This is a genomic window from Burkholderia sp. ZZQ-2 (assembly GCF_050768715.1).
GTDB classification, from domain to species: Bacteria; Pseudomonadota; Gammaproteobacteria; order Burkholderiales; family Burkholderiaceae; genus Burkholderia; species Burkholderia cepacia.
Map to the genome: position 1 here is coordinate 1 of NZ_LDVA01000363.1, position 90,851 is coordinate 90,851.

At 64.8% G+C, this 90,851-nt stretch carries 82 protein-coding genes and 3 pseudogenes; 35 read left to right on the top strand and 50 right to left on the bottom strand.

Annotated elements, in window-relative coordinates; translation table 11 throughout:
- The 4 genes from ABY44_RS36490 to ABY44_RS36505 form a co-directional block, all read right to left on the bottom strand.
- Positions 1-906 (bottom strand): acetyltransferase (locus ABY44_RS36490; RefSeq protein ID WP_431643540.1); only part of this gene is annotated, 906 nt, incomplete at its 3' end.
- Positions 907-1,027: 121 nt separating this feature from the next.
- Positions 1,028-2,404: a nicotinate phosphoribosyltransferase gene (locus ABY44_RS36495; protein ID WP_060172880.1), complete on the bottom strand. Its 1,377-nt coding sequence runs from the start codon at positions 2,402-2,404 to the stop codon at positions 1,028-1,030.
- Positions 2,405-2,838: 434 nt separating this feature from the next.
- A complete protein-coding gene (locus ABY44_RS36500; protein WP_060172787.1) occupies positions 2,839-3,288 on the bottom strand; it encodes a CBS domain-containing protein in 450 nt (149 codons plus the stop codon).
- A 131-nt stretch (positions 3,289-3,419) separates the two neighbouring features.
- Positions 3,420-3,860 (bottom strand): hypothetical protein, encoded by a 441-nt coding sequence (locus ABY44_RS36505; protein WP_230948840.1) that lies wholly within the window; start codon positions 3,858-3,860, stop codon positions 3,420-3,422.
- Between the two features lie 395 nt (positions 3,861-4,255).
- On the opposite strand from ABY44_RS36505, the gene ABY44_RS36510 reads away from it, so the two are divergent.
- The gene (locus ABY44_RS36510; protein WP_059696828.1) at positions 4,256-4,471 is read left to right on the top strand and encodes a hypothetical protein; all 216 of its coding nucleotides are present in this window, start codon (positions 4,256-4,258) and stop codon (positions 4,469-4,471) included.
- A gap of 370 nt (positions 4,472-4,841) precedes the next feature.
- Here the strand turns inward: ABY44_RS36510 and ABY44_RS36515 are convergent, their stop codons facing one another.
- Positions 4,842-5,390: a flavodoxin family protein gene (locus tag ABY44_RS36515; protein ID WP_060172786.1), complete on the bottom strand. Its 549-nt coding sequence runs from the start codon at positions 5,388-5,390 to the stop codon at positions 4,842-4,844.
- A 145-nt stretch (positions 5,391-5,535) separates the two neighbouring features.
- Here ABY44_RS36515 and phaZ point away from each other — a divergent pair, with 145 nt between their 5' ends.
- Entirely contained in the window at positions 5,536-6,765 is a 1,230-nt protein-coding gene (phaZ, locus tag ABY44_RS36520; RefSeq protein ID WP_060172785.1) for a polyhydroxyalkanoate depolymerase, read from the top strand.
- Between the two features lie 53 nt (positions 6,766-6,818).
- Here phaZ and ppsA read toward each other — a convergent pair whose 3' ends face one another.
- The gene (ppsA, locus tag ABY44_RS36525; RefSeq protein ID WP_060172784.1) at positions 6,819-9,230 is read right to left on the bottom strand and encodes a phosphoenolpyruvate synthase; all 2,412 of its coding nucleotides are present in this window, start codon (positions 9,228-9,230) and stop codon (positions 6,819-6,821) included.
- A 279-nt stretch (positions 9,231-9,509) separates the two neighbouring features.
- Between ppsA and ABY44_RS36530 the strand changes: the two genes are divergently transcribed.
- The gene (locus ABY44_RS36530) at positions 9,510-9,791 is read left to right on the top strand and encodes a DUF4148 domain-containing protein (protein ID WP_230948838.1); all 282 of its coding nucleotides are present in this window, start codon (positions 9,510-9,512) and stop codon (positions 9,789-9,791) included.
- Between the two features lie 311 nt (positions 9,792-10,102).
- Here the strand turns inward: ABY44_RS36530 and ABY44_RS36535 are convergent, their stop codons facing one another.
- The 9 genes from ABY44_RS36535 to ABY44_RS36575 are packed head-to-tail and all read right to left on the bottom strand — an operon-like array spanning position 10,103 to position 18,982.
- Positions 10,103-11,359 carry a hypothetical protein gene (locus ABY44_RS36535; protein ID WP_060172782.1) on the bottom strand — a complete coding sequence of 419 codons (1,257 nt, stop codon included), beginning with the start codon at positions 11,357-11,359 and terminating at the stop codon, positions 10,103-10,105.
- Positions 11,360-11,363: 4 nt separating this feature from the next.
- Positions 11,364-12,143: a hypothetical protein gene (locus ABY44_RS36540; protein ID WP_155637914.1), complete on the bottom strand. Its 780-nt coding sequence runs from the start codon at positions 12,141-12,143 to the stop codon at positions 11,364-11,366.
- The gene (locus ABY44_RS36545) at positions 12,118-13,146 is read right to left on the bottom strand and encodes a type VI immunity family protein (RefSeq protein WP_060172780.1); all 1,029 of its coding nucleotides are present in this window, start codon (positions 13,144-13,146) and stop codon (positions 12,118-12,120) included. Before ABY44_RS36545 ends, ABY44_RS36540 begins: the two co-directional genes overlap by 26 nt.
- 8 nt (positions 13,147-13,154) lie before the next feature.
- Positions 13,155-13,730: a hypothetical protein gene (locus ABY44_RS36550; protein ID WP_060172779.1), complete on the bottom strand. Its 576-nt coding sequence runs from the start codon at positions 13,728-13,730 to the stop codon at positions 13,155-13,157.
- 16 nt (positions 13,731-13,746) lie between these two features.
- Positions 13,747-14,247, bottom strand: coding sequence for a DUF4150 domain-containing protein (locus tag ABY44_RS36555; protein WP_162923157.1), 501 nt, complete (start codon positions 14,245-14,247; stop codon positions 13,747-13,749).
- The gene (locus ABY44_RS36560) at positions 14,244-15,338 is read right to left on the bottom strand and encodes a hypothetical protein (protein ID WP_155637913.1); all 1,095 of its coding nucleotides are present in this window, start codon (positions 15,336-15,338) and stop codon (positions 14,244-14,246) included. Before ABY44_RS36560 ends, ABY44_RS36555 begins: the two co-directional genes overlap by 4 nt.
- Positions 15,328-16,353, bottom strand: a complete 1,026-nt coding sequence (locus ABY44_RS36565) for a DUF2169 family type VI secretion system accessory protein (RefSeq protein WP_059696850.1) — start codon at positions 16,351-16,353, stop codon at positions 15,328-15,330. Before ABY44_RS36565 ends, ABY44_RS36560 begins: the two co-directional genes overlap by 11 nt.
- A gap of 7 nt (positions 16,354-16,360) precedes the next feature.
- Complete coding sequence (locus ABY44_RS36570) at positions 16,361-16,858, bottom strand: DUF6484 domain-containing protein (RefSeq protein ID WP_060180839.1); 498 nt, start codon at positions 16,856-16,858, stop codon at positions 16,361-16,363.
- A 9-nt stretch (positions 16,859-16,867) separates the two neighbouring features.
- On the bottom strand, positions 16,868-18,982 hold the full coding sequence (locus ABY44_RS36575) for a type VI secretion system Vgr family protein (protein ID WP_060172878.1): 2,115 nt from the start codon (positions 18,980-18,982) through the stop codon (positions 16,868-16,870).
- Positions 18,983-19,115: 133 nt separating this feature from the next.
- Between ABY44_RS36575 and tssF the strand changes: the two genes are divergently transcribed.
- Positions 19,116-20,993 (top strand): type VI secretion system baseplate subunit TssF, encoded by a 1,878-nt coding sequence (gene tssF / locus ABY44_RS36580; RefSeq protein WP_060172777.1) that lies wholly within the window; start codon positions 19,116-19,118, stop codon positions 20,991-20,993.
- Here the strand turns inward: tssF and ABY44_RS36585 are convergent, their stop codons facing one another.
- Complete coding sequence (locus tag ABY44_RS36585) at positions 20,994-21,566, bottom strand: hypothetical protein (RefSeq protein ID WP_059696857.1); 573 nt, start codon at positions 21,564-21,566, stop codon at positions 20,994-20,996.
- An 18-nt stretch (positions 21,567-21,584) separates the two neighbouring features.
- Positions 21,585-21,962, bottom strand: coding sequence for a DUF3592 domain-containing protein (locus ABY44_RS36590; protein ID WP_059696859.1), 378 nt, complete (start codon positions 21,960-21,962; stop codon positions 21,585-21,587).
- Between the two features lie 552 nt (positions 21,963-22,514).
- On the opposite strand from ABY44_RS36590, the gene ABY44_RS36595 reads away from it, so the two are divergent.
- The 11 genes from ABY44_RS36595 to ABY44_RS36645 all read left to right on the top strand — a co-directional run bounded on the left by ABY44_RS36595 (position 22,515) and on the right by ABY44_RS36645 (position 34,246).
- Entirely contained in the window at positions 22,515-23,666 is a 1,152-nt protein-coding gene (locus ABY44_RS36595; protein WP_060172776.1) for an acyl-CoA dehydrogenase family protein, read from the top strand.
- Positions 23,667-23,705: 39 nt separating this feature from the next.
- Positions 23,706-24,110, top strand: a complete 405-nt coding sequence (locus ABY44_RS36600; protein WP_042974961.1) for a thioesterase family protein — start codon at positions 23,706-23,708, stop codon at positions 24,108-24,110.
- Between the two features lie 23 nt (positions 24,111-24,133).
- The gene (locus ABY44_RS36605; RefSeq protein WP_060172775.1) at positions 24,134-25,123 is read left to right on the top strand and encodes an NAD(P)H-dependent flavin oxidoreductase; all 990 of its coding nucleotides are present in this window, start codon (positions 24,134-24,136) and stop codon (positions 25,121-25,123) included.
- Between the two features lie 40 nt (positions 25,124-25,163).
- Positions 25,164-26,300 (top strand): prephenate dehydratase, encoded by a 1,137-nt coding sequence (pheA, locus tag ABY44_RS36610; RefSeq protein WP_060172774.1) that lies wholly within the window; start codon positions 25,164-25,166, stop codon positions 26,298-26,300.
- Positions 26,297-26,977, top strand: coding sequence for a hypothetical protein (locus ABY44_RS36615; RefSeq protein ID WP_060172773.1), 681 nt, complete (start codon positions 26,297-26,299; stop codon positions 26,975-26,977). The genes pheA and ABY44_RS36615 overlap by 4 nt, the downstream gene beginning before the upstream one ends.
- Positions 26,974-27,489: a shikimate kinase gene (locus ABY44_RS36620; protein WP_371142912.1), complete on the top strand. Its 516-nt coding sequence runs from the start codon at positions 26,974-26,976 to the stop codon at positions 27,487-27,489. The genes ABY44_RS36615 and ABY44_RS36620 overlap by 4 nt, the downstream gene beginning before the upstream one ends.
- A 162-nt stretch (positions 27,490-27,651) precedes the next feature.
- Positions 27,652-29,100, top strand: a complete 1,449-nt coding sequence (locus ABY44_RS36625; RefSeq protein ID WP_431643541.1) for an efflux transporter outer membrane subunit — start codon at positions 27,652-27,654, stop codon at positions 29,098-29,100.
- Positions 29,097-30,344 (top strand): efflux RND transporter periplasmic adaptor subunit, encoded by a 1,248-nt coding sequence (locus ABY44_RS36630; RefSeq protein WP_060172771.1) that lies wholly within the window; start codon positions 29,097-29,099, stop codon positions 30,342-30,344. Before ABY44_RS36625 ends, ABY44_RS36630 begins: the two co-directional genes overlap by 4 nt.
- Positions 30,345-30,346: 2 nt before the next feature.
- Entirely contained in the window at positions 30,347-31,885 is a 1,539-nt protein-coding gene (locus tag ABY44_RS36635) for a DHA2 family efflux MFS transporter permease subunit (RefSeq protein WP_059696871.1), read from the top strand.
- Between the two features lie 23 nt (positions 31,886-31,908).
- The gene (locus tag ABY44_RS36640) at positions 31,909-33,108 is read left to right on the top strand and encodes an arabinose transporter (RefSeq protein WP_060172770.1); all 1,200 of its coding nucleotides are present in this window, start codon (positions 31,909-31,911) and stop codon (positions 33,106-33,108) included.
- 115 nt (positions 33,109-33,223) lie between these two features.
- The gene (locus ABY44_RS36645; protein WP_060172769.1) at positions 33,224-34,246 is read left to right on the top strand and encodes an aldo/keto reductase; all 1,023 of its coding nucleotides are present in this window, start codon (positions 33,224-33,226) and stop codon (positions 34,244-34,246) included.
- Here the strand turns inward: ABY44_RS36645 and ABY44_RS36650 are convergent.
- The 7 genes from ABY44_RS36650 to ABY44_RS36680 all read right to left on the bottom strand — a co-directional run bounded on the left by ABY44_RS36650 (position 34,243) and on the right by ABY44_RS36680 (position 39,443).
- Positions 34,243-35,517 carry an FAD-dependent monooxygenase gene (locus ABY44_RS36650; protein ID WP_081072765.1) on the bottom strand — a complete coding sequence of 425 codons (1,275 nt, stop codon included), beginning with the start codon at positions 35,515-35,517 and terminating at the stop codon, positions 34,243-34,245. The two genes, ABY44_RS36645 and ABY44_RS36650, sit on opposite strands and share 4 nt — an antisense overlap.
- On the bottom strand, positions 35,514-35,816 hold the full coding sequence (locus ABY44_RS36655; protein ID WP_230942762.1) for a DUF1330 domain-containing protein: 303 nt from the start codon (positions 35,814-35,816) through the stop codon (positions 35,514-35,516). Before ABY44_RS36655 ends, ABY44_RS36650 begins: the two co-directional genes overlap by 4 nt.
- A 65-nt stretch (positions 35,817-35,881) precedes the next feature.
- Entirely contained in the window at positions 35,882-36,169 is a 288-nt protein-coding gene (locus tag ABY44_RS36660) for a DUF1330 domain-containing protein (protein ID WP_027792275.1), read from the bottom strand.
- A complete protein-coding gene (locus ABY44_RS36665) occupies positions 36,166-36,528 on the bottom strand; it encodes a non-heme iron oxygenase ferredoxin subunit (RefSeq protein WP_059696880.1) in 363 nt (120 codons plus the stop codon). The genes ABY44_RS36660 and ABY44_RS36665 overlap by 4 nt, the downstream gene beginning before the upstream one ends.
- A gap of 9 nt (positions 36,529-36,537) precedes the next feature.
- The gene (locus ABY44_RS36670; RefSeq protein ID WP_027792273.1) at positions 36,538-37,071 is read right to left on the bottom strand and encodes an aromatic-ring-hydroxylating dioxygenase subunit beta; all 534 of its coding nucleotides are present in this window, start codon (positions 37,069-37,071) and stop codon (positions 36,538-36,540) included.
- Entirely contained in the window at positions 37,072-38,331 is a 1,260-nt protein-coding gene (locus ABY44_RS36675) for a Rieske 2Fe-2S domain-containing protein (protein ID WP_060172768.1), read from the bottom strand.
- An 11-nt stretch (positions 38,332-38,342) separates the two neighbouring features.
- Entirely contained in the window at positions 38,343-39,443 is a 1,101-nt protein-coding gene (locus ABY44_RS36680) for a 3-deoxy-7-phosphoheptulonate synthase (RefSeq protein ID WP_063623169.1), read from the bottom strand.
- Positions 39,444-39,652: 209 nt separating this feature from the next.
- Here ABY44_RS36680 and ABY44_RS36685 point away from each other — a divergent pair, with 209 nt between their 5' ends.
- A complete protein-coding gene (locus ABY44_RS36685) occupies positions 39,653-40,078 on the top strand; it encodes an acyl-CoA thioesterase (RefSeq protein ID WP_021157713.1) in 426 nt (141 codons plus the stop codon).
- 36 nt (positions 40,079-40,114) lie between these two features.
- On the opposite strand, the gene ABY44_RS36690 is transcribed toward ABY44_RS36685, so the two are convergent.
- The 3 genes from ABY44_RS36690 to ABY44_RS36700 all read right to left on the bottom strand — a co-directional run bounded on the left by ABY44_RS36690 (position 40,115) and on the right by ABY44_RS36700 (position 44,812).
- Positions 40,115-40,354 carry a LuxR C-terminal-related transcriptional regulator gene (locus ABY44_RS36690; RefSeq protein ID WP_225723211.1) on the bottom strand — a complete coding sequence of 80 codons (240 nt, stop codon included), beginning with the start codon at positions 40,352-40,354 and terminating at the stop codon, positions 40,115-40,117.
- 380 nt (positions 40,355-40,734) lie between these two features.
- Positions 40,735-41,661 carry a LysR family transcriptional regulator gene (locus ABY44_RS36695; RefSeq protein WP_034196250.1) on the bottom strand — a complete coding sequence of 309 codons (927 nt, stop codon included), beginning with the start codon at positions 41,659-41,661 and terminating at the stop codon, positions 40,735-40,737.
- A 664-nt stretch (positions 41,662-42,325) separates the two neighbouring features.
- Positions 42,326-44,812 (bottom strand): AsmA family protein, encoded by a 2,487-nt coding sequence (locus ABY44_RS36700; RefSeq protein ID WP_060172767.1) that lies wholly within the window; start codon positions 44,810-44,812, stop codon positions 42,326-42,328.
- A 252-nt stretch (positions 44,813-45,064) separates the two neighbouring features.
- Between ABY44_RS36700 and ABY44_RS36705 the strand changes: the two genes are divergently transcribed.
- On the top strand, positions 45,065-46,873 hold the full coding sequence (locus ABY44_RS36705) for an alkaline phosphatase D family protein (protein WP_060172766.1): 1,809 nt from the start codon (positions 45,065-45,067) through the stop codon (positions 46,871-46,873).
- A gap of 99 nt (positions 46,874-46,972) precedes the next feature.
- On the opposite strand, the gene ABY44_RS36710 is transcribed toward ABY44_RS36705, so the two are convergent.
- Together ABY44_RS36710 and ABY44_RS36715 are read right to left on the bottom strand one after the other, a co-directional pair.
- On the bottom strand, positions 46,973-47,119 hold the full coding sequence (locus tag ABY44_RS36710; RefSeq protein WP_021157720.1) for a DUF3096 domain-containing protein: 147 nt from the start codon (positions 47,117-47,119) through the stop codon (positions 46,973-46,975).
- A 151-nt stretch (positions 47,120-47,270) separates the two neighbouring features.
- Positions 47,271-48,236: an enoyl-CoA hydratase/isomerase family protein gene (locus ABY44_RS36715; protein WP_060082737.1), complete on the bottom strand. Its 966-nt coding sequence runs from the start codon at positions 48,234-48,236 to the stop codon at positions 47,271-47,273.
- Positions 48,237-48,744: 508 nt separating this feature from the next.
- Between ABY44_RS36715 and ABY44_RS36720 the strand changes: the two genes are divergently transcribed.
- The 4 genes from ABY44_RS36720 to ABY44_RS36735 all read left to right on the top strand — a co-directional run bounded on the left by ABY44_RS36720 (position 48,745) and on the right by ABY44_RS36735 (position 53,635).
- Positions 48,745-49,497: a gluconate 2-dehydrogenase subunit 3 family protein gene (locus tag ABY44_RS36720; protein WP_060172765.1), complete on the top strand. Its 753-nt coding sequence runs from the start codon at positions 48,745-48,747 to the stop codon at positions 49,495-49,497.
- A 7-nt stretch (positions 49,498-49,504) separates the two neighbouring features.
- Complete coding sequence (locus ABY44_RS36725; RefSeq protein ID WP_060172764.1) at positions 49,505-51,283, top strand: GMC family oxidoreductase; 1,779 nt, start codon at positions 49,505-49,507, stop codon at positions 51,281-51,283.
- An 8-nt stretch (positions 51,284-51,291) separates the two neighbouring features.
- Entirely contained in the window at positions 51,292-52,668 is a 1,377-nt protein-coding gene (locus ABY44_RS36730; protein WP_060172763.1) for a c-type cytochrome, read from the top strand.
- Positions 52,669-52,774: 106 nt separating this feature from the next.
- The gene (locus ABY44_RS36735; RefSeq protein ID WP_060172762.1) at positions 52,775-53,635 is read left to right on the top strand and encodes a fumarylacetoacetate hydrolase family protein; all 861 of its coding nucleotides are present in this window, start codon (positions 52,775-52,777) and stop codon (positions 53,633-53,635) included.
- Between the two features lie 36 nt (positions 53,636-53,671).
- Here ABY44_RS36735 and ABY44_RS36740 read toward each other — a convergent pair whose 3' ends face one another.
- From ABY44_RS36740 to ABY44_RS36755, 4 genes are all read right to left on the bottom strand, one after another.
- Positions 53,672-53,983, bottom strand: a complete 312-nt coding sequence (locus tag ABY44_RS36740; protein WP_081072764.1) for a DUF3331 domain-containing protein — start codon at positions 53,981-53,983, stop codon at positions 53,672-53,674.
- A gap of 62 nt (positions 53,984-54,045) precedes the next feature.
- Complete coding sequence (locus ABY44_RS36745) at positions 54,046-55,062, bottom strand: NADP-dependent oxidoreductase (protein ID WP_060172761.1); 1,017 nt, start codon at positions 55,060-55,062, stop codon at positions 54,046-54,048.
- 72 nt (positions 55,063-55,134) lie between these two features.
- On the bottom strand, positions 55,135-55,533 hold the full coding sequence (locus tag ABY44_RS36750) for an antibiotic biosynthesis monooxygenase family protein (RefSeq protein WP_414143095.1): 399 nt from the start codon (positions 55,531-55,533) through the stop codon (positions 55,135-55,137).
- Positions 55,534-55,923: 390 nt separating this feature from the next.
- Positions 55,924-56,709, bottom strand: a complete 786-nt coding sequence (locus ABY44_RS36755) for an SDR family oxidoreductase (RefSeq protein WP_060172760.1) — start codon at positions 56,707-56,709, stop codon at positions 55,924-55,926.
- 567 nt (positions 56,710-57,276) lie between these two features.
- Here ABY44_RS36755 and ABY44_RS36760 point away from each other — a divergent pair.
- The 3 genes from ABY44_RS36760 (at position 57,277) to ABY44_RS36770 (ending at position 61,435) form a co-directional block, all read left to right on the top strand.
- On the top strand, positions 57,277-58,317 hold the full coding sequence (locus ABY44_RS36760) for an NADP-dependent oxidoreductase (protein WP_060172759.1): 1,041 nt from the start codon (positions 57,277-57,279) through the stop codon (positions 58,315-58,317).
- 43 nt (positions 58,318-58,360) lie between these two features.
- Positions 58,361-59,044, top strand: a complete 684-nt coding sequence (locus ABY44_RS36765) for a type 1 glutamine amidotransferase domain-containing protein (protein WP_059696898.1) — start codon at positions 58,361-58,363, stop codon at positions 59,042-59,044.
- Positions 59,045-59,257: 213 nt separating this feature from the next.
- Positions 59,258-61,435 (top strand): FUSC family protein, encoded by a 2,178-nt coding sequence (locus tag ABY44_RS36770; RefSeq protein ID WP_060172758.1) that lies wholly within the window; start codon positions 59,258-59,260, stop codon positions 61,433-61,435.
- A gap of 72 nt (positions 61,436-61,507) precedes the next feature.
- Here the strand turns inward: ABY44_RS36770 and actP are convergent, their stop codons facing one another.
- Both actP and ABY44_RS36780 read right to left on the bottom strand, forming a co-directional pair.
- Positions 61,508-63,184, bottom strand: coding sequence for a cation/acetate symporter ActP (gene actP / locus ABY44_RS36775; RefSeq protein ID WP_081072763.1), 1,677 nt, complete (start codon positions 63,182-63,184; stop codon positions 61,508-61,510).
- Positions 63,181-63,498 carry a DUF485 domain-containing protein gene (locus tag ABY44_RS36780; RefSeq protein WP_060172757.1) on the bottom strand — a complete coding sequence of 106 codons (318 nt, stop codon included), beginning with the start codon at positions 63,496-63,498 and terminating at the stop codon, positions 63,181-63,183. The genes actP and ABY44_RS36780 overlap by 4 nt, the downstream gene beginning before the upstream one ends.
- A 320-nt stretch (positions 63,499-63,818) precedes the next feature.
- Here ABY44_RS36780 and ABY44_RS36785 point away from each other — a divergent pair, with 320 nt between their 5' ends.
- Complete coding sequence (locus tag ABY44_RS36785) at positions 63,819-64,865, top strand: LysR family transcriptional regulator (protein WP_230948837.1); 1,047 nt, start codon at positions 63,819-63,821, stop codon at positions 64,863-64,865.
- Here ABY44_RS36785 and ABY44_RS36790 read toward each other — a convergent pair.
- The 4 genes and pseudogenes from ABY44_RS36790 to ABY44_RS36805 form a co-directional block, all read right to left on the bottom strand.
- Positions 64,804-64,938: pseudogene (locus ABY44_RS36790) on the bottom strand (AMP-binding enzyme); the annotation flags it as partial. The gene ABY44_RS36785 and the pseudogene ABY44_RS36790 sit on opposite strands and share 62 nt — an antisense overlap.
- Positions 64,939-65,046: 108 nt before the next feature.
- Complete coding sequence (locus ABY44_RS36795) at positions 65,047-65,547, bottom strand: BON domain-containing protein (protein WP_230948836.1); 501 nt, start codon at positions 65,545-65,547, stop codon at positions 65,047-65,049.
- Positions 65,531-66,469: a LysR family transcriptional regulator gene (locus ABY44_RS36800; protein WP_048027848.1), complete on the bottom strand. Its 939-nt coding sequence runs from the start codon at positions 66,467-66,469 to the stop codon at positions 65,531-65,533. Before ABY44_RS36800 ends, ABY44_RS36795 begins: the two co-directional genes overlap by 17 nt.
- Positions 66,470-66,810: 341 nt before the next feature.
- On the bottom strand, positions 66,811-69,576 hold the full coding sequence (locus ABY44_RS36805) for a LuxR C-terminal-related transcriptional regulator (RefSeq protein ID WP_060172872.1): 2,766 nt from the start codon (positions 69,574-69,576) through the stop codon (positions 66,811-66,813).
- 339 nt (positions 69,577-69,915) lie between these two features.
- On the opposite strand from ABY44_RS36805, the gene ABY44_RS36810 reads away from it, so the two are divergent.
- On the top strand, positions 69,916-70,335 hold the full coding sequence (locus ABY44_RS36810; RefSeq protein ID WP_059685771.1) for a nuclear transport factor 2 family protein: 420 nt from the start codon (positions 69,916-69,918) through the stop codon (positions 70,333-70,335).
- A 77-nt stretch (positions 70,336-70,412) separates the two neighbouring features.
- Here ABY44_RS36810 and ABY44_RS36815 read toward each other — a convergent pair whose 3' ends face one another.
- Positions 70,413-72,044 (bottom strand): fatty acid--CoA ligase, encoded by a 1,632-nt coding sequence (locus ABY44_RS36815; RefSeq protein WP_431643542.1) that lies wholly within the window; start codon positions 72,042-72,044, stop codon positions 70,413-70,415.
- 433 nt (positions 72,045-72,477) lie between these two features.
- Here ABY44_RS36815 and hchA point away from each other — a divergent pair, with 433 nt between their 5' ends.
- Positions 72,478-73,359, top strand: coding sequence for a glyoxalase III HchA (gene hchA / locus ABY44_RS36820; protein WP_059696909.1), 882 nt, complete (start codon positions 72,478-72,480; stop codon positions 73,357-73,359).
- Between the two features lie 277 nt (positions 73,360-73,636).
- Here the strand turns inward: hchA and ABY44_RS36825 are convergent, their stop codons facing one another.
- On the bottom strand, positions 73,637-74,203 hold the full coding sequence (locus ABY44_RS36825) for a TetR/AcrR family transcriptional regulator (RefSeq protein ID WP_059696911.1): 567 nt from the start codon (positions 74,201-74,203) through the stop codon (positions 73,637-73,639).
- Between the two features lie 157 nt (positions 74,204-74,360).
- Here ABY44_RS36825 and ABY44_RS36830 point away from each other — a divergent pair, with 157 nt between their 5' ends.
- From ABY44_RS36830 to ABY44_RS36845, 4 genes and pseudogenes are all read left to right on the top strand, one after another.
- Positions 74,361-75,290, top strand: a complete 930-nt coding sequence (locus ABY44_RS36830; protein ID WP_136471419.1) for an alpha/beta fold hydrolase — start codon at positions 74,361-74,363, stop codon at positions 75,288-75,290.
- A gap of 11 nt (positions 75,291-75,301) precedes the next feature.
- Positions 75,302-76,681, top strand: a complete 1,380-nt coding sequence (locus ABY44_RS36835) for an MATE family efflux transporter (RefSeq protein WP_431643543.1) — start codon at positions 75,302-75,304, stop codon at positions 76,679-76,681.
- Between the two features lie 54 nt (positions 76,682-76,735).
- Positions 76,736-77,896 (top strand): thiolase family protein, encoded by a 1,161-nt coding sequence (locus ABY44_RS36840; RefSeq protein WP_060172753.1) that lies wholly within the window; start codon positions 76,736-76,738, stop codon positions 77,894-77,896.
- A 53-nt stretch (positions 77,897-77,949) separates the two neighbouring features.
- Positions 77,950-78,228, top strand: a pseudogene (locus tag ABY44_RS36845) (DNA cytosine methyltransferase); the annotation flags it as partial.
- A gap of 36 nt (positions 78,229-78,264) precedes the next feature.
- Here the strand turns inward: ABY44_RS36845 and ABY44_RS36850 are convergent.
- A complete protein-coding gene (locus tag ABY44_RS36850; protein WP_060172752.1) occupies positions 78,265-79,383 on the bottom strand; it encodes a helix-turn-helix transcriptional regulator in 1,119 nt (372 codons plus the stop codon).
- A 236-nt stretch (positions 79,384-79,619) separates the two neighbouring features.
- Between ABY44_RS36850 and ABY44_RS36855 the strand changes: the two genes are divergently transcribed.
- A complete protein-coding gene (locus ABY44_RS36855) occupies positions 79,620-81,701 on the top strand; it encodes a hypothetical protein (protein WP_060172751.1) in 2,082 nt (693 codons plus the stop codon).
- Positions 81,702-82,065: 364 nt separating this feature from the next.
- Here the strand turns inward: ABY44_RS36855 and ABY44_RS36860 are convergent, their stop codons facing one another.
- From ABY44_RS36860 to ABY44_RS36880, 5 genes are all read right to left on the bottom strand, one after another.
- Complete coding sequence (locus ABY44_RS36860) at positions 82,066-82,989, bottom strand: LysR family transcriptional regulator (protein ID WP_060172750.1); 924 nt, start codon at positions 82,987-82,989, stop codon at positions 82,066-82,068.
- A 123-nt stretch (positions 82,990-83,112) separates the two neighbouring features.
- The gene (locus ABY44_RS36865; protein WP_059696924.1) at positions 83,113-83,670 is read right to left on the bottom strand and encodes an ester cyclase; all 558 of its coding nucleotides are present in this window, start codon (positions 83,668-83,670) and stop codon (positions 83,113-83,115) included.
- 123 nt (positions 83,671-83,793) lie between these two features.
- Positions 83,794-84,840: a polysaccharide deacetylase family protein gene (locus ABY44_RS36870; RefSeq protein WP_048027866.1), complete on the bottom strand. Its 1,047-nt coding sequence runs from the start codon at positions 84,838-84,840 to the stop codon at positions 83,794-83,796.
- 229 nt (positions 84,841-85,069) lie between these two features.
- Complete coding sequence (locus tag ABY44_RS36875; protein WP_060172871.1) at positions 85,070-86,395, bottom strand: MFS transporter; 1,326 nt, start codon at positions 86,393-86,395, stop codon at positions 85,070-85,072.
- Between the two features lie 45 nt (positions 86,396-86,440).
- On the bottom strand, positions 86,441-86,833 hold the full coding sequence (locus tag ABY44_RS36880) for a 5-carboxymethyl-2-hydroxymuconate Delta-isomerase (RefSeq protein ID WP_060172749.1): 393 nt from the start codon (positions 86,831-86,833) through the stop codon (positions 86,441-86,443).
- Between the two features lie 98 nt (positions 86,834-86,931).
- Here ABY44_RS36880 and ABY44_RS36885 point away from each other — a divergent pair, with 98 nt between their 5' ends.
- Entirely contained in the window at positions 86,932-87,894 is a 963-nt protein-coding gene (locus ABY44_RS36885; RefSeq protein WP_060172748.1) for a LysR substrate-binding domain-containing protein, read from the top strand.
- Between the two features lie 226 nt (positions 87,895-88,120).
- On the opposite strand, the gene ABY44_RS36890 is transcribed toward ABY44_RS36885, so the two are convergent.
- The 3 genes and pseudogenes from ABY44_RS36890 to ABY44_RS36900 form a co-directional block, all read right to left on the bottom strand.
- Positions 88,121-88,831 (bottom strand): SDR family oxidoreductase, encoded by a 711-nt coding sequence (locus tag ABY44_RS36890; protein ID WP_027792256.1) that lies wholly within the window; start codon positions 88,829-88,831, stop codon positions 88,121-88,123.
- A 20-nt stretch (positions 88,832-88,851) separates the two neighbouring features.
- A pseudogene (locus tag ABY44_RS36895) lies at positions 88,852-89,001 on the bottom strand (alkene reductase); the annotation flags it as partial.
- Between the two features lie 30 nt (positions 89,002-89,031).
- The gene (locus ABY44_RS36900; RefSeq protein ID WP_059621536.1) at positions 89,032-89,436 is read right to left on the bottom strand and encodes a hypothetical protein; all 405 of its coding nucleotides are present in this window, start codon (positions 89,434-89,436) and stop codon (positions 89,032-89,034) included.
- A gap of 511 nt (positions 89,437-89,947) precedes the next feature.
- On the opposite strand from ABY44_RS36900, the gene msrB reads away from it, so the two are divergent.
- Both msrB and ABY44_RS36910 read left to right on the top strand, forming a co-directional pair.
- The gene (gene msrB, locus ABY44_RS36905; RefSeq protein ID WP_027792254.1) at positions 89,948-90,478 is read left to right on the top strand and encodes a peptide-methionine (R)-S-oxide reductase MsrB; all 531 of its coding nucleotides are present in this window, start codon (positions 89,948-89,950) and stop codon (positions 90,476-90,478) included.
- A 35-nt stretch (positions 90,479-90,513) separates the two neighbouring features.
- A partial coding sequence (locus ABY44_RS36910) for a cytochrome c biogenesis CcdA family protein (protein ID WP_431643544.1) occupies positions 90,514-90,851 on the top strand: 338 nt, incomplete at its 3' end.

Sequence of the window (90,851 nt, forward strand, 5' to 3'; positions counted from 1 at the left end):
GGGCGCGAGCCGGTTGATGCCGGCCGCCGCTTCCCGGCCGCCGCCGTCCGGAAATGCGCGGCAAAGCCGATCGGCACCGTACGGTGCGGCGACCGGTGCGCGCACGCTGACCGTGTATCGACCTCCCGCCGCAACGGTCAGCACCGCATGCGCGCGCGCCGGCTCCCGCCGCGCGAGCAGGTTGGCGAAGACGCCACGGACGCGCCGCGCCCAGCGGGCGTCGGGCAGGATGTAGACGTCCGCGCCCGGCAGCACGAAGGTCGCGCGCTGCCGTTGCGCACGCGCGATATCGCGCCGCCGGTTCTCGGCCAGACGTCGCGCGAACGGCGACTCCGCGAAATCAAGCGGATTCGCGAATTGCCGGATCACCGCATACACGGCAAGCGGCGCCATGAAGAGATCGTCGGGAAGATCGCCGTAGCCGTTGTAGTTGATGGATTCGCCGAGCACCTGCAGCCGGCGTGCATCGGCATCCGTCAGGCTGCCGGCGGCGACGAGCGCGCCGGCCACGCCGTCGAGATTGTCGCCATACGCGCCCACCGCCGCCCAGAGCCGCTGCCGGCCGGCCAGATAGCGGTCGACGATGACGCTCGTGCAGGTGTCCGGCGCCGTATCGATATGCGCATGCAGGTGGGGATGAGCGGGCACGTCGCCCGTCACGTGGTGATCGAAATAGTCGACGTCGACGCCTCGCGCGAGCAGCGCAACCAGGGCCTCGCGGTTCGCGTCGAGCGAAACGTCCAGGACGGTGACGGCGTCGCCGCGGATCGCAGGCACGCGCGCCAGCAGTGCAATGTCGCGCTTGGGGCCCGTCACGAGCACCGACTCGGCCGGCGTCACGAGCCGGAGCTGGTGCAGCGCGCAGATGCCGTCCGCATCGCCGTTGAATACGTCGAAGCGCGTCATGGTGCGCCGCGCCCGATGCCGCCGGGGTGTTGCGTGCCGCCCGGACGCGCGCAACGCGTGCGCGGGGCCGCCACCATGCGACCCACCGCGATCGAGTGACCGGTCGGGCTGCGAGCCTCGTTCATGCCGCCTGCCGCCTCGCATGCGCGTCCGGGCCGCCGCCCCACTGCGCGACGCATGCCGCCAGCGCCGGAGAAATCGACGCCTGCAGCGGCACCACGGGCGCCAGTGCCTGCATGGCGTCCGGCAGCGTGGCCAGTTCGCGCAGCGCGTGCACGCGACTCTCGTCGAGCGTGGGCGCCGCAAGCCGCGCGCCCGCGACCATGACCGGCTGCAACAGCGGCGTTCCGTCGAGGCGCTCGCCGTCCAGACCGATGCAATCGCCGGCGATCCGCCCGTCCGGGCCGTATCGCCGGAACACCTGCTTGCGGCCCGGCAGTGTCGCCTTGCCCTCCGAGCGCTTGCAGCGCGTCCGGCCCGCGTACTCGACCAGCTTGTACGCGCAATCGAGATACGGCGCATCCGCCGACGTGCCCATCTGCGTGCCGATCCCGAAACCGTCGATCGGCGCGTGCTCACGGACCAGCGCCTGCAACCGGTGTTCGTCGAGATTGCCGCTCGCGAAGATCGTGGCGTCGGTAAGGCCGCCGCGGTCGAGGATCGCTCGAACGTTGCGCGCATGCGCCGCGAGATCGCCGCTGTCGATCCGCACGCCCTTGATGCGGACGCCGTCGCGCGCGAGCCGCGGCGCGAGTTCGACCACCTTGTACGCCGCGCGCTCCGTGTCGTACGTGTCGATCAGCAGTAACGCGTTATCCGGCTGCGATCGCGCGAAGTGTTCGAACGCGAGCGCTTCGTCGTCGTGTGCCTGCACGTATGAATGCGCCATCGTGCCGTAAACGGGAATGCCGTAGCGCAAGCCGGCAAGCAGTGTCGCCGTCCCGGAAAATCCCGCCAGATAGCTGGCACGCGCCGACAGCATCGCCGCCTCCGCACCATGCGTGCGCCGCAGGCCGAAGTCGACCAGCAACCTGCCGTGCGCGACGCGCGTCGAGCGTGCGGCCTTGCTTGCGGTCAGCGTCGCATAGTGGAGCAGGTTCATCACCCGGCTCTCGACGAACTGCGCCTCGCGAAGCGGCGCCGTGATCCGCAGGACCGGTTCGTCGGCAAAGAACACCGTGCCTTCCGGCATCGCATCGACCGTGCCCGTGAAGCGGAATCCGGCGAGCGATGCAAGAAAGTCCGCGCGAAGGCGCCCGGTTCCGGCCAGTTGCTCCAGTGCGGCGGGCGGGAAGCACAGGCGCTCCAGATAATCGAGCACGGGCGCGAGCCCCGCCGCCAGCAGGTATGCGCGGTGCCCGGGCAACGCCCGCACGAAGAATTCGAAGCTCGCCGCGTCGTTCATGCCGGCATCGAAGCCGGCCTGCATCATCGTCAGCTCATACCAATCCGTGAGCAACACGTCGTCGACGTTCGCCTCCTGCAAGGATCCGTTCATCATGCCCCTCCCGCGCGGCAGGTCGCGTCGATGCCGGCCACCATGTCGGCACACCCAGCATAGGGGGCCGTCCGGCGCCCGAATTGCGCGAGATCAAGGAGCGGCGTTCGAACACGCCGCCATCGAACAGGCACGCGCCGGGTGCCGGAAACATCGCACCGGGTCGTGAAATCAGGATCGTGTTCGCGCGGCACGAACGGTTGGACGGACTGCCTCCCGGATGCCCGCCGACGATGCGCGAAACACCGCCTTGCGGGGGTCGTGTCGACAGCGCTGGCGATCGCAAGCACGCGATGAGCGCGGTCGGCGTTCGGAAGGTGAACGTGTCCGATTTCTTCGGATCGACACGGGCCATGCCGCCACCTGAAGCCTCCAGCGCCGCTTCGCGCGCGGCCGCCACGGGCACGCCGCGACGGAACGCGGCGCACGCCGGATCAGTCGCGTTGCTTCTCCTCGAAATACGGCTGACGCGCCGCCACGAGGCGCAATTCGTCGAGCAGCGCCGCGGCCACGCGAAGCAGATCGTCGAGCGAGACGATACCGACCAGTTCGCCGTCGTCGCCGACGACCGGCAGCCGGCGCACGCCGTGCTGACGCATCCGCTTCGCGAGCAGCCAGACGTCGTCGTCGACATCCGCGACGGCGACGGGCGCGGACATGATGTCGCCGACGAACAGCGCGTCGGCCTCCGCGTCGGGGCTGACCACGGCGAGCACGATGTCCCGGTCGGTCACCATGCCGATCGGCTTGCATCGTCCTTCCTGTTCATGGACGACGACCAGGTTCCCGGCATGCGCGTCGCGCATCCTGGCGGCTGCCTCGACGACGGTCGTCCGTGCGGGACACGTCGCGACATCGCGGGTACAGAGCATCGCAGCATTCATGTTCGTTCTCCCGGTCGGGGCGAAGCGGATCATCGGCGCGTGACGCGATCGGTTCCCGTCGCCATGAGCGCCCGTTCGCATCCGGTGAAAACAACGGTAAATCCGGCCGCGCAACCGGCAATTGATGCAGGTCAGCGCGGTGCGCCGTGCGGTGTTCCGCGCAATGCCGTGGCCGTGGCCGTGGCCGTCCGGCGCGCGGCCGTGAAGCCGGCGTTGCCATCGCGGCCGGGGTGATCGCACTCGGCGAAGCGCGACACGATCCGGCAGCCGTCGTCCGACAAGCGCGCGGGAGCCTCCACAAGCGACGCGGTATCGAGTCGCACGAGGCCGCGATCGACCAGACAGCGAAGGTCGGCGGGGTCGCCCGGCTGGCATCGCGGCTCGCTGGCGAGCACCATCAGGATCGCGATCTCGTGGGGACTCAGCAGCCGGTCGCCGTCGGCGACGACCGGACGATTCCGGTGTGGCGCGACGGGCGGCGTGATGATCCGGGGATTCGACGTGTGCGCAAACAGGGAAGGCATGATGGAGGCCCGTATCATGAACGTGAAGACGCAGACGGCACGGCGCATGCCGGTCCCCGATCGTGAGCGACACGCGCAAACGTTTATCTTCGCTCCTGCAGCGCAAGCGGTCTTGACGCAGGTCAGCAAGCGCACGCACGCGCCCCCCACTATCTGCGATTCATCTGACGCGATGCCATCCGGAGATCCGCTTTGCTTGCCTGTCAGGAACACGTCAATCTGATCGTTTAGCCTTTGGTCGCAGGATCGGAACGCCACGGTGGCGTACGTATCTTCACGTCGACCGCTCGGACTCCCGCTCACGGTCGCACGTCGTCCATATCGCGCTCCGCATCATCCCGTTTTCTTCCGAGAGACCGAACGTCGTATCCGGCTTGCATGAAATCAATGCGTCACGGACAGCCGGAATCCACCATGAATCACCGTCCTGAAGAGATCCATTCATGAACTGGTACTACGAAGTCGAACGCGAGCTCGCCCACATCGAAGGATCCATTCGACTGCTCGAACAGACGCGGGGCTACTTCCACAAGAAGACGTCGATCAGCGATCCCGCATACTGGCGTGCAAGACTGCACGCCGTGCGGGCGACGGCCGAACAGGACAAGACGCTGTTGCGCCGCGCCGACGAAATCCTCGCACGGCTCGATCGGTTCTGAGCCGCTCGCGCCGTCCGCTTGCATTCCCGATACGTGACGAGTCGGACGATTCGGGCAGGATCAGCGCGGCACACGGGACGTGCCTCGATCAATCCGGCGAAGCCCCCGCAGGGCGCGCACCATCGAGTGCGGATCGGCCAGAACCATCGTGCCTGATCGCCATCAACGCGCCGCCGCGGCATCGCTCATGGATTGCAAGGAAGCGCGCGGGACGATTCGCATCGCGAAACAGGTAGCCGACCAAGCCGAACGAAACCGAAGCACGCCACGCCTTGCTCATGCATCTTGGCGGCAACCCGGGAGGCCGGGCGCGTTACGTCGCGTCGCTCGCTCCGGGATCCCCTGGTTCGGCCAGGGCCTCGCGCCGTCGTCAGGCCGGCGTCCGGCGCGGGCTGCACCGGTCGAGTGATCGCCGTTCACGCACGGCAAGCCGTCGAGCGATCGACCGGACAAAACGCGCGAGTTTGCGGGATGCCAGACCGTGACCGATATCGCGCGCGGAAATCGCGCAGGTCGCGATCGGTCGTTGCCGTGCCAGCGCCTGCATCTGTCCGAATGCCGTCAGGTCGCCACGCAGGCCCATCGTGCAGAAGAATGCGGTCGCGTGCAGTTCGTGCCCGTGACGGGCGAGCCAGGTCGATACCGGCGTCGATGCGCGCCCGGCCCAGATCGGCGTGCCGAGCACGACCACGTCGTAGGCCGACGGGGACGAGACCGTCGGCCGCAGGTCCGCCGCGCGCTGGCGGATCACGTCGGCAAGCGAACGCAGATAACCGATGGCCCCCGCCCGCCGTCGATCGTCGAGCTCCCGCAACCGTTCGCAATCCGCGCCGAGTGCCGCTGCAAGCCGGCGCGCCAGCCCCGCCGTCGTTTCGCTGCGCGAGTAGAAAACGACGAGCATGCGTCGAGAAGCATCCATGGTCCGCTCCGTGCTCCCGTCCAGGATCCGACGGTCAGTTTAGGCACCGGCGGTCGAGCCGACGCTGATGCAGGTCAACCCGCCGCCGTGCAATCCGGCGACAGTAGACTTGTCCGAATCCCCGGCGGCTTCTCGTCCATGCGCGATGTGGTATGACCTGATTGAACAGCAACGGCAATGGTGGCGCACGTGGGACGCTGCCGCGCGGTTCGCGCGCGGTCTCTGGCCCGGTGTGGCGACGGCGTGTTACGCCGATCTGGTCGAGCCCCTGCTCGACCTGCATGCCGGTCCGCCACGGTTCGCGATCGATTCGATCGCCCTGGACGGCCGATGTGTCGACGTCGACGAAACGATCGTCGCGCGCACGCCATTCTGCTCGCTGCACCGCTTTGCTCGCGCCGGCGCACCGCGCATGATTCTTCTGTGCGTGCCGCTGGCCGGCCATGCGGCCGTGATGATGCGGGAAACGGTCGAGACGCTGCTGGCCGATGGTGACGTCTGCATCACCGACTGGATCGATGCGCGCGACGTGCCGCCTGACGCGGGTCGATTCGGCCTCGACGAATACGTGGCGATGCTCGACGGCTTCATCGATACGCTGCTGGCCGACGCACGGCCCCTTCACGTCGTCGCCGTCTGCCAGGCGACGGTTCCGTCGCTCGGCGCGCTTGCGCTGCGCGCGCAACGCGGGGCCGTCCCGCCGGGAAGCCTGACGCTGATCGGCGGCCCGCTCGATGCGCGGATCAACCCGGGCGCGCTCGGGATGGCGGCTCGCTCGCATTCCCTCGCATGGTGTCGCGCCACGTTGATCGACACGGTTCCGCCCGGCTTCGCCGGACACGGGCGACAGGTTTTTCCGGCCTATCTGCAACGCGCCGAGATCTCGCTCGCGTATCCGCAGCACTACATGACGCTGGTCGATCGCTATCGACGTGCGGTGACGGAGGGCGATGCCGACGCACTCGCGCAGGCGCGCCATGCACTACGCGAATACCTGACGCTCCTCGACATGCCCGCCGAGTACTTCCTCGACACCGTCGACATCGTGTTCCAGCGTACCTGCCTCGCAAACGGCACCTGGTTCGTCCGAGGTCAGCGTGTCGATCCCGCCGCGCTGCGCGCCATCCAGCTGCTGACCGTCGAAGGCACGCACGATGCCGTCACCGGCGCGGGACAGACCCATGCCGCGCAGGCCATGTGCAGCGGCCTTGCACCGGACGCGCGGCAGATCGTCGACGTCGAGGATTGCGACCACTACGGGCTGTTCACGGGTGAGCGCTGGCGCACCGTCGTTCATCCCGCGCTGCAGGCCGCGTTTGCCCGCGCCGAACGCAGCCGGCGGTGCGCGTGCGCGGCGCAGCGCAGCGTGACGTGACGTGACGTCGTCCAGCTGAACCGGCACGATCGCGCGCCCGGGCGCCGCGCCGTTCAGGCCGGCGGCGTTTGCGCGTCGCGCGCTGCCTGTTCCGCGGCCGCCACGCGACGCTTGACCCCGATGAAGCTGTCGGGGCTCACGGAAACCGAGTCGATGCCGCAGGCGACGAGGAAATCGACGAATTCCGGATGATCGCTCGGCGCCTGGCCGCACAGTCCGACCTTCGCCCCGGCATCGTGCGCGGAGGCGATCACGCGGGCAATCATCCACTTCACCGCTTCGTTGCGCTCGTCGAACAGGCCGGCCAGCTCCGCCGAGTCGCGGTCGACCCCGAGCGTGAGTTGGGTCAGGTCGTTGCTGCCGATCGAAAACCCGTCAAAGCGCTGCGCGAACGCGCTCGCCAGAATGACGTTCGACGGGATCTCGCACATCACGTAGATCTGCAGGCCGTCTTCGCCGCGCTTCAGGCCGTTCCCGGCCAGCACCTCGAGCACGCGGTCCGCCTCGTCGGGCGTACGGCAGAACGGGATCATCACGATCACGTTCCTGAACCCCATGTCGTTGCGCAGCCGCGCGATCGCCCGGCATTCGAGCGCAAACCCGTCGAGGTAGCGCGGCGAGTAGTAGCGCGACGCACCACGAAATCCGAGCATCGGATTCTCTTCGTGCGGTTCGAACTGCGCGCCGCCGACGAGGTGCGCGTATTCGTTCGTCTTGAAGTCGCTCATGCGGACGATGACCGGTGCGGGATGGCAGACCGCCGCGATGCGCGCGAGGCCGCGCGCCAGCCGGTCAACGAAATAGTCCGCCGGATCGTCGTAGCCCGCCGTCAGCGCCGCGATGGCACGCTTCGCCCGCTCGTCCTGCAAGGCGTCGTAGCGGGCCAGCGCCATCGGATGCACCTTGATGTGGTTGCTGATCACGAACTCCATGCGCGCAAGCCCGATGCCGTCGGCCGGCAGGCGCCACCACCTGAAAGCCGCGCCCGGGTTCGCGAGGTTCAGCATGACCCGCGTGCGGGTGGTCGCCAGGTCGGCCAGGTCGATCGCTTCCACGTCGTATTGCGCGATGCCTTCGTAAACGAAGCCGGCCTCGCCCTCCGCGCACGACACCGTCACTTCCTGCTGGTCGTGCAGCACGTTCGTCGCATTGCCGGTGCCGACGATCGCCGGCAACCCCAGCTCGCGGCTCACGATGGCGGCATGCGACGTGCGGCCCCCGTGGTCGGTGATGATCGCGGCGGCGCGACGCATGACCGGCAGCCAGTCCGGATCCGTCGTGCGCGTCACGAGCACCGCACCGTCGACGAAGCGCGCCATGTCGCGCGGGCTGTCGATCACGCACACGCTGCCTGCCGCGACGGCCTCCCCGACACTGACGCCGGTGAGCAGCTTCCGGCCGGTCTGGCCGAGCCGGTAGGTCTTCACGGCGCTGGCTTCACGCCGGGACTGCACCGTTTCGGGACGTGCCTGAACAACGAACAGTTCACCGCTGACGCCGTCCTTCGCCCACTCGATATCCATCGGCTGGCCATAGTGCGTTTCGATCGCGCAGGCCCAGTGCGCAAGCGCCAGGATGTCGCGATCCGTCAGGACGAACGCGGCACGCTCGGCTTTCGACGTCGGTACGTTGCGGGTCGGCGCATCCTCGTCGCGCGCATAGATCAGCTTCCGCGCCTTGCCGCCGAGCGTCTTGCCGATGACGGGGCTGCATGCGGGATCGCCGAGCAGGGGCTTGAACACTTCATATTCGTCGGGATCGACGATGCCCTGCACCACGTTCTCGCCCAGCCCCCATGCGGCACTGATCAGCACCACCTTGTCAAAGCCCGTTTCCGTGTCGAGCGAGAACATCACGCCGGCCGCGCCGACATCCGAACGTACCATCCGCTGCACGCCGATCGACAGCGCAACACGCAGATGATCGAAGCCCTTTTCTTCCCGGTACGCAATCGCGCGGTCGGTGAACAGCGATGCGTAGCACCGGCGGCAGGCAGCGAGCAACGCGCGCTCGCCGCGCACGTTCAGGTAGGTTTCCTGCTGCCCCGCGAAGCTCGCGTCGGGAAGATCCTCGGCAGTCGCACTCGAGCGCACGGCGACGTCGACGTCGGGTCGCCCCGACTGGCGGCACAGTTGCCGATACGCGTCCCGAATCGCATCGGCGATGTCGTCGGGCCAGTCGCCGTGAAGGATCGCCTGCCGGATCGCCGCGCCGGCATCGGCGAGCGGCATCTTCCTGGCGACGAACGCGTCGAGCGTGCTGCCGATGATCTGCCTCAATCCGTTCGCATCGATGAACCGCCAGTAGGCATCCGCGGTCGATGCGAAGCCGGGCGGCACGCTCACGCCCTGTGCGGACAGGTTGCCGATCAGTTCGCCCAGTGACGCATTCTTTCCGCCGACGCTCGGCACATCGCCGCGCCGCAGGTCGTCAAACCAGACGATCAATGCCTTCCCGTGATCCATGATGCGCCCTCCGGTCGTCGCGGCCAGGCCACGCGCGAGTCACGCACGTCGCCGGCAATCGCCGGCACGGGCTGCCGGACACGTCCATCCTGGCTCCATGCCGCGCCGCCGGCGTGACCTGCGTCAAGAACGGGCGCCGACACGGGCAATGCGCTGTCCGGCGCGCGATTCGTCTGCGCTTGACGTCCGTCAACGGATCACGTCGCTCGTCCCGTACGCTCTCGATCAGGGGCATATCGATCGCGCCTGGCCAACGACAGGATTCCGGACATGGATTGCATGCATCTCGCCAGATCGTCCGCCTTGGCAGTCGCCGCTGCCTGGGCCGGTTTCGTGGTACCGCTTCATGCGCAGGAACCGGGTTCGCCGGCCGCTGTCACGCCGTCATCGGCTGCCGCGGCGCCGTCGGAAACAACGGAGAGTGAGTCGCCCGCTCCCGCGTCGAACCCCCGCAACATCGCCTTCGGCAAGACACGCGCGCAGGTCAGGCGAGAGCTGGAGCAGGCCGAGCGGGTGGGCGAAATCAAGCGCATCGACCGGTTCTTTGGCCGCGGCAGTTGATCGCCATCGCGCCGGCACCTGCAATGCGCTGAGCGTATCGAAAAGGACGATCGCCGATGCGGGTCGGCGGGTATCGCAAGAGTCGTCGCGATCGCGGTGATGTGGGCTTGCACCGTCGCGTCTGGACGATTTGCAGTGCGTATCTATCACGCACTGGTCCACGTAAATTGACTGACGGTGTGTCCGACTAACATTCGTGTCGACCACGCACGTGCTTCCCCATCACACGCCATAGCAGTAGCCTGTCGACCAACATCTAACGCCGCTCTCATCATGAAAGTTAGCCTCCGATAGAAGGGCGAAGTGGCCGCTTATGCAAATCTGAGGGTCATCGCCGAAAGTTCCTGGACCTGAAAAAAGCCCGGAGCTGTGGGGTCGAGACGGCCCCCTCCCTCCAGACTCTCAAGCCAATATCCCGCGATGACGCGCTGCAGCTGCACCCCTTTTTGAAATATCGAAATAGCATGCTGTATCGTTATCGCTTGACCAGCGATGACGCGACTACCCGATGACGCATTCTCAATTTGCAATTCCGCGCCATCCTGCGCGTTTCGATGGTTCCCCTCGTGGAAAAAGAACATTTCCGGCTGATCGAGGGGGGCAAATTCAACGCTCGAATCGTTCTTTCCGATCCGCCCCGAACCGGACACGTGCTCCGCAGGTAGATATCCCACAACGGCAACGTGGCACAGTTTTGCCAACGTCGACAATTGAGGAGCGTCGATTTTGCCGGACAGGTAAGGAATCTGAGCCGACAATCCGGAAAATGCAGCACAGACAAGCGCCTCGCGGCGCCGCCCCTGATTTTCCAGTCGTTCGATCCATTCCGGAACGACGGGCGGAGGCAAAACGGTCATGGCGCGATAAAAGAGTTCGGGGCAATCCAGATCCGTCCACTGAGCCCGCCAAAGCCGGTCGAGTGCGGCCGCGCCCTCGAGCCGGAGCAGCGCCATGAACGCCGCGGACCTTACTGCGCGGTCTTGATGCTCGAGCAGAATCGTCATGTCGCCCGCAAAGCGCTTCAATCCGAACTGGCGAACCGTATTGGCAATCGCGGTCACGACCGCCGATGCCGAATCCCGCGGCGTGGAAGCAATGACGGCATCAGCCTCTTCGGACGTTGCTGCGGCGTTCAGTCGGCATATGACGTCGAAATCGTTATCGAGCCCGGCGAGCCTGAATTCACCGATCCGATACCAGGCAGGCCCGATCCATTTTGCGATTTTTTCCATCAATGGGTAGCGCGGCACCTGATCGTCCAACCATGTCCGATATTCTTCGAGCCGCCCCCGATCGCCTCCTGCGAACGCAACGATACCCGCTGCAAACAACATCCCCGGCGTGGCCCCTTGAGTGTCGATGCAATTTCTGATGCATCGCCACGCGGTCGCTTCGCGCAATGTCAGACCTCTCAAGTGACCGAGCAGGCGCCTGTCCATTCGAACGAAATCGTCGAGCGTAAAATCGGACAAGAGCGAAGCCCGCTCACGGACGCGGTCCAGATGCACGATTTCCTCGAGGTGTTCCGTACAGAAACGCTCGGAAAACAGTTCGTTGCTATCCGACATGGCATCAGGTTACCGTCAGTCGACGGATTTTTCGCCCGTCTCGATGAATTCTCGATAAATAGCCGACGAGTGCATCGAAACACGCCGGATCGACTCTGAATACGTAGTCGAAACTCGAAGCAATCGTATGCGAATCATACTGATAGGTGCCGCTCGCGAACGTTCCCGCGTTCGCGGGATCGACGCCCGGCGGAGCGAAGCCGCTCCGGGCGACAACGTTCGCCCATGTCTCGATCGCGGCACATATCGGGGTTGCGGCCTCTTTGGTGAGGGGCTGATCGAACTCGATTTGTACTTCACACCCGCGAATCGAATCACGCCAGTCGAGCGTCTGCACGAACGCAAATGGCGCATCAACCGGGGGGCGAGGCCATTCCCCCTGATCCACGACAAGCTCCCGCTCGACCGCATTCGCGTCAGGTTCTTCAACGTGCACGATGCTGGAGCGAATGCCCATCGCCGCCAGTAGATTGGTCGCGACCCGCCACTGCCATGCCGGCAGATGATCCGTGGCAACGCGCCAACGTTGCGTTTCGCCCGCTGGATCCCACGTCGACGACACGACCTTCGCCGATGCCCGGCGATGCTCGCGAGCATCGCTCACATAAAAGCCAAGATCGATGTACCCGGCAAATAACGGCAAGGGATCGGACATGACCAGATCGGAAGTCTCGAGCGAGGTCCCTTCTGCATTCTTTTCGAGATATGCGACGCCCATGCCGCGTCCCGTGATATCGACTCGCATCACGCATACCTCGTCAATGATTCGATCGATCGAAGACATCGAGCCATTCCTGCACCCCGTGCTGCCGAAACTCCCACGGCAGCAGGCCGCCATCCACCGAATCGAGCCTGACCGGTCGCACCAGTTTTGCCACAGGACCGTACGCAGCAACGTAATCGTCGCGAGAGGAGTCTCCGAGCTGCGGCTCCGGCGTGGCCTGCAGGCACACACCATGTTTGAGCCGGCGCAAACGCACCGCTGTTCCGGCAATGTGTTCCTCGATCCCGGAAATTCCGCCGATCCAGTCGACCTGATTCTCGCTCAGGAAGGTCAACCAGTTCGCCCGTTTCAGATAGGGACGCGCAATGGCTGCCTGATGCCGCTCCGTGAACTCGGGGTCGCGCTGCCGCAACTTGTTGCCAACGCCGACCATGACGCTCGCGACATCGAAACCAGGATATCGCTGCATCAACGCGGCTACCCGATTGCGGGTTTCCGTATCCAGATCGGGGGATGGAAAATTGATGGGAAAGTTGAGTCCAAATCCACAGGATCCCGAAATAAAGCGTCTGTTCGCCACGATATCGAATTCGCACAGCCAGTCTGCGACACGATTGCCGGTCACCAGCGGATGGTCGAGCGGCAACGTCAAATTGAGGATCGTGTGCATCGGGAGCGACCGCCGCTCGGTCGCACGCCATTGCTTGAGTTCGTCAGCCGACGGTTCGACATACGGACGATGGGCGAAGTCGATTCGCAGGCTGCTGGCCGTCGCCCCCGCATCGGCGCCATTTTCCATCAAGCAATAGAATTTCTTCGGAAAAGGGACGGGGTTTTCGCACCAGGTCTTGACGAGACTTTCCGCCCGCTTGTTGATGGGTTTCCAGCGTCCGTCGCCGGTGTTGTAGTGCGTCAGGCGATCGCCCAATGCTTCCCGCGCGCGCCTGTAGAAATCGAAGATTTCAGTACCTTCGTCGAACTCCATCGCCCACTCGAACAACAGGCACGGACTGATCAAAGCGACATCGGCGCTTTCGAAGCCAAGATTCATTGCGTCTTGCATCACGCTCCTCACGGAATGACAAACTCCGGCACCATCCCGCCTGCTCCACCCAGGCCGAGAGACGGCACCCCATTGGGAAATTCCAAAAGAGGCATGCCATACATCCCCATGCCCGGAACGGGAACCTGCTTCAGCACCTCTTCCTGCTGAACCTTGGTTCCCTTTCCGCAACCACATTTCTCAGGGTCCAGACTCGGATCCTCACCGGAGTATGGATTACGTCCGCCGTTCTCCTGCTCGTTGATCGTGTTGTAATCCTGACGCTGCAAATTACCATTGCCTGCACCTGGGTTCGTTCGCCAGGTATCCACGGTTCCATCGGAGCGCGTGAACTTCAGATCGAGCACGCTCGTTTTTCCGCCGTTGGTTACCGTGAGGTCCGGAAAGCGCATCTGTTCGGTCGCCCCTTTCAGGAAACTGTTGAGCAGGTGCTGCCAACTGGAATAGTTGCTGTTCCAGCTGCCATCGGGGCGTTGCCCCCAAGGCTTCTGGGACTCGATATCCATGTCCTTGTTGCCGGTTGCGTCCTTGTACTTGTCCCATGCTTCCTGGAAGCATTTTTCCTTATCCGACATCTTTGGCATATGAAATTCTCCTGCATCAGGCGGTTATCCCGCCCGTCGGCACTTCCTTGATCTTGACGAAGTCGCCACCATCATTCCCCGCATCGCACCAGCAAAAAATGCGGCATAGAATTCCGCCCTGGTCGAGCAGATTCGACTGGACCTCGGCCGGCGTATTGGTATTCGGGTTATTGCCATTCATCATCATGGGATCGGAAAGCCTCGCGACGTTGCGCCCTTCGATCTTGACGTCGTAGCTGTAGTTCGTAAATTTCGCCCATCCGCGATTGACGCCCGACACGACGCCGCCTCCCACACCAGGCTCGTCGCCATAACTGGGCTTGAACTCCGACTCCTTCAGCGCAGCGGGAACGCCATTCGTACGAACGGTCTTCGATCCATTGACCAGATCGCGCGAAAACGCAACATTCGTATAAGGCACCACACCGGCGCCCGGCGTCTTGCAAAAGTCCGGCGCCGCGCAGGTAGCGATTCCCCCGCTTTTCGAATGAACATTGGTCAGCTTGTTGACGATCACTGTAGATGCCACGGTGCCTCCCCGTCATGAGAACCCATACGCTCAAGCAGGCAGGCTGCGCGAGACAGCCTGGTATCCGATGCGGAAAAAACCAGCGAATGCCGTCGCGGCATCACGATATCCGTGAGTTCATCGTGCGCCAACATACACAGCATTGCGGCAGACGCCGCCCCCGTATCGCCCCAAATCTCCGCCGGGTGGCTGATATCGAGCGGGTGCGCAAACTGACGGCCGTTACGCAGAAACGCGAAATCCCATTCGGCACTCCGCCAGGTCTCGCCAGTCAAATCGCCATAGCAATTGTCCACCTGGATGTCGGTGGACAAGCACTGCGAGATTGCGGCCGTCAGTCCGTCGCCGCGCGACGCCTGATCGGCATACCACGGCATGGTTTCCGTAGCGAGACCAACGGCGCGCAATGCGACACGCGTCGTGTTCTCCGCTGACGCTCGCCCCACGTCCGCGCGCAGAAGAGCAAAAGCCGCACCCTCACCGGGAACCATGCCGAACGGATTGTCCTGGTGCTTGAGTCGGTCGGTATCGTCGAGCCAGTGCAGATAATTCATATCGAGCGGCGAGTCGACCCCGCCAACGATGCAAAAATCCGCCTCTCCAGCCTTCAAGATGTCGACCGACCTGGCCAGACCCGCGATAAAACCCGTATGACCGCTGCAAAAAAATCGACTCCCGCTACGTGAAAATTGCGGCATCGATTTGCAGATTTCGCCAGCGACGGACGCGATATCCGCGTGCGGCAAACCGGGACGCTCGGGCGGGAGCGAAAGCAGCACCGGAATGGGCCTTGCCGGCATCCCGGCGGATGCGTCCAGAATGTGCCCATGACGGGCCAATAAATCGTCCAGCGCCCGGCGAGCCAGCTCCGTCATTCGCGATACACAGGTCGCATCCTCACTCAGACAATCGAGCTTCGCGAGCGCAATGGCGCCGCCCCTGCGGGCATACGGGTAGCGTTTGTGTCGCGCGATGCGCGACACGCTCGACAGTACGGCGTTGCAAGATTCGGCAGCGGACAAGCCCACCGACGTACACGCACCGAATCCGCTCACCACGATCGGGCTGTCAAACTCCATAGAACCTCCCGGTATGCAGATCCCGCTTGGTATCGACATACGTGACCTGTACACGACGAGCATCACGCCCGCATGCCAGGACGCTGCGCCACACCATCACCAATCGACTGTCGTCCGGCTCGACTATCACGCGATCCAGTTGTGCGTGTTGACGAATCGTCCGGCCGCCTATTGTCGTCAACAGGTTGAAATGCACGCGAGGTAGCCGAAATGTCATTTTCGCCGACGGCGTCAGGTGGGCAAGCACGACACGTTCGCCGCCTCTTAACGGAACTGCGGTCGCCATGCCCGGCGAGGCCGAGTTGAAGAATGCGACATCGAAATCGTCCGGAACCAGCGGTGCGCGCGTCGTGATCCACTGTTCATCAGTTGTACCGCTGAAGCGTGCACGCGCCGGCCACAGCGGCGGGATCGCATTCATCCCGGCCGGCGCAGGTCGATCTTTCCACGATTTGATCAGATGGCGCGGATCCTCGATATGGGGCAGCTTGCCGTCGCGCGCGTCGTCCCGGTCCACAAAGAATCCCATGCCCAGCGGATTGTCGGAGAATCCGTCCTTTTGCCGCGAACTCGTTCCGCCGTAGGCGAATTCGTACCGTAACGGCCAGCGCGAAAACAATTCGGGATCCGTCATACGCAGTCCGAATAACCCAGAATCCCAACGACGCGCGCCGAACACCCTGATGACTCGATGTATCGACCCGATCGAGATGCCGACATCGAGCTCACGCAACGGTTCATCTTCGGGTGCGTATGCCGAACCGTTGACCATGATGGCGCTCCCCGGATGCGCGAACACGATTTCGGCGTCTCGCCTCAGGGTCGAGTGCCCCGGCTCTCCGAAATACTCCGGATGCGTTTTCACTGGCTCTTGCTGCTTCGATAGCGACAGCGTACCGTCAGCGTGCAGATCATACGTTGCCTTGACAACCACGACCCACAGGTGCCCACCATGTCGGTCGAACTGCACTGCTCGTTCCGCAGCGAACGGCGTCACATTTTGCAGTTGCAACATGTCGATTTCAGTTCAGCTCGACAACCGATCCACGCAACCGGAGCGTACCTTCAGCATAGGTCGCTACATTCGTCCCGCGAACGATGACGCGTCCGTCCTTGTTCAACGTGAGACTTGCCTGGCCGCACTTCAGCGTCATCGCTTCGGCCGCTTCAACGCATACGTGCGATGCTTCCGTGGTCGCAGAGATAGCCGGCGTGATGGCGTGAACGGCGGCCCTCGCCTCGGCTTGATTTCTTGTTCCGTGCCGGCGCAGAAGGCCCATGAGGATAGGTTGCGCCGGGTCACCCTGCACGAATGCCAATACCACTTCGCGCCCGACGTCTGCCGCAACGACACTCGTGGCGCAAATCGCGGCAAGTGGGGATTGGTACGGGTTATCGGGGTAGTCGATCCAGACACCATGATTCGAATCGACCTTGGCTATGGTTCCGAGAACCAGCTCAGCCGTCCGTTGGGTCGGCGGTGCAACACTCAGTGCGGCAATATGTTCTGCGACTCCCATCTCAGCCCCCTAAGAATTGATATCGACGTTATTTCCGCTGATTCTCACAGGGCCCGAACCATCGATGGAAAGTGTGGCCCCGCTGATCGAGATGTTCCCGTTGCTCTCGAGCGTGATGCGCGCCTTGCCAACCTTGATCTCGAGCCGATCCCCGGCGCTGATCGACCAGGTCTTGCCGACAACCGTATTTTTCGACAGACCGACTTCCTCTGCCTGAGCGAGACCTACTGCCGTGTTCATCGCTCCGGCAACCGTGACGGTATAACCGGCGCCGATTGTCAGCGCCTTGGCCATTCCGATCGTCTCGGCCGAAGCAAGTGCGATCAGGAGATTTTGCCAACCCTCGATCGTTTCGTTACGGTTGCCGCCAACCGTCAGTGTCTCGTTGCTGCCAACGCGTTCGGTACGATCCACGCCGATCGTGATGGTCTCATTGTTGTCGACCGTCTCGGTTCGGTCATGGCCGACGTGCACCGTCTCATCGTGATCGATGTTCTTCTTTCGATCGTTTCCAACCCAATGCGACTCGTCGTGCTCGACCTCGAGGCGCTGATCTTTCTCAGCGTGCAACCAGACTTCCTCCGAACCCTTCTTGTCCTCGAAACGAATGGCGTTGGCCGTGTTGACGTTGCCTGTTTTGGTCGAGCGCGTGAGAATCCCGCTCTGTGTAGCATTCGCAGGCAATCCCCATGGAGGCAGGTTGGCGGAGTTATAGACGCTCGAGATGATCAGGGGTCTATCCGGATTACCGTCGAGGAAAATTACGACCACCTCGTCACCTATCCGCGGGATCTGGATCATCCCAAATCCGCGACCGGCCCACGGTTGCCCGACACGTACCCAGCATGAACTGCCTTGATCGCGCTTGCCCAGCCGATCCCAATGGAATTGCACCTTCACGCGGCCCAGGTTGTCCGTGTAAATTTCTTCCCCTTCGGGACCGACGACGACGGCCGTTTGCGGACCGATGATCGATGGGCGCTCGATCGTGAACGCCGGCCGATACGGAATCTTCTTGCGGATGCAGGTGAAACTGCACTGGTAGTTCGCTGCGCCTTCTCCGGCCTGATAGTTGTTCGTTCCGCTGTGGGTGATCGTCGTCAGCAGAAACTGTCGATCCTCCTGTTTGGCATTGCTGTGGTCATAGTGATCGTCGAGTTCGAAGTATTGGCATGGCGTCAGCCGGCGGCTCGTGCTCGTTCCGATGAAGACTTTGCTGTGTGCCGCAAGCGCCTGCGTTCTGAAGCGCGTCAACGCTTCTCCGCGATCGCTGTCCGCAAACCCATGTTCGCCCAGGTAGTCGTAGACTTCGTACGACGGCACTTCACCTTGATTGACTTCGGTTCCGCCCGAAACAAACCGGCGGGCGTGCGGTGCTTTGTAATCAAACGTCTTCAGCCCGACACTGTTGGATTCCAGTTGCCGGCTCGCCTGGAACGACGTAACGACCGCCAGATTGTCGAGCGCCTCGCCTTTTGTGTATTGCAGCTGCGGACTGCGGCCGCTAATCGGCTTCGCGCTAATCGAGTTGTCCGAGATGACTAGCTTGTGACCGTCTTTCGCGTGCTCGAAGAAGAAGAACAGGCCATCTTCTTGCATGAGGCGCTCGACAAATTCCAAGTCGGTTTCACGGTACTGCGTGCAGTAGCTGCGATTCTTCGTCGCCTTAGACAACCGGAACTCGAACGACGCAATCTTTCCGTAGTCCCGAAAGACTTTTGAAAGAATTGCTTCGGTATTCTCTTCCTGAAAAATCCGGATGTCGCGACTGCGCGAGAGCATCCAAAGCCATGGCACGAGTGTCGCGCTGTAGATGGTGAAGCTACCGTCGTGATCGAGGTGGGTGAAGTTGGCTATGTAGCCGTGGAAATACCGTTCTTCCGAGCTCGCCAGCGCATCGGTAAGCTGTAACGTAATCGTCACCGGCTGACCGATCAACTTCTTCAGTTCAATGTTCGAGTCTTGAGAGGCGAGCCGAACGTGGAACTCAAAGTTCTGAGATAAGCCTTCGGTACCGTGAAAATCGACAAGCACCAAGTCAGATCGGCCCTTCATAGGCGTCTGGATGGTGAACAGCCGATTGCTCTGTAGCCCAAAAAAACTTGGAATATCTGACAGTTGCATGGCGCCCTCAGAACCCTGCATCGGAGTGGCAGGATATTATTCGTCGGTGGATTTTAAACTGCCAGACGCCGAAAAGATCAAGTTTTGCGTTTCTTGCACCTCATATATGGGGACGGATTTGTAGGGAAGGTGAATGGATAACCTGTTGCCCCACTACGAATACGAGGTCGGTTTACTGCTCCGTGGCGCTTCGGAATTTGCGCGACGCTATCCGAAGATCGGCGCCCGACTCGGGATTGCAAACGGGCACGGCGATCTGCATGTCGACCGGATGATCCAGACGTTTGCATTGCTGGCCGCGCGTGTCGATGCAAAGCTCGAGGACGCCTATCCGGAATTCACCGAATCGCTGCTGGAGGTGCTGTACCCGCAGTATCTGCGCACCGTGCCTTCGTGCGCGATCGCGCAGTTTGATCCTACAGATCTCTTCGGTCAGTTGACAACGCCGTTCACGATGCCACGTGGCACGCTGCTTGATGCCAACGCGGCGCCGTACCGGTTTCAAACTATCTATGACGTCACGTTATCCCCGTTACGAGTTCACTCGGTACGCTATGCCCCGGCTACGCTTGTCCCTGCGGCTGTCCGACTCCCACCCAAGGTCACTGGCATACTTTCGATCGCGCTCGCCAGCGCGACAGCGATGGAGATCTTCGATGAGGCAATTCCGTTCGGTACAGTTCGTGTTCACCTGTCCGGTGATCGACCGCGCGTTGCTGCACTCACCGATGCTATGCTGCTACGTGCTGGCGCCGCATTTGTTGAGGTCGATCAGAGCGGCCGGTGGGCGGAATTATCTAGGATACCGATCGAATCGGTAGGTTTTGGCGAGAATGAATGCCTATTGCCGAAAGAATCGACCACTACATCGGATGCGTACCAAACGCTCATCGAGTCCTTCGCGTTCCCCGAAAAATTCGACTTTGTTGACATCGATCTAGGACGAATGCGGCGGGCCGCACGCACGCCAGCGGCAAAGCGGCTGACGTTGCATCTCGCAATCCTCAACACACCAGCCGAATCCGCCGAAGCACAGGCACTGACCGAACTCGAGGCCTCATCCTTTCGGTTGTACTGCACACCGGTGGTCAATCTGTTCAAGCGAGACGCGATTCCGATCCAGTTGACAAGCGCTGATAGGGCATACCCCGTCACACCGGAGCCGCTGGAAACCGGCTCCCCGCTCGACGTATACTCGATCGATGCCGTTCATTTAGGCGATCGCTTGCAGGCTGAACAAGAGAGGAGCTCGCCGTCGACCAGTAGCCACGTACGAACGGAAGTATTGCCTTACCGGGCGTTCAGCCATGCTCGCTCCCCTGATCCCGCGATTGCATACTGGGCTGCGTTTCGCGATCCGTACGCAGCAACTGGAACAACGCGCGCGCCACTGCTGCTATCACTCGTCGGACTGGAGGGCCATTCTGCTCAACTGAAACATCCGCAAGTCGACGTCGACGTCACGGCTACCAATGGAGATTGGCCCGCCCGGTTGCCGATCGGTGCACGCGACAGCGACCTGCTGCACGAGGGCGCGGCGTTAGCATGCCCCATTAGATTGCTTACGCGCCCGACCTTGCCGAGCACTCTGCCGCGCGGCCACGACGCATTGTGGCGGATCCTTGCGGGCATGTCGTTGCACCCGTTCGATCTGACGCGAACGGGGCTGAAGGCGTTTAAAGACTTTCTAAGACTGCACGCGCCGCGCGCGAGCATCATCGCGCAACGGAGCATCGATGCGATCACCGACCTGGACCATCGCCCCGCGATCAGATGGATGTCGCCCGATGGCGCGTTCCCGTCGTTCGTCCGCGGGGTCGAGATTGTCGTCTCTCTCGATGAAGCAGCGTTGCGCGACGTTACGTTGCACTTGTTCGCGCGAATGTTGGACAGGTTGTTTGCCCCGTATGCTGCGATGAACAGCTACGTCGAACTGGTTATTTGCTCCTCGCAGACGGGGCGCGAACTTCAACGCTGTCCGGCGCGAATCGGAACACGGCCGCTGATCTAGTTAATGCAGATAACCGACCAAAATGCCTGCGCCCCCGCCGGCTATCACGCCAACGGTTGTCCCGCCCATCACCAAGATGGCCCGCGCATGAGCAATTGCGTTCTCTGCTAACCACACCATTGCGGGGCTTGATAGCCCGAGCGCAAGCTGTGCGGGATTGATGCCGAGAAGCATGGCCGTGCCTGCTTTGCCGTATCCGACGCCGACGCCTCCGTCGAGATAGACCGTGGCCCCCTGAAAATCGGACTTGGAGAGTTCCTTGCCGTCAAACGCTGGCGCCATATATATCAAGCCGGCGCTGTCAAAGGACTTGAGAGAACCGGCTCCTCCGACCTCATGTCCAGCAATCTTTGGGATCTTGATCTCGGGGATTGAGAATCGTGGCAACTTGATCTTCGGGATTCGAAGCCCAACGCCATACCCGATCCCGATGCCGCCGTAGTAGAAATCGAACAGTTGGCCGCCAGGATCCGCCAAGACGATTGTGCCACCCGAAGCAACGGCTAGTTCGAGACTGACCCCACCTGTTGCGCCGGTTTTGTAAGTCCAGTCGCTATGTCTGAAAATTGACACGTGGCCCTCTCAAGTCGTTTATTTTCTGGATGGCAGGTTCATCAGCGAGAAGACAATGAAGCCGACGCCGAAGATCAGCGCCATCAACGTCCAATTCCAAACTGCGCCGAATCGATCGATCGTGGCGGATCGCAGAGGCGCGTCCTCCTGATACAGCACGGTCACCTTATCGCCGACTTTCATGCCGTAGATCATCCCTCCCTGCGGATAGGAGACACGCTGGCCTGCTTTGGTGACAAATTCGACCTGGGGATGGCTCCCGCCTGCATTCAGGCTGACAACTTCTCCGGGTACGGCAATCGCCGTCTGGAGAAATTCATGAGTCGACCACGCGACGAAGGCCGCGATTATGAGAAAACCGATCCCCATCACAATGCCTAGGATAGCCTTGACCATGAGCCCTCTCGATTTCTTTCATTCGACACGCGGAGTTTGACCGCAGCCTGTCAGCGCTGGATTTTAGCCCATCGCCGGCTATCAAATCGGCGCAGGCGGTTTAGTCAACCTCATGACGCCGCTTTCGACGCATCTTGTCTGTAGTCGTGATGCTGATGAAATGGCATCGAGCGCACCAGTGGCCACGCCGGATGGAATTGGGCGTAGCTAGCCCACGATGGCCCCTTGCGCACTCCCACTCCAGCTTTGTCGCACTATTCACGTAGCTTGCGGAGACACACATTCCTCCGCGCTCGTACGCATCAGGTCGATACCAAATCGCTTCGCCTCATGCTGGCACTCCGTGCACCATGCTCCACGAAAGATCCGCGCACCTAACATTTCCCATTCGTGACCGGCCTTACATCGAAACCGATAGTTTGCCTTGCTTCCTTCATAAACTTGGGAAACGCACCGTCATCGCCGATGAGCGATTGCGAAAAATGACAGTTTCTCCGTCCCGGGGTTTTGGATAGATTGGCCGTACCGCATCCGCATCGCCTCAGGGACACCATGAACTTCGAAGCCACCCCCGATCAACGCGCTGCCGCCGCCACCTATCGCGCCGTCGCGCTGCGTCACTTCGCGTCGTCGCCGCGCCGCGGCTTCGACTGGGCAACCTGGCGCGCACTGTCCGAAGCAGGTCTGTGGCGCACGCTCGTCGCCGGCCGCGATGCAGGCGCGGACGCGTCGTTGAACGTGTTCATCGCCGCGTTCGAGGCGATCGTGACCGCGACGAGATCCGTCGGCTTCGCGATGGCGCTGGCGAATCAGGCAACCGTGATTCGCGCGCTGCTGCTCCACGGCACACCGGCGCAGCGCGACCGCCTCCTGCCGGCCCTGACGTCCGGCGCGGTGGCCGCGACCGCCATTTCCGAAAGAGGCACCGGCACCGAAATCCGCGCACTGCAGAGCCGCGTCACGCTGGACGGCCAGGATTGCCGCCTCGACGGTCACAAGTACAACATCAGCCACGCCCCGGACGCGGCACTGATCCTCGTCGCCGCGAGCGCCACGCACGACGGTCGCCCCGGTACGGCGCTGGTTCTTCTCGATCCGCAACGCGCCGGCGTGACGCGCACTGCGCCCCAGGAAACCCTGGGCGTCGCCGATCTGCCGATCGGCGACATGACGTTCGACGGTGTTCCCGTCGGCACGGACGATTTGCTTTGCACTCCCAAGGACGGATTGCGCGTGCTGATGGACATCGCGTCGATGAACCGCGCGTTGTTCGGCCTGCTGTGCGCGGACGTGGTCGTGCCGTTCCTCGACGACGCACTCGCGTATGTCGGCGAACGCGGCGCGCTCGGCGTGACGCTCGACAAGCATCAGCATGTCCAGCGGCGGCTCGTCGACATTCATGTCGGTGCGGAGCGCTCGCGCTGGATGGCACTCGCCGCACTCGACCAGTTGAGGGCGGGCGACCCGTCCGCGCTCGCCAGTTGCTCGATTGCGAAACTGGGCGGCGCCCGCGACCTGACCCAGGCCGCGCTGCACCTGCTCGCGATCTACGGCAGCGACGGCTATCGCCGCGGCCCGCTCGCGACCTTCGTTGCCGACGCACTCGCCATGGGAACCGCGGGCGGCACCGAAGAGATGCACGCGCGCAACATCTTCAGCCAGATGCAGCGACGCGCGACCGCGTCGCACATGCACGCGGCCTGAGTGATCAATTTTTCGTTTCTCATCCCGAAGGAGTCTGCCTTGACCATCCAGCCCGGCCTCCGTGCCCGTGCCACGCACCGCGTCGATACGATTTCGCTTGCAGATCAATGGGGCGGCGAAGCGCACGCCCTTGCCAGCCCGATCATGATCATCTTCATCGAGCAGACCTGCATGCAGGCAACCGATCACCTGCTCGGCGCCGACCTGATGACGGTCGGCTACAACTTCGAGATCAAGCATCTCGCTCCGACGCCGCCCGACTGGGAAGTCACGGTCGACGCCGAGCTGATCTCCGTGGAAGGCCGGATGATGACCTACAAGGTGTCGGTTCGCGATGCGGCCGGCGTCGTCGGCGAAGGCATCCATACACGCTGCGCGGTCGGTCGCGACAGTTTTCACGAGCGGCTTGCCGAGCGCCGCGACCGCGCACCGGTCGCGCAATGAGCACCACTGGAGGAGACACCCCGATGCGCCCGACGCCGCTGCACGACCTGCGCCTGCCGCTGATCGCATCGCCGATGCTGATCGCCAGCTACCCCGAGATGGTGCTGGCGCAGTGCAAGAGCGGGATCGTCGGCGCCTTTCCCGCGCTCAATGCGCGACCGAGCGCGCAGCTCGGCGACTGGATCGATCGCATCGACGAGGAACTGGCCGCGCACCGTGCCGCCCGTCCGGATGCGTGCGTGGGGCCGTACGCGGTCAATCACATCTGCCATCAGACCAACACGCGGCTCGAAGCGGACTTGCGGATCTGCATCGACCGGTGCACGCCGATCCTGATCACGAGCCTGCGCGCGCCGCCGCGCGAGATCGTCGAAGCCGTGCACGCCTACGGCGGTGTCGTGCTGCACGACGTCACGACCGTACGACACGCGGAGAAAGCGCTCGAGGCCGGTGTCGACGGCCTGATCCTGGTCGCGGCCGGAGCGGGCGGCCATGCCGGCACGCTGTCCCCGTTCGCGCTGGTGTCGGAGGTGCGCCGCATTCATGACGGCTTCATCGCGTTGTCCGGCGCGATCGCCACCGGCGCGGCCATCGCGGCGGCGCTTGCACTGGGTGCCGACTGCGCGTACATGGGCACCCGCTTCCTCGCGTCTCACGAAGCCAACGTGGCGCAGCGCTACAAGGACACGATCGTCGAGGCCACGGCCGCCGACATCGTCTACACCGATGCGTTCAGCGGCGTGCACGGCAACTATCTGCGCCAGAGCATCGAGGCCGCGGGCATGGACGTCCGCAACCTGCCCCGCAGCGAGCACGCACACCTCGATTTCTCGCCCGAATCCGGCGCGCGGCAGTGGCGCGACATCTGGGGCGCCGGCCAGGGCGTAGGTTCGATGGACACGGTGCTGAGCGTCGAGCAGATCGTCGCGCAGCTCGAGATCGAGTACGGCGTCGCACTCGAACGCGTTCGCCACGAGTCCGCCCGCATCGGCCGGCACGCCCCCGCGCACTGACCGGGCACCCGCTTTCTTTCGCTACCTCCACGGTACCGTCATGACCCTCACCGCCACCGACTTGCCCGCTCCCGATCCGGTCGCGCTGCAACGCGCGCAGATCGATGCAATCGACCAGGAACTGCTCGCGCTGATCGCGCGCAGGATGCAGCACGCCGCCGCGATCGGCCAGTTCAAGGCGCTCGACGGCCGGACGATCCGCCAGCCGGCCCGGGAAACGGAAATCGTCGCGGGGCTGTGCGCCCGGCCGCACGGGCTGCTGCAGGCGCGCCACGTCGCGGCGATCTGGCACACGCTGTTCCGCGTCAGCCGCGAGTTGCAGCGGGTGCCGTCGGTCGCGTTCCTCGGCCCGCCCGGCACCTTTACCGAGACCGCGATGCAACGCTACTTCGGCGCCCCGATCCGTCCACATGCGTGCGACACGCTCGAAGCGACATTCGCCGCACTGGCGGCCGCGAACGTCGACCATGCGGTGGTGCCGATCGAGAATTCGACCGAAGGCACCGTCACGCGCGCGATCGACCTGCTGGCCGACGCGACCGCTCCGGTGGTCGGCGAGATCGTGCTGCCGGTCGCGCACTGCCTGCTGAGCGCATCCGGCACGCTCGAAGGCGTCGACTGCGTGCTCGGTCATCAGCAGGCGCTGGCACAGTGCCGTGCGTGGCTCGATGCGCATGCGCCGCAATTGCGCCGCGTGCCTGTCGCGAGCAACGCCGCGGCCGCCCGCGAAGCAGCGAGCATGACGGATTGCGCGGCGATCGCCGGCGAACGGGCGGCCGACCAGTACGGACTGCGTATCGTGGCGAACGCGATCCAGGACGAACCCGGCAATCGCACGCGCTTTCTCGTCCTCGGCGGGCCGCCGGCAGAGCCGACAGGCCATGACCGCACCAGTCTTCTGCTGCAGCTCGACGATACGATCGGCGCGCTCGCAGGCGTGTTCGATGCATTGGCGCGGCACCGGATCTCGGTGCTGTGGCTCGACGCGCGTCCCGGCCGCGCCGCCGGATGGGCGTACCGCTTCTTCGTCGACATCGACGGCCACCAGGACGACGCGCATGTCCGCGCCGCCCTCGGCGACATCAGGACAATCGCCGCCGACCTGCGAATCCTCGGTTCCTACCCGCGCGCGCCGATCGTCGATGCCGGCGCCGTTGCCGAGCCGAGCGCGACATGAGTGCCGCGTCCGCCGATACCGCCGTCGCGCGCCGGGTGCGGGCCATCTGCGACGGTCACGACGATCGCCTGCTGGTCCTGCTCGGGGTCGTGCCGCCGTCGCTGCGTCGCGACACCGGCGCTTGGTTGCGTGCATTGCGCGCGGACTACGAGGACGAACTGGAATTGCTGACGCATGTGCAGCGCGTGGCCACGCCGGACGTCGACGACGACGCGCGGGCCGCGCTGCTTCGCCGGCTCGGCAGACTGCGGCTGCCGACGGCGTTGGTCGTCGATACGTCCGCGACGGCCTATGGCCGCTGGTGCACGCGGAACGGCGCCACCGCGCACGGCTGGCGGCTGCTGGAAACCGCGCGTGGCGCGGCGCCCGTCGGCGGCGTACTCGTGCCCTGGCGCGACTGCCTCGCGGCACCCGCGACCTCGCGCCGCGTGCTCGCCGATTTCGGCCATGCGTGGACCGGCATCGATACGAGCGTCGCCATGCTGACCGACGCGCTGCTTGCGAACGACGTGCAGGTCGGGGGCATCGCGCTGGGCGATCTGCTCGCGCAACCCGGTGCCGCGCCCGTATCGCCCGCAAGAATGACCGGCGTCCTGGACCGCCTCGCCAATACGGTGCGCCTGCGCCGTATCACGGCGGCGACGCGCCGGACGCATTCGCTGCGGAGCCGGCTGTGACGGCAGCGCACCATCCGCGCATCGCGTTGATCGGCATGCCCGGTGCGGGCAAGACGACGATCGGCGCGGCGCTTGCGGCGGCACTCGACCGCCCGTTCGCGGATTCCGACCGGGAGATGGAGCAGCGCTTCGGCGCCCCGCTTGCCATGCTGTTTCCGATGCCGACGTTCCGCGCCCGCGAAGCCGGCGTCATCGATGCGCTGTCGCAACGCGACACGCTGATCCTCGCCACCGGCGGCGGCGCGGTGCTGCGCGACGACACGCGCGCGCGCCTCAAGGCGCGCTGCCACGTGATCTACCTGGTCAGCGACATCGACGCGCTGTACCGGCGCACCGGGCGCGATCCCGCGCGCCCGCTCCTGAACGTGCCCGATCCGCGCGCCGTGCTGGCCGAGTTGCAGCGGACGCGCGATCCGCTGTACCGGGCCTGCGCGCATCGCCTGCTCGACACGCGCGGCGCGTCGATCGACGAAATCGTCGCGGCGGCCCTCGCCGAATCCGCATCCGCCTGACGGTCGCGCCCATGCGCGCGGCTGCCTCGCTCCCGGTTCCCTTCCCGCCCCGTCACGGGCGCTCCCCACTGCCATTTCTGACAGTTGCTCCTTGTTTGAGAATATCTAAAGATATATTTTTAGATAGTCTGAATTCGTCAACCGGACTCGTGGAAACCGATCATGTCCAAGTTTCTTGTCTCGACTCGAAGATGGGGTCCGATCGCTACGGCAGCCGTGACGGCGGCCGTCATGGCCGGTTGTGCCCCGTTCGGCCAGCAGCCGGACCAACGGAAGATCACCCCGGTCGAACAGCTCGACCCGGGCATCGCGCTTCACGCGGCCAAGGGTCAGGCCGACGTGGACGCGCAATGGTGGCGCACCTTCGGCGATCCGCAGCTCGACCGCGTGCTGGCCGACGCGCTCGCGGGCTCACCGTCGCTGAAGGCCCAGCGCGCCCGGGTCGACGAGGCGCTCGCGCAAGCCGACGTCAGCGCGGCGGATTCCCTGCCGCTGCTCGGCGCAGCGGTCAGCGCGACGCCGACGCGGCTGCCGCGCAGCTACACCACCCCGCCCCCCGCCGCAGGCCACTGGCAAGTCAACGCGCAGGCGCTGCTGAATGCGTCGTTCGATCTCGACGTTGCCGGGCGCCTGCGCGCGCTGACCCGCGCCGCGACCCTGCGCGCCGGCGAGCAGCAGTCGCTCGAGCGCGCGGCAACCGTATCGTTGCAGGCCGCGCTCGTCGAAACGTACCTGCAGCTCGCGCTCGAGCTGCAACTGCTCGACATCGCGAACGATACGCTGCGTCAGCACGATTCCCTGCTGCGCCTCACCCGCCAGCGTGAAGCGGCGGGACTCGACATGCCCGTCGCGGTCGCGCGTGCCGGCGAGCCGCTGCCGCTCGCGCAGGCCGATGTCGAGCGGCAGCGCGCGGCCGTCGCGTTGCTGCGCCACCGGCTCGCGGCGCTCGTCGGGCGCGGGCCCGGTTATGCGGACACGCTCACGCCGTCCCCCCGCGTGCTGCATGCCGTCGCGCCGTTGCCCGCGACGCTCCCGGCCGCGCTCGTCGGGCGCCGGCCCGACATCCTGGCCGCCCGCTATCGCGTCGAGGCAGCGTCGGCCGACATCGACGCGGCCCGCGCGGCGTTCTATCCGGACATCAACCTGATGGCGTTCGCCGGCGTGCAGAGTTTCGGCTTTCGCGCGCTGCTTCACGGCAGCAGCGGCACGTTCGGCGCCGGCCCCGCGATCACGCTGCCGATCTTCGAAGGCGGCAGGCTGCGAGCCGGCCTGCGCGCGCAGACCGACGCGTACAACGCCGCCGTCGCCGACTACGACGACACCGTCGTCAACGCGCTCGCCCAGGTCAGCGACTCGCTCGTGCAGCTCGACGCGCTGGCCAGGCAGCGCGACCTGAATCGCGATGCGCTGGCACGCGCGCAGCAGACCTACGACATCGAGACGCGGCGCTACCAGAAAGGCATTTCCGGCTACCTGGACGTGCTGCTGGCCGAAACCCGGCTGCTTGAAGACCGCCGGTCGGTCGCTCGCGCCGATACCTCACTTGCCGTCGAGCACGTCCGGCTGATCGCCGCGCTCGGTGGCGCAACAAACCCCGGAGCCCAACAATGAATCGCACCGACACCCCGCCGGCCGCTGCGCCGGCCGCCGCGGGCGCGGCGTCGCCCCCGCCCGCCGAACAGGCGCTGCGCACCACGCGGCGCCGCTATTTCCGCTGGTTCTTCATCGCGCTCGCCCTGGCCGCGCTGGCCGGCGGCTACTGGTGGGTCACGTCGCGCGGCACCGAGACGACCGACGACGCCTACGTGACGGGCGATGTCGTGCAGGTATCGCCGCAGGTGGCGGGCACGGTCGACACGATCATGGTGCAGAACGCCGAATGGGTCCGTGCCGGCGATCCGCTGTTCCGCGTCGATCCGACCGATGCGAAGCTCGCGCTCGACGACGCCGTTGCACAGCTCGCCCATGCGGTGCGCGAGTACCGCACCGCGCATGCCGACACGGCGCGCGAGGCGGCCCAGATCCTCCAGCGCAAGGCCGAGCTGTCGAAGGCCTCCGACGACCTGCAGCGACGGCTCGGCCTCGCGCAGGACGGCGGCGTATCGCGCGAGGACATCCGCCACGCGCGCGACGCGATGACCAGCGCGTCCGCCGCGCTGGACGCGCAGCAGGCCGCGTACGACGCATCGCGTGCGCGCGTCGACGGCACGTCGATCGACTCGAACCCGCTGGTGCGCGCCGCGGCCGCGCGGGTGCGCAGTGCGGCGCTCGCACTGCGCCGCACCGAAATCCGCGCGCCGCTGGCGGGGCTCGTGACACGCCGTGTCGTGCAGGTCGGGCAGCACGTCACGCCCGGCGCGCCGGCCATGGCGCTCGTGCCGCTCGACCATGTGTGGGTCGAGGCCAACTTCAAGGAATCGCAGCTGCGCGGCATGCACGCCGGGCAGGCCGTCGAGCTTCGCTCGGACCTGTATGGCTCCGACGTCGTGTTCCACGGCCGCATCGAAGGCGTCGAGGCGGGCACGGGTTCGGCATTCGCGTCGGTGCCCGCGCAGAATGCGACCGGCAACTGGATCAAGGTCGTGCAGCGCGTACCCGTGCGGGTCGCGCTCGATCCCGGCGAATTGCGCGCGCACCCGCTGCGCATCGGCCTGTCGATGAACGCATCGGTCGTGCTCGGCGACAACGCGCCCGGCACCGCATCGGCCTCCGTGCGCCCCGCGCCGGCCGCCGCCCGGCGCCCGATCGACGCGACGTCGATCTTCGATGACGATGCATCGTCCGGCGACGCCCTCGTCAACGACACGATCCGCGCGAACGACGGCGCCGCCGTGCGCCGCGCGCCGGGAGCCTGAGCATGGCGCCCGTCGCTCGGGGTGCGGCGCCGAAACTGCCGCTGGAGCCGCTGCAGGGCCCGGCTCTCGTGCTCGTCGCGATCGCGATCAGCGTCGCCAACTTCATGCAGACGCTCGACCTGACGATCGCCAACGTCGCGGTACCGACCATCGCCGGCGATCTCGGCGTCGCGCCCGACATGGGCACCTGGATGCTGACGTCGTTCGCGACGCCGCTCGCGATCACGCTGCCGCTGACCGGCTGGCTCGCGCAGCGCTTCGGCCAGGTGCGGCTGTTCCGGGTCTCGGTCGTGCTGTTCGTCCTGACCTCGATCCTGTGCGGCCTCGCACCGAATTTCGAATCGCTGCTGCTGTTCCGCGCGCTGCAGGGCGCGGCCTCCGGGCCGATCACCGCGCTCTCGCAGGCGCTGCTGCTGGCCGTGTTTCCGGCCGCGCGCCGCAACGTCGCGCTGTCGGTCTGGCAGACCACCACGTTCGTCGCGCCCGTGCTCGGCCCGATCGCCGGCGGCTGGATCACCGACAACCTCTCGTGGCCCTACATCTTCTACGTCAACGTGCCGACGGGGGCGCTGGTCCTGCTCGTGCTGACCCGCTTCCTCGGCCGGCGCGACAACCCGACCCGCCACCTTCCCGTCGATTTCGTCGGCCTGCTGCTGCTCGCCGCCGCATTCGGCTCGCTGCAGCTGATGCTCGACCGCGGCCAGAACCTCGACTGGTTCGCGGCGGTCGAGATCCGCGCGCTCGCCGTGCTCTGCGTCGTGTCGTTCGTCGCGCTGGTCCTCTGGGAGCTGACCGACGCGCATCCGATCGTCGACCTGCGGCTGTTCGCGGATCGCGGCTTCACGGCGGGAACGATCGCGGTGACGGTCGGCTTCGGCGTCTATTACGGCGCGCTCGTGCTGGTGCCGCTCTGGTTGCAGACCGAGCAGGGCTACACGGCAACCTGGGCCGGCATCGCCACCGCGCCGCTCGGCATCGCGGGTATCGTGATCGCGCCGTTGATCGGGCGCATCCAGGGGCGCACCGACCCGCGCCACCTCGCGACCGTGGCGCTGGTCGGCTGGGGCGCGGCGTCGTTCTGGCGCATGGGCTTCAATACCGACGTGACGCTCGGCGACATCGCGGCCAACTCGCTGCTGATGGGCGCGGCCACCGCGTTTTTCATCACCCCGCTCGTGTCGCTGTCGATCGCCGGGTTGCCTCGCGAAAGGCTGCCGGCGGCGTCGGGCGTGCAGAATGCGCTGCGCCGGATCGGCACCAGCGTCGCCACCTCCGTCGCGCCGACCTATTTCGAGCGGCGCTCGCGCGTTCACAACACATACCTCGTCGATCGCATCACGCCGTTCGATCCGGCCGCCGGCGACTGGCTCGCCCGGCTCGAACATGCGGGCATGTCGCCGGCCGGCGCGCTCGCGTCGGTCAGCCGCTCGATCGACGTGCAAGCCCACATGCTCGCGCTCAACGATTTCTCGTTCGGTTGCCTGCTGCTGTTCGGCGCGACCCTGCTGACCGTCTGGTCCATCCGCTACCGGCGTCCGTGACGCCGATCAACCGGCCCCTTCCGATGAACGCCCCCGACCTCGACAACGTCGTCGCACCCGACATCGCCCCGGCCCGCACGGTCCGGCTCATCTGTTTCGGCGTCTTTCTCGGCGCGCTGACCTTCGGCCTCCTGCTGCCCGTCGTGCCGCTGTACGTGCACGACACGCTCGGCTTCGGCACGCTCGTCGTCGGCACGGCGGTCGGCGCGCAATTCCTCGCCACCGTGCTCACGCGGAGCATCGCGGGCCGCCGCGCCGATCATCGTGGCGCGAAGCGCACGATGTGCGCGGGGCTCGTGTCGTGCGTCGTCGCGGGCGGCGTCTACGTCGCGAGCGCCACGGCGCCGGCCGGCCCGGGCGCACGTCTCGCGCTGCTGGTTGCCGCGCGGCTGCTGTCCGGGCTCGGCGAAAGCCAGCTCGTCACCGGGGCGCTCGCGTGGGGCATCGGCACGCTCGGCGCGACCCGCTCGGGCCACGTGCTCTCGTGGACGGGCATGGCCCTCTACGGCGCGATCGCGCTCGGCGCGCCATGCGGGATGGCGCTCGCGCGCGCCGGCGGGCTGGCGGCCGTGGCCGGCGCCACGATCGTCCTGCCCTGCATCGCACTCGCGCTCGTTGCTTCGCTGCCTGCCGTCGCGCCGCAGCCCGGCCTGCGGGTGCCGCTGTCCCGCGTGCTGCGAATCATCGCGCGGCCCGGATGCAGCCTCGCGCTGCAGGGCGTCGGTTTCGCGGCGATCGGCGCGTTCGTGACGCTGCTGTTCCAGGCGCGCGGATGGGAAGGCGCGGGCCTCGCGCTCAGTTGCTTCGGCGGCGCCTTCGTCCTCGTCCGCGTCCTGTTCGGCCATCTGCCCGACCGGTTCGGCGGCTATCCGGTCGCGCTCGCCGCGCTCGCGGTCGAGGCGATCGGCCAGCTTCTCCTGTGGGCGGCGCCGGTTTCCGGCGTCGCGCTCGTCGGCGCGACCGTGTCCGGCCTCGGCTGTTCGCTGGTCTTTCCCGCGCTCGGTGTCGCCACCCTCCGGCACGTGCCGGCGCAGGCACGCGGCACCGCCCTCGGCGGCTTCACGGCGTTCCAGGATGTCGCCTATGCGTGCACCGGCCCGCTCGCGGGCTGGGTCGTCGCGCGTACCGACTACCCGTCCGCCTTCGCCGTCGGCGCGTGTGCCGCATTCGCCGGCGTCCTGCTGACAGCGTGGCTGATGCACGCCGACCGGTCGCCCCCGTGAGCCCCGGCGGACGGCGGGCGCATGCCCTGCCGTCCGCCGCACGTATCCGACACCCTCGCGGCGCCCGCGCGGCGCCATCCTGCAGTCCTTCACGCTTCTACAAGGAGTACCGATCATGGAATACCGAACCCTCGGCGGAACCGGCTTCAAGGTCCCCGTTCTGAGTCTCGGCACCGCGACGTTCGGCGGCGGCAACGCATTCTTCAGGGAATGGGGCAGCACGGACGCCGCCGGCGCGCGCGAGCTTGTCGACATCGCGCTCGACGCCGGCATCTCGATGTTCGACAGCGCGGACGTCTATTCCGACGGACTCGCCGAAGAGCTGCTCGGCCAGGCGATCGCCGGCCGGCGCGATCGCGTGATCGTGTCGACGAAGGGCACGTTCCGGCTCGGCGAAGGCCCGAATGACGTCGGGTCGTCGCGCCATCATCTCGCCAATGCCGTTCACGGCAGCCTCAAGCGGCTCGGCACCGACTACATCGACGTGTACCAGTTGCATGGATTCGATGCCCAGACACGCGTCGAGGAAACCCTGCGCACGCTCGACGATTTCGTGCGCGCCGGCAAGATCCGCGTGATCGGCTGCTCGAACTTCTCCGGCTGGCACCTGATGAAGTCGCTCGCGGCCGCCGATCGCGACGGGCTCACGCGGCATGCCGTGCACCAGGTCTACTATTCGCTGATCGGCCGCGACTATGAAACGGAGCTGATGCCGCTCGCGCTCGACCAGCAGGTGTCCGCGATCGTCTGGAGCCCGCTCGGGTGGGGGCGGCTGACCGGCCTGATCGGACGGGGCCGACCGTTGCCGGAGACGAGCCGGCTGCACAAGACCGCCAACGAGGGGCCGCCCGTCACGGATGCCCTGCTGCACCACGTCGTCGATGCGCTCGACGAGATCGCCGCCGAAACCGGCAAGTCGGTCGCGCAGGTCGCACTCAACTGGTTGCTGCGGCGGCCCACCGTCGCGAACGTGATCATCGGCGCCCGAAACGCCACGCAACTGCGCGAGAACGCGCAGGCGGCCAGCTGGGCCTTGACACCCGACCAGGTGAAGCGGCTCGATGCCGCCAGTACGACGCAACTGCCCTACCCGTACTGGCACCAGCGCGGCTTCGAGCGCAACCCGGCACCGGTCTAATACGGTGCCTGCGCGTGCGGCATCGGCGGCGACCGATGCGACGGTACCGCACGCGTCGCCGCGGCCTGCATGCGCGCGGCGAGCGGCGACGCGCCGACCAGCCAGTCCAGCTCGACGGGTAACGGCGGCAGCGCGGGCGACGCGTGCGCGGTCAGCGCATCGTAGCCGAACACCCAGTCCGGCTCGGTCGGGCCGTGCATGAAGGTATTCGCGGCGGACACGCGATGCACTTCGCCGAGTCTCGCGACCCGGCACTGCGCATAGGTCGAGAACGCACTCGCCGCGTTCGACGAGCCGATGAGCGCACGCAGCAGGATCGTCGCGTCCTCGAGCGCCATGGCCGCGCCCTGCGACATGAACGGGCGCATCGGATGACAGGCGTCGCCGATCAGCACGACGCGCTCGTTGCCGAACTCGAACTGCGGCGAACGTTCGAACAACGCCCACTTCATGACCGACTCGCGTGGCGCGCGTGCCAGCATGTGACGCACGGCCGGATGAAAATCCGCGAAGATCGCCTGCATCTCGTCGACGTCGCCCGGCATCGACGAAGCCTGCGTGGGCCACTCGGCCTGCGGTGTCATCGCGGCGAAATAGAATTCGCGGCGCGCGCGATCGAGCCAGTACGACAGCACGAATTTCCGGTCGCCCCACCACTTGGTCAGATCCTCGACCGCGAGTTCGCCCAGCAGCGCGCGCGGATACGCCCCGCGAAACGCGACCTGCCCGGAGAATTCCGGCGCCTCGAAACCGCGCAGCGCCTCGCGCACGCGCGAGCGCAGGCCGTCTGCCCCGATCACCAGATCGGCCGTTTCGCTCGAACCGTCCTCGAACGTCAGCCTGATCGCGTCGCCCGCCGGGTCGAGGCCGGCGAGACGCTTGCCCCACGCGATCGTCCCGGGCGCCACCGCCCCCAACAGCGCGGCATGCAGGTCGCCGCGCTTGAGCGTCACGAACGTCGCGCCGAAGCGGCCGATCGCGTGTTCGCCGAGCGGCAGCCGATACAGCAGCTCACCGTCGGCCGCCTGGCGGTTGGCGAACGCATCGGGTTCCTGGCCCGCCCACAGGGCCTGGCGATGCACGCCGAGCAGCCGCATCACCCGCATCAGGTTCGGGCTCAGGTGAATGCCGGCGCCCACCCGGGCAAACGCCGGCGCCTGCTCGAACAGGCGCACGTCATGGCCGATCCGTTGCAGCATCGCGCCGAGCGCGCACCCGCCGATACCCGCGCCCACGATCGCGATGCGCGCCGCCGAAGTCGTCCCGGTCATCCCTGCTCTCCCACGGTTGCCGCCGGTGCCGCGCCCTGTACGATGATGCCGATCGTGCGTGCGGTGCGTTCGCGAATATCCCGCGCACGCCGATAGCCGTCGGACTCGTACCACGCCTTTGCGCGGTCGATCGAATCGAATTCGAGCACCACGACGCGCCGAGGCGACCACGCGCCTTCGAGCGTTGCCGCCTCGCCGCCGCGCACCAGGAAACGCCCGCCGAATTCAGCGACGGTCGGCGCGCCGATCTCGCGGTACTCCTCATAACCGCGTGCGTCGTGAACATCGATGTCAAACACGATATATGCCGTCATGTCTTCCCCCCACTTGGTCTCGCGGGCCGCGGCCGAGCGCGGCCCCGGTGTCACAGGCTCCCGAGCGCGATGCTGTGCGTGTCGGCCGCATCGAGCCGCAGCTGCCTCGCGCGCTGATATTCGTCGGAGCCGTGCCAGCGGCGCGCCGCGTCGAGATCGTCGAACTCCAGCACGACCAGGCGCCGCGGCGTCCATTCGCCTTCAAGCACGACCACGTCGTCGCTGCGTGCGAGCACGCGGCCGCCGTGCGCGGCGATCGTCGGCACACCGAGCTTCCGGTATTCGGCAAATCGCACTTCGTCGTATACGTCGACATCCACCACCACATAGGCACTCATGTCCGCTCTCCCGTTGATGCATCCGCTTCGTCATGCGCGACTTCGGTATCGAATCGCACGAACACCCGGCCCGCCTCGATCTTCACCGGGAACGTCTTCACGCAAGCCGTGACCGGCGCGCACAGCGCGGCACCGGTACGCACGCTGAAGCGCCCCTGATGCAGCGGGCACTCGATTTCGTCGTCGAGCAGAAAACCGTCGCTCAGGCGCGCCTCGCCGTGCGTGCACTGGTTGTCGGTCGCGAAGATCTCGTCGTCGACCGCGAACAGCGCAATGTCGCGCCCGCCGACGATCACGCCCGTCAGCCCCTCCTCGCGTACCGCGGCCGTATCGACCGCATAGGTCCATTCCGTCGTCACGCTGCCTCCTCAGATCGGATAGATGATCGAATTCGGCACCATCTCGCTGTCGTACACGCAGATGCGCGACTCGAAACGCAGCCCGTGCGGCGTGCGGCGTATCCGGTCGAGATAACGACCGGTGTTGTACACGTCGCTCATCTGCTCGCTCTTGGTACGCAGCACCGCGTAGTTCGTCTCGGCCTCGATGACCGATTCGTCGAGATACGTGATGAGCGGCGTGCCGATCAGGTGGCGCTGGTAATACGGGTCGTAGAACAGCGTCTCCTTGATGCCGTACACGCGATCCTTCAGCATCCCCTTGCTCTCGAACGCGAGCAGCGCAAGCGGAAAGTCGCGTTCATGGTTCTCGCGCGGCAACAGCTGATACGTGCAGTCCTCCTCGAAGAATTCCGGCCACGCGTCCCAGTCGCCGCGATCCAGTGCGGACGCGTAGCGCGCGTTCAGGTCCACGAGCCCGTAGAAATCGGCGAAGGTCGCCGCAACCGTTCCGGTGCCGCGCGTCGCGGGCCGTGCGTCGGCCAATGCGGATGAAATCGTCATTCATGCCTCCATCACGTGGCGCCAGTACTGGTACATCCCGCGCACGAGCGTTTCGCTGACCATGTGGTCGGTGCGCTCGTCGACGTCACGGCCGCCGAGCTCGTTGTATACGTTGCCGTGCTGGATCTGCTCGAAGCTCTGCTGCACGCACTCGATCACTTCGCCGTCGTCCGCCGAAACGAAGCCGGCCGGCCCGAACAGGTTGGCCTGACGCAGCCGCCGGCGCGTCATGTCCTCGTCGTCCGTCTCGAATCCGAAGTGCGTCCAGACGTAATCGAACACGCCGGGGCTGACCGGGCGGATGCGCCGGGTCGACAGCGCATTCACCTGCTGCTGGATGATCACGCTCGGCATCAACGTCAGCATCACGACGGTGGGCTCGCCCCACCACGGCTCGTGCACGACGTCGAGGAAACGGTCGTCGTTCAGCGTCATGCGCTCCTTGAAGCTCGTCACGTTGTGCGTGACCTCGCCGCCGCCCCCGCCGCTGCGGATCGAGATCATCGCGCCGTGACGGTGATGCGCGTCGGTGACCAGCTGGGCCGGATTGTCCGCGCGCCACAGCCCGAAGTTGACGAACCAGGTGTGCAGGAGCCCCGCGTGATAGGGGTCCTTGATGTTCTCCACCATCAGCTTCCAGTTGCTCGGCACGCGCTGGCGCGTATAACCGAGCACGGTCAGCTTCGGCCCGTGGAACAGGCGGTCGTAATAGCGCAGGATGTCGGGACCGAGGAAATCCTCGAACGACTCGACGTCCTGGTCGAACGACGCGAACACCGCGCCGCCGCGCGTCGACACGCGCAGCCGCCGCAACGCGTGATTCTTCGGATCGAAATCCGGCGGCATGCCGCCGTTGATCTTGCCGCTCTGCCGTACGCCGCGCCGGAACGGCACGCCGACAAGGTTGCCCTTCAGGTCGTAGTTCCACTGGTGATACGGGCAGTGGAAATCCTTCGCATTCCCCACGCGTTCACGACAGAACTGCATGCCGCGATGTGCGCAGGCGTTCTCGAACACGACCACCTCGCCGTCCTCGGTGCGCGTCATCACGACCGAACGCTCGCCGACTTCGGTGCGCTGGAAATCGCCGGGAGACGGTACTTCCGCCTCGAGGCCGATGTAACACCAGTGTTTCGAATAGAACAAACGCTCCAGTTCGCGCTGGTAAAGCGCATCGCTCGTATAGGCTTCGAACGGTGTCCGGCTTGCGCCGTCCCCCTTCCAGTCGAGCGCGTGTGCGATATCGATGGGTGAGTTCAAGAAAGCTCCTTTCAGTAAGAAATGGCTTGTACGGTGCCGGCCGGAACACCCGGTACCAGAAAGCCGACTCGGGACCGCCGCCGCGACGCGACCGCGGCGGCGAACAGCTCGATCAGTGCAACCGTGTCCTCCCAGCCGAGACAGGCGTCCGTCACGCTCTGCCCGTAGGTCAGTGCCCGGCCGGGCACGATGTCCTGCCGCCCCTCGACGAGAAACGACTCGACCATCACGCCGGCAATCGCGCGCTGCCCGTCGCGCAACTGCCCGGCCACGTTCTCGCATACGGCGATTTGGGCACGCGTCTGCTTTCCGCTGTTGCCGTGACTCGCATCGATCACGACGTGCGGCGGCAACTGCGCATCGCGCAGCGCCGCACAGGCGGCCGTCACGCTGACGTCGTCGTAGTTCGGCACGCGCCCGCCGCGCAGCACGATGTGCGTATTCGGATTGCCCTGCGTGGACGCGACCTCGAGGCCGCCTTCGTCACGCGGACGGAGATAGTGATGCGCTGCCCGCGACGTGCGAACCGCGTCGATCGCGATCTTCACGTTGCCGTCGGTGCCGTTCTTGAAGCCGATCGGCGCATCGAGGCCGGATGCGATCTGCCGGTGAATCTGCGACTCGGTCGTGCGTGCGCCGATCGCACCCCAGGACACCAGATCGTCGAGGTAGGGCGCCGTGAGCGGATCGAGAAACTCGGTCGCGACCGGCATGCCGAGTGCGTTGACGTCGAGCAGCAGGCGACGCGCGAGACGCAGCCCGTCGTCGACGCGATAGCTTCCGTCGAGCCGCGGGTCGTTGATCAACCCCTTCCAGCCGACCGTGGTGCGCGGCTTTTCGAAGTACGTGCGCATCACGACCTCGAGCGTATCGGCGTAACGCGCCCGCAGCGGCGCGAGCCGTCGCGCGAATTCGAGCGCGGCGTCCGTGTCGTGAATCGAGCACGGCCCGACGATCAACGCGAGGCGATCGTCCCTGCCCGCGAGGATTCGGGCGAGTGCGCGCTGGGCGCCACGTACCACGCGAGTGGTCGCGGCGTCGGCATGCAACTCGCCGCGCAGTTGCATTGCCCCTGTGACCGCCGCCGTCCCTTTCAGATGAGGCTGTTCCACTTGACTCTCCGATTTCGATTCGACAATACGAAACTCACGGGGGTCAATTAAAGCTTTATCAAATTCGATTCGATACTGTCATTTATCTCAGTCGCCAATCGAATTCCTCAATCTGCCATTTTTTACAGTATCTAAAACCATCCGATTCAATTTATTTTCATCGCGAGGACATGCGCCATTGCACCTCGCACTCTCACATGGAGATACACATGACGAAAAATCATTATGAAACTGAAATTACAGTTAAATACCGGGAGACGGACGGACTCGGGCATGTCAGCAGCCCGGTTTATTACGATTACCTTCAACACGCATATCTGACGTTCATGCACGACCTGCTGGAGCTGCCGTACTCGGAGAAGTTGCCGCACATCATGGTCAAGACGTCGTGCGAGTACCTGAAGCCCGCGCAGTACGGGGATACGATCACGGTGCGCAGCAGCATTACCCGTTTCGGCTCGAAGAGCTTCGAACTCGAGCACCTGATGATGCGGGACAACGGCGCGGCCGGCGACGACGCGATCGTTGCCCGCGCGCAGTCGACGCACGTGATGTTCGACTATGCGAGCAATGCGACGATGCCGGTTCCCGAAGAGTTCAAGGCGCGCGTGCTGGCGTTCCAGGGCGCGATCTGACAAACGGCTTCCCGGGGCGGGCGCCCCGGGTCCTTTCTAAACGAATACGATCAGGCCCATCAGCACGGCTTTCACGACCGCGTTTGTCTTGTTCGAAGCGTCCAGCTTGGCAATGGAACGTGAAATGTGGAAATTGATCGTACGTTCGGTCAATCCGAGAATCATGCCTATCTCATAGGCAGTCTTCCCTTCGGCTGCCCATTTCAATACTTCACACTCTCTCGTGCTCAACGCGACCGCAGTGGGGGGTGTCATGTTCAATGCCAACCGAGTCATTCTAATCTCCAGAACAATTAACCATGCTGGCCGACTCGGCGCACGCCCATCCTGCGAAGCGTGAATCATCCTGTTCAGCCCTCGAAAGCGCAAACGACAGTGCTTGGCGCCAAAGCGCCAGCCTGTTTCTTTATTTATTAAGTCAGTAATGCACGCGAATCGGCCATGTGCCGCTCGCGTACCTCGGGATCATTATCGGCAACGATCAGGCAACAATCACGAATCAAGGTGCATTGAGCGAAACAATGCAATACGGATTAATTACGCCGGACGCAGCAATCGGACAAGGTTGAGCATACCGAGTTGCAATCGCGCGCGGAAGATGCGTCAGGCTCAATGTATTCATGCAGTTGACGCGCGCGAACGTGACGTGTGCACCGTCATGGTTCAGGTGCGCCGACATCGTACAACGACGACGCCTGGGTCGCGCAGACACGTCGCAGGCAACTGCGCAGCCAGCGATGCGCGGGGTCGTTATCGAAGCGCGGATGCCATATCTGCGAAACCGTCAACGTGGCAGTCAGCACGGGCAACGGGAAGCTGAACATTCCCCCCCGCGATTTCGCGGTCTGCCGCTCCGGAACATTGGCGATCAAATCCGAGTCGCGCGCCAGGGACAATGCGGCGGGAAAACCGGACACGATCGCCGCGACGGTTCGCTGCAGCCCCAGCGTATCAAGCACGTTGTCGATGGGACCGCTGAGCTGCCCCCGCCGCGACACGCTGATATGGCCGAACGATGCATATCGCTGCGGCGTGACCTCCTCCCGCGCAAGCGGGTGACCGGCTCGAACGACGCCGATGAAGCGGTCGCGGAACAGCGCCTGCACACGCAATTCGGGGCCCGTATGGCCCACCACGCCGATTTCGAGATCGACGGCCCCCATGCGCAACGCCTCGACACTCTTGTCCGGCTTCGGCGCGAAGCGCAGCCGAACGTTCGGCGCGGTTTCCATCACCAGCGCGAGCAGTTCGGCCGCGAACGTATCGACGAACCCTTCGTTGGCGCGGATCGTAAACGTGCGCTCGAGGCCGCCGAGGTCCGCGTTCTTGCACGGACAAAGGACGGCCTGCGCGCCTTCCACGAGCGCGCGAACCTGGACCCGCAGTTCAAGCGCATGAGGCGTCGGCACCAGATCGCGTCCGGCCCTGACGAGCAGCGGATCACCCGTCGTGGCCCTCAGGCGGGCCAGGGACCGGCTCAATGCCGACGGGCTGAGGCCGAGCGTCTCCGCGGCCCGCGCGACGCTGTTCTCGGACAGCAAGGCATCCAGAACAATCAAGAGATTGAGGTCAGGTGCATTCATCTTGTTCAACTCGTGCCGATCGGGACCCGGCCTGGATTGACGATTAACGGGAACCGCGAATTCGACGTGATATCCGCGCAGCGCACGATGACGGACAACCGCGCCGGTCAATCGCCGGCACGGCGTTCCATCCGGCATCGTGCGCCTGAATACGTGAAGCGAGACGGCCCGTTTGCGCGATGTCATTCTGTTTCCGGATTGTGCACCGCACGCGATTCGATCTCAACCGCCATTCGACGTCGCCCCCTGTCCATATCGGCCGCAGACACCGGGTGACGGCAAGGCAAGCAGGAACCTGTCGTCACGGGTCGACGCGACGCGCCTGCGTTCGGCCGATGCGGTGCCCTGCTGGCGGCCGGGAATCGGCCGGCCACGCAAATCGAACGGCATCCCGAACGCGATCTCGCGGTATTCCGGCTACCTGCATCGGCCGCGCTTCGCGGACGCGCGTCGCTACGCTACTTCGGCTTGTCGCCCATCGGATTCCGCAACCGGGCCCGCTGTCGACGCGCGCACGAGTTGCACACGACGACGTCGCGATTCATCAGCGCCACGAGGGTTGGGTCACGCGCGTATCGCAATCGCCGCGCCCCCTGCGCGATCTGTCGATGCTCGTGCGTGTACTCGAGGCGGCCGAGCGCGGGAACGGACCGCGCACGTGGCGTTACCGGTCATGAGAGGAACCCCGGTTCGCCCGCGTCGAATGCCCGGGTTCGGCACCCGCCGGCGCGGAAGCGGCAGAAGCAGCCAGCGGCGCGTTCATGTACGCCGGGACAGCCTTCTTTCCCTGTCGGACGCCCGGCGGCGGCGCCGTCGGGCGCTGCTCCATGTCGGCCAGCATCTGGCCGCACGGCAATGAGCGACTGCGGCCCGGCTGCAGCAACGCGAGCAGACTGGCGAGCGGATTCAGCAAGCCCAGCCCGATCGCGGCACCGCCACGCGCGATCAGTGCGCCCGCCTTCACCCCGACGCGCGGTTGCTTGAAGGACCCGGTGACGTACAGCGGCGAGCGTAGCGATATCACCCGGAATCCCTTGGTGTGGGGATGGATCGTCAGGTTCATGGTCTCGTCCCGCAGGTTCACGTTGCCATCCATGCCGATCACCGCATCCTCGGTGTCGAGCGCGAATACGCGCGAGTCGAGCACGCCGTTGGTGACCACGAAGTCGGCCACACCGCAGTTGATCTTGACGTCGCGCGTGCCGAACAATTTCTCGTACACCACGTTTGCAACGTTCAGCCCTGCGGCTTCCATCAGCAAGAGACTCACCGTGCCGTCGGTCACCAATGTCTTCACTTCCCCGTTGGAAGTCGCGGCGAGTGCCGCCGGCGAATTGCCGGTGGCCGACAGCGCGGCATCGCCGTTGACCTCGCCGAGCGCCGTTTGCATCACCGGAAATGTCGGGAACAGTTGCTTGAGTTTCAGATGTCGCGCCTGCAGCGAGAATCGCCCCTTGAGCGGCATGCCGCTGCCGTCCAGGTGGATATTCGAAGCAAGCGTGCCCCCCGCGACGCCGAAGTTCAGCGGGTTGAGCGTCAGCACGCCGTCATGCAACACGACGTGGGTCGACAGGTCGGTGATCGGCAAGCTCGCGGTCTTGACGATGCGCCGCCCGGTCAATCGAACGTCGGCGTCGATCTTCTTCCAGCGGTCCGTGCGGAATGCCTCGACCGGCAATGCCTTGTTCGCGGGCTGCGCGACGGCGGCGCCCCGCCGCGCCTTGCTGGCATTCGTGTCGGCGCCGATGAGCGGAGCAAGGTCGGAAAACTGCAGCAGCCTCGACACCAGCGTACCGGACAAGAGCGGCCTCGGTTCGCGCGAAACGTACACCAACGAGCCGTTGATGTCGCTGCCGCCGACGCGTCCCGTGAAGTCCTCGTACTTGAAGACGTTGCCGGACGCCCGGAATTGGCCGACCAGTCGGCCGTCGGTCGCATACGGAGCGGTTTCGGGAAGGGTGATGCCCGTGACGTCATACAGCTTGGCCATGCTGGTGCCCGCGAGCCACAGTCGAAGATCGACCGCTGCCAGGTGAGCCGGATCGGTCAGCGTGCCGACGAGCGCCAGGTGCGTATCGCCAAAGCGCAAATCGGCTTGAACCGGAAACGGGTGTTGCGCGCCCTGCACCTCCAGCACATTGCCGATCTTGCCCGTGCCGGCGACCGCGCCCTTCTTGTAGGTCCCCTTGACGGTCCAGCCGATCGCGTACGTGCCGACGCCGGCAGATGCCGCGGGTGCTGCGGATGCTGCGCCCGTCGATGCGCTCGTTGTCGCCGAAGCCATTGCGCCCGACGCGGCCACTGCGGGCGCGCTCGATGCCATCGACGGGCCTGATGCAGCCGGGGCTATTGTGGTGCGAGATGTCGTCGCCGCGGCATGTGAAGCAGCGGCCAGCGCTTGCGACGCCGCGGCCGATGCGCGGGACGCCGCCTCGGCACCCGACGCAGGCACCGCCGGTTGCGCCGGGCCGGCGCGCGCCTGGGCCGCGAGCTTTTTCTGACCTGCCGGCCCGACGGTCCGCGCCGATTCGTGTTGCGCCAACGCCTCCTGCTGTTTCACCACCGCGCCGAACGGGATCGGCTGGCCAAGCGTGTCGACCACGGCGCTCAGATCGAATTGCTTTTGCTGATCGTAGTAGCCGAGACGACCCTGGGCAAACGCGATCTGATGCAGGTCGAGCGTCCATCGGCCCGGCTGCGCGGGGCTCTTGAGCTTGAGCGTCCAGTTGACTCGCCCGTCCCTGATGCGCTCGAGGTCGACGGACGGATTGACCAGGTCGATTGCCGGAATCACGATGCGGCGTGCCATCAGCGGCAGCGCCTCGACTTCGAAGCTGATCATGTCCAGCGCGACGAAATACTTCGTGCGCGCCCAATCGGGATTGGCGATCGTGACATCGCGTGCACTGAATCGCGGCCACGGCACCCATGCGCGCCAGCCTTGCTCGCTCACCGGCCGACGCCAATCGATACGCAAATCGCCGTTGATCGCGAACTGACGTCCGATCGCGTCCGACACCTTGTCATCGATCCACGGCCGGGCTCGATTCCAGTCGAACGTGACGATGAAGATGACCAGCGCGGCAAGCGCCAGGGTGACGATGACGGCAAGCCACGCGGCCACCTTGCCGACGGTGTGGCCAATGTGCATTGCTCCCTCCCCGAGTTTGCTGCACCGTATCCAGCAATTCGTGTTCCTGAATACGGGGGCTGCCCGCGAGGTAGCGTGCGTGCCTTCGAGATGGGGTTCGTACGACTTTTCAGGCATCGATCTTCGCAGTAATGTTCCGGATCGACTGCACTACCTGCCCTCGCAGCGTAACGCCGGCAAGCTCGTTGAGCGAGAGAAGCGGACGCCTGCTGCAGTGCTTCCTGCATCCGCGGGATGCGATCGGGAGGATCAATGGATCGTCGCCATTTCCTCAAGTCGTCGGCTTTTTTTACCATTGCGGCTGCCGCCGCTGCTGTCCCGTACGACGTTTCACCAGCGGGCCTGCCGGGCAGCACCGTGCGCAAAAAAACCAGTCAATTTCCGCAAGGTGTCGCAAGCGGCGATCCGCGCGATCGCTCCATCGTGTTCTGGACACGATGCGTGCCGGTACCGAGCGGCGACCAGCACGATGCAAGAAGTGCCGCGCGCGCGGTACCGCTACGGCTCGAAGTATCGACGCTGCCGGATTTCTCGACGCTCGTCGCCAGCGTACCGCTGAGGGCGCTGGCCATCTACGACTTCACCGTGCGCGCGAAGGTGACGGCACTCTCGCCGAAGACGACCTACCACTACAGGTTCGTCGCCGGCGGCGACGTCAGCATGACCGGTGTCGCGCGCACGGCACCGGAGGCCGGCGAGGCCAACGAACAGGTTCGCTTCGCGTGGCTCACCTGTCAGGACTGGAGCGTCAATCACTGGCAAGCGATGACGCTGATGGCCGCCGAACGCGATCTCGATTTCGTCGTGCACGTGGGTGACTATATCTATGAAACGGTCGGGACATCTCCCCCCGGCCAGGCCGAGCCGGCACATTCTCCGCTGCATCTGCCCGACGGCAAGCGGCTCGCGGACGGCCGCGCGTATGCCGATTCGCTCGACGACTACCGGACGCTCTATCGCACCTATCGTACCGATTCGCGCTTGCAGATACTGCACCAGCGCCTGCCGATGATCGCGATCTGGGACGACCACGAATTTTCCGACGATTGCTGGCAGGACCATCAGGTCTACACCAACGAGGAGCGACAGGAAACCCGGCGGCGCCGCAACGCCAGTCGCGCGTGGGCAGAGTACATGCCGGTGGATTGGGGCGACGTGCGCTTCGAGCCGGACGATCCGTCGTACACGAACATTCGCATCTACCGCGATTTTCGTTTCGGCATGCTGATGCATCTGGTGATGACGGACGAGCGGCTGTATCGCGACGACCATGTCGTGAGCGAAGCGGCGATCGCGCGCGCGCACGGGCACGACCCGGTGCACGGTGACGATGCAGCCGGCTCGCGCTACTTCGTCAAGCAGGATGGACTGCAACGCGACGAGGCGCGTCTTGCCCGGCAGTTGGGCCGCCCGCCGTCGCTGCTCGGTCCGGAACAGACGCAATGGTGGAAAGCCGCGATGAAGGACTCGCCGGCAACCTGGAAGGTATGGGGCAACGAGGTGATGTTGAACCGTCTGTGGTTCGTGATGCCGGGTGCACCCAAGACACCGGGAGCCCGCCTCGTGGTCGATTGCGACGCATGGGACGGTTATCCCGCGCACAAGCACGAACTGCTCGCCTACTTGAGGGAGCACGGGATCCATAACGTCGTCGCGATCACCGGAGACCTGCATGCATTTCAGTGCGGCGTCGTGCGGGACGATCCCGATCCCGCCACGGGGGTGCCGGTCATCGTCGATTTCGTCTGCGCCGGCATCAGCAGCATGTCGTTCTATTCCTACCTGAAGGCGGCATGGAACGGCACACCGCTCGCGTCCATCGCGGCGACGCCTGCCAGGCTCGACCGCTTCCTGATGGCGAACAACCCCGATCTGTGCCACGCCGACCACGACGCGCAGGGTTATGCGTCGGCCACGGTCACGCCGGACTCCTTTTCCGTCACGTTCAACAAGATGAAGCCGTTGAACCCGGACGGCACCGCGCCCGCGGATGCATTGCTTGGCCGCACGCGATTGACCGTGCCCAGGGATTCAGTCGAGGTACGCGTCGAGCACTTGTAGGTTCCGACGCGCCGCCGTTTCCCGGCAGCATTGCGCGTCCCCGGAAACTCGAACAAGCGGCCCTGTGCGGTCGTCCACAGGGCCGTTCCGCGCGGCGCGTCAGTGGAAATGTCCGCCGAAAAGCCCGAGCAACCCTATGATGATCAGGTACAGCGCAACGATGTAATTCAGCAAGCGCGGTACCACCAGAATGAGAATCCCGGCGATCAGCGAAACCAATGGGCTCCAGTTCGTGAATTCGTGCATGGCGCGGCCTCCTGACAGTGGATCGCGAAATCGGATGTGCGTCGGTGCGACGTTGATCCACGTAGCGGAGCGATTTCCATGCCTGACTCGACGCGTGCCGCGTCGAGCCTTCGAATCGGCGAGCCTTCTCTTCCGGAGCCGCGCAGATCGCTCAATCGGCGGGGGGCAGCTTCGCGGACAGGTCCGGAAAGTGGAGTTCGCCTTCGTAGGTCTCGGCACCGGCTGCGAGTATCGCCTTTACACGCGCCTGTATCGCTTCGTTGGCCACGCACAGATCGGCCTCGTGCGCTTCCACCAGCAAGCCTTCGGAGAAGGAAACGTCGGACCCCATGTCCACGGACCGCTTCAGGTGTGCAATCGTGGAGGGCGGGAACGTCGCGATGCGGCGCGCCAGCTTGTCCACGAACGGGCCCAGTTCCCTGGCCGGCAATGCACGATTGATATAGCCGTAGTGGTCGGCCAGCTCCGCGGAGAAGTCTTCCCCGGCCAGCAGTACCTCGAGGGCGCGGGCGCGTCCCATCCGCCGCGGCAGGCGCTGCGTATTGCCCCCGCCGGGGACGAGCCCGCACACGACCTCCGGCTGACCGAACACGGCTTCGCCGATCGCGGCGAAACACATGTCCGCGGCCAGCGCGATTTCGCAGCCGCCGCCGCGGGCGATCCCTTCGACCTTCGCGATGACGGCCTTGGGCATGTTGCGCAAGCGCTCGCCAAGCATCTGTGTCAGGCGGAAGGTGCGCGTATTCGAAGTCGTTTTCGGCGCCGAGCCGACACGATGCAGGCCCGAGTGGGCGATGAAGAACTTCGGCACGGCGCTCTGCAGGACAACGACACGTACGCTCGCATCCTGTTCCAGCAGCCGGGTCAGCGAGTCGAACTCCTCCGAGAGAACCTCGTCGAGCAGATTCAGCGGCGGATAGTCCAGGGTAACCGTGGCGACGCCGCTATCGCGGGTCACCCGGATATGTTTGTAGTCGGCATAGCTTCCGCCTCCCCCCTGCGATGGCGCGGACGGTTGGGGAGCAGCGCCCCCTTCCGAAGACGCGAGCAACACACCGGGCGCGAGTGTGGCGGCACCGATTGACTGGACGAAGGTACGTCGAGAGATAGTCGACATGGCAGACTCCTGGGTTGGTTTCATCTCGCCTCGGCAGAGCCGCGCCCGGCTCGCAATCCGCGGCGGCATCAAGTAACGCAGTTGCAATCCCCTGGCGCGGCGGTCCCCATGTCACTGCGCATGGCAATGACTGCGCCGGCAATCCGGCGTCGTTGAGCGGCATTCGTCAGTTCGAAAAAGCAAGCTTCGCCGACGTCATGATCCGCGTCCCGTCGGGGCCTTTGCAAGAATCCTCCCTAACTGGGGGGGCGCCCCGATCGACCTCGCGCGGCAGCGCGGAGCGGGTCGATCCTGCACGCCCTCCCCGAACAGGGGGCTGCCTTCGCGCCGGGCCATGGGTACTTTTGGCGGCATGGCCCCTTCGACACATGATCCGGCGCGCGTCTCCCTTCCTGGGCATCCGCCCGACTCATGCCTGTTGAAGTGCGTACCGGCACGCTGTCGCTGCAGGGTCGGCAGACCCTCGCGGCCGCGCTCCGACGACACCACGGAATGATCCGCCCCATCCATGAACAAAAGCCAATCATCCGGCGACAAGCCGGCGCCTGAGTCAGGCCGGCGTGTTTTCCTCAAACGCGTCGCCATCGTTCCCGCTGCCGTCGCGATAAGCGGGTGCCATTCGGGCGACGACGCATCGCCGGCACCGACGGCGACGCAAAATGCCGGCAGCGGCGTTCGGCTCGACACCTATCGTCCGGTGTTCTTCACGCCCGAAGAATGGCACTTCGTGCTCGCGGCGGTGGATCGCCTGATCCCGCACGACGACGAGGGGCCCGGTGCGCTCGACCTGAACGTTCCCGTCTTCATCGACCGGCAACTGGAAACCGGTTACGGCTACGCGGCGCACTGGTACATGCAGGGTCCGTTTCGCGCCGCCTCCCCGCTGTTCGGCTATCAGTCGAGGCTCACGCCGCGCGAGTTGTATCGGGCCGGCATCCAGGCGACGAACGCACGCTGCATGCACGAGTTCGCCGGCAAGCGCTTTGCCGAACTCCCCGTCGCGGAACAAACCGGCGTGCTCGCACGCCTGGAGTCCGGCGCGATGGCATTCGACGCGATCTCCTCGGCGGATTTCTTCGCGTTTCTGCTGGAGAACACCCGCGAAGGCTATCTGTCGGACCCGATACACGGCGGCAACAAGGAGATGGGCAGCTGGAAAATGATCGGCTTTCCCGGGGCCAGGGCTGACTTCCTCGACTGGGTCGGGACCGGCAAGCGCTACCCGTACGGGCCCGTCAGCATCGAAGGTCAACAGGGTTGAGACGCATATGCCGCAAATCACGAAGCCGGAAGTGGATGCCGTCCTCGTCGGGATGGGTTGGACAGGTTCGATCATGGGAATGGAGCTGACGGAGGCCGGCCTGACCGTAGTCGGCCTGGAGCGCGGCGCAAACCGCGATACGAGCCCCGAGTTCGCGTACCCCGCCATCGCCGACGAGCTCGCTTACATTCAGCGGCGCAAGCTGATGCAGAATCTTGCGCACGAGACGGTCACGATCCGGCATGCGCCGAACGAAGACGCGTTGCCCTACCGGCAGCTCGGCGCATTCCTGCTGGGTACCGGGGTAGGCGGCTCGGGCGTGCACTGGAACGGCACGACCTGGCGTGCCAACGCCGCCGACCTCAAGATCCGCTCGCACTACGTGCAGCGATATGGCGCCGGGTTCATCCCCGGCGACATGACGATCCAGGACTGGCCTTACTCACTGGACGAACTCGAACCGTACTTCGAGCGCCTCGAGGCCGTGATGGGCACGTCGGGCAAGGCAGGCAATCTGCGCGGCCGGATCGTCGACGGCGGGAATCCCTTCGAGGCCATGCGCCGGCGCGACTATCCGTGCCCGCCGCTCGCCGACAATTATCCGGCGACGCTGTTCCGGAACGCGGCGCGCGAAGCCGGCTTTCATCCCTTTCCGATTCCCGCGTCCAATGCGTCGATCGCCTATCAGAACCCGTACGGGATGCAGCTCGGCCCGTGCAACTTCTGCGGCTATTGCGAAGGCTTCGGCTGCTACATGTATGCGAAGGCATCGCCGCAAGCCTGCATCCTGCCCGCCTTGCTGGCCAAACCCAATTTCGAGTTGCGCGACCGATCCCATGTGACGCGTGTGCAGCTCGATTCGGACGGCAAGCGCGCGACCGGCGTGACCTATCTCGATGCGCAGGGCCGGGAAGTGTTTCAGCCGGCGCGCATCGTCGTGCTGTGCGCGTTCCAGATGCACAACGTGCGCCTGCTGCTGCTGTCCGGGATCGGCACGCCGTACGATCCGGTGAAGGGAACGGGAACCGTCGGCAGGAACTTCGCCTATCAGAAGAACAGCGCGGTCTCGCTGTTCTTCGACAAGGACGTCCACATCGATCCGTTCATCGGCGCCGGCTCCGGCGGCCAGGCATTCGACGACTTCAATGCGGACCACTTCGATCATTCCGCCGCGGGGTTCGTCGGCGGTGCCTATATCAGCGCGATGGTCACCGGCGGCCGCCCGATCGGACAGACCCTGCTGCCGGAAGGCACGCCCAAATGGGGCTCGGCGTGGAAGAAGGCGCTCAAGGACAACTACCTGCATTCGTTTTCCATCGGTACGGCGGGGTCGGTCATGTCTTACCGCACGAACTACCTGGATCTCGATCCGACCTATCGCGACGCATACGGCCTTCCGCTGCTGCGCATGACGTTCGACTGGCACGACAACGAGATGCGCATGACGCGCTTCGTCACCGGCAAGGCCGAGCAGGTCGCGCGCGCGATGAAGCCGAAATCGATGTCGGTCCACGCCGGGAAGATCGGCGATCACTTCGACATGCGGCCGTACCAGACCACGCATACGACGGGCGGCGCGGTCTGCGGGGATCGTCCGGACACGAGCGTCGTGAACAAGTACCTGCAATCGTGGGACGTCCACAACGTATTCGTGACGGGGGCCTGCGCGTTTCCGCAAAACTGGGCCTACAACCCGACAGGCATGGTCGGCGCGCAAGCGTATTTCTCGGCGCGCGCGATTCGCGAGCAGTACCTGAAGAATCCCGGTCCGCTGCTACCGACATAGGAAAGGCAATGGGTGAGCGATACAAGAAACTGGCCGGAATCTCATTCGGGCTGCTATGTACCTTCGTCACGCTGGCTGCGTGGTTGCCACCGGCCGACGCGAACGCGCAGGATGCCGGGCAGATCGCGCGCGGCGCCTATCTGGCGCGCGTCGGCGATTGCGTGGCATGCCACACGTCGCGCCGCGACCAGCCGTTTGCCGGCGGGCTGCCGATGGAAACCCCATTCGGTACGATCTATTCGACGAACATCACGCCCGATACCACGCACGGCATCGGCCGCTACAGCTACGACGATTTCGCGGCCGCGCTGCGCAAAGGCGTCGCGAGGGACGGGCACCTGCTCTACCCGGCCATGCCGTATCCGTCGTTCTCGAAGGTCAGCGACGCCGACACCCGTGCACTCTATGCGTACTTCATGCACGGCGTGCGCCCGATCGGCCAGCCGAACACCGAGACGCGGCTCCACTTTCCGTTCAACCTGCGCGTGCTGCTCGCGGGATGGAATCTTCTGTTCCGGCCCAGTGGCACGTATCGCGAGGATCCGACGCAAAGCGCGACGTGGAATCGTGGTGCCTATCTCGTGCAAGGGCTCGCGCATTGCGGCGCATGTCATACGCCTCACGGTCCGATGGGCCAGGAGAAGGCGCTGGACGCACGCGGGACGGACCTGTACCTGAGCGGCTACACGCTCGCGGGCTGGCATGCGCCCGACCTGCGCCCCGGCGACGGAAACGGTGCGGGCGAGCGCACACGGGACAGCATCGTTCAGCTTCTGCGCACCGGACGATCGCACGGCAGCGCCGCGTTCGGCGGGATGTCCGAAGTGGTGGAGAACAGCACGCAGTATTTCAGCGACGCCGATCTGGCCGCGGTGGCCGATTACCTCGTCAGCCTGGGCCCCGGTCGCGCAACGCGGACGTCGGCGGCACCTCCCGTCAAGTCCGATACGACCGCGGCGTTGCGCTCGGGCGTCACGCCGACGGGCGGCGCGTTGCTGTACCTCGACAACTGCAACGCGTGCCATCGCTCGGACGGCAGCGGCGCGATGAAGGCGTTTCCCGCGCTGGCGGGCAACGCGGTGGTCACGTCCGACGATCCGTCGTCGGTCATTCACGTGATTCTGACCGGCTCGCGGATGCCGTCGACCCGATCCGATCCGGCGCCGCTGGCCATGCCCGCATTCGGCTGGCGGCTGTCGGACATGCAGGTCGCCGAACTCGCGACGTTCGTCCGCGGCAGCTGGGGAAATCGTGCCGGCACGGTGAGCGCCTCCGACGTCGCGAAAGTCCGGCGGCAGGTCGATCCGGCGCAACTGAAGCGGATTCGGGCCGCCGTCACGAACGAAGTGACCGACGACGGTGCGCCCGGTTCGACCGGCAAATGACCTCGGGCGGCGGCCCGTATCACGCGGAGCCCATCGCCCGCACGCGATCGAAGAACTGCGCGGCACGGGCCTTCCACTTGTTTGACTCGATTATCGGAAAACCATCATGCGATTCATCAGCTTTGTCCGCGACGGCGCCACCGGCGTCGCTATCCGGTCCGGCGACGGCCGTTATCTCGGACTGACGCGTAGCGACCCGGACTTTCCCGGCGATCTCGACACCCTCGTTTCCGGCGGTCCTGCCGCGCTGGCGCAGGCCAGTGAACGCCTCCAGCTGGCCGGCCGGCCGCTGGACCTGGCCGATTGCACCCTGCTCCCGCCCGTGACGCGGCCGGCGAAGATCATCTGCGTCGGGCTCAACTATGTCGAGCACTCGCACGAGGCGGGCTACGAGGTTCCGTCGTATCCGACACTCTTCGCACGCTTTCGCAGCAGCCTGACCGCGCACGGCGCCGCGATACGCATGCCGACGGAATCGGATCAGCTCGACTACGAAGGCGAGCTGGCGGTGGTCATCGGGCGCAGCGGCCGGCGCATCGCGCGAAGCGATGCGTTGAACCATGTGGCCGGTTATACGGCTTTCAACGACGCGACCCTGCGGGACTATCAGTTCAAGACACCGCAATGGACGGTCGGAAAGAATTTCGACGAAACGGGCGCACTCGGCCCCGAGCTGGTGACCGTCGACGAATTGCCGGCGGGCGCGGCCGGTCTCAGGCTTCAGACCCGGCTCAACGGTGTCGTCGTGCAGGACGCCAATACGAACGACATGATCTTCGACATCGCTACGCTGATCGCCACCATCAGCGAAGTCATGACGCTCGAGCCCGGCGACGTCATCGCGACCGGCACGCCGTCGGGCATCGGCATGGCGCGCAATCCGCCGCGCTGGATGCGCGCCGGCGACGTGTGCGAGGTCGAGATTGAGAGAATCGGCGTACTCAGGAATACCGTCGTGCAATCGTGATCCGGTCGGGCCGGCGCAGCGCGCGCCGGCACGCGTTCAGCCAGGCTGCATGATCAGCGCATCGTTCGCGAGGATCATCGCGCCGGCGTTGGTGGGCCTCGGCCGCTCCGCCGGACGAAACACCGCGTCGCCGGGGAAGATCGGCACATGCGTCAGCACGCAGATGCCGCGGCGGGACGCGATGACGCGCCGCCAGCGCTGCTCGCCGAAATGCCGGACGCCGGGCTCGACCCAACGAACCACCAGCACGCTTCCGTCGCATTCCAGCACCGTCACCCGGGCACCCGCGAACTCGCGGGCGGAACCCACGCGCGGCCCGTCGTCCAGTCGTGAAATCGCATCAGGCATGTCCCGCTCGCAAGCCGGTGCGGTCGAGCCGTGGGCCCGGTCGACCGCGCGTGTTCAATCGGTCACGTGATCCTGACCAGCATCTTGCCGGTGTTGGTCCCGTTCATCAGCCCGATAAAGGCCTCCGGCGCGCGCGCGACACCGTCGACGATTGTCTCGTCATGCACGATCTGCCCGGCTCTCAACCACGCCGCCATTTCGTCGACGAACGCGTCGCGGTGCTGCCGATAGTCGTGCAGCAGGAAGCCCGTCAGCGTCAGGCTCCGATAGACGACGTTTTCCATGAACCGCGGCCCGGGCGACATGCCGACGCGGTCGTACTGCGAAATGGCGCCGCAGATCGCCGCCCGCCCGCCGTAATTGAAGGCCGACAAGGCCGCCTCGAGATGATCGCCGCCGACGTTGTCGAAATAGACGTCGATACCTGCCGGTGCCGCGGCCGCCAACTGCTCGAGCACAGGCGCGCGCCGGTAGTTGAACGCCGCATCGTATCCGTAGCGTTCGCGCATCACGGCAACTTTCTCGTCACTCCCTGCCGAGCCGATCACGTGCGCGGCGCCTTTCAGCCGCGCGATCTGCCCCGCGAGCGAGCCGACCGCGCCCGCCGCGGCCGACACGAATACGACTTCATCCTCGCGCATGCGTGCCACCACGAGCAGCCCGACATAAGCCGTCATCCCCGTTGCGCCCATGACGCCGAGGTGAACGCTGCTCGGCAAGTCGGGCAAGTCCGCGACGCGGGTGAATTCGACTGCGGCGCCCTGCGCGATGTCGCGCCAGCCGTAGCGGTGCAGCACGAGATCGCCGGGTGCGAACGTGCTCGACGCGCTGTCGGTCACGCGGCCGACCGCGGCGCCCGTCATCGTTTCATGCAGCTTGAACGGTTCGACATACGACGGCCGGTCGTCCATCCGGCCGCGCATGTACGGATCGACCGAAACGTATTCGTTGCGTACGCGAACCTCGCCGTCCGCCAACGCCGGAAGCGGCACCTCGACCGTCAGGAAATCGTCCGGGACCGGCTGACCGTTCGGCCGTCTCGCCAGTCGAATCTGCGTGCTGATCGTGGAGAACCTCACCGCCCCTCTCTCCTTGCAAGAACCCAGGGTGCCGGCCGGGCACGCCGCACGGATGCGGCGGCGTACCGCGCCTCATGCACCGGCGATTCGGACTTCGCTCACGTGCTCGACCGACGGCGGGCCCACGAAGAAGGGGCCGGCCAGCTCGCGCCAACGCTGAAAATCGGCTGTCTGGCGAAAGGCGTCGTGCAGCGCGACGCTTTCCCATTGCACCATCAGGCGGTAGCGCGACGGTTGCTCGATACCGCGATACAGGCGCAAGCCATGGCAACCGGGGGCGCGTTCGATGAGCGGCTTCGCCTCGGCGACCGCGCGCTCGAATCCCTGCTCTCGGTTTTCCTGGACCTCGATCTGGGCAATTTCAAAAATCATGGCGGGTTTCTCCGCGCAACGCGAACCGTCGCGCAGTGCAATTGACACGATGCCGGCATCGATCCCGGGCCGGACATTCCGGGTGGGCGGCGCGTGCATGCGTGCTGCCCTGCTGCCGGTTCGCGTGGACAGGCGAACGCGCCCCAATCGTCGACGGGTTCATGCGCGGTTCAGCACGACGTCCTGGCAGTTTTTTCAGCCGCGGTTGGATCGGCAGATGAGGTCGGTGTGGAACGATCGAGCCGTTTCATGCTGCGCGGCCTCGCTCCGGAATCGAACGACGTCACCGCACCCGCTCGATACGAACCGGCCTGCATCGTTTCGGCCCGTCGCGACGATGAGCCAACGATAGCGTTGTCCAGCCGACCGCTCTACCCCCAGTACGGGGGGGTGAAAAAAAGCCTCAGGAAGCACCGGCCCCCGAGGCTGACGGCAACCCGCTGCCATACATGCCGGACTAGCGAACCGACCGGCGTTCGTTCGAGCCGGTCACCGTTTGTCGCCGACGACCCGCTGCCATGCGGCGGCCTGTTCGTCGCGCACGAGCTGTTCGGCGGATTCGGGCCTGACCGTGCGATATGGCGGCGCCTCCGCCTCGATCACCGTGACGATGGCGTCGATCATTTCCGCGGGATCGTGTTGCCGATTCAGTTCGCGCGTCGGCCAATGGGCGACGACGCGCTCGCCTTGATCCCACCACTGATCCATGCTTTCCATGCCGGTATCGTTGAAGCCGGTGCGATAGGCACCCGGATTGATCGTGACGACTTCGACGCCGTAAGGCTGCAGTTCTTCCGCCATCGCGGAGCAGATGCCTTCGACGGCATGCTTCGACGCGGCGTAAGCGCCGTCGAACGGCACCTTGATCAATCCCGCGACCGACGACATCCAGACGATCCGGCCATGCCCGCGCGCGACCATCCTGCGCGCGAATCCCTGCGCGACCTCCAGCGCCGCAAAGACATTCGTTTCGAAGACCGAACGAAACACGGAGATCGGGATCTCCACGAGCGGGCCGGACTCCATGATGGCCGCGTTGTTCAGCAGGACATCGATCTCGTGCGTCAATGCGTGCGCACGATCGATTTCGTTCGTCACATCGAACTTGATGACCTGCATGTCCACGCCGCGCGCCTTGGCCTCCTGCCGCAGTGCCCAGACCTGCGGCCAGATCTGGCCGCACGCGATGACGCGATGCCCCCGCTCTGCCAGTGCGAACGCGACCCCTCGCCCGAATCCGGACCCCGCACCGGTTATCAACACCGTTCTGGTCATGCATCCTCCCGCTCGGTTCACGATGATTGCGCGCCCACCCGGACGGCGATCTTGCCGACTACGTTACGGCGTTTCCCGCAGCCAACGGCCCCCCCGAATGGGGAGGCGGTCCGCATCGACGACACGGTTCGGAAGCGGCCGCATGCCGTCAGTCGCAGCAACGCCCGACTCCGGCGAACGCCTTATGACACGGCCCTTGCGGGGAACGGATACCCCGTTCGCCGTGGCCATGCGCGCCGCATCAACCGCAAACGGGACCGATCGGAAAGCGCGAAATCGCGCCGCGCCCTCGCTAGACGACTGGTCTACTCAGTCGTATGATCCGCGTCACGGTTCGACCGCCCTGTCGACCCTCGCATTCATGCGATGCATGGCGCAACCCGGCGCACCCCCGCAGGTCATGCCCTGTGACGTTGCCCGCAAGCGTCCACGCTATAGACGACTGGTCTACTTTGTTCGTGCGTCGTGCCGTCGTGGCACGTCGTCCCGCGCATCCCGACCGTCACGCGAACAACCCGCCGCCGCCGGCACGATCCGGGCGGCGAAACCGTTACACAGAGGTCACCCATGCCGCATTCCCCATCCGTCAATCGCCGGGTCGTCCTGGCCAGCCGCCCAATCGGTGCGCCGGCAGCGCACGACTTCCGGCTCGAAACCACGGCGGTGCCAACGCCCGCCGACGGCGAAGTCCTCCTGCAGACGCTTTACCTGTCGCTCGATCCCTACATGCGGTGGCGCATGAGCGACGCGCCGTCCTACGCGCCGCCGGTTGCGCTCGGCGACACGATGGTGGGCGGCACCGTCAGCCGCGTCGTCGCGTCGAAGCATCCCGCGTTCGCGGTGGGCGAGCTGGTGCTGGGCGACAGCGGCTGGCAGGACTACGCGCTCTCCGACGGCACCGACCTCATGCCGCTCGGCACGGACCTCGAGCGCCCGTCCCATGCGCTAGGCGTGCTTGGCATGCCGGGCTTCACCGCCTATACGGGCCTGCTGAAGATCGGGCAACCGAAGCCGGGCGAAACGGTCGTGGTCGCGGCGGCGAGCGGCGCGGTGGGCGCCGTCGTCGGCCAGATCGCGAAGCTCAAGGGCTGCCGCGTCGTCGGCATTGCGGGAGACGCGGAGAAATGCCGGTACGTCACCGAGACGCTCGGCTTCGACGTGTGCATCGACCGGCGGGCCCCCGATCTTGCACGGCAACTCGCGCAAGCCTGCCCCGACGGCATCGACATCTACTTCGAGAACGTCGGCGGCGCGATTTTCGACGCCGTGCTGCCGCTCCTCAACGTCGGCGCACGCGTGCCGCTCTGCGGCCTGATCTCGCAATACAACGACAGCGAACCGGCGCCCGGTCCCGACCGGCTGCCGCGCCTGACCGACACGCTCCTGAAGAAACGGATCCGCATGGAGGGCTTCATCATCCTCGACCACTATGCGACCGGCTATCAGGCGTTCCTGGCCGAAATGGGCCGTTGGGTCGAGGCCGGCGAGATCACGCCGCGCGAAGACGTCACCGACGGCCTCGAACGCGCGCCGGAAGCGCTCATCGGCCTGCTGGCAGGAAAGAACTTCGGCAAGGTGGTCGTGCGCGTCGCCGAAGTCGCTGCATGAAGCGAATTCGCGCATCCATCATTCATCTCCATCCCCAGACATCATGAAACTTCTGTTCGTCCTGACTTCCCACGACACCCTCGGTTCGACCGGCGAGAAAACCGGCTTCTGGCTCGAGGAATTCGCGGCTCCCTACTACACGCTGAAAGACGCGGGCGCCGACATCACGCTGGCGTCGCCGGCCGGCGGCCAGCCGCCGCTCGATCCGAAAAGCGCGGACCCCGCGTTCCAGACCGACGCCACGCGCCGCTTCGAAGCCGATCCGGACGCGCGCGCCGCGCTCGCGGCCACGCAAAAACTGTCGGAGGTCGCGGTCGACGCGTTCGACGCGGTGTTCTATCCGGGCGGCCACGGCCCCCTCTGGGATCTCGCCGAAGACGCACGGTCGGTCTCGCTGATCGAGCAGGCCATCGCCCTGGGCAAGCCGGTCGCAACCGTCTGCCACGCACCGGGTGTGCTGCGCCATGCGAAGGGGCCGGACGGCAAGCCGCTCGTCGCCGGCAGAAACGTCACCGGCTTCTCGAATTCGGAAGAGGATGCCGTCGGGTTGACGAACGTCGTGCCGTTTCTCGTCGAGGACGAACTCAAGTCGAAGGGTGGTCGTTATTCGAAGACCGATGACTGGCAACCGTACGTGGTCGTCGACGGCCTGTTGATCACCGGCCAGAATCCGGCGTCGTCCGAACCGGCCGCCCACGCGCTGTTGAAACTGCTGACGCGCGCCTGACCCGCGGAGCGCCCCCCGCACCGGCGGCGAACATCCGGTTCGCCGCCGGCTCGCACACGAACGACACGCGCGGGAACACGGCCGTCGCGCGATCACATCGATCCTGATCCCGAAAAAGCGTTTAACACCACGCGCAATACTCGAACGCACTTCCGGAAAATACAATCACGGTCGTCCTGTCGCCGCACGCCTGCATCGCGCACCACATCCATCATGTCTTCGCCGCCCTCCAGATTCACGTCATCTATTTCGGATACCCAAACAGGCATCGTCGATGCGGCCCGTCATTGGGCCGGCACGAGCGGCGTCACCTGGCTGTACATCTTCAAGACCCTGCTCGCCGCGCTGCTGGCGCTCGGCGTGGCGATGAAGCTCGAACTCCCGATGCCGCGCACGGCGATGACGACGGTCTTCGTGCTGATGCAGCCGCAAAGCGGCATGGTGCTCGCCAAAAGCCTGTACCGGATCTGCGGCACGATCGTGGGCCTGCTGGCCATGCTGGTGCTGATCGGCCTGTTCGGTCAGGTACCCGAACTCTTCCTCGGCGCCACTGCGCTCTGGATCGGCATGTGCACCGCAGGTGCCGCGCGAAACCGCAACTTCCGGACCTATGGATTCGTGCTCGCCGGCTACACGGCCGCGCTCATCGGCATCCCGTCATGGCAGCATCCGGACGCGGCCTTTCTTTCTGCGATGACGCGTGTGACGGAGGTGACGATCGGCATCCTGAGTTCGGGTGCAGTCAGCGCGCTCGTCTTTCCACAGCATGTCAGCGAACAGATCAGCCGCGTGAACCGCACGCGGTTCACCGCGTTCGCGGACGACGTGCTGTCGATTCTGTCCGGCCGGATCGACCGGTCGTTTCTCGAGGCGCTGAGCGTGCGCATCGTCGACGAGACCGTGAGCGCCGAAGCCGCGCGCAGCGCAGCGGTGTTCGAAGGCCCCGACACGCGCTTGCGAAACGGCCGCCTGACGCGGCTCAATGCGGAGCGCATGGCAGCGTCGACGCGGCTGCACGCATTGAGTCAGCTGATCGCCCGGCTGCGTGTCGCGCGAGCCGATGAGGTGCTGACGGAGATCGACGCACTGATGGCCGGTATCGCAGAGCCGCTCCGACTCATACGGCAGGACGCGATGCACGCCGACGATATCGACGCGTTCGCCGCGTCGCTGGCCGCCACGCTCGAGCACTGCCGCACGGCGCTGCCCGGCCGCGCGCAGTCGGCGCGAAACCGGCTCGGCAGCGGCGCGACCTCGCTCGATTTCGACACGGCGGTCGACCTGCTCGACCGGTTCCTGGGCAGCTATGTCGCCTATGCGAGCACCTATCTGTCGCTGAACACCACCGCACACGAGCGCGAACAGTGGGTGACGCCCTACGAGCCGCGCACCAATCCGCTCATCGCGGCAGTCGCCGGCGTCCGCGCGATGCTGCTGACGCTCGTGCTCAGCGCGTTCTGGATCGCGACCGCGTGGCCGTCGGGCGCCCTGCTCGTGCTGAACGGCGGTGCCATCTGCGCGCTGGTCGCTTCCTCCGCGCACCCGTCTCGCACCGCGTTCCAGATGGCGATCGGCACCGCGTTCGCGTCCGTCGTCGGGCTGATCGTCATGTTCGTCGTGTATCCGGTCATCGACGGCTTCCCGCTGCTCTGCGTGGTACTCGCCGCGCCGCTCGCATTGGGATGCTGGATGACGACGCGCGCGTCGCTGGCCGGGTACGGCATCGGCTACTGCATCTATTTCTGCTTTCTGACCGGCCCCGACAATGTCGTCGCCTACGATCCGACGTCCTTCATGAACGACGCGATCGCGCTGGTCCTGTCCATGCTGATGGCGTCCGTCGCGTTCGAGCTGTTCCTGCCGCCGACGATGCGCGGGTTGCGCCGGCATCTGCTGGCCGACCTGCGCAGGCAGGTCGTGTTCGCATGCACCGATTCGGTCGCAACGCTGCGCACGCGCTTCGAAAGCCGCACGCGCGACCTCATGTATCAGGTCCGGTCAATATCGCGTGACGACCCGGTGGCAAACGGCGAGTCCGTCGAATGGTTTCTGTCCGTCCTCGAGATCGGCTCGGCCGTCGCGGACCTGCGCGACGCAACGGCCATCGAGGCGGCACGAACCGCGCCGGACGCCGCACCGGCCTGGCTCGACGATTGCGCATCCGCGTGCCGCGCGATCCGGCTGCTGTTCGAGGCGCCGACACCGAAGGCCAGCGCTGCTGCCACGCATGCGGTACAGGTTGCAATCGCCACGCTGCAACGGACGATGCAGACCGCCGATGCGGCAGGCCCGTCCGCGCCCCGCCTTCAGACGGTGCTCGGCAGCCTGCACTTCATTCACAGCGCGCTCGCCGCACCCGACTCGCCGCTCTCCGCTTTCCGCCCCCACTGACCACGCGCCGGCACCCGGCCGCGCACACCGGCTCGTTCACCGGCGCGCGGCGGGCGACGCGGTTCACTCCGGTCAATGCTCGACGGCCCGTTCCGCACCGAGCCCGGTCTGGGCGCGCACGAACTGGGCGTCGAACGCATGCCGCTCCGAGTCGGCCTTCGAACTGCGATCGAGTGTCGACATCACGTAGCTCGCCAGGAACGCCAGCGGCATCGTAAACAGCGCCGGATGATCGTACGGGAACACGGCAGCCGGATGCCCGAGCACCGACTTCCACACCGCCGGCGACAGAATGACCAGCGAGACCGACGATACGAGCCCGACGACGCCGCCGCAGACGGCCCCGCGGCTCGTCAGCCCCTTCCAGTACATCGAAAGCACGAGCGGCGGAAAATTCGCCGAAGCGGCAACGTTGAACGCCAGTGCCACGAGAAAGGCGAGGTTCTGCCCTTTGAACAGCAGGCCGAGCACGACGGCCACGGCGCCGATCGCCAGCGTCGTCCACCGCGTGACGCGGATTTCATCGGCCCCGCTCGCCCGGCCCTTGCGCAACACGCCCGCATAGAGGTCGTGCGATACGGCCGACGCACCCGCCAGCACCAGGCCCGACACCACGGCCAGGATGGTGGCGAACGTCACCGCCGCGAGGAAACCGAGGAACAGGCTGCCGCCCGTCGCGTCGGCGAGATGCATCGCCACCATGTTGCTCCCGCCGCGCAGCACGCCGCCCACGCGTCCGCCCTCGAAGAACTGCGGATCGGTGCCGACGATCACGACGCTCGCGAGACCGATGACGAACATCGCAATGAACATGAAGCCGATGCACGTGCTCGCCACGAACACGCTCTTCCGGGCTTCCCGTGCATTCGGAACGGTAAAGAAGCGCATCAGCACGTGCGGCAACCCGGAGAGCCCGAACACCGTTGCGAGCGACATCGAGACGGCCGAGACGGGGTCCGAGAACAGGCGGCCCGGCTCCATCAGCGCGTTCCCCGCGTGGTGTACCGAGATCGCCGACCGCGCAAGCCGTTCGAAGCTGAAACCGAAGTGACCGAGCGCCAACAGCGTCAGCAACGTGCCGCCGAACATCAGCAGGACGGCCTTGATGATCTGAACCCACGTCGTCGCGATCATCCCGCCGAACGTCACGTAGACGATCATGAGACACCCGACGCCGATGACCGCATAGTTGTAGTCGATGCCGAACAGCAGCTGAACGAGTTCCCCCGCGCCGACCATCTGGACGATGAGATAGAAGAACACGACCGTCAACGAACTGACCACGCCCATCCAGCGCGTGCTGACCGGATCGAGCCGGTAGGCGATGATGTCGACGAACGTGAACCGGCCGAGATTGCGCAGTCGTTCGGCCATGAGGAACAGCATCACCGGCCATCCGACGAAGAAGCCGACGACATAAAGCAGGCCATCGTAACCCTTCGCGTAGACGAGACTCACGACGCCGAGCAACGTCGCGGCGGACATGTAGTCGCCGGCGACCGCAAGGCCGTTCTGAAGCCCGCTGATTCCGCCGCCGGCGGTGAGGAAGTCGTTGACCGTCCTGGTACGGCGCGCCGCCCAGTACGTGATGCCAAGCGTCATGCAGACGAACACCATGAACATCGCGATGGCGGCCGGATTGAGCGGCTGACGCTGCCCCGCCTCCACGGCGGGGCCGGCCCACGCAAGGCCGCCCGGCGCGGCGGCAAGCGCGCATGCCGCGGTCGAAACGCGGGCGATCGGTTTCATTGCCCCACCTCGCCCAGCAATTCGCCGGTCAGACGTTCGAACCGGTCATTCGCGACGCGGACATACAGCCACGTCAGCCCCCATCCCGCAACGATCACGGCGATCGCGAAGATCACGCCGACGGTCGTGACACTGCCAGCCCACGCGGCGCTGCGCAACAGGTCGGGCCGCAACGCGACCAGCGCAATCAAGCCGAAATACGCGCCCAGCACGACGACCATCGACACCCGGCCCAGGCGTGCGCGTTCGTCGACCAGCTCTCGAAACTTCGCGTGCTCCCGGATACGTGAAACTGCGCTTGCATTCAACGTCATTTGTCTCCTCCATCGCCAGTTTTGAGAATCGGGATCGCTTGTGTATCCGTCATCCCGTCAATCGATTCGTCATCCGTAAGATATGGTTCGCTTCCTTGCCCGTCCGGCCTTCGCTGCGCGATCGCCAGGACGACCGAGCTTATTTCCGCGATCGGCGAATAGCAGCCCCCACAGGTGGGGGGCGTCGGCGCGCTCACGTGTCCCCCGGGGAAACACCGACTGTTCCCGTCGACGACCGTCACTCGGGGCTCGCGCGCGCACGAAATCCCGGGGCGAGCGGCGCGAGGCGAACCGCCCCCCGTCCGGGGGGTGGAAAAGACGTGTCTGCGCGCGGTATTTCTCACGAATCGCCGCTGCTGCCGCGCCATCCTTTCATTCGCGACGTCATGAACCTTTTCCGTACCGACCTGAACCTGCTGGTGGTACTCGAACGCATCTACTCCCAGCAGAGCATCACGCGCGCGGCGCAGCAGCTCAGCCTCAGTCAGTCGGCGGTCAGTCATGCGCTGAACCGGCTGCGCGAGTTGCTCGGCGACCCGCTGTTCGAGCGCCACGGCAATGCCATGATGCCCACCCCGTTCACGAGGGCGATCATTGCGCGCGTGCGCAACGGCCTGCATACGCTCGAATGCACGCTGCATGAAGCCAGCCGGTTCGATGTCGCGACGACGATCAGGCGTTTCACGATCGGCATCCTCAATGCGCAGGAACCGGTGGTATTGCCGGCCATCGCGCAATACGTCGCGCAGCACGCACCGTCGATCGATATCACCGCGGTGCAACACGACCGGCGCGCGATAGAGGCCGACCTGCTCACGGGCTCGCTCGATGCCGTGATCGACGTGCTGCTGCCGCACCCGCAATCCGTCCGCAGTACCCGGCTGTCGACCGACCGGTACGTCGTGCTGTGCCGGCGCAATCACCCGCGCGTCGGCCAGCGCCTCGACCTCGACGCCTATCTCGCCGAAGAGCACGTGCTCGTGACGAGCCGGCAGCGCGGCGGCGGCGTCGAGGATGCCGCGCTCGTCAGGCTCGGCGCCGAACGCCGCGTGCCGCGTCGTCAACCAGACCGACCTGCTGCTGACCATGCCGGAGCGGTACGCGCTGCTGCTCAACGAGATGCGCGGCAACCGGATGCTCGAATGCCCGTTCGACGCGTCGATCGATACCTATCTCTACTGGCACGCGAATTCCGATGCCGATCCCGCGAATGGCTGGCTGCGTCGGCAACCGGGCGACGTATTCGATCCCGTTCGCGCGGACACGGCGAGCCACCCGTGATGCGGTGCCTCGCCGGCCGCGCGCTCACCCGCGCAGCTCGCGCCGCAGGATCTTCCCCGTCATGGTCTTCGGCAGTTCGTCGATGATCTCGACGATGCGCGGATACTTGTACGCCGCCATCCGTTTCTTGCAGTAGGCGACCGGCTCGTCGGGCGAGACTTCGGCGTGCACGCCGCGGGTCGAATGCAGCGCCCTGCATGGCGAAGCTCCTCCGGATGCGAACATCCGGAGGATCCGGTATCGCTCAGCAATGCGGCATACGCCGCATCACTGCCCGCCTTCCATGCGCAACTGAAGCTTGCTGGTCACCGACGTGACGCCCGGCACCTGACGAGCCGCTTCCACCGCGGCCTTGTCCTGCGACTCGTCGGTAATCAATCCCGCCAGCGTCACTTCACCCGTCCTTGCCTTGGCAAAGACGGTGACCTGTGCATTGCCGATCCCGTGCGCTTTCACGATCGCCTGACGGACCTTCTTCGCAAATGCACGGTTTTCCAGGCGCTCGGCCTTCTTGGCCGATCGCGACGGGGCAGCCGTCTGCGTGGCCGTTTGCGTGTCGGGGGTACCGGATTGCGCGTAGGACGTGACGGACGTCAATGCGACAAAACCGGCGACAACGATCATAAGGCGTGACTTCATCATCCTCTCCTCAATTTGAACGAACGGGAAACTACGGGTGGGTGGGTACTCGAATCGGGCCCGGTATTGCGCCTGCGTCGCGCCGGCCACTGCCGGTTGCAGTGCGCAGGCCTTATGCGGCAATCGCATTCAACGCACCTTCGTCGGCTTCCAGCGCCGGCGAAAGTGTCATGCGCAGATGCTCGAGAAATGTCCGTATCTTCGCGTCCATGAACTGCCGGGATACGTACATCGCGTAAACGTCGAGCATCGTCAGGCGGTAACCCGGCAACACCCTGACGAGTTTCCCGCTCCGCAGATCGTCAATGACGGAGTAAATCGCCAACGACCCGATGCCCATGCCGGCACGCAACGCGATCGCCAGCGCTTCCGGTGCATTCGCCTGGAACGGGGCCGAGAGAACGGAATGTGATTCCACCTCGCCGCGCGTGCCATGAAGCAACCATTCATCGTTCGAGTCGGCCGGCGTGTCGAGGCGCAAGCATGTATGGTCGGCAAGATCGGCCGGCTTCGACGGCGTGCCATGCCGGTCGAGATAGTCCTGCGACGCGACCAGCACGCTGTAGCACCTTCCGTAGGTATGCGCGATGTATCCCGAATCGGGAAGACTCGACGCCGCGACCACCGAAATGTCGTAGCCGTCTTCCACCAGGTTCGGCATCCTCTGCGAATAGGTGATGTCGACGGCCACCTCGGGAAAAGCCGCCTGATAGGTGACGACGGCCTCGGTGACATGGCTTTGCCCCAGGCCCGGCATCGTGTGCACGCGCAACCGCCCGTATGGCCGGACGAGTGCGTTTCTCGCCTCGGCATTCGCCTGGTCGACATCGCCGAGGATGGCCAGCAGGCGCTCGAAATAACGCCGCCCGCTGTCGGTCAGCGAAATCCTCCGGGTCGTTCGATTCAACAAGCGGGTCTGTGCATATTCCTCGAGGCCGGATACCGCCCGCGATACCTGTGCAATCGCCACATCGGTCTGTTTCGCCACTGCCGTAAAGCTGCCGGCCTGCACGACGCGCACAAACGTCCGCATGTTCTCAAGGATGTCCATTTCGACCCATCATCCAGTGCTGCATCCACGCGACACGCCAGCGAGGTGCGGCGACGCGTTCGGTGCCACCGATTGTCCGGCATTCCGCGCCGACACTTCAGCCCCCCGGTCGGGGGGCTGAAGTGTCGGTCGATCATGTGGAATGCTTGGCGTTTGCGTCAACGCGCTGATCGCGCAGATGCACCGGTCGCGAGCCGATATGACGACGGAACCTCATCCGCTCGAGCGTGGCGTTCTCTTCGTGACGAACGAACAGTCCGTACACCTATGGGTCGACGGTCGATGTCCGGATCAGTGGCTGTATCGCCTTCCCCGGCCAATCGCCTGCGGGCGCAAGCCGTTCATTCGCCGCCTGGGCGCGTGCGGGACGCTTCGAGCGCCAACCCGCTGCGCACGGCCTGGATGCGCGACGTGACGTTGAGTTTTTCGAAGATGTTCTTCAGATGCCACTTGATCGTCTCCGGCGCGACGCGCAGCGCACGGGCGATTTCCTTGTTCGAGAGCCCGCGCGCAACGTAGTCGAGGATCTCGACTTCCCGTGCGCTCAGGTTGCCGGCCACGCCGGGCCGCCCGGCCGGCGTCGCACCCGCAGCGCGCTGCGCGTCGAACGCGCGCATCAGTTCGCGCGGATACCACGCCCCGAGCGCCGGAAACCGCTCGAGCCGGTTCTGCACGCGCGCCAACATGCGCTCGACCGGCGGACCTTCGTCGACGAAGGTCCGCACGAGCCCGTTGCCCTGACCGTATTCGAGCGCGCGGGCGAGCATCGCGAGCACCGTCTCTTCGTCGCCCGCCTGTTCGCACGCGAGCGCGCGCAACACGGCCGCCTGCGCCGCCAGCCAGTCGAACCCGCGGGCGGCGAGCAACTCGTGCACGGTCGCCATGACCTGCGCAGCCTCGTCCGCGCGCGCATCGGCAAGCAACAGGCGTGCACGTGCGGATTGCGCCATCTGCCATGTCTCGACCTGGCTCGACGTTTCTTCCGGCGGCGCCTCCGACACCAGCGACGCGAGCGCCCGCCCCACGCGATGCGCCTGCGTCGGCTTCCCGGCATGGAGGTGAAGCCGGATGCCGGTCGCCATGCATGCAACGCGCAGCCGCAGCCATTGCCGGCTGCATGCGATGTGATCGGCCTCGTCGAGCAGTTCGTGCGCGCGCGCTTCGTGCCCGGCCTGGAACTGCAGCAATGCGGCGGTCTGCACGAACCTGAGCAGCGGCCCCAGCGAACACGCCTGCATCGCGATGTCGAAGCGGTCGGCCTGCGCGTCGCGCACCTTTTGCCAGTCGTTCCATTCGTAGTAAATGGCCGACAGGTAACCGGACGAGAGCGCCGTCGCCGCCGACAGGCGCCCCGCCGCCCGCTCCGCGGCACGCAACGCAGTTTCGAACGTCTTCGACGCGTCGTGCAAGCGGCCGGCGACGAACTCCGCGAGGCCGGACATGTTCTGGCGATACACGTTCGCAAACAGTGGTTCGTGGCCGGACGCCGCGCGCTCGGCCCGCGCCCGGAGGTCCAGCGCGTCGTCGAGGCGGCCCGCGTACCCGAGCCCGAAACTCAGCGCGGTCTGCCCGATCTGCTCGACCCACGAACCGGACGGCGGGCCGGCCGCGAGTACGCGCTCGCCCAGGTGCAGCGCCTCGATGCTGCGATCCGACAGCGCGACGATCAGCGAGCGGACGGCCAGCAACTCGGTCGCCGTGACGGCATCGGTGTCGAGCCGCCCCGCGTCGATGTCGGCTTCGAGCGCATCGAGTGCGTGCCGCGCGTCGATGATCTGCATCGCCAGTGCCAGCGCCCAGGCATGCGCGATCCGCAGCCGCAGCCGGCCTGCCAGCGCCTGCCCGGGCAGGCGCGACACCCAGTCGAGCACGGTGCGCACGTCGCTCGACGCGATCAGCTTCATCGCGCATGCCTCGACCCAGGCGGCGGCGGCGTCGAAATCGCCCGCTGCCAGCGCGTGCCGGACGGCGTCCGGCCACTGCCGCTCCGCCGCATACCACTCGCTCGCACGGCGATTGAGCGTCGCCACCGCATCGGGCTCGCGCAGCGCCAGTTCCTCGCGCAGGTACTGCAGAAACAACGCGTGATAGCGATAACGCTGGCGGTCGCCGTCGATCGACCGGATGAAGAGGTTATGCCCGACCAGCCATTCGAGGCAGCCGAGCGCATCGTCCCGGCCGGTCAGCGCATCGCACAGCGCCGGCGTCATCCGGTCCAGCACGGCCGTGTGCAGCAGGAAGCGACGGATCGCGTCCGGCACCTGCGTCATCACGTTCTCGTTCAGGTACGCGGCGATGCCGGCCCGGGCATGGCTGACCTGTTCGGCCACGCGCGCCGCATCGTTGTCGTCGTTCAATGCAAGCGCCGCGAGTTGCAGGCCCGACACCCAGCCCTCGGTGGCCGCGCGCAGGCGCTCCACGTTTGCCGCGTTGAGCGGCTTGCCGGCGATCAGCTCGAAGAACGAGCGCGTTTCGGTATCGTCGAAACGCAAGTCGTTCTCGTCGATGCGCACGAGCTGGTCGCGCGAATCGAAGTAGCTGAGCGGCAGCGCCGGTGCCGAACGGCACGACAGCACGACGTGAAGGTTCGACGGCGCGTAGCGCAGCAGACCGAACATCGCGTCGTGGATGACCGGCGACACGAGGCGATCGAAGTCGTCGAGCATCAGGAACAGTTCGACACCCGAACTTTCCAGCTCGTTGAGCAGTTCGTCGAACACGACCTTCAGCGGAATCAGTGCGCGGTCGCGCAGCATCTGCCGGGCATGCGCGCCGACCCCGCCCGTCGCGTCGACGATTGCCGCGACGACGTAGGACGAAAAGATCGACGCGTTGTCGTCGTCCTGGTCGAGGCTCACCCACGCGACCTTCCTGCCCGATTCGACCAGCGTGTTGCGCCATTCCGCCAGCAGCGTCGTCTTGCCGTACCCGGCGGGCGCGCAGACGAGCGTCAAACGGCGATCGAGGCCGCGGCGCAGCCGCCCGAGCCGCGTGATGCGCGACACGATCCCGCTGGCCGACGGCGGCGCGAGCTTGGTGCGCACGAGCACTTCGATCGTGTCGGCGTCCGCCGGGCTGGTTGATCGTCTGTTGTCCCTCGGCGTCATGCTGTTCACGTTCTCCTCGCGCACTGCGCGTATCCGCCGGCCCAGAAAAAGCACCGCCGGCCGCCCGGCCGGATGCCCGGCCACGGCCCGCGGCGCTCCGCAACAGCATAGCGAGTCGGCGCCGGCCGTCAAAAGTAGGTGATGTCCGTACCGCTCCGCCCGCTCGCGGCGCCGCGTCGCGGTCGGCTCCAAAGGACCCGCATTGTTCTTGAACGGGCGCACGATGTTCAGCCCCCCATTCGGGGGGTACCTCGCACGACAATGTCGTTTCATTCTGGCAACTCGGCATCGCGGGTGACCCGCGCCGCCACCGACGCTGCGCTTTCCCCAGGAGCCGCCATGAACAGTCGCGACGCCGTCGCCGCGTTTTTTGACCGGTATCGCCGGCATGACATCGAAGGGATGCTCACGCTGTTCGCGCCGGATGCCACCCTCGACTACGTGCCGATCGGCGTGACCGGCCGGGCGGACGTACAGGGCAAGGCCATCTGGGCGGCGCTGCTGGACGCATTTCCGGACCTGCACAACGAGGTCGACGCCATTCATGCGGACGACGCCGGCCGTCACGCCACCGCCGAAGTCACGATCGGCGGCACGCAGGTGCGCGAATTCGCCGGCATCCAGAACCGCGGACGCACGTTCTCCCTCCGGCATGCGTTCGTGTTCGAATTCGATACCGACGGCCGGATCGAGCGGCTCGCCGCCTACTGGGACAACGTCCGGCTCTTCGAGGATCTCGGCAAGACGACCCTCGGGTGACGCGCTCCGGACGGTTCCGTCGTGCCGACCCGGCGCCGCACCGCAAATGCGAGCGGCGCCCGGCGGCAACGCCGCACTCAGTCGGGCTCGTAGCGCTCGCGCAGCGCGCGCTTGTTGATCTTCCCGACGCTCGTCTTCTCGATCGCGTCGACGATCAGCAGGCGCTCCGGCACCGCATAGCGCGAGATCAGCCCGCGGTCGGCCACCTGCTTCACATGCGCCCGCAACTCCGCCGGCCCGACGCGGCCCACATGCTCGTCAGCCAGCACGACGAGCGCGAGCGGCCGCTCGCCCCACCGCGCGTCCTTCACGCCGATCACGGCCGATTCCCGGACGGCCGGATGGCGCGACAGGATGTCCTCGAGCTCGAGCGACGACACCCATTCGCCGCCCGTCTTGATCACGTCCTTGATCCGGTCCGTGATCTGCAGCCGACCGTCCTTGTCGATCACGCCGATGTCGTTCGTATGAAGATATCCGCCGGCCCACAGCGCGGCCGATGCCGCCCCGTCGCCGAGATAACCCTGCGTCGCCCACGGCATCCGCACGACGATTTCGCCCGCCGAGCGGCCGTCGTGCGGCACGTCGCGAAATTGGGCGTCGACAATGCGCAGGTCGACGAGCGGCAGCGGCAAGCCTGCCTTCGTCCGGCGCGCGATATCGTCGTCGTCCGTCGTGCAGCCGGACCCGAGCGGCGGATCGACCTGCGCGATCGTCATCAGCGGGCAGGTTTCGGACATGCCGTAACCCGTGTACACCTCGATGCCGCGCGCGAGTGCCGCCCGCGCCAGCCCCTCGGGCAGCGGCGAGCCGCCCACGATCACCTTCCACGACGACAGGTCGATCCCGGCCAGCGCCGGGCTGTCGAGGATCATCGCAAGCAGCGTCGGCACGCAGTGCGAGAACGTCACCGATTCGCGCGCGATCAATGCGAGCAATCCGTCCGGCGAATAGCGCCCCGGATAAACCTGCTTGAGGCCGAGCGCGGTCGCGATATACGGAATGCCCCACGCGTGCACGTGGAACATCGGCGTGATCGGCATGTAGACGTCGTCACGATGGATGCGGCCGCGATCGCGCGCGCTCGACAACGCCGCCATGCCGGCCAGCGTGTGCAGCACGAGCTGGCGATGGGTGAACGCCACGGCCTTCGGCAGCCCCGTGGTACCGGTCGTGTAGAACGTCGTCGCGCGGGTCTGTTCGTCGAAATCGGGGAACACGAAATCCGGCGGGCTGGCGCCGACCCAATGCTCGTACTCGTCGACGAACCCGTCGGGAAGGTCGATCTCGGCTCCGTCGCCGATCAGCACGAACCGTCTCACCGTTTCGAGCCGGTCGCGAATGCCGGCGAGCATCGGCAGAAAGTCGCGATGCACCAGTGCAACCTGCGCCCCCGAATGATTGAGGCTGTACAGGAGCTGATCGGGAGACAGCCGAACGTTGGCGGTCATCAGCACCGCCCCCATCATCGGAATCGCGAAATAGCACTCGAGATAACGATGGCTGTCCCAGTCCATCACCGCGACCGTATCTCCGGCCCCGACGCCGATCGACGACAACCCGCTGGCGAGTTGACCCAGACGATGACGGAAGGTCCAGTAGTCGTGGCGCACCTGGTCGCCGTAAACGATTTCCTGTTCCGGCCGCGTCGCCAGCGGGGTGTGAAGCAATTGCTTGACCAGCAGCGGATACGTGGACGCGGACGGCAATGGCTCATCCCGGGAGCCGGAATGCGAAGGGTTCGTGAGAGTCTCCGTGAGCGGCGACGTGGCCCGATTCAAGGTTTCTGGCGGCCATGCAGGCCGTCGCCAACGCCGGTTTGCGTCGGCCAGGGTGACAGTCAAGATACCGTACCGGCATACGCCGGACACCCCCACGTTTTGGGGGGGACAAGCCGTCCTGGCGGATCGGCCATGCCGCGATCGATCGCGCGGGCGGCAACCCACCTGATCGGGGGGGCAATTAATCCCGGCCGCGTTGTAAGATTTCCGGGCATGCTCGCGCGGCCTGGCGAAATCGCCGTCTTCGCCTCGAAGTGCAAAGGAGACCTACCGAGCAGACTCGAAGGCCTCCGTCGGCTGAGCACGGCCAATCGTCGACGCCAGACCGATTCCTGAACCCAGTCCAGTGAAAGGAGCAGTTATGACCACCGAGCCGCAGCAAACGGACAAGATCCCCTCGCCCGATCCGGCCGAGAACAATGCGTACTTTCCGTCTCCGTATTCGTTGTCGCAGTACACGTCTTCAAAGACCGACTTCGACGGCGCGCATTACCCGAACCCGTACAAGGGCGGCAAGTGGAAGGTCCTGATGATCGCCACGGACGAACGCTACGTCCTGATGACGAACGGCAAGATGTTCTCGACCGGCAATCATCCGGTCGAGATGCTGCTGCCGATGCATCACATGGATCAGGCCGGCTTTGAAATCGATGTCGCGACGCTTTCGGGCAATCCCGCCAAGCTGGAGCTGTGGGCCATGCCCGGCGACGACGAGGCCGTGCAGTCCACGTACCGGAAATACCTGCCGAAACTCAAGACGCCGCTCAAATTGTCCGACGTGCTCGAGAAGGATCTCGGTGCCGATTCGCCGTACATCGCGGTGTTCATTCCCGGCGGCCACGGCGTGCTCGCCGGAATTCCGCACAGCAAGGAAGTGAAGCGAACCCTCAAGTGGGCGCTCGACAACGACCGGCACATCATCACGCTGTGTCACGGCCCGGCGTGCCTGCTGTCGGCGGCCGTCGACGAGGATCCGCAAAACTATCCGTTCAAGGACTACGAGGTTTGCGTGTTCCCGGATGCCCTCGACAAGGGGCCGAATCTCGATATCGGGTACATGCCGGGCCCGCTGCCATGGCTCGTCGCCGAAAGCCTCGAAAAACTCGGCGCCAAGGTGTTGAACAAGGACATGACGGGCCGGTGCCATCAGGACCGGAAACTGATCACGGGCGATAGCCCGCTTGCGTCCAACAACATCGGCAAACTGGCCGCCGCGGCACTGCTGAAGGAAGTCGGGAACTGACGACCGGCGTGCATCGCGCAATTGCACTGGTGTTACGCATCACCGGTGCAATTGCTGTCGTCATCGGCGCCGGCAACAGGCAACTGTTTCCCGCGGGACGGGTGCGCTACGCGTTCGATCCGTTGGCAAAGCCTTCGTCGAGCATGGGTGCGCTTCAATGTCGACTAAACCGCAATCCCCGATTTGATTGGCTTCGTTTGCCGCGTGTGCTCACGCAGCATCAGGATCATTCGAGAATACCGAGGATGCCAAATCATCGAGGAACGCCATTCCCGCGTTATCTGGACAGCGCATCCCGAGCAGCCTGAAGTATTTCTTCCGACAGCGCCTCGTTATCGACCACGCGCGACATCATCAGCGCACCGATCATGGCTGACGCGGCCGCCAGCGACTTGCCACGCTTGCTTGCTTCCGTGCCGCCCAACTGTGCCTCGATGAGACCTACGAGACGGAGAAACCCGTCCGTCGCGACTTGCCGCGTGCGTGAATCGGCTCTCGCCATATCTCCACCCAGCGCCGCAAACGGGCAGCCTATCGACATATTGTCGCGATGCGCGACCGACAGGTAACGCTCCGCAATCTCCCGGCGCGCCTCACGAGGCGGTTTCCCCTGCACGAACGACTCGAGCGTCCCGTACAGCGTCGCGCTGGCAACATCGCATGCTTCCGCCACGAGATGGTCCTTCGACTCGAAGTGCCGATAGAACCCGCCCGGGGTCAAGCCGGCAGCCGACATGATGTCGGCAATCCCCGCACCTACCACACCCTTCTCGCGAAACTCCCTTGCGGCGGTTTCCACGATCCGCTTGCGGGTCTCGCTTGCCTCTTCCCTCGACTTTCTCATATCGATCCTGCGCCTGAGCGCTCCGTGTAAAACTTCCCGTTGACACTTAGAGTGTATTCATACTCTAATTGGATGTCGACCATACTCTTATTTATCCAGGGGGGCGGAAGTGGGACAGGACTGGAAACATGGATACGTCCATACCAACGGCATTCGCATGCACTATGTGGAGCAGGGATCCGGGCCGCTGATCCTGCTCTGTCACGGGTGGCCTGAATCGTGGTTTTCGTGGCGCCATCAGATCGCGCCATTGGCGCGGGCCGGGTACAGGGTTGTCGCAATGGATCAGCGAGGCTACGCCGACACCGATGCACCGCAAGCAATCGACGCATACAACGTCCTGAATCTCGTTGCGGACCTGGTCGGCCTGGTTCATGCGTTGGGGGAGGAACACGCGATTCTCGTCGGGCACGATTGGGGATCCATGGTCGCAGCGTCCGCCGCGCTGCTTCGTCCCGACATGTTCCGCAAACTGGCTTTGCTGAGCGTGCCGTACCTGCCGCGCCAGACACTGCGGCCGGCCGTCCGCTTTCAATTGCTCACGCAGGAGCAGCATTTCTATCAACAGTATTTTCAGGAACCGGGGCGGATCGAGCGCGAGCTCGAAGCCGACGTTCGCCGCGCTTTGCTGGGCATTCTGTATTCGGCCTCGGGGCAGGCTCGCTCGAGTGAAAAACACCGCCATTCCAGCTTCGTCCGTTTCGACAAGGCCAGTCGTCTTGTCGACAGTCTCGTGTTCCCCGACGAGCAACCCGCGTGGCTGACGACGGAGGAACTCGACTACTTCACGGCTCAGTTCAAGGTGTCGGGTTTCCGGGGCGGCATCAACTGGTATCGGAACTTCGATCGGAACTGGGAGCTGACGCCGTTCCTGGAAGGCGCGCGCATCTTCCAGCCCACGGTCTTCATCGCCGGTGAACTGGATGGCGTGCTGAAGATGGCGAAGGATGAATACGAGACGCTCGAACGTAACGTGCCCAACCTGAAGGGGAAGCACCTGATTGCCGGAATCGGTCATTACGCGCAGCAAGAAGCGCCTGACGCGGTCAATCAGCTGCTGCTGTCGTTCCTGTCCGACCGGGGATAGGGACGAAGCATATGGATCAGACTTCAAACAAACCCGATGCCGGCGCGCTACGTCGCGCTCGCATTCTGGGCGGCCCCCTGTTTCGAACGCTGCTGTCGCTCGGGGTGACCACCATGGCCGTATTGATCGCCCAGACATTCGTCGGCGTGCTGGAGACGTGGTACGTGAGCTTTCTCGGTACCGATTCGTTGGTCGGCGTGTCGCTTGTCTTCCCGATCTCGATGTTGATGACGATGATGTCCAACGGCGGCATTGGAGGTGGCGTTGCGTCCGCCGTGGCTCGAGCAATCGGCGGCGGCAAACGGCGCGATGCCGATGCGCTCGTCCTGCATGCGGTTGTCGTGGCCGTGGCACTCGGCTGCCTTTTCACGATATTGGCGTGGTGCTACGGTCCCGAGTTGTATGCCGCACTCGGCGGCCGGGGGCCGGGACTCGCCGCGGCGGTGACCTATTCGAACTACGTATTCGCCGGCGCCATACCGGTCTGGATCGTCAACTTGCTGTGCGCAGCCCTGCGAGGTAGCGGGAACGTCAAGATTCCCGCGATCACGACCTTCGCCGGCGCACTGGTGCTGATTCCGCTTTCGCCTTTGCTGATTTTCGGCATAGGCCCCGTACCCGGCCTGGGCATTGCCGGTGCGGGTATTGCCGTCTCCCTCTATTACAGCATCGCCGCCGTCGCGCTCCTGATCTACATGGCCAGGGGGCACGCCGGATTGGTCCTGACGCGCACGCCGCTGAATCTGCGATTCTTTTCGGACATTCTTCGGGTTGGTGTGCTCTCGTCGATAGGCGCACTGCAACTGAATCTGATGGTCGTATTGCTGACCGCGGTGGTGGGGCGTTTTGGCCAGGCTGCGCTGGCCGGCTACGGCATCGCTTCACGACTCGACTACGTCTTGATACCGCTGCTGTTCGGTCTAGGTACCGCCGTGCTGACCGTCGTCGGGACATGCATGGGAGCCGGCGACATCGCGCGGGCCAGACGAGCTACATGGCTCGGCATTGCGATGGGAGCCGGCTTCACGCAGATCATCGGGTTGGTCGTCGCCATCCATCCCCCCGTCTGGCTGGGCCTGTTCACGCATGACACGGCCACGACACACTTCGGGGGCCTCTATTTGAGGACCATCGCGCCACTCTACGGTCTGGTCGGCGTGTCTTTCATCCTCTCGTTTGCGGCCCAGGGTATCGGCCGTCCTTTCTGGACAATCCTGGGTGGAACGGCTCGCTTGTTCATTGCGGCCGGTGGTGGATGGCTGGCCGTCAATCAGCTGGGGGGCGGCATGGGCACGCTGTCCGCCTTCGTCGCGGCGGGGACGATCGGTTCAGCGCTGGTATGCGCGGCCACGATGGTGCCCAAACGTATCTGGACTCGGGTCGAGGTGTGACGGATCGCGCAACGACCCGCCGTTATCGATCGGCTATATCTGGAGAATGGTGAAATGAATCGTACCGTCATCGCTGGTTATGTGCGCACGCCTTTCGCATTTGCACGCAAGGGACCCTTTCACGCAACGCGGCCGGATGATCTCGCCGCCGTCGCACTTGCCGAACTGGTCCGACGCAGCGGAATCGATCCGCACCTGATCGAGGATGTACTGATGGGATGTGCCTATCCCGAGGGCGCTCAGGGAGACAACGTCGCACGTATCGCATCGCTGCTCGCGGGACTGCCCGTTCAAATCGGTGCCGCGACGGTCAATCGCTTTTGCGGCTCATCGATGTATGCCATCCACATGGCGGCCGGACAGATAGCCATCGGTGCCGGCGAAGCGTTCATCGCGGCCGGTGTCGAGAGCATGACGATGGTGCCGCAAGGCGGCTTGTCGGCGTCTCCTAATCCGCGTTTCGCGTCGAGAGAACATCCCGATGCAGACGTTCCGACCCAGGCGTACACGCCAATGGGCATCACTGCCGAAAACGTGGCGGCACGCTGGGCTATTTCGCGTGAGCAACAAGACGCGTTCGCCGTCGAGTCTCAGCGCAAGGCTTCGCGTGCGCAAGCCGAAGGTCGTCTGGACGATGAGCTCGTGCCGGTTATCACGCCCGACGGCACCGTGGTCGATCGCGATCTTTGTCTGCGTCCGCAGACTTCGCTCGAAGGGCTCGCCGCGCTGAAACCTGCGTTCGGGGAAGGCGGTACCGTCACGGCTGGTACTGCCTCGCCTTTGACGGATGGTGCCGTTGCCGTACTCGTCACGTCGGAAGCATTCGCGCGACAGCATGGGCTCGACATGCTCGCCCGCGTACGGTCGACTGCAATCGCGGGCCTTGAACCCGAAATCATGGGGATGGGGCCGGTACACGCAACCCGCAAGGCGCTTGCGCGTGCCGGCTTGCGCATCGAGGACATGGATGTGATCGAGATCAACGAAGCCTTTGCCTCGCAAGCGATCGCATGCATGCGCGAGCTCGGCATCCATCCCGATCGAACCAATATCGACGGCGGAGCAATCGCGCTTGGCCATCCGCTCGGCGCAACAGGTGCACGGATCACGGCCAAGGCGGCGACGCTACTGCGCCGTGTCAATGGTCGTTACGCGCTTGCCACGCAGTGTATCGGTGGCGGACAAGGGATCGCGACTGTTCTCGAAGCGTTGTAGTCACCCGTTCGATACTCGCCCTGCAGGCTGCGCTCCACGCGCAGCCTTGAACGTGGCGCGAAGCGACCGCCACGGACATCCATGTCGCTGCCGGCAACCAGCATCCGCACTGCGTGTTCATCTCCTCGCCGTGCAAGGGCGCATCGGGCAGACGTGTGAAGCACGGAAGGACGACCCGGTGGAACTCATCGTGTTCGAGAACGTGCCACGGCTCGCGACGCGGGCGCCATCTGCTCGACCAGATTTGGCGGATCCTGCGCCACTACAACTACACCGGGAACGAGACGACACACGACTGCGGCGAGATCGGCGGTCTCGCGCAGAGCCGGAAAGCGACTTATCACCACCCGGCGAGCGGTTTCGAAGCATCAATCACCGCGCGAATGCCGAGGTAGCACCCAGAGCATCCGTCCCACTGCCTCGGCCTGGTTCCGGGTGTGCGTCTTCTCGTAGATCGCGCGCAACTGGGTGCGAATGGTCGCGAGCGACACACCCGCGCTGGCCGCGCATTCGTCCGGCGTCTTGCCACCGATCAACGCCTCGGCGACGGCGGCTTCCGCGCTCGACAAGCCGAACGCCTGTCGTAGCTGTTGCGCGACGACGAGCGGCGCCCCGCTACGTTGCCTGGCCGTGACCAGCAACGTCGCATCGCCGAGAACGGCATGCCGCCCGTGTCCGGACAAGGCGGCGATGCTCAGAAAGACTTCGTGCGCGGCGTTCACGGTGCTGGACAAGGCCAGACTCTCGCTTTTGCGGGTTTTCGCGACACGCCCCAGCGCCGCCTTGAGCGCGTCATTCTGAGGCGCACTTACCGCGCCAAGATGACCGTTCTCGAGCCTGATCCAGGTGGCCGCGCGGAGCATCGCTTCGGCCGCCCTGTTGACGAACACGATGCGTGCATGCCGGTCCAGCGCGAAGACGGACAGGCCCAGTTCCTCCATCAGTTCGGTACCGAGTGCTGCATCGTGATGCAGTACCCTGGCGTCCTGCCACAGGTTGATCGAACGTTGCAGATGCCCGGCCATGCCGGTCAGCGTCGCACGCTCTTCCGGTGAATAGGGCGGGCGCCCGTGCGCGCGCAACAGCCCGAGCAAGATGTTGTCACTACCGGGGCGGGCGAACCGAATGCCCATCAGATAGCGAATGCCGGACGGAATCTGATAGTCCTGGAAGAATTCGCTGCGTTCGATATCGCGCTCGGTCAGGTGATCCTGGCAGCAAACGAATTCGCCTAGCGGTGCATTCTCCACGAAGCCTCGGCGTGGATCGAGCGCGCCGTAATACTGGTCGTAGAGCGCGACGATCTCGTCGAATTCCGCGCGCGGAGAATAAATCGAGAATTTCGGCGCATTGCGTGCGACGTCCCAACTGAACATGTGAAATACATTTGCACCGAGGCTTTCGGATACCCGGTGAAAGACTTCGAGAAAACCATCCGGATGCAGCGCGGCCTCGTAGAGGTCCCCGATGAGTTGGTCACGGTGCATGCTCCCCCCGTCGCTTCGCGATCTTCGTATGTTGATTTTGTCTGACGATATTGCTTCGAATACCGAATGTTTTCAGGCTAACACAGGTTATTTGCATGCAGTGCCATGTTATTTCCTGATTTTCATCCACCTGAATGATGATCAAAAAAAATGGCTTTGCGAGAATCCCGGCCATTCAGCGTGCATGAGCAGTGCATATGGCACGTATCAACCAGCAGGCTCTCGGGGGAAAAACAATGAAGCTCACACCTGTCGTATCCGGTATTGCAGTGCTCGTCCTGTCGGCTTGCGGCGGCGGTAGCAGTTCGTCCTCGTCGCCTGCCGAACCAACAGCACAGACGGTCAGCGGGGTCGCGGCCGCCGGCGCGGCGATGCAGGGTTCCACCGTGAAGCTGGTCGATGCCACCGGCAAAGCGGTTGACTGCCCGGCCGATGCGTCGACCGGCGCGTTTCATTGCACCGTAACGGGCTTGAGCGCGCCGTTCGCATTGTCCGCGTACGGCAACGTCGCCGATTCGCAAGCCACGCTGATCGCGCTCAGCGCGAAAGCCGGCACGCAGACCATCAACATCACGCCGATCACGAACGCAATCGCCGCCACGATCATCGGCGACAACCCGACGAAGCTGCTCGCCGACACCGGCTTGCTGCAGAGCAAAGTCACCGCGCAGGCAGTTGCGAGCACCGTGCAAGCTTATTCGTCTGCGCTATCGGACCTGCTGGCCGCGACCGGCAATACGGGTGTTGACCTGATTTCCGGCCCGCTGACCGCCGGCGCACCGGGCCTCGACCGGCTGCTCGACCAGGTGAAGGTCAACGTGCTGCCGGATGGCGGCGTCCAGATCAGCTCGGTGGCAGGCGCGTCCAGCGATACGCCGGTACAGCTTCAGCTAGCACCTGGTGTCGCGCCGCAGGCCGGCGACAAGGCGAGCCTGCCGGCCGCCGCGACCATCAACGGTGCGGTAGTGTCGAATTTGCCGAGCGCCAGCGATCTGGCCGCATTGCAGACCGCACTCAACCAATGCTTCGCCGGCTCGACCGGCGCCGCACGCGCGGGCGGCAGCGTAGCGGCGTGCGGCCGGATCTTCGTGGACGACGTCGCGTCGAGTGCGCTGAACGCCGGCGTGCCGGCTGCATATCTCAACAACGGGATGTCGGCCGACCAGGAGTTCGGTACAGTGGCCGGCAGAACGCCGGGGATCGTCGCCGACGATGCAATGAACAACGCCAGCTTCAGCTTGCCGGAAGTCATCCGCGTCGTTGCCGGTGACACGATGTGGGTCAAGCTCGCGTGGACGCGCAGCGATGGCATTCGCGACGGCATGCAGCAGCATGTGCAACTGGCGGTGCGGTCGGGCAGTCTCGCGAGCGGCGACAACGGCTGGCGCGTGGTCGGCAATCAGCGCGCGGTATTGAGCAAGGTGAACGCAAACGCGCAAAAATGGGACTGGCTGAATCCGGCCAACCCGTCGACGGGAACCAATGCATTCGTCGATTCGCTCAACCTCCAGGTAGGCGCTGTCGATGCGACCGGTACCGCCGTGGACTTCGCGATCGTGAACGGCCCCGGCTTGCGCAACGGCGTGTTCCTGCAGCCGTCGAGCGGCACCTGCGACACCTTGAACATCCGGGCGCAGATCGCGAGCGGGCAGACGCCGGCGCAGCTTGCCGCGCTGGCGAAGAATGCGCTGTGCCGCAACAATTTCCGTCTCGCCGGCGTCGCGCAGGATCCGGCCACCCAGGGCCAGTTCACATGGCCCGGCGACGCGCCGCGCAACAATACCGCGTGGGCGAAACCGCAACTGAGTGCCGCCGAGCTGGCCGACATCAAGCCGTTCAGCGCCTATACGATCGACGTATATCAGAACGGCAACACGTCGACACCAGCCAAACACTACACGGTTCGGTTGCGTACGCCGTCGCCGCTTCCCGAAGCGCTGCGCCAGTACGCGTGGCACGAGCTGGCGCAATCCACGCGCGACAAGCTGACGCCGGGCACTGCCGATACATTCGTGGGCGGCACGACCTTTCCGCTGGCCTGGACGTCGAAAGCCGGACTGCCGTTCGTCAAGCGCGGCAACGTGCAGATTCGCGCAACCGCGGCCGGGCAGACGGCGGCGACGTTCGTCAATGGTTCGGCATCGGCGTTGCCGGTTCAGCCGGGCGCTGCGGTGACGCTCAACGTGCCGGGCGACCAGGGCGTGGCGTTTCCGTCGGTCGCCGGCTGGACCGGCAGCACGGACTTCTCGTTCGTGAATTTGAACTGGTCCGATCCGGTCGACACGCTCTTTACCGAGTCCTTCGAGTACGACCGGTAACGGGAGGCTCAAAATCGGCGCTCGCTGACAGTCCCGTGCATGCCGGATCACCTTGGTCGTGTCCGGCTGCGAGGAAAGCGGCGAGCGTCGCGTCGAACCCGGCTCCGTGTCGTCGAGTAGCGGGATCGCCGCTTCCCGAGCCGTACGAAGACGGCGAGCGGACATTCCGTGACGCGATGCCTCGCGCCCGGCCCACACGTGATGGGTCCAGGTCACCCTGAACAGGCGACGAGCATTCGCGGCATTTCCGGCACGGCAGAAACGACTCGAAGCCATGAGTACCGCCGACCTCCCCGCGACTCGCTCACTGGCCATAATGATCTGCGCGGATACAGGTCAAACCGATAGCCGCCGATAAGGCGAGCTATCGCAGAAACGGCGCCAACGCTTCTGAGGCTTCGGAGAACTGCTTTTCGAGGAAGTCGAGCAATGTGCGCACGCGCGGTGCCATATAAAGCGTGCGTTGAAAGAGTGCGTTCACCGGCACGTCCGGGCAACGCCACTCCGGCAGGAGCAGTTTCAGCCGCCCGGCCTGCAGATCTGCGCCGATGTCCCAGATCGACTTCATGGCCACGCCGCGCCCCTCTATCGCCCATTCGCGGGCAAGCGAACCGTCGTTCGTTTGACGTGAACTGTCGAGCGGTGCCGTGAACAATGCTGTCTCGCCATCGCGCGCGAAACGCCAGTTGTTCGCCGCGCCCGCTGCCGAAGAAAGTACGACGAACCGATGTTCACGCAAATCGTCGGGATGGTTCGGCATACCGTGCGCGGCAATGTAGTCGGGCGACGCACATAGTGCACGGCGATTGTCGGCCATGCGCTTGGCGACCATCGAACTGTCGGCCGGCACGCCGAAGCGGATCGCGAGATCGATGTCGTCCTGCAGCAAATGTGACAGCGAATCCGACAGGACCAGCGTCAGCGTGACGTTCGGATGGCGTTCGTTGAATTCGTCGAGCCATCGACATAGCACGGTGCGTCCGAAATCGGAGGTAGCCGACACGCGCAACGCCCCGCTCACCGACGCCCGTCCGGCCTGCAATGCAGCGCGCGCATCTTCCAGGGTTTGCAGCGCATGCTGGCAATGGACGAGGTACAGGCGACCTTCGTCGGTGAGGCGCAGCTTGCGGGTCGACCGCTCGAACAGCTGAGTATGGAGTTCTCCCTCGAGCTTTACGAGCCGGGCGCTCGCCGCGGCGGGAGAGAGGCCGAGCCTTCTGCCGGCAGCCGAAAGACTGCCTTGGCTTGCCGTTTCAACGAAGAGGCGAATATCACCGAGATTGTCCATGATCGCGTCACGCGAAAATAATGATGGGTTGTGCCGCGCGATACCCCGCGTGGGCCCCGGCATGGTAACGCGATGCAGATCGAATCAGGAAAGGCCGACCGGCGGGATCGGCCTCATGCCCATTTACCTGGCGACCACGCCGAGCTGCTGGAGGAACGTCAGATTGTCCTCGAGATGCCAGTTGTCGGTGATCTTGCCGTCGCGAACGCGATAGATGTCGGTCGCGATGAAGTCGACCACCTGCCCCTTTCCCTGCACGCCGTTGAAGCTGCCCGTGAAGTGACCGGTGAAGTGCAGATGGGTGATGACGCGGTCGCCTGCGACGATCATCTGTTCGACGTCGGCGTGAACGTCCGGCACGGCGCCATGGAAACCCTTCGATGCCGCGAGTGGCCCCGCGATGCCCTGCGGCCGGCCGGCGGGCAACGTGCGGTCGGTGAAATCGGCCGCCAGCGCCTCGCGAGCCTGGGCCTCGTCACCCGTGCTCCAGAAGGTATCGTAAAGGCGTGCCGCACGGATCTGTTGCTCGGCCTGATGCTTCGACAGACTCTTGTCGACAATCAGCGTTTTCGGTTGCACGAGATTGTCGTCGGTGGCGGAAACGGCAGGCAATGCGGCAGCAGCTGTGGCGGCGGCCAACGCGATGCGGGAAACGACGGAAACGACGGTGCTGGTTTTCATGTCAGGCTCTTTTGCGGTGTGTTCGAAAAAATGCAATGAATCCGGAAATGATGCGGCTTTGAATGTTCAGGCGGGAATACGTACTGCGCGATCGCATCCGTGCGAAGCCGCTCGGGCAATACCCTAGATCGTCTCGCTTTCGCGTACCGTAATCGGGCTTTTCAGTACGAACCGCGCAATGTCGTCCTTGCGCATGAACGCAACGCCGGGATGGCTCTTCGCATAACGCAGAAACGCGTCCCATGCACGTGTCATCTGCGGCGTTCCGCTGATACGGTCATGCGCGCTGATCGACATCATGCGTCGACGCGATCCCGCCTCTTCGTACAGCTGATCGAAATCGAACTTGATCTGTTCGAGGAATTTTTCCGGAGAGTAATTCCGGCCCTCGACCAGCAGGATGTCGTTATTGCGCAGTGTGTACGGAACCACAACGAAATCCTTGCCGTTGACCTTTTCGATGAACGGCTCATCACGGCTCGTATCGTCGATGTGATAGACGTAACCGAGTTCCTGCAGCAACGACAGTGTGTTCGGGCCGCGTCGCAGCCAGTTCGCGTTATAGCCGATCGGGCGTTGACCAGTCACCTCTTCCACCATCGATCGCGCCTGGATCAGGAACTCGCGTTCCTGTGGCCGCGACATCGCGTACTGCGAGTTCCACGTCGGCCCGTGGCCCGACGCTTCATGGCCACGCGCCACGATCTCCCGAGCAATCTCCGGATGCCGCTTCGCTGCCTCGCCGATCATATGAGCCGTCACCTTCACGTCGTGGCGATCCCAGAGATCCAGCATCCGGGGAATCCCTTCGCGGTATCCATACGCAAACCACGCTTCGGCGGCCAGATCGGCGGGGACACTCGCCGGGAAATCGACCTTCGGGAACGGATTGTCGGCTCCCTTCGGGGGCTGCCCACCCGCCTCGAACTGCATCGAGATTGAAATGACCAGCCGCGCGCCGTCGGGCCAGAATTCTCCCCGCCCGGGCGCAGCGACCGCGTTCGATTGGGAATGACTCGTTTGCGCGTCGACCTGTGCCGTTTGAAGCATCGCACCGACGGCGAAAGCACCCGCGCCGACACCGGCCTTGGTCAGGAAGGAACGGCGCGTCGGCTGATCCGGCGCCCGATTGACTGAATCACGATCCGTTTGATCGACCTGAATTGCCATAGTTGAGCTCCACATGACGCACAAGTGCGTCTGCGTCTATGTCACCGCGTTGCGGTGCATGATGACGAATGAACAGAAATTGAATGTCGCGCCAAACCGTGCGCGTGGGATTAATTTTCGGCAAACGCCCATATTTTGAAAATGGGCCTTGAAATGAATAGACTTTCAATCCAGACCAAAAAATTCGGATCCCACCGAGACAGGTCAGGCAAACTCGGCATGCGTCTCTTCAATGCCTCGCCGCCCGCCGATAAATCGCGGTGAGTAACGCAGCCGCCAAAGCACTCAGTGCCAGCAACATGGTCGGCCCGATCGCATCGTGATGACGGTCTTTCAACCACCCGAACGCGATCGGTCCGGCGAAGCCCGCAAGGTTTCCGAAACAATTGATCGTCGCAATCCCCGCTGCCGCGGCCGTGCCGGTCAATCGCATGGTCGGCAGATGCCAGAACAGAGGCAATGCGGTCAGCGTGCCCGCAGCGGCGAGTGAAAGCCCCGCGATCACGGCCGGCAGAGCGCCACTGAACGATGCGCTCAAAATGAAACCAACCGATGCCACACCGGCGCCGCCTACGACATAGGCCGCCCAGTTACCCGCACGGTCCGCGCTACGTGCTCCGATATTCATCGCCAGCACCGCAATCAAATACGGAATCGCACTGCAAACGCCGATCCATGACAGTTTCGTCAGACCCGTGTCCTTCACGAGCGTCGGAAGCCAAAAGCCGATTCCGTACAGACCGACGAGAAGCAGGAAATAGATCGTCGTCAGCAACACCATCTCCGACGCCGACAACCTGGATGCGCGCTGCGTCTCCTCGGCACGACCTGCATTGACATCGAGGCCTCGCAACACCGCATCCGCCTCTTCCGGCGACAGCCAGCGGGCATCGTTCGGGCGGCTCGGAAGCAGATAATGCACGGCGAGACCCACGACGACCGTCGGCAAGCCTTCGATTACAAACGTCCATTGCCATCCGGACAGCGCCGCGAATCCGTCGAGATTCGTCATGATCCAACCCGACAGCATGTTGCCGACAATGCCTGCGACCGCCGTCGCGCTCATGAACAGCGTCGTCATCCGGCCGCGCCGGTGAGCAGGAAACCAGTAGGTCAGATACAGCACGATGCCGGGGAAAAATCCGGCCTCCGCTACGCCAAGGATCAACCGCTGCAGATAGAAAGTGGCGGGAGAATGTACCCACGCCGCAGCGGCCGAAACGATACCCCAGGTCACCATGATGCGGGCAATCCACACGCGCGCGCCCACACGATGCAGCATGAGGTTGCTCGGTACCTCGAACAAGAAATAGCCGACGAAGAATATGCCCGCGCCGATACCGTAGACGGTGTCGCTCAACCCAAGATCACCTGCCATCTGCAGTTTCGCGGCCCCGACGTTAACCCGGTCGAGATACGCAAGAACCTGAGCCACCAGAAGCAACGGCATCAGTTTCCAACCGATGCGTCGATATAGTGCGTCGAGATCCGCGGGCGACGAGTCTGCCGGGATTGCTTTCCGTTCGTCGGGCGTCTCACACCCGGTGCTGCGCATGATGTCCATTTCAGTCTCCATGAATTGTTGTTAGTACGTGCCACGTCATGCAGAAGCACCCGTCTCGGCGTGGGTCCCGTCACGAACGGTCTTGATGTACGGCGCGCCGCTGAAATCGCAGACGAGTACGCAGCACTGCCAGCCGAACGCCGGCTGGATACGCACGACGTCGTCTCGCACGACGTCGTGAATCAGTCTCCCCATTTCGTGCAGTACCGGCTCGCTCCTGGGTTTCGTCAGCAGCAGCCTGACGACGACGAATTCGTTTGTCGGATCATCTCCGGACAAGAACTGCTCGGCCGTATAGGTGCGGCTCTTCAATTCGGATAACAAAGCATGCCCTTGTGCCGCGAGCCGTTCGTGCAACGTGCTCGTCAAGGAGCGGAAATCGATCAGTCGCGCAATCCCGGGCGTGGATTCGATGATCAGGTGCGGCATGTCTTCACCTCTGTTGAAAGAATGCGTGGGTGAGAGGTTAGGATTCGGATCACCTGATGTAAATTAATGTTTTGCGCGTCGATTCATTAGCCCCTGTTATGTATTCAGCCATCGATCTTCGCCTGCTGCGCAGCTTCATTGCGGTCGCACGCTCGGGCAGTGTGACCCGCGGGGCAGCCCGACTGCATTTGACTCAATCGGCACTCTCGCAGCACCTCCGTGAGCTCGCGGATCTGCTCGGCGTGACGTTGTTCGATCGGGTGGGTCGCGGCATTCTGCTCACTCAAGCGGGAGCGGACCTGTTCGCGGAAGTCGAGCCGCTCCTGGAAAAGCTCGATGTGACGCTTGCCAGCGTCCGGAACCGCTCGCTCGAAGTTCATGGCACGTTGCGCATTGGTGCGATCGACACCTACGCAAGATCGCTCGTGATACCGACGATATCGACGCTACTCGCCCGGCATTCTCAGCTGCGCGTGTCCGTTCACGAACTCCCGGCCGCGGCGATCGATCAAGGGCTGATCGAAACTGAACTGGATATCGGCGTGTCGTTCTCTCACTTGTCGAATGCGGACATCGAGCAGAGAACGTTGTTCACGGAACGGCTGGCGCTCGTCCGGCGATCCAAGCGTCGCAAGGCCGGAAAGACCGTCAGCCTGCAGGAAGTTGCGCCCCAACCGCTCGCGCTGCTGAATCGGACGTTCGCCATGCGCGGGCAAATCGACGCCGCATGCGCGAGTGCAAACATTGCGCTGGACGTTCGCGTAGAGGCCGCCAATGTCGATTCGCTGATACGGCTCGTCGAGCATGCCGACTACGCAACAATCGCGAGCCCGCTGGCAGTGCAGGCCGGCTCGCGAATTGAAACGACGACTATCTCGGACGACGGCCTGGCGCGCATCGCTGCGTTGCGCTGGCGCCGCGGCAGGACCTTTACACCCGCCATGGAACGTTTTGAAGAAGCGATGTTGCAAACGATCCGTTCGTCCGGCCTGGAAACGCCAGACGACGATTCGGCACGCATGTCGGAGCCGTCCCGCCGTCCGCGTATTCGACAGCGCTGACGGCAACCTGAACACGCCCGTGGCGTAGACGGAACGGCTGTTCAGGAGGCGGATACTCCCCTTCGCCCCGACTCCGGGCGGACGTGAGTGATTCACGAAGGAATTCCGCTAAATCGCGGACGCGCGGTACCAGCAAGCGGCCGTAAAGGAAGATCACGCGCAACGGCGCGGCCCGTCAGGTCCGATGATGTTTTGGGTTCACCGGCACGCGTCCCGACGCAGCGTACTACGCGATCGCGCCACCACCGTCTACCAGCACCGTCGAACCCGTCGCATAAGGGGTCGACGCAAGGTAGAGCACGGCGTTCGCGACGTCCTCGGGTTGTCCAACTCGACCGGCCGGCAATCGCGCCGCCGCGCCTTCGTACATCCGGTCGCGCGCTTCCGCATCGATCTTCGACCAGAGAGGTGTCGCAATCAGGCCCGGGGATACCGTATTGACACGTACCGGAGCAAGTTCAAGCGCAAGTCCTCTCGCCAACGATTCAAGCGCTGCGTTGATCGCGCCTTGCAAGACCGAATTCTTGCTCGGCCGCACACTCAGAAAGCCCGACACAAACGTCAGGGAACCGCCTTGCCGAATGCGGACGGCCCGTGCGATGCGATACGCTCCCCAGAACTTGCTGTCCATCGCCGCGTAGGCGTCATCAAGCTCCAGACCACGCACCGGCCCCGTGGCTGTCTGGGCGGCCGATACGACAACGTGGTCGAATTCGCCCGCCGAATCGAGAAATGCACGGACGCTCGCGTCGTCCGTAATGTCCATCACGCCGGTGCTCACGCCATAACCGATCCTGTCTTTGCTCGCCGCCAGCCTGGCCGCATCGCGCGATGCAATCGTCACTGTCGCTCCGGCCTCCGCAAATGCACGTGCGGTCGCTTCACCTATCCCGGAGCTTCCGCCAACCACCAACACCCTTTGATCATTGAGTTTCATCGCCTGTTTCCTCCGTTAAGAATCTGTCCTTCGAACACCACCGCCGATGGCGCGACCGGCAACGCACCATCGCGGAAAGCCGGGGGCGACATCCTGCCTGCATGCCAGAGCTGTAAAAAGATGCGCCCCCCCTCTGCATGCACCGCCTCTGTCACGTTACGCCGGCCTTCGAACTACGCGTCACAGTCCGACATACCGATTCAAGCATTCTTGATATCGCCTTGATCATTGCTTGCGAGTGTCGTAACGAACTCGACGCAAACGCCCGGAGCGATGGACACGAACAGCTGTCGCTCGTTGGACAACGGCACGTCGCTCAATGTGTAGTCGATCCGCCTGGTGGTCAGCCGCTCGATCAACGCCTCCCATTCGCGACGCGCGTCGATGCGCAGCGCAATATGATCGATACGCGGTGTGCTACGACCTTTCTGCGCAGGAAGCGTCGCACGCGTAACGTGAATCATCGGGTGACGATCGAGGTACAACCAATAGCCGTCCACGCTGAACGGCGGTCGGGGCCCGGTATCGAGACCGACAACCTCATCGAAAAAGCAACGGGTACCGTCGATGTCATCGGTAACGATGGTGGCGTGGTCGAAATGCATGGCTCATGCCTGTACGAGGGTGCGATGTTGTATTTTGTTGCCCCCGGTCGATCTTGATAATTGGCTTCGCGATTGAATGATTTTCAACGATGACAAGAAGATGGGAAGTGCATGTTTCCACGCTCCCGATCAGTCTGGTCACTGGCCGAGAAGATTCGGGAAGATCAACAGAAAATGAAAACGGGTGCAGACCACGGTCTGCACCCGTTACGTCCCTTCCGCATCCCGGTATACCCCATCATGAATCGGTGGTGACTGTAAGGCGACTTCGTCACCGGATCGGCTGCGGTGATCAAGCCGGGATTGCTCATCCCGGTGTGATTCGCGACCTCGGTCAGACATCTCGCGTATCCCGGTACGGTTCGATCGGCAAGCCAAAGTCCGGATTCCAGCGCCCCCCCAACCCAACACCCCAGACTTCACGATTCATTTAACTTTCCGTGAGGACTTCGACACCGGCCGCTGACTACGATGGGCGCATGTTTTCAGGACCTGCTGCCAGGAGCCCATCATGCCCACCCGCAGACATCTGCTGTTCGCCGGCGCCACCGGCCTCGCCGCGCTTGCGACCCTGTCGTCCGTCGGCCGCCGCGCGCTGGTCGGCCGCGCGTTCGCCGCGCCGCCGGCCACCCCGCAGACGGCCGCGCCTTTCGAAGTCACCCTCAGCGACGCCGAATGGCATCGCCGGCTCACGCCCGCCCAGTACACGGTCCTGCGCGAAGCCGGCACCGAGCGCCCGTACACCAGCCCGCTGAACGACGAGCACCGGCACGGCACGTTCGCGTGCGCCGGCTGCGACCTCGCGCTGTTCTCGTCGGCCACCAAGTTCGACAGCCATACGGGCTGGCCGAGCTTCTGGAAGCCGCTCGACCACGCGGTCGCCACCCACACCGACGCGTCGTTCGGGATGATCCGCACCGAAGTGCACTGCCGCCGCTGCGGCGGCCATCTCGGCCACGTGTTCGACGACGGCCCGCCGCCGACCGGCCTGCGCTACTGCATGAACGGCCTCGCCCTCGCCTTCCACCCTGCCACCGCCTGATCCGGCCCCACGCCTGATCGACTGGAGAACGCACCATGCTGCTCATCGTCCTTGCCTACCTCGGCGGCGTGCTCACGATCCTGAGCCCGTGCATCCTGCCCGTGCTGCCGTTCGTGTTCGCGCGCGCCGACCAGCCGTTCGTGCGCACCGGCCTGCCGCTGCTGGCCGGCATGGCCCTCACGTTCGCCGTCGTCGCGACGCTCGCGGCCGTCGGCGGCGGCTGGGTCGCGCAGGCCAACCAGGCCGGCCGCTGGGTCGCCATCGTGCTGCTCGCGGTGTTCGGCCTGACGCTGCTGATGCCGCGTCTCGCGGAGCACCTGACGCGCCCGCTCGTCGCCGCCGGCAACCGCCTCACCGGCTTCGCGCAACGCGA

Excerpts from the sequence above, each read along its gene's own strand:
- ABY44_RS36825 (WP_059696911.1), bottom strand. The coding sequence starts at position 74,203 with ATGAGAAAGTCGAGGGAAGAGGCAAGCGAGACCCGCAAGCGGATCGTG.
- ABY44_RS36740 (WP_081072764.1), bottom strand. The coding sequence starts at position 53,983 with ATGCCTGATGCGATTTCACGACTGGACGACGGGCCGCGCGTGGGTTCC.
- ABY44_RS36795 (WP_230948836.1), bottom strand. The coding sequence starts at position 65,547 with ATGCGATTGCCGCATAAGGCCTGCGCACTGCAACCGGCAGTGGCCGGC.
- ABY44_RS36660 (WP_027792275.1), bottom strand. The coding sequence starts at position 36,169 with ATGAGTGCCTATGTGGTGGTGGATGTCGACGTATACGACGAAGTGCGA.
- ABY44_RS36800 (WP_048027848.1), bottom strand. The coding sequence starts at position 66,469 with ATGGACATCCTTGAGAACATGCGGACGTTTGTGCGCGTCGTGCAGGCC.
- ABY44_RS36780 (WP_060172757.1), bottom strand. The coding sequence starts at position 63,498 with ATGACGTTGAATGCAAGCGCAGTTTCACGTATCCGGGAGCACGCGAAG.
- ABY44_RS36710 (WP_021157720.1), bottom strand. The coding sequence starts at position 47,119 with ATGCACGAATTCACGAACTGGAGCCCATTGGTTTCGCTGATCGCCGGG.
- ABY44_RS36550 (WP_060172779.1), bottom strand. The coding sequence starts at position 13,730 with ATGCCAAAGATGTCGGATAAGGAAAAATGCTTCCAGGAAGCATGGGAC.
- ABY44_RS36535 (WP_060172782.1), bottom strand. The coding sequence starts at position 11,359 with ATGTCGGATAGCAACGAACTGTTTTCCGAGCGTTTCTGTACGGAACAC.
- ABY44_RS36830 (WP_136471419.1), top strand. The coding sequence starts at position 74,361 with ATGCACTATGTGGAGCAGGGATCCGGGCCGCTGATCCTGCTCTGTCAC.
- ppsA (WP_060172784.1), bottom strand. The coding sequence starts at position 9,230 with ATGGATCACGGGAAGGCATTGATCGTCTGGTTTGACGACCTGCGGCGC.
- ABY44_RS36750 (WP_414143095.1), bottom strand. The coding sequence starts at position 55,533 with ATGCACGCGCCGCCCACCCGGAATGTCCGGCCCGGGATCGATGCCGGC.
- ABY44_RS36635 (WP_059696871.1), top strand. The coding sequence starts at position 30,347 with ATGGCGCCCGTCGCTCGGGGTGCGGCGCCGAAACTGCCGCTGGAGCCG.
- ABY44_RS36725 (WP_060172764.1), top strand. The coding sequence starts at position 49,505 with ATGCCGCAAATCACGAAGCCGGAAGTGGATGCCGTCCTCGTCGGGATG.
- ABY44_RS36805 (WP_060172872.1), bottom strand. The coding sequence starts at position 69,576 with ATGACGCCGAGGGACAACAGACGATCAACCAGCCCGGCGGACGCCGAC.
- ABY44_RS36705 (WP_060172766.1), top strand. The coding sequence starts at position 45,065 with ATGGATCGTCGCCATTTCCTCAAGTCGTCGGCTTTTTTTACCATTGCG.
- ABY44_RS36730 (WP_060172763.1), top strand. The coding sequence starts at position 51,292 with ATGGGTGAGCGATACAAGAAACTGGCCGGAATCTCATTCGGGCTGCTA.
- ABY44_RS36880 (WP_060172749.1), bottom strand. The coding sequence starts at position 86,833 with ATGCCGCACCTGATCATCGAATCCACGCCCGGGATTGCGCGACTGATC.
- tssF (WP_060172777.1), top strand. The coding sequence starts at position 19,116 with ATGGATAACCTGTTGCCCCACTACGAATACGAGGTCGGTTTACTGCTC.
- ABY44_RS36810 (WP_059685771.1), top strand. The coding sequence starts at position 69,916 with ATGAACAGTCGCGACGCCGTCGCCGCGTTTTTTGACCGGTATCGCCGG.
- hchA (WP_059696909.1), top strand. The coding sequence starts at position 72,478 with ATGACCACCGAGCCGCAGCAAACGGACAAGATCCCCTCGCCCGATCCG.
- ABY44_RS36870 (WP_048027866.1), bottom strand. The coding sequence starts at position 84,840 with ATGGCAATTCAGGTCGATCAAACGGATCGTGATTCAGTCAATCGGGCG.
- ABY44_RS36565 (WP_059696850.1), bottom strand. The coding sequence starts at position 16,353 with ATGTTGCAACTGCAAAATGTGACGCCGTTCGCTGCGGAACGAGCAGTG.
- ABY44_RS36560 (WP_155637913.1), bottom strand. The coding sequence starts at position 15,338 with ATGGAGTTTGACAGCCCGATCGTGGTGAGCGGATTCGGTGCGTGTACG.
- ABY44_RS36645 (WP_060172769.1), top strand. The coding sequence starts at position 33,224 with ATGGAATACCGAACCCTCGGCGGAACCGGCTTCAAGGTCCCCGTTCTG.
- ABY44_RS36670 (WP_027792273.1), bottom strand. The coding sequence starts at position 37,071 with ATGACGATTTCATCCGCATTGGCCGACGCACGGCCCGCGACGCGCGGC.
- ABY44_RS36720 (WP_060172765.1), top strand. The coding sequence starts at position 48,745 with ATGAACAAAAGCCAATCATCCGGCGACAAGCCGGCGCCTGAGTCAGGC.
- ABY44_RS36690 (WP_225723211.1), bottom strand. The coding sequence starts at position 40,354 with ATGACTCGGTTGGCATTGAACATGACACCCCCCACTGCGGTCGCGTTG.
- ABY44_RS36495 (WP_060172880.1), bottom strand. The coding sequence starts at position 2,404 with ATGAACGGATCCTTGCAGGAGGCGAACGTCGACGACGTGTTGCTCACG.
- actP (WP_081072763.1), bottom strand. The coding sequence starts at position 63,184 with ATGAAACCGATCGCCCGCGTTTCGACCGCGGCATGCGCGCTTGCCGCC.
- ABY44_RS36900 (WP_059621536.1), bottom strand. The coding sequence starts at position 89,436 with ATGCATTTCGACCACGCCACCATCGTTACCGATGACATCGACGGTACC.
- ABY44_RS36760 (WP_060172759.1), top strand. The coding sequence starts at position 57,277 with ATGCCGCATTCCCCATCCGTCAATCGCCGGGTCGTCCTGGCCAGCCGC.
- ABY44_RS36735 (WP_060172762.1), top strand. The coding sequence starts at position 52,775 with ATGCGATTCATCAGCTTTGTCCGCGACGGCGCCACCGGCGTCGCTATC.
- ABY44_RS36890 (WP_027792256.1), bottom strand. The coding sequence starts at position 88,831 with ATGAAACTCAATGATCAAAGGGTGTTGGTGGTTGGCGGAAGCTCCGGG.
- ABY44_RS36865 (WP_059696924.1), bottom strand. The coding sequence starts at position 83,670 with ATGAAAACCAGCACCGTCGTTTCCGTCGTTTCCCGCATCGCGTTGGCC.
- ABY44_RS36835 (WP_431643543.1), top strand. The coding sequence starts at position 75,302 with ATGGATCAGACTTCAAACAAACCCGATGCCGGCGCGCTACGTCGCGCT.
- ABY44_RS36685 (WP_021157713.1), top strand. The coding sequence starts at position 39,653 with ATGACGAAAAATCATTATGAAACTGAAATTACAGTTAAATACCGGGAG.
- msrB (WP_027792254.1), top strand. The coding sequence starts at position 89,948 with ATGCCCACCCGCAGACATCTGCTGTTCGCCGGCGCCACCGGCCTCGCC.
- pheA (WP_060172774.1), top strand. The coding sequence starts at position 25,164 with ATGACCCTCACCGCCACCGACTTGCCCGCTCCCGATCCGGTCGCGCTG.
- ABY44_RS36765 (WP_059696898.1), top strand. The coding sequence starts at position 58,361 with ATGAAACTTCTGTTCGTCCTGACTTCCCACGACACCCTCGGTTCGACC.
- ABY44_RS36715 (WP_060082737.1), bottom strand. The coding sequence starts at position 48,236 with ATGTCGACTATCTCTCGACGTACCTTCGTCCAGTCAATCGGTGCCGCC.
- ABY44_RS36595 (WP_060172776.1), top strand. The coding sequence starts at position 22,515 with ATGAACTTCGAAGCCACCCCCGATCAACGCGCTGCCGCCGCCACCTAT.
- ABY44_RS36695 (WP_034196250.1), bottom strand. The coding sequence starts at position 41,661 with ATGAATGCACCTGACCTCAATCTCTTGATTGTTCTGGATGCCTTGCTG.
- ABY44_RS36590 (WP_059696859.1), bottom strand. The coding sequence starts at position 21,962 with ATGGTCAAGGCTATCCTAGGCATTGTGATGGGGATCGGTTTTCTCATA.
- ABY44_RS36510 (WP_059696828.1), top strand. The coding sequence starts at position 4,256 with ATGAACTGGTACTACGAAGTCGAACGCGAGCTCGCCCACATCGAAGGA.
- ABY44_RS36840 (WP_060172753.1), top strand. The coding sequence starts at position 76,736 with ATGAATCGTACCGTCATCGCTGGTTATGTGCGCACGCCTTTCGCATTT.
- ABY44_RS36605 (WP_060172775.1), top strand. The coding sequence starts at position 24,134 with ATGCGCCCGACGCCGCTGCACGACCTGCGCCTGCCGCTGATCGCATCG.
- ABY44_RS36755 (WP_060172760.1), bottom strand. The coding sequence starts at position 56,709 with ATGACCAGAACGGTGTTGATAACCGGTGCGGGGTCCGGATTCGGGCGA.
- ABY44_RS36650 (WP_081072765.1), bottom strand. The coding sequence starts at position 35,517 with ATGACCGGGACGACTTCGGCGGCGCGCATCGCGATCGTGGGCGCGGGT.
- ABY44_RS36860 (WP_060172750.1), bottom strand. The coding sequence starts at position 82,989 with ATGGACAATCTCGGTGATATTCGCCTCTTCGTTGAAACGGCAAGCCAA.
- ABY44_RS36700 (WP_060172767.1), bottom strand. The coding sequence starts at position 44,812 with ATGCACATTGGCCACACCGTCGGCAAGGTGGCCGCGTGGCTTGCCGTC.
- ABY44_RS36505 (WP_230948840.1), bottom strand. The coding sequence starts at position 3,860 with ATGCGCCGTGCCGTCTGCGTCTTCACGTTCATGATACGGGCCTCCATC.
- ABY44_RS36575 (WP_060172878.1), bottom strand. The coding sequence starts at position 18,982 with ATGCAACTGTCAGATATTCCAAGTTTTTTTGGGCTACAGAGCAATCGG.
- ABY44_RS36515 (WP_060172786.1), bottom strand. The coding sequence starts at position 5,390 with ATGGATGCTTCTCGACGCATGCTCGTCGTTTTCTACTCGCGCAGCGAA.
- ABY44_RS36770 (WP_060172758.1), top strand. The coding sequence starts at position 59,258 with ATGTCTTCGCCGCCCTCCAGATTCACGTCATCTATTTCGGATACCCAA.
- ABY44_RS36885 (WP_060172748.1), top strand. The coding sequence starts at position 86,932 with ATGTATTCAGCCATCGATCTTCGCCTGCTGCGCAGCTTCATTGCGGTC.
- ABY44_RS36540 (WP_155637914.1), bottom strand. The coding sequence starts at position 12,143 with ATGTCTTCGATCGATCGAATCATTGACGAGGTATGCGTGATGCGAGTC.
- ABY44_RS36630 (WP_060172771.1), top strand. The coding sequence starts at position 29,097 with ATGAATCGCACCGACACCCCGCCGGCCGCTGCGCCGGCCGCCGCGGGC.
- ABY44_RS36625 (WP_431643541.1), top strand. The coding sequence starts at position 27,652 with ATGTCCAAGTTTCTTGTCTCGACTCGAAGATGGGGTCCGATCGCTACG.
- ABY44_RS36500 (WP_060172787.1), bottom strand. The coding sequence starts at position 3,288 with ATGAATGCTGCGATGCTCTGTACCCGCGATGTCGCGACGTGTCCCGCA.
- ABY44_RS36530 (WP_230948838.1), top strand. The coding sequence starts at position 9,510 with ATGCATCTCGCCAGATCGTCCGCCTTGGCAGTCGCCGCTGCCTGGGCC.
- ABY44_RS36850 (WP_060172752.1), bottom strand. The coding sequence starts at position 79,383 with ATGCACCGTGACCAACTCATCGGGGACCTCTACGAGGCCGCGCTGCAT.
- ABY44_RS36545 (WP_060172780.1), bottom strand. The coding sequence starts at position 13,146 with ATGCAAGACGCAATGAATCTTGGCTTCGAAAGCGCCGATGTCGCTTTG.
- phaZ (WP_060172785.1), top strand. The coding sequence starts at position 5,536 with ATGTGGTATGACCTGATTGAACAGCAACGGCAATGGTGGCGCACGTGG.
- ABY44_RS36570 (WP_060180839.1), bottom strand. The coding sequence starts at position 16,858 with ATGGGAGTCGCAGAACATATTGCCGCACTGAGTGTTGCACCGCCGACC.
- ABY44_RS36640 (WP_060172770.1), top strand. The coding sequence starts at position 31,909 with ATGAACGCCCCCGACCTCGACAACGTCGTCGCACCCGACATCGCCCCG.
- ABY44_RS36875 (WP_060172871.1), bottom strand. The coding sequence starts at position 86,395 with ATGCGCAGCACCGGGTGTGAGACGCCCGACGAACGGAAAGCAATCCCG.
- ABY44_RS36855 (WP_060172751.1), top strand. The coding sequence starts at position 79,620 with ATGAAGCTCACACCTGTCGTATCCGGTATTGCAGTGCTCGTCCTGTCG.
- ABY44_RS36615 (WP_060172773.1), top strand. The coding sequence starts at position 26,297 with ATGAGTGCCGCGTCCGCCGATACCGCCGTCGCGCGCCGGGTGCGGGCC.